This is a genomic window from Brevundimonas subvibrioides, assembly GCF_027271155.1.
Classification (GTDB): Bacteria; Pseudomonadota; Alphaproteobacteria; order Caulobacterales; family Caulobacteraceae; genus Brevundimonas; species Brevundimonas subvibrioides_D.
The window spans coordinates 670,588-781,498 of sequence record NZ_CP114542.1; the positions used below are offsets into that span (position 1 = coordinate 670,588).

General features: G+C 68.2%; 113 protein-coding genes, 1 pseudogene and 1 riboswitch (2 of these 115 running past the window's edge). Of the genes and pseudogenes, 71 read left to right on the forward strand and 43 right to left on the reverse strand.

The window, feature by feature from the left end:
* From putA to O3139_RS03335, 5 genes are all read left to right on the forward strand, one after another.
* Positions 1–1,435: the final stretch of a bifunctional proline dehydrogenase/L-glutamate gamma-semialdehyde dehydrogenase PutA gene (putA, locus tag O3139_RS03315; protein WP_269515489.1), read on the forward strand. The gene continues 1,706 nt to the left of window position 1, outside the view; only the last 1,435 of its 3,141 coding nucleotides appear in the window; the start codon falls outside the window, past its left edge; its stop codon occupies positions 1,433–1,435.
* A gap of 231 nt (positions 1,436–1,666) precedes the next feature.
* On the forward strand, positions 1,667–2,458 hold the full coding sequence (locus O3139_RS03320; protein ID WP_269515490.1) for a hypothetical protein: 792 nt from the start codon (positions 1,667–1,669) through the stop codon (positions 2,456–2,458).
* A 319-nt stretch (positions 2,459–2,777) separates the two neighbouring features.
* Positions 2,778–3,128, forward strand: coding sequence for an ArsR/SmtB family transcription factor (locus tag O3139_RS03325; protein ID WP_269515491.1), 351 nt, complete (start codon positions 2,778–2,780; stop codon positions 3,126–3,128).
* Between the two features lie 7 nt (positions 3,129–3,135).
* On the forward strand, positions 3,136–4,560 hold the full coding sequence (locus tag O3139_RS03330; RefSeq protein WP_269515493.1) for an alginate export family protein: 1,425 nt from the start codon (positions 3,136–3,138) through the stop codon (positions 4,558–4,560).
* An 85-nt stretch (positions 4,561–4,645) separates the two neighbouring features.
* A complete protein-coding gene (locus tag O3139_RS03335) occupies positions 4,646–5,227 on the forward strand; it encodes a hypothetical protein (protein ID WP_269515494.1) in 582 nt (193 codons plus the stop codon).
* A gap of 10 nt (positions 5,228–5,237) precedes the next feature.
* Here the strand turns inward: O3139_RS03335 and O3139_RS03340 are convergent, their stop codons facing one another.
* Both O3139_RS03340 and O3139_RS03345 read right to left on the reverse strand, forming a co-directional pair.
* The gene (locus O3139_RS03340; RefSeq protein WP_269515495.1) at positions 5,238–6,170 is read right to left on the reverse strand and encodes a hydroxymethylglutaryl-CoA lyase; all 933 of its coding nucleotides are present in this window, start codon (positions 6,168–6,170) and stop codon (positions 5,238–5,240) included.
* Entirely contained in the window at positions 6,167–7,855 is a 1,689-nt protein-coding gene (locus O3139_RS03345; RefSeq protein ID WP_269515496.1) for an ArnT family glycosyltransferase, read from the reverse strand. Before O3139_RS03345 ends, O3139_RS03340 begins: the two co-directional genes overlap by 4 nt.
* 96 nt (positions 7,856–7,951) lie before the next feature.
* Between O3139_RS03345 and O3139_RS03350 the strand changes: the two genes are divergently transcribed.
* Together O3139_RS03350 and O3139_RS03355 are read left to right on the forward strand one after the other, a co-directional pair.
* On the forward strand, positions 7,952–8,683 hold the full coding sequence (locus O3139_RS03350) for a glycosyltransferase family 2 protein (RefSeq protein ID WP_269515497.1): 732 nt from the start codon (positions 7,952–7,954) through the stop codon (positions 8,681–8,683).
* Positions 8,684–8,777: 94 nt separating this feature from the next.
* A complete protein-coding gene (locus O3139_RS03355; RefSeq protein ID WP_269515498.1) occupies positions 8,778–9,203 on the forward strand; it encodes a hypothetical protein in 426 nt (141 codons plus the stop codon).
* 141 nt (positions 9,204–9,344) lie between these two features.
* Here the strand turns inward: O3139_RS03355 and O3139_RS03360 are convergent, their stop codons facing one another.
* The 3 genes from O3139_RS03360 to trhA all read right to left on the reverse strand — a co-directional run bounded on the left by O3139_RS03360 (position 9,345) and on the right by trhA (position 11,133).
* Positions 9,345–9,692, reverse strand: coding sequence for a hypothetical protein (locus tag O3139_RS03360; protein WP_269515499.1), 348 nt, complete (start codon positions 9,690–9,692; stop codon positions 9,345–9,347).
* A complete protein-coding gene (gene phaR / locus O3139_RS03365; protein ID WP_269515500.1) occupies positions 9,689–10,342 on the reverse strand; it encodes a polyhydroxyalkanoate synthesis repressor PhaR in 654 nt (217 codons plus the stop codon). Before phaR ends, O3139_RS03360 begins: the two co-directional genes overlap by 4 nt.
* Before the next feature lie 80 nt (positions 10,343–10,422).
* A complete protein-coding gene (trhA, locus tag O3139_RS03370) occupies positions 10,423–11,133 on the reverse strand; it encodes a PAQR family membrane homeostasis protein TrhA (protein ID WP_269515501.1) in 711 nt (236 codons plus the stop codon).
* A 182-nt stretch (positions 11,134–11,315) separates the two neighbouring features.
* On the opposite strand from trhA, the gene O3139_RS03375 reads away from it, so the two are divergent.
* The 11 genes from O3139_RS03375 (at position 11,316) to O3139_RS03425 (ending at position 20,347) form a co-directional block, all read left to right on the forward strand.
* The gene (locus O3139_RS03375) at positions 11,316–12,491 is read left to right on the forward strand and encodes an acetyl-CoA C-acetyltransferase (protein ID WP_269515502.1); all 1,176 of its coding nucleotides are present in this window, start codon (positions 11,316–11,318) and stop codon (positions 12,489–12,491) included.
* On the forward strand, positions 12,488–13,387 hold the full coding sequence (locus tag O3139_RS03380; RefSeq protein WP_269515503.1) for a class I SAM-dependent methyltransferase: 900 nt from the start codon (positions 12,488–12,490) through the stop codon (positions 13,385–13,387). The genes O3139_RS03375 and O3139_RS03380 overlap by 4 nt, the downstream gene beginning before the upstream one ends.
* A gap of 2 nt (positions 13,388–13,389) precedes the next feature.
* Entirely contained in the window at positions 13,390–14,154 is a 765-nt protein-coding gene (locus tag O3139_RS03385; protein WP_269515504.1) for a pseudouridine synthase, read from the forward strand.
* A gap of 87 nt (positions 14,155–14,241) precedes the next feature.
* Positions 14,242–14,493, forward strand: coding sequence for a type II toxin-antitoxin system Phd/YefM family antitoxin (locus O3139_RS03390; RefSeq protein ID WP_269515505.1), 252 nt, complete (start codon positions 14,242–14,244; stop codon positions 14,491–14,493).
* Entirely contained in the window at positions 14,490–14,906 is a 417-nt protein-coding gene (locus O3139_RS03395) for a type II toxin-antitoxin system VapC family toxin (RefSeq protein ID WP_269515507.1), read from the forward strand. The genes O3139_RS03390 and O3139_RS03395 overlap by 4 nt, the downstream gene beginning before the upstream one ends.
* Complete coding sequence (locus O3139_RS03400) at positions 14,903–15,535, forward strand: phosphoribosylanthranilate isomerase (RefSeq protein WP_269515508.1); 633 nt, start codon at positions 14,903–14,905, stop codon at positions 15,533–15,535. Before O3139_RS03395 ends, O3139_RS03400 begins: the two co-directional genes overlap by 4 nt.
* Positions 15,536–15,616: 81 nt before the next feature.
* The gene (gene trpB / locus O3139_RS03405; RefSeq protein WP_420022344.1) at positions 15,617–16,801 is read left to right on the forward strand and encodes a tryptophan synthase subunit beta; all 1,185 of its coding nucleotides are present in this window, start codon (positions 15,617–15,619) and stop codon (positions 16,799–16,801) included.
* A 2-nt stretch (positions 16,802–16,803) separates the two neighbouring features.
* Positions 16,804–17,286, forward strand: coding sequence for a hypothetical protein (locus O3139_RS03410; RefSeq protein WP_269515510.1), 483 nt, complete (start codon positions 16,804–16,806; stop codon positions 17,284–17,286).
* Complete coding sequence (gene trpA / locus O3139_RS03415) at positions 17,283–18,113, forward strand: tryptophan synthase subunit alpha (protein ID WP_269515511.1); 831 nt, start codon at positions 17,283–17,285, stop codon at positions 18,111–18,113. The genes O3139_RS03410 and trpA overlap by 4 nt, the downstream gene beginning before the upstream one ends.
* A 9-nt stretch (positions 18,114–18,122) precedes the next feature.
* Positions 18,123–19,019 (forward strand): acetyl-CoA carboxylase, carboxyltransferase subunit beta, encoded by an 897-nt coding sequence (accD, locus tag O3139_RS03420; RefSeq protein ID WP_269515512.1) that lies wholly within the window; start codon positions 18,123–18,125, stop codon positions 19,017–19,019.
* A 50-nt stretch (positions 19,020–19,069) separates the two neighbouring features.
* Positions 19,070–20,347 carry a bifunctional folylpolyglutamate synthase/dihydrofolate synthase gene (locus O3139_RS03425; protein ID WP_269515513.1) on the forward strand — a complete coding sequence of 426 codons (1,278 nt, stop codon included), beginning with the start codon at positions 19,070–19,072 and terminating at the stop codon, positions 20,345–20,347.
* 31 nt (positions 20,348–20,378) lie between these two features.
* Here O3139_RS03425 and O3139_RS03430 read toward each other — a convergent pair whose 3' ends face one another.
* Positions 20,379–22,049, reverse strand: coding sequence for a thiamine pyrophosphate-binding protein (locus tag O3139_RS03430; protein WP_269515514.1), 1,671 nt, complete (start codon positions 22,047–22,049; stop codon positions 20,379–20,381).
* A gap of 93 nt (positions 22,050–22,142) precedes the next feature.
* Here O3139_RS03430 and O3139_RS03435 point away from each other — a divergent pair, with 93 nt between their 5' ends.
* Positions 22,143–22,280, forward strand: a complete 138-nt coding sequence (locus O3139_RS03435; protein ID WP_269515515.1) for an entericidin A/B family lipoprotein — start codon at positions 22,143–22,145, stop codon at positions 22,278–22,280.
* 64 nt (positions 22,281–22,344) lie between these two features.
* On the opposite strand, the gene O3139_RS03440 is transcribed toward O3139_RS03435, so the two are convergent.
* A complete protein-coding gene (locus tag O3139_RS03440; protein WP_269515516.1) occupies positions 22,345–23,703 on the reverse strand; it encodes a M28 family metallopeptidase in 1,359 nt (452 codons plus the stop codon).
* 133 nt (positions 23,704–23,836) lie between these two features.
* Here O3139_RS03440 and O3139_RS03445 point away from each other — a divergent pair, with 133 nt between their 5' ends.
* From O3139_RS03445 to O3139_RS03510, 14 genes are all read left to right on the forward strand, one after another.
* The gene (locus O3139_RS03445) at positions 23,837–24,883 is read left to right on the forward strand and encodes a S1/P1 Nuclease (RefSeq protein WP_269515517.1); all 1,047 of its coding nucleotides are present in this window, start codon (positions 23,837–23,839) and stop codon (positions 24,881–24,883) included.
* A 160-nt stretch (positions 24,884–25,043) separates the two neighbouring features.
* A complete protein-coding gene (locus tag O3139_RS03450) occupies positions 25,044–25,814 on the forward strand; it encodes an RNA methyltransferase (RefSeq protein WP_269515518.1) in 771 nt (256 codons plus the stop codon).
* 5 nt (positions 25,815–25,819) lie between these two features.
* Positions 25,820–26,998 (forward strand): alpha-hydroxy acid oxidase, encoded by a 1,179-nt coding sequence (locus O3139_RS03455; protein ID WP_269515519.1) that lies wholly within the window; start codon positions 25,820–25,822, stop codon positions 26,996–26,998.
* Entirely contained in the window at positions 26,995–28,101 is a 1,107-nt protein-coding gene (locus O3139_RS03460) for an S-(hydroxymethyl)glutathione dehydrogenase/class III alcohol dehydrogenase (protein WP_269515520.1), read from the forward strand. Before O3139_RS03455 ends, O3139_RS03460 begins: the two co-directional genes overlap by 4 nt.
* A gap of 60 nt (positions 28,102–28,161) precedes the next feature.
* The gene (locus O3139_RS03465) at positions 28,162–28,545 is read left to right on the forward strand and encodes a VOC family protein (RefSeq protein ID WP_269515521.1); all 384 of its coding nucleotides are present in this window, start codon (positions 28,162–28,164) and stop codon (positions 28,543–28,545) included.
* 39 nt (positions 28,546–28,584) lie between these two features.
* Complete coding sequence (locus tag O3139_RS03470) at positions 28,585–28,839, forward strand: FitA-like ribbon-helix-helix domain-containing protein (RefSeq protein WP_269515522.1); 255 nt, start codon at positions 28,585–28,587, stop codon at positions 28,837–28,839.
* Positions 28,802–29,233 (forward strand): type II toxin-antitoxin system VapC family toxin, encoded by a 432-nt coding sequence (locus O3139_RS03475; RefSeq protein WP_269515523.1) that lies wholly within the window; start codon positions 28,802–28,804, stop codon positions 29,231–29,233. The genes O3139_RS03470 and O3139_RS03475 overlap by 38 nt, the downstream gene beginning before the upstream one ends.
* Before the next feature lie 4 nt (positions 29,234–29,237).
* Complete coding sequence (gene fghA / locus O3139_RS03480; RefSeq protein WP_269515524.1) at positions 29,238–30,071, forward strand: S-formylglutathione hydrolase; 834 nt, start codon at positions 29,238–29,240, stop codon at positions 30,069–30,071.
* Positions 30,072–30,074: 3 nt separating this feature from the next.
* A complete protein-coding gene (locus O3139_RS03485; RefSeq protein WP_269515525.1) occupies positions 30,075–30,317 on the forward strand; it encodes a hypothetical protein in 243 nt (80 codons plus the stop codon).
* A gap of 90 nt (positions 30,318–30,407) precedes the next feature.
* Positions 30,408–31,022 (forward strand): superoxide dismutase, encoded by a 615-nt coding sequence (locus O3139_RS03490; RefSeq protein ID WP_269515526.1) that lies wholly within the window; start codon positions 30,408–30,410, stop codon positions 31,020–31,022.
* A 109-nt stretch (positions 31,023–31,131) separates the two neighbouring features.
* Entirely contained in the window at positions 31,132–32,067 is a 936-nt protein-coding gene (locus tag O3139_RS03495) for an MBL fold metallo-hydrolase (RefSeq protein ID WP_269515527.1), read from the forward strand.
* Between the two features lie 176 nt (positions 32,068–32,243).
* Positions 32,244–32,861, forward strand: coding sequence for a 30S ribosomal protein S4 (gene rpsD / locus O3139_RS03500; RefSeq protein WP_013270528.1), 618 nt, complete (start codon positions 32,244–32,246; stop codon positions 32,859–32,861).
* 143 nt (positions 32,862–33,004) lie between these two features.
* Positions 33,005–34,087 carry a WD40/YVTN/BNR-like repeat-containing protein gene (locus O3139_RS03505; protein WP_269515528.1) on the forward strand — a complete coding sequence of 361 codons (1,083 nt, stop codon included), beginning with the start codon at positions 33,005–33,007 and terminating at the stop codon, positions 34,085–34,087.
* A gap of 86 nt (positions 34,088–34,173) precedes the next feature.
* A complete protein-coding gene (locus O3139_RS03510) occupies positions 34,174–34,554 on the forward strand; it encodes a hypothetical protein (protein WP_269515529.1) in 381 nt (126 codons plus the stop codon).
* A 1-nt stretch (position 34,555) separates the two neighbouring features.
* Here the strand turns inward: O3139_RS03510 and O3139_RS03515 are convergent, their stop codons facing one another.
* The 8 genes from O3139_RS03515 to map all read right to left on the reverse strand — a co-directional run bounded on the left by O3139_RS03515 (position 34,556) and on the right by map (position 40,065).
* Positions 34,556–35,611, reverse strand: a complete 1,056-nt coding sequence (locus O3139_RS03515) for a sensor histidine kinase (protein ID WP_269515530.1) — start codon at positions 35,609–35,611, stop codon at positions 34,556–34,558.
* Between the two features lie 220 nt (positions 35,612–35,831).
* Positions 35,832–36,257, reverse strand: coding sequence for an acyl-CoA thioesterase (locus O3139_RS03520; protein ID WP_269515531.1), 426 nt, complete (start codon positions 36,255–36,257; stop codon positions 35,832–35,834).
* Positions 36,258–36,260: 3 nt separating this feature from the next.
* Positions 36,261–36,626, reverse strand: a complete 366-nt coding sequence (gene grxD, locus O3139_RS03525; protein ID WP_420022335.1) for a Grx4 family monothiol glutaredoxin — start codon at positions 36,624–36,626, stop codon at positions 36,261–36,263.
* Between the two features lie 80 nt (positions 36,627–36,706).
* Positions 36,707–37,609, reverse strand: a complete 903-nt coding sequence (locus O3139_RS03530; protein WP_269515532.1) for an aldo/keto reductase — start codon at positions 37,607–37,609, stop codon at positions 36,707–36,709.
* A 6-nt stretch (positions 37,610–37,615) separates the two neighbouring features.
* Positions 37,616–37,861 (reverse strand): BolA family protein, encoded by a 246-nt coding sequence (locus tag O3139_RS03535; RefSeq protein WP_269515533.1) that lies wholly within the window; start codon positions 37,859–37,861, stop codon positions 37,616–37,618.
* A 60-nt stretch (positions 37,862–37,921) separates the two neighbouring features.
* On the reverse strand, positions 37,922–38,446 hold the full coding sequence (locus O3139_RS03540; protein WP_269515534.1) for a GNAT family N-acetyltransferase: 525 nt from the start codon (positions 38,444–38,446) through the stop codon (positions 37,922–37,924).
* On the reverse strand, positions 38,443–39,186 hold the full coding sequence (gene radC, locus O3139_RS03545; RefSeq protein ID WP_269515535.1) for a RadC family protein: 744 nt from the start codon (positions 39,184–39,186) through the stop codon (positions 38,443–38,445). The genes O3139_RS03540 and radC overlap by 4 nt, the downstream gene beginning before the upstream one ends.
* Positions 39,187–39,234: 48 nt before the next feature.
* A complete protein-coding gene (gene map / locus O3139_RS03550) occupies positions 39,235–40,065 on the reverse strand; it encodes a type I methionyl aminopeptidase (RefSeq protein ID WP_269515536.1) in 831 nt (276 codons plus the stop codon).
* A 145-nt stretch (positions 40,066–40,210) separates the two neighbouring features.
* Here map and O3139_RS03555 point away from each other — a divergent pair, with 145 nt between their 5' ends.
* Positions 40,211–40,966: a competence/damage-inducible protein A gene (locus O3139_RS03555; protein WP_269515537.1), complete on the forward strand. Its 756-nt coding sequence runs from the start codon at positions 40,211–40,213 to the stop codon at positions 40,964–40,966.
* Positions 40,967–41,016: 50 nt separating this feature from the next.
* On the opposite strand, the gene O3139_RS03560 is transcribed toward O3139_RS03555, so the two are convergent.
* The 3 genes from O3139_RS03560 to O3139_RS03570 form a co-directional block, all read right to left on the reverse strand.
* On the reverse strand, positions 41,017–42,555 hold the full coding sequence (locus tag O3139_RS03560) for a DEAD/DEAH box helicase (RefSeq protein WP_420022336.1): 1,539 nt from the start codon (positions 42,553–42,555) through the stop codon (positions 41,017–41,019).
* Positions 42,556–42,834: 279 nt separating this feature from the next.
* Positions 42,835–43,527: a DUF1345 domain-containing protein gene (locus O3139_RS03565; RefSeq protein WP_269515539.1), complete on the reverse strand. Its 693-nt coding sequence runs from the start codon at positions 43,525–43,527 to the stop codon at positions 42,835–42,837.
* A complete protein-coding gene (locus O3139_RS03570) occupies positions 43,527–45,065 on the reverse strand; it encodes a carboxylesterase/lipase family protein (protein WP_269515540.1) in 1,539 nt (512 codons plus the stop codon). The genes O3139_RS03565 and O3139_RS03570 overlap by 1 nt, the downstream gene beginning before the upstream one ends.
* A 200-nt stretch (positions 45,066–45,265) precedes the next feature.
* Between O3139_RS03570 and O3139_RS03575 the strand changes: the two genes are divergently transcribed.
* Positions 45,266–47,401 carry a malate synthase G gene (locus tag O3139_RS03575; protein ID WP_269515541.1) on the forward strand — a complete coding sequence of 712 codons (2,136 nt, stop codon included), beginning with the start codon at positions 45,266–45,268 and terminating at the stop codon, positions 47,399–47,401.
* Here the strand turns inward: O3139_RS03575 and truA are convergent.
* From truA to O3139_RS03590, 3 genes are all read right to left on the reverse strand, one after another.
* Positions 47,383–48,132 (reverse strand): tRNA pseudouridine(38-40) synthase TruA, encoded by a 750-nt coding sequence (gene truA, locus O3139_RS03580; protein WP_269515542.1) that lies wholly within the window; start codon positions 48,130–48,132, stop codon positions 47,383–47,385. The two genes, O3139_RS03575 and truA, sit on opposite strands and share 19 nt — an antisense overlap.
* Entirely contained in the window at positions 48,132–49,058 is a 927-nt protein-coding gene (fmt, locus tag O3139_RS03585; RefSeq protein ID WP_269515544.1) for a methionyl-tRNA formyltransferase, read from the reverse strand. Before fmt ends, truA begins: the two co-directional genes overlap by 1 nt.
* Before the next feature lie 71 nt (positions 49,059–49,129).
* Entirely contained in the window at positions 49,130–49,870 is a 741-nt protein-coding gene (locus O3139_RS03590; protein WP_269515545.1) for a hypothetical protein, read from the reverse strand.
* 185 nt (positions 49,871–50,055) lie between these two features.
* Here O3139_RS03590 and O3139_RS03595 point away from each other — a divergent pair, with 185 nt between their 5' ends.
* The 3 genes from O3139_RS03595 to O3139_RS03605 all read left to right on the forward strand — a co-directional run bounded on the left by O3139_RS03595 (position 50,056) and on the right by O3139_RS03605 (position 52,147).
* Positions 50,056–50,742 (forward strand): DsbA family oxidoreductase, encoded by a 687-nt coding sequence (locus O3139_RS03595; protein WP_269515546.1) that lies wholly within the window; start codon positions 50,056–50,058, stop codon positions 50,740–50,742.
* Positions 50,743–50,946: 204 nt separating this feature from the next.
* The gene (locus tag O3139_RS03600; protein ID WP_269515547.1) at positions 50,947–51,288 is read left to right on the forward strand and encodes an endonuclease domain-containing protein; all 342 of its coding nucleotides are present in this window, start codon (positions 50,947–50,949) and stop codon (positions 51,286–51,288) included.
* A 442-nt stretch (positions 51,289–51,730) separates the two neighbouring features.
* Positions 51,731–52,147, forward strand: coding sequence for a hypothetical protein (locus O3139_RS03605; protein WP_269515549.1), 417 nt, complete (start codon positions 51,731–51,733; stop codon positions 52,145–52,147).
* Between the two features lie 151 nt (positions 52,148–52,298).
* Here the strand turns inward: O3139_RS03605 and O3139_RS03610 are convergent, their stop codons facing one another.
* Both O3139_RS03610 and thiC read right to left on the reverse strand, forming a co-directional pair.
* Complete coding sequence (locus O3139_RS03610; RefSeq protein ID WP_269515551.1) at positions 52,299–53,924, reverse strand: reverse transcriptase domain-containing protein; 1,626 nt, start codon at positions 53,922–53,924, stop codon at positions 52,299–52,301.
* A 164-nt stretch (positions 53,925–54,088) separates the two neighbouring features.
* Positions 54,089–56,131, reverse strand: coding sequence for a phosphomethylpyrimidine synthase ThiC (gene thiC, locus O3139_RS03615; protein WP_420022337.1), 2,043 nt, complete (start codon positions 56,129–56,131; stop codon positions 54,089–54,091).
* A 53-nt stretch (positions 56,132–56,184) separates the two neighbouring features.
* Positions 56,185–56,293, reverse strand: a riboswitch (TPP riboswitch).
* Positions 56,294–56,378: 85 nt separating this feature from the next.
* Between thiC and O3139_RS03620 the strand changes: the two genes are divergently transcribed.
* Entirely contained in the window at positions 56,379–57,383 is a 1,005-nt protein-coding gene (locus O3139_RS03620; RefSeq protein WP_269515552.1) for a D-cysteine desulfhydrase, read from the forward strand.
* Between the two features lie 13 nt (positions 57,384–57,396).
* Here the strand turns inward: O3139_RS03620 and O3139_RS03625 are convergent, their stop codons facing one another.
* Positions 57,397–58,191, reverse strand: a complete 795-nt coding sequence (locus tag O3139_RS03625) for a hypothetical protein (protein WP_269515553.1) — start codon at positions 58,189–58,191, stop codon at positions 57,397–57,399.
* A gap of 197 nt (positions 58,192–58,388) precedes the next feature.
* Here O3139_RS03625 and O3139_RS03630 point away from each other — a divergent pair, with 197 nt between their 5' ends.
* From O3139_RS03630 to O3139_RS03640, 3 genes are read left to right on the forward strand one after another with little or no spacing between them, the layout of a single operon-like run.
* Entirely contained in the window at positions 58,389–59,054 is a 666-nt protein-coding gene (locus O3139_RS03630; RefSeq protein ID WP_269515555.1) for an aspartate/glutamate racemase family protein, read from the forward strand.
* A gap of 40 nt (positions 59,055–59,094) precedes the next feature.
* On the forward strand, positions 59,095–60,033 hold the full coding sequence (locus O3139_RS03635) for a nucleoside hydrolase (RefSeq protein WP_269515556.1): 939 nt from the start codon (positions 59,095–59,097) through the stop codon (positions 60,031–60,033).
* Positions 60,030–60,875: a ribokinase gene (locus O3139_RS03640; RefSeq protein ID WP_269515557.1), complete on the forward strand. Its 846-nt coding sequence runs from the start codon at positions 60,030–60,032 to the stop codon at positions 60,873–60,875. Before O3139_RS03635 ends, O3139_RS03640 begins: the two co-directional genes overlap by 4 nt.
* Positions 60,876–61,123: 248 nt before the next feature.
* On the opposite strand, the gene O3139_RS03645 is transcribed toward O3139_RS03640, so the two are convergent.
* A complete protein-coding gene (locus O3139_RS03645) occupies positions 61,124–61,633 on the reverse strand; it encodes a DUF1993 domain-containing protein (RefSeq protein ID WP_269515558.1) in 510 nt (169 codons plus the stop codon).
* A gap of 143 nt (positions 61,634–61,776) precedes the next feature.
* On the opposite strand from O3139_RS03645, the gene O3139_RS03650 reads away from it, so the two are divergent.
* Positions 61,777–62,409 carry a hypothetical protein gene (locus tag O3139_RS03650; protein ID WP_269515559.1) on the forward strand — a complete coding sequence of 211 codons (633 nt, stop codon included), beginning with the start codon at positions 61,777–61,779 and terminating at the stop codon, positions 62,407–62,409.
* Here the strand turns inward: O3139_RS03650 and O3139_RS03655 are convergent.
* Positions 62,302–63,429, reverse strand: coding sequence for a zinc-dependent alcohol dehydrogenase family protein (locus O3139_RS03655; protein WP_269515560.1), 1,128 nt, complete (start codon positions 63,427–63,429; stop codon positions 62,302–62,304). The two genes, O3139_RS03650 and O3139_RS03655, sit on opposite strands and share 108 nt — an antisense overlap.
* 78 nt (positions 63,430–63,507) lie before the next feature.
* On the opposite strand from O3139_RS03655, the gene O3139_RS03660 reads away from it, so the two are divergent.
* Positions 63,508–63,942 (forward strand): acyl-CoA thioesterase, encoded by a 435-nt coding sequence (locus O3139_RS03660; RefSeq protein ID WP_269515561.1) that lies wholly within the window; start codon positions 63,508–63,510, stop codon positions 63,940–63,942.
* Between the two features lie 4 nt (positions 63,943–63,946).
* Here O3139_RS03660 and O3139_RS03665 read toward each other — a convergent pair whose 3' ends face one another.
* Positions 63,947–64,132 carry a hypothetical protein gene (locus O3139_RS03665; protein WP_269515562.1) on the reverse strand — a complete coding sequence of 62 codons (186 nt, stop codon included), beginning with the start codon at positions 64,130–64,132 and terminating at the stop codon, positions 63,947–63,949.
* A gap of 178 nt (positions 64,133–64,310) precedes the next feature.
* Here O3139_RS03665 and O3139_RS03670 point away from each other — a divergent pair, with 178 nt between their 5' ends.
* From O3139_RS03670 to O3139_RS03680, 3 genes are all read left to right on the forward strand, one after another.
* Entirely contained in the window at positions 64,311–65,084 is a 774-nt protein-coding gene (locus tag O3139_RS03670; protein WP_269515563.1) for a YebC/PmpR family DNA-binding transcriptional regulator, read from the forward strand.
* 142 nt (positions 65,085–65,226) lie between these two features.
* Positions 65,227–66,576: a hypothetical protein gene (locus O3139_RS03675; RefSeq protein WP_269515564.1), complete on the forward strand. Its 1,350-nt coding sequence runs from the start codon at positions 65,227–65,229 to the stop codon at positions 66,574–66,576.
* A gap of 67 nt (positions 66,577–66,643) precedes the next feature.
* Positions 66,644–67,162, forward strand: a complete 519-nt coding sequence (locus tag O3139_RS03680; protein WP_269515565.1) for a hemerythrin domain-containing protein — start codon at positions 66,644–66,646, stop codon at positions 67,160–67,162.
* Between the two features lie 4 nt (positions 67,163–67,166).
* On the opposite strand, the gene O3139_RS03685 is transcribed toward O3139_RS03680, so the two are convergent.
* On the reverse strand, positions 67,167–68,840 hold the full coding sequence (locus O3139_RS03685) for a M20/M25/M40 family metallo-hydrolase (protein WP_269515566.1): 1,674 nt from the start codon (positions 68,838–68,840) through the stop codon (positions 67,167–67,169).
* Between the two features lie 79 nt (positions 68,841–68,919).
* Between O3139_RS03685 and ruvC the strand changes: the two are divergent.
* The 3 genes and pseudogenes from ruvC to ruvB all read left to right on the forward strand — a co-directional run.
* Positions 68,920–69,411, forward strand: a pseudogene (gene ruvC, locus O3139_RS03690) (crossover junction endodeoxyribonuclease RuvC); the annotation flags it as partial.
* A gap of 140 nt (positions 69,412–69,551) precedes the next feature.
* Entirely contained in the window at positions 69,552–70,169 is a 618-nt protein-coding gene (ruvA, locus tag O3139_RS03695; protein WP_269515567.1) for a Holliday junction branch migration protein RuvA, read from the forward strand.
* A 157-nt stretch (positions 70,170–70,326) separates the two neighbouring features.
* The gene (gene ruvB, locus O3139_RS03700) at positions 70,327–71,355 is read left to right on the forward strand and encodes a Holliday junction branch migration DNA helicase RuvB (RefSeq protein ID WP_269515568.1); all 1,029 of its coding nucleotides are present in this window, start codon (positions 70,327–70,329) and stop codon (positions 71,353–71,355) included.
* A gap of 76 nt (positions 71,356–71,431) precedes the next feature.
* Here ruvB and O3139_RS03705 read toward each other — a convergent pair whose 3' ends face one another.
* Together O3139_RS03705 and O3139_RS03710 are read right to left on the reverse strand one after the other, a co-directional pair.
* A complete protein-coding gene (locus O3139_RS03705; protein WP_269516405.1) occupies positions 71,432–71,770 on the reverse strand; it encodes an acyl-CoA thioesterase in 339 nt (112 codons plus the stop codon).
* Between the two features lie 64 nt (positions 71,771–71,834).
* On the reverse strand, positions 71,835–73,937 hold the full coding sequence (locus O3139_RS03710) for an alpha/beta hydrolase family protein (protein ID WP_269515570.1): 2,103 nt from the start codon (positions 73,935–73,937) through the stop codon (positions 71,835–71,837).
* Between the two features lie 112 nt (positions 73,938–74,049).
* On the opposite strand from O3139_RS03710, the gene O3139_RS03715 reads away from it, so the two are divergent.
* The 12 genes from O3139_RS03715 (at position 74,050) to rplS (ending at position 88,157) form a co-directional block, all read left to right on the forward strand.
* Positions 74,050–74,295, forward strand: a complete 246-nt coding sequence (locus O3139_RS03715; RefSeq protein ID WP_269515571.1) for a type II toxin-antitoxin system Phd/YefM family antitoxin — start codon at positions 74,050–74,052, stop codon at positions 74,293–74,295.
* A complete protein-coding gene (locus tag O3139_RS03720; RefSeq protein WP_269515572.1) occupies positions 74,295–74,678 on the forward strand; it encodes a type II toxin-antitoxin system VapC family toxin in 384 nt (127 codons plus the stop codon). The genes O3139_RS03715 and O3139_RS03720 overlap by 1 nt, the downstream gene beginning before the upstream one ends.
* Positions 74,679–74,726: 48 nt before the next feature.
* Complete coding sequence (locus O3139_RS03725) at positions 74,727–75,611, forward strand: GNAT family N-acetyltransferase (protein ID WP_269515574.1); 885 nt, start codon at positions 74,727–74,729, stop codon at positions 75,609–75,611.
* Positions 75,608–76,090 carry a tRNA (adenosine(37)-N6)-threonylcarbamoyltransferase complex ATPase subunit type 1 TsaE gene (gene tsaE, locus O3139_RS03730; RefSeq protein ID WP_269515575.1) on the forward strand — a complete coding sequence of 161 codons (483 nt, stop codon included), beginning with the start codon at positions 75,608–75,610 and terminating at the stop codon, positions 76,088–76,090. Before O3139_RS03725 ends, tsaE begins: the two co-directional genes overlap by 4 nt.
* Positions 76,083–77,183, forward strand: a complete 1,101-nt coding sequence (gene amgK, locus O3139_RS03735; RefSeq protein ID WP_269515576.1) for an N-acetylmuramate/N-acetylglucosamine kinase AmgK — start codon at positions 76,083–76,085, stop codon at positions 77,181–77,183. Before tsaE ends, amgK begins: the two co-directional genes overlap by 8 nt.
* Positions 77,180–77,902, forward strand: coding sequence for an N-acetylmuramate alpha-1-phosphate uridylyltransferase MurU (gene murU, locus O3139_RS03740; protein ID WP_269515577.1), 723 nt, complete (start codon positions 77,180–77,182; stop codon positions 77,900–77,902). Before amgK ends, murU begins: the two co-directional genes overlap by 4 nt.
* The gene (addB, locus tag O3139_RS03745; protein ID WP_269515578.1) at positions 77,899–80,961 is read left to right on the forward strand and encodes a double-strand break repair protein AddB; all 3,063 of its coding nucleotides are present in this window, start codon (positions 77,899–77,901) and stop codon (positions 80,959–80,961) included. The genes murU and addB overlap by 4 nt, the downstream gene beginning before the upstream one ends.
* A complete protein-coding gene (gene addA / locus O3139_RS03750; RefSeq protein ID WP_269515580.1) occupies positions 80,958–84,488 on the forward strand; it encodes a double-strand break repair helicase AddA in 3,531 nt (1,176 codons plus the stop codon). Before addB ends, addA begins: the two co-directional genes overlap by 4 nt.
* Before the next feature lie 1,276 nt (positions 84,489–85,764).
* Entirely contained in the window at positions 85,765–86,100 is a 336-nt protein-coding gene (trxA, locus tag O3139_RS03755; RefSeq protein ID WP_269515581.1) for a thioredoxin, read from the forward strand.
* A gap of 189 nt (positions 86,101–86,289) precedes the next feature.
* Positions 86,290–86,967 (forward strand): NYN domain-containing protein, encoded by a 678-nt coding sequence (locus O3139_RS03760; protein WP_269515582.1) that lies wholly within the window; start codon positions 86,290–86,292, stop codon positions 86,965–86,967.
* 3 nt (positions 86,968–86,970) lie between these two features.
* On the forward strand, positions 86,971–87,723 hold the full coding sequence (trmD, locus tag O3139_RS03765; protein WP_269515583.1) for a tRNA (guanosine(37)-N1)-methyltransferase TrmD: 753 nt from the start codon (positions 86,971–86,973) through the stop codon (positions 87,721–87,723).
* Between the two features lie 5 nt (positions 87,724–87,728).
* Positions 87,729–88,157 (forward strand): 50S ribosomal protein L19, encoded by a 429-nt coding sequence (gene rplS, locus O3139_RS03770; RefSeq protein WP_269515584.1) that lies wholly within the window; start codon positions 87,729–87,731, stop codon positions 88,155–88,157.
* Between the two features lie 62 nt (positions 88,158–88,219).
* Here the strand turns inward: rplS and O3139_RS03775 are convergent, their stop codons facing one another.
* From O3139_RS03775 to kduD, 4 genes are all read right to left on the reverse strand, one after another.
* Entirely contained in the window at positions 88,220–88,933 is a 714-nt protein-coding gene (locus O3139_RS03775; protein ID WP_269515586.1) for a LamG domain-containing protein, read from the reverse strand.
* The gene (locus O3139_RS03780) at positions 88,930–90,567 is read right to left on the reverse strand and encodes a pectate lyase (RefSeq protein ID WP_269515587.1); all 1,638 of its coding nucleotides are present in this window, start codon (positions 90,565–90,567) and stop codon (positions 88,930–88,932) included. Before O3139_RS03780 ends, O3139_RS03775 begins: the two co-directional genes overlap by 4 nt.
* A gap of 109 nt (positions 90,568–90,676) precedes the next feature.
* Positions 90,677–91,708: a sugar kinase gene (locus O3139_RS03785; protein ID WP_269515588.1), complete on the reverse strand. Its 1,032-nt coding sequence runs from the start codon at positions 91,706–91,708 to the stop codon at positions 90,677–90,679.
* A gap of 20 nt (positions 91,709–91,728) precedes the next feature.
* A complete protein-coding gene (kduD, locus tag O3139_RS03790) occupies positions 91,729–92,487 on the reverse strand; it encodes a 2-dehydro-3-deoxy-D-gluconate 5-dehydrogenase KduD (protein ID WP_269515589.1) in 759 nt (252 codons plus the stop codon).
* Positions 92,488–92,651: 164 nt separating this feature from the next.
* Between kduD and O3139_RS03795 the strand changes: the two genes are divergently transcribed.
* The gene (locus O3139_RS03795; RefSeq protein WP_269515590.1) at positions 92,652–93,311 is read left to right on the forward strand and encodes an RpiB/LacA/LacB family sugar-phosphate isomerase; all 660 of its coding nucleotides are present in this window, start codon (positions 92,652–92,654) and stop codon (positions 93,309–93,311) included.
* Positions 93,312–93,347: 36 nt separating this feature from the next.
* On the opposite strand, the gene O3139_RS03800 is transcribed toward O3139_RS03795, so the two are convergent.
* Complete coding sequence (locus O3139_RS03800; RefSeq protein ID WP_420022338.1) at positions 93,348–94,406, reverse strand: LacI family DNA-binding transcriptional regulator; 1,059 nt, start codon at positions 94,404–94,406, stop codon at positions 93,348–93,350.
* A gap of 194 nt (positions 94,407–94,600) precedes the next feature.
* Here O3139_RS03800 and O3139_RS03805 point away from each other — a divergent pair, with 194 nt between their 5' ends.
* From O3139_RS03805 to scpA, 4 genes are all read left to right on the forward strand, one after another.
* Positions 94,601–95,413 carry a 2-keto-4-pentenoate hydratase gene (locus O3139_RS03805; protein WP_269515592.1) on the forward strand — a complete coding sequence of 271 codons (813 nt, stop codon included), beginning with the start codon at positions 94,601–94,603 and terminating at the stop codon, positions 95,411–95,413.
* Positions 95,414–95,492: 79 nt separating this feature from the next.
* A complete protein-coding gene (locus tag O3139_RS03810) occupies positions 95,493–96,803 on the forward strand; it encodes an MFS transporter (protein WP_269515593.1) in 1,311 nt (436 codons plus the stop codon).
* A gap of 68 nt (positions 96,804–96,871) precedes the next feature.
* The gene (locus O3139_RS03815; RefSeq protein ID WP_269515594.1) at positions 96,872–98,263 is read left to right on the forward strand and encodes a methylmalonyl-CoA mutase family protein; all 1,392 of its coding nucleotides are present in this window, start codon (positions 96,872–96,874) and stop codon (positions 98,261–98,263) included.
* The gene (gene scpA, locus O3139_RS03820; protein ID WP_269515596.1) at positions 98,260–100,404 is read left to right on the forward strand and encodes a methylmalonyl-CoA mutase; all 2,145 of its coding nucleotides are present in this window, start codon (positions 98,260–98,262) and stop codon (positions 100,402–100,404) included. Before O3139_RS03815 ends, scpA begins: the two co-directional genes overlap by 4 nt.
* A gap of 6 nt (positions 100,405–100,410) precedes the next feature.
* Here scpA and O3139_RS03825 read toward each other — a convergent pair whose 3' ends face one another.
* The 8 genes from O3139_RS03825 to O3139_RS03860 form a co-directional block, all read right to left on the reverse strand.
* A complete protein-coding gene (locus tag O3139_RS03825; RefSeq protein WP_269515597.1) occupies positions 100,411–100,818 on the reverse strand; it encodes a DUF6491 family protein in 408 nt (135 codons plus the stop codon).
* Positions 100,819–100,839: 21 nt separating this feature from the next.
* Positions 100,840–102,618, reverse strand: a complete 1,779-nt coding sequence (gene mnmD / locus O3139_RS03830; RefSeq protein WP_269515598.1) for a tRNA (5-methylaminomethyl-2-thiouridine)(34)-methyltransferase MnmD — start codon at positions 102,616–102,618, stop codon at positions 100,840–100,842.
* Positions 102,619–102,724: 106 nt separating this feature from the next.
* Entirely contained in the window at positions 102,725–103,018 is a 294-nt protein-coding gene (locus O3139_RS03835; protein WP_269515599.1) for a hypothetical protein, read from the reverse strand.
* A gap of 186 nt (positions 103,019–103,204) precedes the next feature.
* Positions 103,205–103,474 carry a hypothetical protein gene (locus O3139_RS03840; RefSeq protein WP_269515600.1) on the reverse strand — a complete coding sequence of 90 codons (270 nt, stop codon included), beginning with the start codon at positions 103,472–103,474 and terminating at the stop codon, positions 103,205–103,207.
* Between the two features lie 123 nt (positions 103,475–103,597).
* Positions 103,598–104,467 carry a flagellar motor stator protein MotA gene (gene motA, locus O3139_RS03845; protein ID WP_269515601.1) on the reverse strand — a complete coding sequence of 290 codons (870 nt, stop codon included), beginning with the start codon at positions 104,465–104,467 and terminating at the stop codon, positions 103,598–103,600.
* Between the two features lie 63 nt (positions 104,468–104,530).
* Entirely contained in the window at positions 104,531–106,327 is a 1,797-nt protein-coding gene (locus tag O3139_RS03850; RefSeq protein WP_269515603.1) for a long-chain-acyl-CoA synthetase, read from the reverse strand.
* Positions 106,328–106,538: 211 nt separating this feature from the next.
* Positions 106,539–107,867 carry a PQQ-dependent sugar dehydrogenase gene (locus O3139_RS03855; RefSeq protein WP_269515604.1) on the reverse strand — a complete coding sequence of 443 codons (1,329 nt, stop codon included), beginning with the start codon at positions 107,865–107,867 and terminating at the stop codon, positions 106,539–106,541.
* A gap of 17 nt (positions 107,868–107,884) precedes the next feature.
* The gene (locus O3139_RS03860; RefSeq protein WP_269515605.1) at positions 107,885–108,433 is read right to left on the reverse strand and encodes a lipocalin family protein; all 549 of its coding nucleotides are present in this window, start codon (positions 108,431–108,433) and stop codon (positions 107,885–107,887) included.
* Between the two features lie 200 nt (positions 108,434–108,633).
* Between O3139_RS03860 and O3139_RS03865 the strand changes: the two genes are divergently transcribed.
* From O3139_RS03865 to O3139_RS03880, 4 genes are all read left to right on the forward strand, one after another.
* On the forward strand, positions 108,634–109,617 hold the full coding sequence (locus O3139_RS03865) for an ABC transporter ATP-binding protein (RefSeq protein WP_269515606.1): 984 nt from the start codon (positions 108,634–108,636) through the stop codon (positions 109,615–109,617).
* Positions 109,614–110,381, forward strand: coding sequence for an ABC transporter permease (locus O3139_RS03870; protein WP_269515607.1), 768 nt, complete (start codon positions 109,614–109,616; stop codon positions 110,379–110,381). The genes O3139_RS03865 and O3139_RS03870 overlap by 4 nt, the downstream gene beginning before the upstream one ends.
* 12 nt (positions 110,382–110,393) lie before the next feature.
* Entirely contained in the window at positions 110,394–110,675 is a 282-nt protein-coding gene (locus O3139_RS03875) for a DUF427 domain-containing protein (protein WP_269515608.1), read from the forward strand.
* Positions 110,676–110,861: 186 nt separating this feature from the next.
* A protein-coding gene (locus O3139_RS03880) for a hypothetical protein (protein ID WP_269515609.1) crosses the window boundary here: on the forward strand, positions 110,862–110,911 show its start. The gene runs 673 nt beyond the window's last position; 50 of the gene's 723 nt are visible here — the first part of the coding sequence; it begins with the start codon at positions 110,862–110,864; its stop codon lies beyond the right edge, outside the window.

Consider the following 110,911-nt stretch of genomic DNA (forward strand, 5'->3'; position numbering starts at 1 on the left):
CCCCCGTGACGTCACCAATCCCTACGACCGGTCCCGGGTCATCGGCCGGGTGTCGGAGGCCACGACCGGCGATATCGACCATGCCGTCGAGCGGGCCGGGCGCGCCCAGGTCGCCTGGGACCGGTCGGGCGGCACCCGCCGCGCCCCGGTGCTGCGCGCCATGGCCGATGCGCTGGAGGCTGACCTCGACCGCCTGGTCGCCCTGCTGTCGCGCGAGGCCGGCAAGACCCTGAACGACGGCGTGGCCGAGGTGCGGGAGGCGGCCGACTTCTGCCGCTACTATGCCCTGCTGGCCGAACGGGACTTCGGCGGCCCGACGACCCTGACCGGCCCGGTCGGCGAAACGAACAGACTGGTCCTGCACGGCCGCGGCGTCTTCGCCGCCATCAGCCCGTGGAACTTCCCGCTGGCCATCTTCACCGGCCAGATCGCCGCGGCCCTGGCCGCCGGCAACGCGGTCCTCGCCAAGCCCGCCGAACAGACCCCGCTGATCGCGGCCGAGGCCGTGCGCCTGTATCACAGGGCGGGTCTGAACCCCGACCTTCTGGCCCTCGTCCCCGGCCGGGGCGAGACGGTCGGCGCGGCGCTCGTCAGCCACCCCGGCATCGACGGCGTTGCCTTCACCGGCGGCACCGATACGGCCAGCGCCATCAACCGCGCCATCGCCGCCCGGTCCGGCCCGATCATCCCTTTCATCGCCGAGACGGGCGGGCTGAACGGCATGTTCGTCGACACCACGGCGCTGCGAGAACAGGTCATCGACGACGTCATCGGCTCCGCCTTCGGCAGCGCCGGCCAGCGCTGCTCGGCCCTGCGCATCCTCTATGCGCCCCGGGATTCCGCCGACAGTCTGATCGAGGGGCTGAAGGGCGCGCTGGCGGCCCAGGTCCTGGGCGACCCCGCCGATCCGTCCACGGACATCGGCCCCGTCATCGACACCGAGAGCCGCCAGGCGCTGGAGGCCCACATCGTCCGCCTGTCGAAAGAGGCGAAGATCCTCGCCCGCGCCACCCTGCCGTCGGGCACCGAACGCGGCGACCTGTTCGCCCCCACCATCGCCGAGATTCCGTCCCCGGACTATCTGGAACGCGAGGTCTTCGGCCCCATCCTGCACATCTACCGCTACGACCCCGCCGAGCTGAAATCCGTCGCGGGCAGGTTGGCCGCGCGCGGCTACGGCCTGACCCTGGGCATCCACAGCCGCATCGAGGCCTTCGCCGAGGAAGTCACCGCCCTCGTCCCCGCCGGCAACGTCTACATCAACCGCGGCATCACCGGCGCCGTGGTCGGCGTCCAGCCCTTCGGCGGCGAGGGCCTGTCGGGCACCGGCCCGAAGGCGGGCGGGCCCAACAGCCTGATCCGCTATGCGTCAGAAAAGGCGATCTCGAACAACATCTCGGCCCAGGGCGGGGACCCGGCGCTGTTGAATTTGTAGGAAGTTAGGGCGCGACTTGTGGGGCGGTCGCGTTTGATGTCGGCGTGGTCCAGCTTCGAAACTGGAAGCGTTGCGTTGAGGGCGTTGCCGACATTGGTGCGGTGCCTGATAACCACTAATCAACCGCACTTTTGAGCTTGAGCAGTGGCAGGCCCCATTCGATTCTACGAGGTCGTATACCGCAAAGCTGATTTGCTTCGCATGCCGCCCCTTGAGCGGCGATATTTCGTCATGCTGGGCCAGCTGTACAACGACTTGGCACAGCTGCTGATGCAGCTCCTATACCACTACCCTTTAGCGTGGTCTGACACTGATCCGATCCCGCTCCGAGCTCGCCGCTCCATCGCGGCCCTGATGACTCTCAGGCACCTCTCAGCACGCCTTTGGGAAGTAAACAGTCTCATTGACGGCCGGTTCAATCAGTTCGTGAAGGGGTATGATACCGACGAAAAGATCAAACCCCTTGTCGGCCGCGTCCGGAGCTATCTGCAAGCTCCCAACGCAGCTAAGGCAGTGCGGCACGCGGCCGCGTCACACTTCGACCAGGCGATGATCGACGCCGGAATCGAAGCGATGGATGACGACGCAGATCTTCGAGATTTTTTCACCCACTCGGCAGGCAACATGACGTTCGACGGGGCCGATACCGTTCTGTTGTGGGGAATAATGCAGGAGCTAGCCAAAGTCTGGGGCGAAACGAGTAGGGAGCCTTTTGCAGTTCTACAGAAGCTGGCGTTAGAGCTGCGGGACGCATCGAGCTGGGTTCTCGACATGGCGGTGCCTCTCTTATCAGCCATTTATAAGCGCCATTTGGCTGACCCTTTCAAAATATCGTCCGTCAAGATCCTCTTAGATCAGCCGGAAGCCGAAGAAATTTCGGCGCCGGTTTTCCTCCACGGCCCGAACGAGAAAAGCGATGAAGCACAGGCAGTCTTGAACGCAGCTGCCCGTCGTGCAGCCTTACAATATCCGGGCGAGGGTATGACGCCTTGGGAGCTGTTTCAGGCCGATGCTGGTCGATAAGGCCGCGTGCCATTGGCACTCCACTTCGCACACGCGGTTGGCCGCCGGTCGCAAAACCCGAGACTTCAAGAAGGTTGGGCCGCGGAGGTCTCTCCTACCCCCCGACCGATTCTGATGCGCCCCCGTGCCATCCTCCCGGCATGTCCGACCCTTACCGCATCCGCAGCCCCGAGACCTGGGAGGTCGCGCGTCTGGCCTATCTGGAGGGGTGCAGTGCCTACGCGGTCTGCGGGCGGTTCGATCCGGGGCCGTCATCCATTCGCAGGCGCGCGCGCCCAAATCCGATTGCACGATCCAACATTTCTAGTATTGTCGAATAATGGAATCGAAAGCTGCCGTCTTCAGCCTGTCCGCCCTCGCCCACGAAGGCCGTCTGGCGGTCTACCGGATGCTCATCCAGGCGGGGCGGGACGGTATGGCGGCGGGCGAGATCGCGCGCCGGCTGGGCTCGCCGCCGAACACCCTGTCGTCCAACCTCAACATCCTGTCCCACGCCGGCCTCGTGGACAGCCGGCGTGACGGCCGGTCCATCATCTACACCGCCCGGTACGAGACGATGACCCGGCTGCTGGCCTTCCTGATGGAGGACTGCTGCGACGGCTCGCCCGAAATCTGCGCCCCGCTGACCGACCGGGTCGCCCGCAGCCAATGCCTCGCCGACGTCGCGTGATCTGACCATGCCCCTGTTAAAGCGTCGTTCGACCGGCGCGGCGGTGTGCGCCGTATTGTGCAGCCTTCCGGGCTTGACGTCGGCGGGTGCCGCCCGGGCGCAGACCGCCAGTCCCCAGACGGCGGTGTCGCCCTGGTCGCTCCGGCGGGTCGTCGGTGCCGATGACCGTCTGAAGCTGTCCGCCACCGCGCGCTTCCGCTTCGATACGATCGACGGGCAACCACGCCCCGGCTTCAACGCCAGCGACGACGTCCGGAACCTGCGCACGACCCTGTTCGCCGAATACGACGCCGGCCCGGTCCGGTTCGGTACCGAGCTGTACGACAGCCGGGCCTACGGCGGCGATGCCCGTACGCCGATCAGCACCAATGAGGTCAATGTCGCCGAGGTCGTCCAGGCCTATGCCGCCGTCGACCTTGATGCGCCCTTTGGAACCGGAACGACGGCGACCGTTCAGGCGGGACGGTTCGTCCTGAACCTCGGCTCGCGCCGGCTGGTCGCCGCCGACGACTATCGCAACACGACCAATGGCTACACGGGCGTTCGCGCCGACATCACAGGGCGGGATGGTCTGCGGGCCACCGTCCTGTATGTCCTGCCGACGCAACGCCTGCCGGACGACCTGCCGTCCCTTCTCGACAACGCCTACGGGGCCGACCGCGAAGGGTCCGACACCCGGCTCTGGGGCGGTGTCGCGACCCGGAACGGCCTGGTCGGACGGGTCGCCGCCGAGGTTTCCTACCTCCGGTTCGACGAGCGGGACAATGACACCCGACCCACACGCGACAGGGCGCTCGATACGTTCGGCGGTCGCGTCTTCAGGCCGGCCTCGGTGGGCTCCTGGGATTTCGAGGTCGAGGCCTTCCGGCAGTGGGGTTCGATCAGCGCCAGTAATGCCCCGACGGCGGCGACGCTGGACGTGTCGGCCGGGTTCTTTCATGCCGATGTCGGCTACAGTTTCGACCGGCCCATGAAGCCGCGGATTTCGCTCCGTTATGACTGGGTCAGCGGCGACCGGCCTGGCCAGACCTACGAACGGTTCGACACCCTCTACGGAATGCGCCGCGCCGAGATCGCGCCATCCGGCCTCTACAATGCGGTGGGCCGCGCGAACCTGTCGTCGCCCGCCGTCAGGGTGGAATGGCTGCCGACGCCCGCGACGGATGTCTTCATCAGCTATCGGCCCCTGTGGCTGGCGTCCCGGACGGACAGCTTTTCGACCAGTTCGGTAAGGGATGTCACCGGCCGCTCGGGCGCATTCGCTGGCCACCAGATCGAACTTCGTGTGCGGCACTGGCTGGTGCGTGACGCGCTTCGGCTGGAGGTCGGGACGCTCCACCTCGCCAGGGGTCAGTTCCTGAAGACCGCACCGAACGCGCCGGATACCGGCGACACGACCTACAGCTCGCTGAACGTCACGGCATTCTTCTGAACTTCGGGTGTTTTCGGACAGAGCCCCGTCAGCCTCACGGTTGCCCCGACCGATTCTGACGCACCCCCGTGCCATCCTTCCCGGCATGTCCGAGCCCTATCGCATCCGCAGCGCCGAGACCTGGGACGCCGCGCGTCTGGCCTATCTCGACGGGTGCAGTGCCGACGAGGTGTGCGGGCGGTTCGATCTGGGGCTGTCGGCCTTCAGGAAGCGGGCTAAGGCGGAGGGCTGGCGCCGGGCCGATCAGGCGGAGGCCGAACCCTTCGATGATGCGGACGCCGCCGCGGACAACGGGGACGACCTGCCCGATATGGACGATCAGGCCCTGGCCGATCTGGCCCGTCGCCGGATGGGGGTGGCGGCGCGGCGCGGGGCGGTGACCGAGGCCCTGCGCTGGGCGCGTCTGCGCGATTTCGCCCTGCGCCAGATGCGGGATCAGCAACGGCTCTCTGCCCGCCTCGCGGCCCCCGATCCCGACGACCCCCCGCCGCCCCTGCCTCAACCCGTCGAAAAACAACGCGAAAACGCCGTGGCCATCCTCGCCCGCGCCCGCGCCGATCTGCAGAAAGTGCACAAAGTCCACTCGAATTCGGGCGAGGCGCCGCGCCTCAACCGCACCGAACGCCGCCGCCTCAAGCGGATGAAGAAACAGACCGGCCCGCCGTGATGGCGGACCGTCAGACCCCCCAACCGCCCGCCCGGCTGAGCGCGCTCGGCGTCGGGCGACCGATCCTTTCGCCGATCCACCGCGCGGTGCGGATCAGCGCGTCCAGGTCATAGCCGGTCGCATAGCCGGCTCGCTCCAGCATATAGACCAGGTCCTCGGTGGCGACGTTGCCGGTGGCGCCCGGCGCGAACGGGCAGCCGCCGATGCCGCCGACCGAGGCGTCCAGCACATCGACCCCCGCCTCGACCGCCGCATAGGCATTGGCCACCCCGGTGTTCCGGGTGTCGTGGAAATGCAGGCGCAGGGTCGCCTCGGGCGCGGCGGCGCGGGCCGCCTCGATCTTCCGGGTCACGCTCCACGGATCGCCGACGCCGATGGTGTCGGCCAGACCGATCTCGACGACCCCCAGCGCACCGAGCGCGCCGACCAGATCGGCGACCTGACCCACGGACACCTCCCCGTCGAACGGACAGCCCCAGACGCACGACAGGGTCGCCGACAGCCCCGGCACCGGCGTCTCCGCCCCGTCCGAATTGTGCCGACGCGCCAGAATCTCCGACAGCATGGCCACCTGGGCCCGCACATCCAGCCCCTGGTTCTTCAGCCCGAAGCCGTCGGTGACCGACAGGGACACATTGACCTCGTCCACCCCGGTCCCCAGCGCCCGGTCGTATCCCTTGCCGTTCAGCACCAGGCCGATGCGGCTGCGACCGGGGGTGGGGGCCCCGTCTTCACGAGAGAGCGCGGCCATGACCTCTTCGGCCCCCGCCATCTGGGGCACCCGCCCGGGATGGACGAAGCTGACCGCCTCGATCCGCCGCGCGCCCGCCGCCTCCAGCCGCGTGACCAGCTCCGCGCGCGTGGCGGGGTCCAGCACCGCCGTCTCGTTCTGCAGCCCGTCGCGGGGGCCGACCTCGACGATCTGGATCGGACGCGGGCTCATGGCCTCGGCTCCGTCCCCGCCCCGGGCGGCGCATAGACGGTCAGGCGCACGTCGTCGCCGCTGGAATAGTTGTGGCCCGTCACCACCGCCACCGCCCGGCCCGGCACGGCGGTCCCGGCCGTCGCCGCGCGAAAGGCGTCCGCGTCCCCGTCCTCGACGATGGCGGGCCGCCCCTCGGCCAGGGCTCTGGCCGCCCCCGCCGCGTCGGTCAGTTCGGTGGCGCGTCCGTTCAGGAAGACGAAGCTGGGCTCATGGAAGCTGGTGATCGCCACCGGCCCGGGGACCAGGCCCTGCTTGGGGGCCAGGCCGTGGTCGATCAGCGCCGCCTCCAGCCGGGGCGCGATGGCCAGCGGCCGCAGCTGCCGGATCGTCCCGGCCAGCGCCGCATGGGCCAGAACACCGAAGCCGATGGCGACCAGCAGCCCGGTGACCGCCGCCCGGTTCAGCAGCAGGAAGCCGCCGATCAGCGCTGCCGTGACCGCGCTGACGATGGTGATGGTCGCCCAGGTCTGGGCCGTGGAGGTCCCGTAGGCCGTCAGGCCATAGACGGTGATCCCGCTGACCACGACGGCCCCGAACACTGCCAGCCCCGCCCCGGACCTGCGTGACACCTTGCCGATCGGCCGCGTCAGGGCCGCGGCCATCAGCAGGGCGAGGGCCCCGAAGGTCGGCAGCGTATAGTGGGGCAGCTTGGTCGGCGTGGCCTCGAAGATCAGCCAGGCCGGCACCAGCCAGCAGACCAGGAACCGGATCGCCGGCTCGGCCCGACGGCTCCACCCGCTCGACAGGGCCGCCGGCAGCAACAGGGTCGCCGGAAACAGCAGCAGCGGCGACAGCAGCAGATAGGAGCCGGGCCAGGCTCCGTGGCTCTCCTGACCGCCCGCGACCTTGGACGCCATGTCGCCGATCAGGGCGTCGCGCCAGAAACCGCCGTCGGTGGCGATGGTCACCGCGATGGCCCAGGGCCCCACGATCAGCACGACCAGTGGAATGCCCCAGCCCCAGCCCAGCCGCTTCAGCCAGGCCCAGCTGCGATCCCAGATCGACAGCGACAGGGCGGCGGGCACGATGACCAGCAGGCCGATCGGACCCTTGATGAGGATGGACAGCCCCAGCCCCAGCCACAGCATCAGCTTGTAGGGCCGCTGCACCGGATCGCCCTTCACCAGCGGCGCGACCTTCGAGGCCATATACAGCCGCGCCAGTCCGGCCATAGCCAGGGTCACCGACCCGCACAGCATGGCGTCGGTCTTGGCGATCCCGGCCTCGGACGACAGCAGGAAGGTGGTCCCGAGGATCGCCCCCGCCAGGAATCCCGCCCGCGCCCCGAACAGGGCCGACCCCATCCAGGCGCAGGCCCAGGCCGCCAGCATGGCCCCCAGCAAGGACGGGATGCGATAGGGGGCGATGTCCCGGTTCTCGACCCTCGACGTCAGGGAGACGGCCGCCGCCTGCATCCAGTAGATGCCGACCGGCTTCTTCCAGCGCGGCTCGTCCTGGAAGCGGATGTCGACATAGTCGCCGCTCTCCAGCATCTGCGAGGTCGCCTGGGCATAGCGGCTCTCGTCGCGGTCCAGCGGCGGCAGCAGCAGCAGCGACGGCAGGCCGGCGATCAGCGCCAGCAGCGCCGCCAGCAGCGGCCCACGCCATCCGGCGATATAGCGATCCAGGTCGGGTCGGGTCATGCGACGTTGCTAACACGAAGATCGACGGGGCGTCATGGCTCAAGCCGCGCGCGTGCACCGTGGCGCTGATCCCCGATTCCCGGTTAGACACGAACCATGAGCAGCGCCGAGACCCCCGATATCTCCGTCGTCGTCCCCGTCCACAACGAGGCGGGTGCCGCCGGACCGCTGGCGCGCGAGATCGCGGCCGCCTTCGCCGGGCGGTCCTACGAGATGATCTTCGTCGACGACGCCAGCCGCGACACCACCCTGGCCGAGCTCCGGGCCCTCGGCACCGAACTGCCGACCCTGCGCGTCCTGGCGCACCAGACCAATGCGGGCCAGAGCCGGGCCGTCCGCACCGGCGTGCTGGCGGCCAGGGGCGCGATCGTCGTCACCCTGGACGGCGACGGCCAGAATCCGCCCGCCGATGCCCCCGGCCTCGCCGATGCCCTGATCGCCGCCCCGCCCCAGGTCGCCCTGGTCGGCGGGGTGCGCCAGAAGCGTCAGGATTCCGAGGCCAAGCTGTGGGCCTCGCGCTGGGCCAACCGGATTCGCAAGAACCTGCTGGGCGACGACGCCGACGACACGGGCTGCGGGCTCAAGGCCTTCCGCCGCGACGTCTTCCTGCGGCTCCCGTATTTCGATCACATCCACCGCTACCTCCCGGCCCTGGTGATCCGCGAGGGGTATGAGAACCGCTACCTGCCCATCAGCCACCGCCACCGCGAGACGGGCCAGTCGAAATACACCAACTGGGGCCGGCTGCGGGCCTCGTTCACCGACCTGCTGGGCGTGATGTGGCTGAAGTCGCGGTCGCGAAAGCCCGGGCCTGTCACGGAATTCTGACTTCGTCTGTCAGGCGAGCGAGCATGGCCGTATGCATCGAACCGGGGTATGTATCGTTAACAAGCTCGGCTGTTGAACCCCGAAGGACCGATCCATGCTGATTGCCCTGCCTCTGCTGGCCATCCCGGTGGTGCTCTACAATCTGGTGGTCCTGTTCGGAGCCGGGAACGGAGGGCTGGCCGCCGCCGACGAGACCCTGCATCAGGCGATGTTCTCCATCCCCATGGCGTCGGGGGCCAGCTGGAACGTGAGCGTGGGCGACCTGATCCTGTTCCTGTCGCTGATCCTGCTGTTCTTCGAGCTCTTGAAGTCGACCTCGAGCCAGAAGGTCGCCATCGTCAATCACGCCCTGTCGATGGTCGTGTTCGTGGTCTGCCTGGTGGAGTTCCTGCTGGTGCGCGGCTTTGCGACCTCGACCTTCTTCCTGATCATCACCATGGTGCTGCTGGACGTCCTGGCCGGCTTCATCGTCACCATCATCTCGGCCCGCAAGGACCTCGACTTCGGCGGCGGTCACTGAGGTCTAAAGCAGCGCCGTGAACAGCAGCGAGACGACGATTACGTCAAAGGCGCGGGCGGCGAAGGACAGGGTCATGGCGAGGTCCGAAAGGCGACAGGTCGCCTGACCGACTGCAAGGTCCGGGCCAGCCCGGCCGGGGCGTCAGACGTCCGTCTTCCTGACCAGGCCCGACGGCGGGCGGCGGTCGTTCTCGCCCGAATATTCGTTGCCCAGATAGCTGGCGCGGGCCGAATTCAGCACCGGCGGCCCGCCCTTCAGACCCTTCCGCTGCCCCGTCTGACCCATCAGCTGGGCAGAGAAGGCCGCCGCCGGATCGGCCGGCGCCGTCGCCTCGGCAGCCCTTGCCGGGTGGGGTGGTTCATCCACGACCTCGCCGACCGGCACCAGCTCGCGGCTGTTCGAGCCCGCCCGCCGTTCCGCCTCGCGCCGCTGGGCTTCGCGGCGATCGCGCTCTGCCACCGGGCGGACGGGGCGGACGCCGTCGGTCATGCCTTGTCCGGGCCCCTCGGAGCAGAGGCGAGGCGGTCGATCTGGGCCCGCATCTCGTCCATCTGGCGACGCATCTCGTCCAGCGGATTGGCCGCCGCCGGCTCGGCCGGAGCGGACGCGGGGGTCTCGCCCCCGGGACGGCCATAGGCGAAGGCCGGGAACATCTTCATCGCGTTCTCGAACATGGCCATGTTCTGCTTGACCGCCGCCTCCATCAGGCTGCCGCCCATCAGGCCACCGGCGGGCGTGGCCCCGAAGGCCCTGGTCATCTGGTCGCGGAACTGTTCCTGCTGACGCGAGAAGCTCTCCAGCGACATCTCCAGATAGCTGGGCAGGACCCCTTCCATCTGGCCGCCGTAGAAGCCGATCAGCTGGCGCAGGAACTGGACCGGCAGCAGGGCCTGGCCCCGGCTTTCCTCCTCGAAGATGATCTGGGTCAGGATCTGGCGCGTCAGTTCCTCGTTGGTCTTGGCGTCGAACACCACGAAATCGGTGCCCTCGCGGACCATGGTCGCCAGATCCTCCAGCGTCACATAGGCCGAGGTCGAGGTGTTGTAGAGGCGGCGGTTGGCGTATTTCTTGATGACCACGGCCTCGCCGGCCTTGCCGGTGTCCTTGGTCTTCCTGCCGGGGGTATTGCTGTCGGCCACGGGGGCGCATCCTCGCTGTTGCAGCCCGCGTTATCCCGCAGCGCGAAGCGGGACGCCAGTGGGCATGTGACGGTTCGGTATCAGGCCAGGTTGGGGGCCAGGACCACACCGACCAGCACGGCCGCCCAGTGGACGCCAGCGCCCGCCACGACGAATCCGTGCCAGATGGCCCGGCGATACTTCACCTTGGGCGAGATGAAGATCAGCACGCCCGACGTATAGATCAGCCCGCCCAGCACCAGCAGGGCCAGGGCGACCGGATTGACGGTGTCGATCATGGGCTTCAGCGCGATCACGGCCAGCCAGCCGAAGACGACATAGACGCCGCTCCAGAAGGTGTCCGAGATCCGGGGCGCGACCAGCTTGGCGCCGACGCCGGCAAAGGCGATGGCCCAGACCATGACCGTGAAGCCGATGGCCCACCATCCCTCGAAACGCTGGGTCGTGAAGGGGGTGTAGCTGCCCGCGATCATCAGGAAGATCGCCGCCTCGTCCAGCCGCCTCAGCACCGGCCGCGCCTTGCCGGGTCGGGTCAGGTTGTAGACGGTGGAGGCTGTCAGCATGGCCACCAGACACAGGGCATAGATGCCGGTCGCCGTCGCGGCGCCCACCCCGCCGTAGATCGCCGACAGGATGGCCAGGACCAGACCGCCGACAGCCGCCAGGGTCAGGCCGACGACATGGACGACCAGATCGGCGGTGTGTTCGGCGCGCGACTGGTAGTGCTCCTCCAGATCGATCTGATCGGGGGTGCAGATGCGGGCGGCGTGGCGCTTCAGAGTATTCAGCATGGGTCACCAGTTCGGCGGTTCTGCCTGATGTTCCCCGGATAGTGACGCAACCTCATGACTTTCACCTGAACGAGAATCGTACAGGTGACGAATGCCGCGCGATGCGGCAGAAACGCCACGAAACCCTACCCCCGGCCTAACGGGCACCCCGCCCGTCAAGACCCGATCAAGGACTCCCAGCCATGACCGACGTCGTCATCGTCTCCGCCGCCCGCACCCCCGTGGGTTCCTTCCTCGGCACCCTGTCGTCCCTGCCGGCTTCCAGGCTGGGCGAGATCGCCATCAGGGCCGCGCTGGAGCGGGCGGGGGTCGATCCGGGCGAGGTGGACGAGGTCATCCTGGGCCACGTTCTGCAGGCCGCCGCCGGTCAGGGGCCTGCGCGCCAGGCCTCGATGGGGGCGGGCATCCCGAAGGAGACGCCGGCCTGGAGCCTGAACCAGATCTGCGGCTCGGGCCTGAGGGCGGTGGCGCTCGGCTATCAGCAGATCGCCTTGGGGGACGCCAGGATCATCGTCGCCGGCGGACAGGAGAGCATGAGCCAGGCGCCGCACGCCCAGCACCTGCGCACCGGCCACAAGATGGGCGACCTCGCCTTCACCGACACCATGATCAAGGACGGCCTGTGGGACGCCTTCAACGGCTACCACATGGGTCAGACGGCAGAGAACATCGCCGAAAAGCATCAGATCAGCCGCGCCGCCCAGGACGCCTTCGCCCTGGCCAGCCAGCACAAGGCCGAGGCTGCCCAGACGTCCGGCAAGTTCGACGAGGAGATCGTCCCGGTCGTGATCGCGGGAAAGAAGGGCGACGTCACCGTCGACAGGGACGAATACATCCGCCACGGCGCGACGCTGGAATCGATGGAAAAACTGCGTCCGGCCTTCACCCGGGACGGCTCGGTCACCGCTGCCAACGCCTCCGGGCTCAACGACGGTGCGGCGGCGCTGGTGCTCATGTCGGCCGATGACGCGAAGGCGCGAGGTCTGGAACCTCTGGCCACCATCCGGTCATGGGCCACCGCCGGCGTCGATCCGGCCATCATGGGCACGGGGCCTATCCCGGCGTCCCGCAAGGCGCTGGAAAAGGCCGGCTGGACCGTCGCCGACCTCGACCGCGTCGAATCCAACGAGGCCTTCGCCGCCCAGAGCCTGTGCGTGCTGAAGGAACTGGGCCTCGATCCAGCGAAGGTGAACGTCAACGGCGGGGCCATCGCCATCGGCCACCCGATCGGGGCCTCGGGCGCCCGCATCCTGACGACACTGCTGCATGAGCTGAAGCGTTCGGGCGGCGGAAAGGGTCTGGCGACCCTGTGCATCGGCGGCGGCATGGGCGTGGCCATGTGCGTGGAGCGGGCTTGACCTCCATCCTCTACGGTCGCCCGCCGCTGGTCTTCGATCCGCCCGGTGCCGCGACCCAGACCTCGCCCCTGATCCCCGGCTCGACGTCGCTGGAAAGCCTGCCGGACGGCGCGGTCGAGGGCGCCATGATCTACGCCCCGCCCGGTGTGCTGGAGCGACGCTACACCCTGGCCCAGACCCTGCGCGTCCTTAAGGTCGGCGGGCGGCTCGACGTGGTGGCCCCCAAGGACCGGGGCGGGTCTCGCCTGAAGAAGGAACTCGAGGCCTTCGGGCTGGAGGTCGGCGAAACCGCCAAGGCGCACCACCGGCGTTGCGTGGTGGTGAAGCCCGGGCGCGTGACCGGGATCGACGCGGCGATCCGCGCCGGGGCCTTGCAGCAGGTCGAGGGACTGGAGGCCTGGTCCCAGCCCGGCCTCTTCGCCTGGGACCGGATCGACGCCGGCTCGGCCCAGCTGGCGGCGCACGTGCCACCGCTGAAGGGCGCGGGTGCCGATCTGGGCTGCGGCCACGGGGCGCTGGCCACCGTCGTCCTGCGATCCGGTGCCGTGACCGCGCTCCGGCTGATCGACCTCGACCGACGCGCGATCGAGGCGGCGCGGCGCAATGTCGGGGACCCGCGCGCCACCTTCGAATGGGCCGATGTCCGCACGCTGGCGGCGGCGGGCGATCTGGACTTCATCGTCTCCAACCCGCCGTTCCACGACGGCGGTGCCGAGGACCGGCGGCTGGGCCAGGCCTTCATCCGCAAGGCGGCAGAGATGCTGAAAAAGGGCGGCAGCCTGTGGCTCGTCGCCAACCGGCACCTGCCCTATGAGGCCGAACTGAAGACCGCCTTCCGCCGCGTGACGCCGGTCACGGACGGCGGAGGATACAAACTGTTCGAGGCGGTGAAGTGAACATGACCCGCCCGGGCTCGACTGGCGGGAAGCGCGGCAGCCCACCCACAAGCCGCGTGGACAAGCTGCTCGGCTCCATGGGCTACGGCTCGCGGTCCGAGATCTCGCGGCTGGGCAAGGTCGGGGGTATCGTGCTGGACGGGGCCGACCTGACCGATGTCTCCCGGCGGATCGCGGTCACCCCCGACCTGCCGGACCGGATGCAGGTCGACGGTCGCCCGCTCGATCCGCCCGCCGGTCTGGTGCTGATCCTGAACAAGCCGCTCGGCATGACCTGTTCGCACAAGGAGGACGGCGATCTGGTCTATGACGTCCTGCCCGACCGCTGGCGGCGACGCGATCCGGCGATCTCGACCATCGGGCGGCTGGACAAACAGACGTCTGGCCTTCTGCTCCTGACCGACGACGGCGACCTGCTCCACCGGGTCATCTCGCCCAAACGCCATGTCGCCAAGGTCTATCGCGCCACCCTGGCCCGGCCGCTGGATGGGAGCGAAGGCGATGTGTTCGCGGCCGGAGGTCTGGTGCTGGAGGGCGAGGACAAGCCCCTGGCCCCGGCCGTGCTGGAGGTCCTGTCGCCGACCGAGGCCCGCCTGACGGTGACCGAGGGCCGCTATCACATGGTTCGGCGGATGTTTGCCGCCGTGGGCAACCACGTCGAGGCCCTGCACCGGGAGCGGGTCGGCGGGCTGGCGCTGCCGGACGACCTGGTCCCCGGCGAGTGGCGGTTGGCGCGCGAGGCGGAAATCGGATCGATCCTTGCCTGACAGGACCGGCATTCGTGCCTCACTCCGACGAGGGGTGTGACCGGGACTGATCTGGACGATGGCCATGCAGATGGCTATGTTCCGGGGATGAGCGAATACTCTATCGCCATGGCGAAGGACCAGCTACCGCGCATCATCGACCGGATGCTGGACGGCGAAACCGTGACCATAACGCGGCGGGGTCGTCCTGTTGCGCGAGTGATCCCGATCGAGCCTGAACGTCCGGCCTCCCGGTGTATCGACGTTCAGGCGCTCCGGCGCCTGCGCGAAGCCGGTTCGACGGGAAAGACCCCCGTCATCGACACGGTTCAGGCCATGCGTGACGACTACCGCTATTGAACGTCGTCCTGGATACGAGCGTGCTTGTGGCGGCATTCACCGAGGATGCCCATTCCCTCGAGGCTGAAGCGTGGCTGGACCGGGATGCGCCTTTCCTGGTTTCGGACTGGGCGGCGGCGGAGTTCAGCGCGGCGATCCGGACCAAGGTCCGCCAAGGGTATCTCAAGGTCGAACTCGTCCCTGAAGTTGAAGCCATCTTCGATTCATGGACACGCGATCAGGGCGGCAAATATCCTGTGCAAGCGAGCGATCACGTGTCGGCCCGGCTGCTGGTCGTCCGGCATGAAAGGCTGCGCGCTCCCGACGCCCTGCATCTCGCGATCGCCCTGAGGCTGAATGCTGCAATCGCAACCTTCGATCGGTGCCTGCAACAGGCGTCGCTGGTTGAAGGCATGCCGGCATTCGCTCCATGACCCGGGTCAAGATCTGCGGCCTGACCACGCCCGAAACCCTGGACGCCGCCCTGGACCATGGGGCGGCCTTCGTCGGCGCGGTGTTCTTCGGCCGGAGCCCCCGCAACATCACGCCCGAGGATGCCCGGCCGTTGTTCGAACGCGCCCGCGGCCGGGCCGGGATCGTGGCGGTGACCGTCGATGCCGACGACGACCTGCTGAGCCGCATCGGGGCCCATCTGCGGCCCGATTTCGTCCAGTTGCACGGGCGCGAGAGCGTGGCCCGGGCGCATGAGGTGCGTCGGCTGACGGGGGCGGGGATCGTCAAGGTCCTGTCGGTCTCCATCCCCGCCGATCTCGACGCCGCCGACGGCTGGGAGGACCACGCCGAGCACCTGATGTTCGACGCCCGACCACCCTCTGGCTCCGACCTGCCCGGCGGGGTCGGGGCCAGTTTCGACTGGGCCATGATGCGGGACCGGTCCTTTCGCCACGACTGGTTCCTGGCCGGGGGTCTGACGCCCGACAATGCTGCTGCGGCTGCGGCGATCAGCGGCGCTCCCCTGCTGGACGTGTCCTCTGGCGTCGAAAGCGGCCCCGGTGTTAAGGACGCGGCCCGGATCGCGGCCTTCCTGCAGGCCGTGGCCTGATCATTTCTCCCCGCCGCATTTCCGGCACGCCTTGCGTGAAAGCTGTCGCCCGTGAACGCCATCATCCCCAACGAATATGCGATGCCCGACGGCGAAGGCCGGTTCGGCCCCTATGGCGGCCGGTTCGTGGCCGAGACCCTGATGCCGTTGGTGCTGGAGCTGAACCAAGCCTATGAGCGCTGCAAGGCCGATCCGACCTTCCAGGCCGAGCTGGACGACTATCTGACCCACTATGTCGGCCGACCCAGCCCGCTGTATCTGGCCCAGCGCCTGACCGATCACTACGGGGCCGCGAACATCTGGTTCAAGCGCGACGAGCTGAACCACACGGGCGCGCACAAGATCAACAACTGCATGGGCCAGATCCTGCTGGCCATGCGGATGGGCAAGAAGCGGATCATCGCCGAGACCGGTGCCGGCCAGCACGGCGTGGCCACGGCCACCGTCTGCGCCCGCTTCGGCCTGCAATGCGTCGTCTACATGGGTGCCGCCGACGTCCAGCGTCAGTCGCCGAACGTCTTCCGCATGAAGCTGCTGGGGGCCGAGGTCATCCCGGTCACCTCCGGTCGCGGCACGCTGAAGGACGCGATGAACGAGGCGATGCGCGACTGGGTCACCAATGTCGAGGACACCTATTACCTGATCGGCACGGCGGCGGGTCCGCACCCTTATCCGGCCATGGTCCGCGACTTCCAGTCGGTGATCGGCAAGGAGACGAAGGTCCAGATGCAGGCCCGGCGCGGCAAGCTGCCCGATGCCGTGGTCGCGGCCATCGGTGGCGGCTCCAATGCCATCGGCCTGTTCCACCCCTTCATCGGGGATGCGGGCGTGCGGATGATCGGTATCGAGGCGGCCGGGCGCGGTCTGGACGGCCCCGACCATGCGGCCTCGCTGCAGGGCGGCCGCCCCGGCGTGCTGCACGGCAACCGCACCTATCTGCTGCAGGATGCCGACGGCCAGATCCTGGAGGGCCATTCCATCTCGGCCGGCCTCGACTATCCCGGCATCGGCCCCGAGCACGCCTGGCTGAAGGACATGGGCCGGGCCGAATACCGCGCCGCCACCGACGCCGAGGCGCTGGAGGCCTTCCAGCTGTGCTCGAAGCTGGAGGGGATCATCCCCGCCCTGGAACCCAGCCACGCCCTCGCGCGCATCGGCGAGATCGCCGCCGAGATCGGCGCCGGCGGCGACGTCGTGCTGAACATGTGCGGACGCGGCGACAAGGACATCTTCGCGGTGGCCCGGCATCTGGGCGTGGAGCTTTAGTGATGACGATGCGAATGGCGGCCATGGTCGCTCTGGGGCTCGGTCTGGCCTTGCCGATGGCGGCTGCGGCCCAGACGGCCCCCGCGCCGGCCCCTGCTCCGGCCCCCCGGGGTGTTCCGGTCGAAGCGCCGATCCTTGAGGGTGCCACCCTGGATCCGACCTGCGGCGGGCTTTACGGTCTGGAGGGCAGGGCGTTTTGCGTCACCGCATCCCTCGCCAATATCGGCGCGCTGGCCGACGCCTACATCAGCCACTTCGAAAGCCTGGGCTGGATCGCGGCGGGCGGGGACGACAATCGCGTGGTCTTCGTCAAGCGCAAGGACGGCGGCGGTTGCGACGGCATACAGCTCGAGGCCTTCTACAACACCAACCGCCCGGCCGTGGCCGAGGCCCCGGGCTATATCGGCGTGGCGACCATACCGGGCGATATCTGCACCGCCGCACCGCCGTCGACGCCCGCTCCCGTGACCCCGTCCGCCCCATGACCACATCCCGTATCGACGCCCGTTTCGCCGCGCTGAAGGCCGAGGGCCGGGCCGGGTTCGTGGCCTATGTGATGGCCGGCGACCCCTCGCGCGACGAGGCCCTGGCGATCCTGCGCGGCCTCCCCGCCGCCGGGGCCGACATCATCGAACTGGGCTTTCCGTTCAGCGATCCGATGGCCGAGGGGCCGCCGATCCAGCGCGCGGCCCTGCGGGGGCTCAAGGCCGGCTTGACGCTGAGGGGCACGCTCGACCTGGCCCGCGCCTTCCGCGAAGGGGACGCCGACACGCCCCTGATCCTGATGGGCTATCTGAATCCGATCGAGAGCTACGGCTACGAGGCCTTCGCCCGCGACGCGGCCGCCGCCGGTGTCGATGGCTGCATCGTCGTCGACTGCCCGCCGGAAGAGGCCGATCCCCTGACCGATGCCCTCGACGCGGCCCGGGTCTCCCTGATCCGGCTGGCCACGCCGACGTCCGACGATGCGCGGCTGGAGGTCATCGCGCGGCGCACCTCGGGCTTCGTCTATTACGTCTCCGTCGCCGGGGTGACCGGCGTGAAGGAGGCGCAATCGGCCTCCGTCGCCCCCGCCGTCGAACGCGTCCGCCGCGCCTCGGGCCTGCCGGTCGCCGTCGGCTTCGGGGTGAAGACGCCCGAACGCGCCGCAGAGATCGCCCGGGTCGCCGATGCCGTCGTGGCCGGATCGGTGCTGGTCGACGAGGTCGCCGCCGCCCTCGGCGCGAACGAACCGGTCGCGCCCCGCGTTCTGTCGAAGGTGAAGGCTCTGGCCGACGCCGTGCGCGGTGCACGCATCGCCGAAAACGTCTAGAGACACGGAATGGCCGAAAAGACCCCTCCCAAACCCCCCGAGAAACGCGGCGGCTGGCTCAGCCGCTTCGCCCCCGGCGTGCGCAAGATCGTCAGCCGCCGCGAGACGCCCGACAATCTGTGGGTCAAGGATCCCGACAGCGGCGACATGCTGTATCGCCCGGACCTCGAGACCGCCCTGTGGGTCACGCCGTCCGGTCGTCACATGCGGATCAACGCATCGCAGCGGCTGGGCTATACCTTCGACGGCGGTACCTATGAACCCATCGCGTCGCCCGAGGTGGCCGAGGACCCGCTGAAGTTCTCGGACGGCAAGCCCTATCGCGAGCGGCTGATCGCGGCGCGCAAGGCCACCGGTCTGAAGGACGCCATGTCCATCGGCTTCGGCGATATCGGCGGCACGCCGGCCGTGGCCGTCGTTCAGGATTTCGCCTTCATGGGCGGATCGCTGGGCATGGCGGCGGGTGAAGGCTTCATCGCCGCCGCCCATGCCGCCATTGCCCGCAACGTCCCCCTGGTCTGTTTCACCGCCGCCGGTGGTGCGCGGATGCAGGAAGGCGCGCTCAGCCTGATGCAGATGGCGCGCACCACCCTGGCGGTTCAGGAACTGAAGGACGCCCAGCTTCCCTACGTCGTGGTCCTGACCGATCCGACGACGGGGGGCGTCACCGCCTCCTATGCGATGCTCGGCGACGTGCATCTGGCCGAGCCCGGGGCCCTGATCGGCTTCGCCGGCCCGCGCGTGATCGAGACCACCATCCGCGAAAAGCTGCCACCCGGTTTCCAGCGGTCGGAGTATCTGCAGGAAAAGGGAATGGTCGACCGTGTTGTCCCCCGCGCCGACCTGCCCGAGACGCTCGGCAAGATCCTGTCGATGCTGATGGGCGGACGGCGTCAGGCGGCTTAGTCCCGGCTTCACGCCCTCTTCCTGCTGAACAAGGTAGGGTAAGGGACAGTATGGACCCCGTTTCCGCCCGCCTGCTGGCCCGCCATCCCCAGAAGATCGACCTGTCGCTGGACCGGATGCGGACCCTGTGCGCCGTTCTGGGCCAGCCCCAGATGCAGCTGCCGCCCGTGATCCATGTGGCGGGCACCAATGGCAAGGGATCGACCATCGCCTTCATCCGCGCGATGGCGGAGGCGGCGGGGCTGAAGGTCCATGTCTATACCTCGCCACATCTGGTGCGGTTCAACGAACGGATCCGGCTGGCAGGCGAGCTGATCGCGGACGCGCGCCTGTCCGCCATCCTCGACCGGATCGAGGCCGTGCGCGGCGTGGAGGCTACGGTCTTCGAAACCACCACCGCCGCCGCCTTCGTCGCCATGGCCGAGGTGCCGGCCGACCTGGCCATCATCGAGGTGGGGCTGGGCGGATCGCTGGATGCGACCAACGTCATCGACCGCCCGCTGCTGAGCGTGATCGCGCCGGTCGACTACGACCACGCCGAGTTCCTGGGCACGCGGATCGAGGGCATCGCCGGCGAGAAGGCGGGCATCCTGAAGGCCGGCGCGCGCGGCATCGTGGCCCGCCAGCAGGCGGCGGCGATGGCCGTGATCGAGGCCAGGGCGGCCTCGGTCCTGACGCCGCTGACCGTCATGGGCACGGACTTCGACGCCTGGGCCGAGCGGGGCGGCATGGCCTTTCAGGACCAGGAGCGGTTCCTCGATCTGCCCGCGCCGGGCCTGCGCGGTCCGCACCAGATCGCCAATGCGGGGCTGGCAGTCGCGGTCGCGCTGGAGCTCGACCTGCCCGAGGCGGCGATCGCGGCCGGTATTTCCGGTGCGACCTGGCCGGCGCGGATGCAGCGGCTGAACGCCGGGCCCTATGGCGAGATGGCGCGGGCGGCCGACGCCGAGCTCTGGCTGGACGGCGGGCACAATCCCCATGCCGGGCAAGCCCTGGCGGAGGCGCTGGCCGAGCGTCAGGCCAAAGCCCCGCGACCGCTGGCCCTGATCGTCGGCATGCTGGCCAACAAGGACCACGCGGGTTTCTTCGAGGCCCTCAAGGGCTCGGACGCCCACGTCTTCACCGTCGGCTTCGACGGCGCGGCGGCGGACCCGGCGGCTCTGGCGGCCGTGGCCCGAGGGCACGGCCTGGGGGCCCAGAGCTCGTCCTCGGTCGAGGCGGCACTGAGCCGGGCGCTGCGGCTGGGGGCAGGCCGGGTGGTCATCTGCGGCTCGCTGTATCTGGCCGGCGAGGTGCTGGGGGCAAGCGAGGAGACCTGGCCGATGTAAGTGCCCTTCTCCCGCAAGGGGAGAAGGAGCGTTACTTGCTCCGCAACCCCGTGATCGTGCGGTTCGGTGCGATGTCCTCGGCCGAGGTGATCAGGTGGATCAGCGCCGGACGGTCGCGCGCGGCGTCACGGGCCGCCTGGAGCGCGGCGGGGAAGGCCCCGGTGGTGTCGCAGCGGACGGCGAAGGCCCCGAAGGCCTCGGCGTATCGGACGAAGTCCGGGTTCTTCAGATCCGTGGCCATGACCCGGCGGGGATAGTGCCCCTCCTGGTGCATGCGGATGGTGCCATAGGTGCCGTTGTCGACCACGATGACGATGGTGTTGATGCCGTGCTGGACGGCCGTGGCCAGTTCCTGACCGGTCATCAGGAAGTCGCCGTCGCCCGCGACGCAAATGACCTCGCGATCGGGATGCAGGGACTTGGCGGCCACGGCGGCGGGATAGCCGTAGCCCATCGCGCCCGACGTCGGGGCCAGCTGGGTGCGGCAGGCGCGGTGGCGATAGAAGCGGTGCAGCCAGGCGGCGAAATTCCCCGCTCCATTGGTGATGATCGCGGTCGGCGGCAGGACCTCGCCGAGGTGGGCCATGCACTCCGACATATTGACCGCTCCGGTGACCGGCACCGGGGTCGAGAAGGCCTGATAGTGGGCATGGGCGGCCTGCGCCTGGTCATGCCAGGTGCGGCCGGGCTCCAGCGTCGCCAGGGCGTGGGCCGCCAGGCTGTTGTCGGCGCAGGCGCTGGTCAGGGGCGTCCAGACCCGACCGAGCTCCTCCGCGCCCGGATGGATGTGAACCAGGACCCGGGCGGTGTGCTCGCGAGTGAACAGGGTATATCCCTGCGTCGGGTTCTCCCCCAGCCGCGCGCCCACGGCGATCAGCAGGTCGGCGTCCTTCGCCCGCTTCATCAGCTCCGGATTGCAGCCGAGGCCCAGGTCGCCGGCATAGTTCGTCCGGTCGTTGGACAGGATGTCCTTGCGGCGGAACGACAGGGCGACCGGCAGGCCCAGTCGCTCGGACCAGTCGCCGATGGCGGCGGCGTCCTCAGCGGTCCAGCCGGAACCGCCGAGCACCAGCAGCGGCCGCTCGGCCTTCGACAGGCGTTCCCCCAGATCGGCCAGAAAGGCGGGATCCAGCCCGGCTCTGGCAGGCGTCACCGCCCGGATCGGCTCAGGCCCGCCCGGCGCGTGCAGGATGTCCTCGGGCAGGGCGATGACGACCGGTCCCATCCGTCCCTGCTGCGCCGTGGCGAAGGCGCGTTCGACGATCTCGACGGTGCGGTCCGGGCTTTCGATCTCGGTCGCCCATTTGGCCAGGCCGCCGAACACCTCGCGGTAGTCGACCTCCTGGAAAGCGCCGCGTCCCCGGTCGGCCAGGGCGATCTGGCCGACGAACAGGATCATCGGGGTGGAATCCTGGTGGGCGGTATGCACGCCGATCGAGGCATGGGTCGCCCCCGGTCCGCGCGTGACCATGCAGATGCCGGGCCTGCCCGTCAGCTTGCCATAGGCTTCGGCCATATTGGCCGCGCCCGCCTCATGCCGACAGGTGACGACCTCGATCTCCGGATGATCGACCAGGGCGTCCAGCACCGCCAGATAACTCTCGCCGGGCACGCAGAAGACCCGCGTCACGCCGTTGATGGCCAGGGTCTCGACGAGGCGACGGGCGGCGGTTCCGGGGGGCTGCTGGCGGGTGTCGATCATGCGGCGCGACCTAGCAGATCGACAGGCCTCTTGGCCATGGAACCTGCGGTGACGCCTGACGTTTGCAGAGCCTCACTGTTCGGAGACCTCCCCATGAAGAAGATCATCGCCCTCGGCATCGTCGCCGCCGCCCTGGCTGCGTCGGCCTGCAACACCGTCTCCGGCGTTGGGCGCGACGTGCAGGCCGCCGGTTCGGCCGTGACGAACGGTGCCGAGACTGCCAAAGACTGAAGCGACCGAACGGGCGGGAATGAGGACTGAAAGGCCTTCGTCCCCGCCGTTCCGATATCGGGCGCTACTGCGCCGCAGGCCGCCCGCCCTCGGCCCATTCGGGCGTGAAATCGCCCTCCGCCAGTTCCGACAGCGGCTCGACCAGCGACTGGATCGCGGCGGTCATGAAGTCGAAATTGATGTTGGCGATCGTGTCTTCCGGCGTGTGATAGGTGGGAATGGTCGCCCAGCCCGAGATGGTGTGGGCGACGATGCCACGCTGGGCCAGGGCATAGTTGTCCGACCGCTGGAAGAAGTTCTGCTCCGGATAGGGGTCCGGCCCGATCAGCGCCCCGCGCGCCTTCAGCTCCGGCCCGAAGTTGGAGCGTTCGAACCCGGTCATCATCATCACCCCGGCCGGAAGCTGCGGGTCCTGATCGGCGATCATCTCGATCTCGAGATTGGCCTTCAGCCGCTCCAGCGGCACGGGCGGATGGTTGACGAAATAACGCGAGCCCAGAAGGCCGGCCTCCTCCGCCCCATAGGCGACGAACATCACATTCATCCGGTGCGGTCCGGTGCCCGAAAGCGCGCGCGCCAGCTCGATCACCGCCACGGTGCCCGACGCATCATCGTTGGCGCCATGCATGACCACACCGTCCGACCGGACGCCGAGGTGGTCCAGGTGCGCCGAGACCATCAGCACCGGGCCGTCCGGCTCGGTGCCCGGCAGCCAGCCGATGGCGTTGGTCGTCACGCCGTCTTCGACCGTCGTGGCTCCGGGATCGAAGGATGCCGCGCCTCCCTGGGCCTTCAGGCGCTCCCAGGCGTCCGGCGCGACGACCAGGACCACGGGACCGGCGCGGGCCGGTGTCCCGGCCAGGCGGATGACGGGATCGCGCGCGCCGTTGTCCGACGTGGCCTGGGCGAGGACATCGGTCCGGCGCAGCAGGATCAGCCCGGCCCCGCTGCCCATGGCGGCCCCGAACACGGCACGGACGCCGGGGCCTTCGGGCGGGGCGATCAGCAGGGTCCCGGCCCCCGAGGGGAGGGCGGCGGGATTTTCGGCGACCGTGATCGCCCCCGATGCAGCCGTCAGCCCGCCGGTCAGGATCGCGAAGTCCGTGCCCTGGCTCAGGGTCGTCCCGCCGACCGTGACCGTGGCGGCCCCCGACGGCGTGGTCCGGGTCACCGGCGCCTTCTGCAGATAGCCATCCATGCCGGGCACGGGGGTCAGGCCCGCCAGACGGAACTGGGCGGCGACATAGGCGGCGGCGATGGCCTCGTCCCGCGTCGCGCTGCCGCGTCCCTGCAGCTCGTCCCCGGCCAGGAAGTTCATATGGGCCTCGACCGCATTGCGCTCGATAGTGGTGGTCTGCTGCGCCAGGACCGGCTGGGCCAAGAGGGCGATCAGGGAGACGGCGACGAAGGACAGGCGTTTCATGGCGGTCTCCGTGTGGATCAGACCGCCAGCGTTAGGGGGTCCATCGGCGGGCGGTCAAATGAATCCCTGTTTAGTCTGGACGACCGCCCCGCGCGGTTCTAACCGGCCTTTCGAACCTGTATCGGAGCCCGCCATGAAACGCCTCGCCCTCGCCGCCTCGGTCATGGTGCTGGCCGGAGCCGTCGCCCTGGGCTCCGCGACCGCCGTGGACGCCTGGGGCTCGACGGGGCACCGCACCATCGGCGTTGCGGCGGTCCGCGCCCTGCCCGACGAACTGCCGGCCTTCCTGCGCACGCCCGGCGCAGCCGCCGAGGTGGGCGAACTCTCACGAGAGCCCGACCGTACGAAGGGCGCGGGCCAGCCGCACGACCGCGAGCGCGACACGGCCCACTTCGTCGATCTGGACGACGACGGTCACGTCATCAATGCGCGCGGTCCGACCCTGTCCGAACTGCCCGAGCTGAAGAGCGAATACGACGCCCAACTGCTGGCGGTGGGCATCGAGGTCAATGACGCGGGCTATCTGCCCTATGCCATCATGGACGGCTACCAGCAGCTGGCACGGGACTTCGCGACCTGGCGCGTGCTGAATGCGGCCGAGGCGCGCGAGCTCGATCCGGCGAAGCGCGCCTGGTACCGCGAGGACCGTCTGCGGCGCGAGGCCCTGATCCTGCGCGACATGGGATACCTGTCCCATTACGTCGGCGACGGGTCGCAGCCGCACCATCTGTCGATCCACTACAACGGCTGGGGCGACTATCCGAACCCGGAAGGCTTCACCAACGCGCGCAGCACCCATGGCGCGTTCGAGGGGGGCTTCGTGCGCCGCAATGTCCGTCTGGACGCGGTCGAGGCGGCGATGCCGGCCGCGAACCTGGACGGCTTCGACCTGCGCGCGCGCGTGGCGACCTATCTGAACGGCACGCTGAGCCAGCTGGTGCCCTTCTATCGGCTGGAGAAGACCGGAGCGTTCGCGGCCGATGCAGCGGGCGAACCGCTGGTGTCGGGCGTCGCCTTCACCGATGCGCGGATTGCGGCGGCGGCGGCGGAACTGCGCGACCTGACCATTCTGGCCTGGCGTGACGCCGGCCGCCAGTCGATCGGCTGGCCTTCGGTCAAGGTCGCCGACGTCGAGGCGGGCACGGCCGATCCCTGGCTGGCCATGATCGGCGAGGACTGATCGCTCCTCTGCTCCGCTCATCCCCGCGAAAGCGGGGACCCAGTTCTGTGGGCGATCGACCGTACAAGTGGCACACTGAGGCTGATCCAGCGCTCCATGCCTCGTAAAAGCACTGGGTCCCCGCTTTCGCGGGGATGAGCGGGAGGTTAGGGGAGGTGCAATGATCCTTATCCCTCCCGTCGTCATCCTCGACCGGTCGCAGATGGCCGAGAACATCGGCGCGGTGGCGCGGGTGATGGCGAACTTCGGGCTCGACCGGCTTCGGCTGGTCACGCCGCGCGACGGCTGGCCCCAGGAGCGGGCCTGGGCAACGGCGTCCGGGGCCGACTGGGTGCTGGACGGCGCGACCGTCTTCGACAGCGTGGCGGCCGCCACCGCCGACCTGAACACCGTCTTCGCCACCACGGCCCGGCCGAGAGAGACCCGCCAGCCGGTCCGCACCCCGCGCGAGGCCTCGCGCGTGCTGTATGACGACACGGCGTCCGGCCTGAAGGTCGGCCTCCTGTTCGGAGGCGAGCGGGCGGGGCTGGAAACAGCCGACATCGCCCTGTGCCAGGGTATCGTCACCATCCCCATCGACCCGCGCCACCAGAGCCTGAACCTGGCCCAGGCCGTCGCCATCAACGCCTACGAATGGCGCACCCTGGTGCTCGACGCCCCGCCGCCCAACTTCCGCGAGGGCGACCCGCCGGCCCCGGGCGAACTGGCCGTCGGCATGTATGAGCATCTGGAGCGGGAACTGGACGCTGCCGGCTTCTTCCATCCGCCCGAGAAGACCCGGTCGATGAGCCAGAACCTGCGGGTCATGCTGGGCCGTGCCGCCTTTACCGAGCAGGAGGTCGCGACCTTTCGTGGCGTGATCCACGCCCTGTCCAGGGGCAGGGGGCGGGTGCTGGAGCGACTGGCGCGACAGGCGGCGGACAAGACCTGAGCGCGATGGACCGGACCTTTTCCATCGCCGACCTTCGTGCGCAGGCCCGTCGAAGACTGCCCCGACCGATCTTCGACTATATCGACGGCGGCGCCGACGACGAGCGGGCCCTGGCCAACAACGCCCACGCCTTCGGACACTATGAGATCGTGCCCGATGTCCTGAACGACGTGTCTTCGATCCGCACGGCCTCGACCCTGTTCGGCCAGCCCGTGGCCTGGCCCCTCATGCTGGCACCGACCGGACTGACCCGCATGTTCCATCCGGGGGCGGAGCGTGCCGTGGCGCGGGCGGCGTCACGCCACGGCGTCGCCTATGCCCTGTCGACCATGGGCACGACCCGGATCGAGGACTGGGCCGCAGAATTCGCCGGCCCCCGGGTGTTCCAGATCTATGTCTTCAAGGACCGGGGCCTGACCGCCGAGTTCGTCCAGCGGTGCAAGGCCGCAGGCGTTCATGGACTGGCGCTGACGGTCGACACGCCGGTGGCCGGCAACCGGGAGCGGGACCATCGCAACGGCCTGTCCCTGCCGCCCCGGCTGACGGCGGGCAGCCTGGCCAGCTTCGCCTGCCATCCGGCATGGTCGCTGTCGGCCCTGGGGGGCCGCAGGTTCGAACTGGCCAATGTCAGCCACCGGGTCGACGGCCTGACCCGGGGCTCGATGAGCCTGTTCGATTACATCGGCTCGCAGTTCGACCGGTCGTTGACCTGGAAGGACGTCGAGTGGCTGTCGTCGGTCTGGGGCGGGCCGCTTTCGATCAAGGGGGTGATGACGCCCGCCGACGCGCGTCGCGCCATCGACAGCGGGGCCAGCGGCGTGATGCTGTCCAACCATGGCGGTCGCCAGCTGGACGAGGCACCGGCTCCGGTCGATCAGATCGCCGCCGTCCGCGAAGCCCTGGGTGATGGACCGGAGATCATCTGCGACGGCGGCATCCGGCGCGGCGCCGATGTGGTCAAGGCGCTGGCGCTCGGCGCGAACGGTGCATCGATCGGGCGGCCCTATCTTTACGGGCTGGCCGCGGGCGGCGAGGCGGGCGTTGACCGTGCCCTGACCCTGCTGCGCGCCGGCTTCGAGCGGACACTGACCCTGTCCGGGATCAACGACATTGCCGCCATCCAGTCCCGCCATATAAGGCCGTCCGTGATTCCGTCATCCTCCTCCTCCCGGAGCCCCCAATGAAGACCCGCGCCGCCGTCGCCTTCGAGACCAAACGTCCGCTGGAGATCGTCGAGGTCGATCTGGAAGGCCCGCGTGCCGGAGAGGTGCTGGTCGAGATCAAGGCCACCGGCATCTGCCACACCGATGCCTATACGCTGGACGGCCTGGATTCGGAGGGCCTCTTCCCGAGCATCCTCGGCCACGAGGGTGCGGGCGTGGTGGTCGAGGTCGGTCCGGGCGTCACCTCGGTCGCCGTCGGCGATCACGTGATCCCGCTCTACACGCCCGAATGCCGCCAGTGTAAGTCCTGCCTCAGCAGGAAGACCAACCTGTGCACCGCCATCCGCGCGACCCAGGGCAAGGGCCTGATGCCGGACGGGACCAGCCGGTTCAGCTACAAGGGACAGGCCATCGCCCACTATATGGGTTGTTCGACCTTCTCCAACTTCACCGTCCTGCCCGAGATCGCGCTTGCGAAGATCCGCAAGGACGCGCCGTTCCAGAGCGCCTGCTATGTCGGCTGCGGCGTGACGACGGGCGTGGGTGCGGTGGTCAATACGGCGAAGGTCGAGCCGGGCGCCAACTGCGTGGTCTTCGGCCTGGGCGGTATCGGGCTGAACGTCATCCAGGGCCTGAAGATGGTCGGGGCCGACATGATCGTCGGCGTCGACCTGAACCCGGCCAAAGAGGAATGGGGCCGTCGCTTCGGCATGACCCATTTCGTCAATCCCGGGGCGATCATCGACGTGGTCGCGCACCTGGTCGAGCTGACCGGCGGCGGGGCCGACTACACCTTCGACTGCACCGGCAACACCACGGTCATGCGTCAGGCGCTGGAGGCCTGCCACCGGGGCTGGGGCGAAAGCATCGTCATCGGCGTGGCCGAGGCGGGCAAGGAGATCTCCACCCGCCCGTTCCAGCTGGTCACAGGCCGCGTCTGGCGCGGCTCGGCCTTCGGCGGCGCGCGCGGGCGGACCGACACGCCGCGCATCGTCGACTGGTATATGGACGGCAAGATCGAGATCGACCCGATGATCACCCACACCCTGCCGCTGGAGCGGATCAACGAGGCCTTCGACCTGATGCATACGGGCGAGAGCATCCGCAGCGTGGTGACCTTCTAGGTCCGTTGCATTGAAAAACGGGCTCGGCTAGCGTCGCTTTATCGAAGCCGGGAGATCACCATGTTCACTCACGTTACCGTCGGTGCCAACGACGTCGAGGCGTCGCGGCGCTTCTATGATGCCGCGCTCGGGGCGCTCGGGGTTGACGCCGGTGCCGGCCCCGACGCCAAGGGCCGCTACTGGTGGCGCACGCCGCGCGGGGCTTTCGCGATCGGCGCGCCGATCGACGGAGAGCCTGCCTGCCATGCCAACGGCGGCACGATCGGCTTCGCGGCGAAGGATGCCGATGCGGTCAAGGCCTTCCACGAGGCGGGCGTCGCGGCCGGTGGCACCGCCATCGAGGACCCGCCCGGCCCGCGCCAGGGTCCGTTCGGCACCCTGAACCTGGCCTATCTGCGCGATCCGTCGGGCAACAAGATCTGCGCGATGCACCGGGCGGGGTGACTGCTGGCTGAATTGTTAGCGTCGTGCTATCATGATCCCATGGGGCAGCTTCTGATCCGCAACCTCGATGACGAGACGATCGCGACACTGAAGCGCGTGGCGGCGCGTGAATCGAAATCGCTGGAGCAGAAGATGCGCGACCTGGCTGAACGCGAGGCACGGCGCGAGGAGGAGGAGTTCTGGCAACTGGCCGCCTTGACCCGTGAGATGACGCGCGGGGCCGACCTGGACATCGATGCCTTGATACAAGAGGGTCGTGCAGAGCGTGATCGTGCGATCCTCGGCGATCTGTGACGCCAATATCGCCGTTCGCTGGCTCGTGGATCACCCGTTGTCGGCGCTCGCCATCGAGGCGCGTCAGGCCCGCGACCTGATCGCGCCGCAGCTCCTCCTTTCCGAGGTCGCCAATGCGCTGCGAGGCTATGTGCGGGTGGGGCTCATTCCTCTGGAGCTGGCGCAGACCCATCTTGTCCGGTTGCCACGCCAGATAGAGCTGCGCCCGGAAGAGCAGCTGATGCCGCTCGCCTTGCGCCTGTCCGTAGAGCACGATCATCCGGCCTATGATTGCGTTTATGTCGCCATGGCGTTGACCCTCAACTGCCCCCTGGTGACTGCGGACGGAAAGCTGGCCAAGGCCTTTGAAGGGCTACGGGGGCTTCAGCTTGAACATCTGGGCAGCACGGTCTGAGCGCATGGACATCGTCAAGACCCACGCCGTCCACGGCGGCACCCTGCGCTATCTGAAGCACGACAGCGCGGCCACCGGCACGCCGATGACCCTGTCGGTCTTCGTGCCTGCGGGGGAGGGGCCGTTCCCCGTGCTGATCTGGCTGTCGGGCCTGACCTGTACCGAGGACAATTTCACCACCAAGGCCGGGGCCTACCGGGCCGCCGCCGGGCATGGCGTCATCGTCGTCGCCCCCGATACCTCGCCGCGCGGGGACGGCGTGGCCGACGATCCGGCCTATGACCTGGGGCAGGGCGCGGGCTTCTATGTGGACGCGACCGAAACGCCCTGGGCTTCGCATTTCCGCATGGAGACCTATGTCACCCGCGACCTGCTCACCCTGATCGACGCCGGGTTTCCGACGACCGGCGTGCGGGGCATCAGCGGCCATTCGATGGGCGGCCACGGGGCGCTGACGCTGGCGCTGCGCCATCCCGATCTGTTCGCCTCCGTCTCGGCCTTCGCCCCGATCTGTTCGCCGACGCGCTGCGCCTGGGGCGACAAGGCGTTCAGCGCCTACCTCGGCCCGGATCGCAAGGCCTGGGACAGTCACGACGCCGCGCGGCTGATCGAGGCCGGGGCCGCCCGGGGTCGCTTCGACGACATCCTGATCGATCAGGGCGATGCCGACAGCTTTCTGGCCGACCAGCTGAAGCCTGAACTGTTACAGGCGGCCGCCGATGCGGCGGGACAGAAGGTCACGCTCCGGATGCAGCCCGGCTATGACCACTCCTACTTCTTCATGGCCAGTTTCATCGCCGACCATGTGGCCTTCCACGCCGAACGGCTTAAGGCCTGAACGATGACCGATATCATCGACACCAGCACCCCGGACCACGAACCGATGTTCGGGGCCCTCTGCACCGAACTGGGCATCTGCCTTCACGCCAGGGGTCAGGCCAGGGTGGTCGCCGCCCTGCCATCCGGGCTGGACGCGGCGGTCAAGGCCGTCTTCGCCGCCGAAGGCATCGACTTCCTCAATGCGTCCGGCAGCCTGAAGCGGGATGTGCGTGACTGTCTGAAGGCGCATCTGCCGGCGGCATGAACGAAATCGGCCGCGAAGCGCTTGGGTCCCGAGCCTGACGGCCCAAATCTCGTTCCGAGTCACCCACCCCCGTCGCCAAGGAGCCTCCCCATGGCCTTCACCCTGCCGCCCCTGCCCTATGCCTATGACGCGATGGAGCCCGCCATTGATCAGGAGACGATGACCTTCCACCACGGCAAGCATCATCAGGCGTATGTCGACAAGCTGAACGAGGCGGTCGCCGCCGATGCCGCGCTGGCCGGCCGTTCGATCGAGGATCTGCTCAAGGGCGTGTCGACACTGCCAGGCGCCGTGCGCAACAACGGCGGCGGTCACTGGAATCACAGCCTGTTCTGGGAACTGCTGGCCCCTGTCGGCCAGGGCGGCGAACCCTCGGCCGACCTGACCGCCGCGATCGACCGCGACCTGGGCGGGCTGGACAGGTTCAGGGCGGATTTCAACGCGGCCGGTGCGGCCCGGTTCGGCTCCGGCTGGGCCTGGCTGATCGTGCAGGACGGAAGGCTGAAGATCACCTCGACCGCCAACCAGGACAATCCGCTGATGGATGTCGCCGATGAGAAGGGTTCAGTCGTTCTGGCCGCGGATGTCTGGGAACACGCCTACTACCTGAAATACCAGAACCGTCGGCCTGACTATCTGAAGGCCTTCTGGACGGTGGTGAACTGGAACAAGGCGAACGCCCTGTTCGCGGCCGCGACGGCCTGACGGACCCGGAGGCGGGCCGTGGGCGAAACTTCACGGTCCGCCCATCTGGCGCATCGCCTGTCGCGCATTATCTCAGCGGCGCTGTCGTTTCCCCGCGCCGAGGTTTTCCATGATCCCCCATTTCAAGATTGCCGCCGCCGGTCTGGTCCTGTCCGCCGTCCTCATCGGCGGAGGCTGCTCGAAGGCTCAGGAATCCTCCGCTCCTTCCACTACCGCACCGGCTGCCAATGCCGATGTCACCCGGTTCAAGATCGGGTCGCTCGAAGCCATCGCCCTGCGTGACGGTGGCCTGACGGTTCCCAATGACAACAAGGTGCTGGGCGTCGGCCGTACGCCCGAAGACGTGGCCGCTGTCCTGACCGGAGCCGGTCTGCCGGGAGATCAGATCAGCCTGTCGATCCAGCCGCTGTTGATCCGCGACGGCGATCGTCTGGTCCTGATCGATACGGGCGCGGGGGCCGCCTTCGGCCCGGTCGGCGGCAAGCTTCCGGCGAGCCTGGCCGCCGCCGGGATCGCTCCGGATGAGATCACCGACATCCTGATCTCTCACAGCCACGGCGACCACGTCGGGGGCCTGGTGAACGCGTCGGGCGCGCTGGCCTTCCCCCGGGCCACCATCCGCATGGCGGCCGCCGAGTGGACCTTCATGCAGGCCAATGCCGAGCTGAAGTCGATCGTCGATGTCATCACGCCCAGGGTCGAAACCTTCGCGCCCGGTGCCGAAGTTGCGCCGGGCATCACCGCGATCGCCATCGAGGGCCATACACCCGGTCACAGCGGCTATGAGATCGTGTCGGGCACCGAGCGTCTGCTCTACGCGGGCGACGCCATGCATCACTCGGTCGTTTCGGTGCAGCACCCGGAATGGAAGATCCTGTTCGATGACAATGCGCCGGTCGCCACCGCCAGCCGCGAGGCGCTGGACGCCCGCGCCGCCGACGGCCACACGCGCCTGTACTTCGTCCACTTCCCCTATCCCGGGCTGGGCCACATCACCAGGACGGGCGACGTCTACCGCTGGGTGCCGGAAATTCCGGCATCCTGAGGGCAGGGCAGGGCCGTTTGGTTGACTCCGCGGCCCCGCCTCTTCATAAGGCCCGCTTTCCCGCGCCCGGCCCCGGTCGGCTGCGTGAAATCCACTACGGACGATGCGTGGACCGCCGTTGAGATCGCCCTTCCATTCGGGGAGGGGCCGGGCCGCATCATTTTGAAGAGACCAGAATGTCCAAGCGCCACAGCGCCAAATACAAGATCGACCGCGCCATGGGTGAAAACCTGTGGGGCCGCGCCAAGAGCCCGGTCAACAAGCGCTCCTACGGCCCCGGCCAGCACGGCCAGCGCCGCAAGTCCAAGGTTTCCGACTTCGGCCTGCAGCTGAAGGCCAAGCAGAAGCTCAAGGGCTATTACGCCAACCTGACGGAAAAGCAGTTCCGCAAGACCTATGACGAGGCCGCCCGCCGGAAGGGCAACACCTCCGAGACCCTGATCGGTCTGCTGGAAGCCCGTCTGGACGCCACCGTCTATCGCGCCAAGTTCGTGCCGACCCCCTGGGCCGCGCGCCAGTTCGTCAACCACGGCCACGTGACCGTCAACGGCAAGAAGGTGAACATCGCCTCCTACACGCTGAAGCCGGGCGACGTCGTCGAGGTCAAGGAAAAGTCCCGCAACATGGCGCTGGTGCTCGAAGCCCAGCAGTCCGGCGAGCGCGACATTCCCGACTATCTGGAACTGGGTGACCGCGGCTTCTCGGTCCGTTTCGTCCGCTTCCCCGAACTGGCCGACGTGCCGTTCGCGGTGAAGATGGAGCCGAACCTGGTCGTGGAATACTACAGCTCGTAAGGGCTCGGACCGCACCGTAGGCGCGTCCGTGAGATCGAAGGCCCCGGAGCAATCCGGGGCCTTTGCATTTGCGCATTACGCACTGTTCATTTGCGTCGAGGCGTAAAGCACGCTTTCCATGATCATCCGACAGGGAGGGTGTCATGGATCGCAGACAGGTGCTGGCCGCAGGTGTGGCCATCGGGGCCTTGCCGGGCCTCAGCTGGGCCCAGGGGGCTGAACCCGCGTGGGTCAAGCAGCCGACCGAGCCCTATCGCGGAAAGCAGGACGACGTGGTCTTCGTCGACGCCCTGACCGGCTGGTACGGCAACGGTGCCGGCAAGCTGTTCAAAACGACGGACGGCGGCCAGAGCTGGATACAGATCCTCGACCGTCCCGGCACCTTCGTCAGGGCCCTCGGCTTCGTGGATGCGAACCTGGGGTTCCTTGGCAATATCGGACCTGACTACTTCCCGGGCGTGTCTGATGCGACGCCTCTGTACCGGACCCGCGACGGTGGAGCCTCGTGGGAAACTGTGACGATCGACGGCCCGGCCGTGACCGGCATCTGTGCCATCGACGTCCACAAGGCCTCTTTCATCAACGCGGGCGTTCTTGACCACAGGGTCACTATCCGCGCGGGTGGCAGGGTCGGCGGGCCGGCGCTTCTGGCCACCTCGCGCGACGGGGGCGAGACCTGGACGTCCGAGGACCTGTCGGCCCTGACGGCCATGATCCTGGACGTGCATTTCGTCGATGAGCGGATCGGCTTCATCTGCGGGGCGTCCGATACCAACGTCGAACAGTCCCGCCCCGTGATCCTGCGGACCGGCGACGGCGGCCGCAGCTGGTCGCGGGTCTATGAAGGTCGGCGGTCCTTCGAGCTGACCTGGAAGATGAGCTTCCCGACCGAGACGACCGGTTATGTGACCGTGCAGAGCTACGACCCCGACCCTGCTATGACCCGGAGGGTCTTCGCCAAGACCACGGACGGCGGCCTGAGCTGGTCTGAACTGCCCCTGGTGGACAATGCGGCGGTGCGCGCGTTCGGCGTGGGCTTCGTCGACGACCGTCATGGCTGGATCGGAGCCGTGCCGAATGGCTTCGAGACCCGCGATGGCGGGGCGACCTGGGCCCCGGTCCAGATGGGAAATGCGGTCAACAAGGTGCGGATCGTGCCGAACGGATCGGGCGTCGCCGTCTTCGCCATCGGCGTCGAGCTGCACCGTCTGGACCTGCCGGGCTGAGGCACTGGCCCGGTCGGAGAAAATCAGGTGCGAAGGGGACCGAATTGGGCGATGATGCCCTTGAAGGTTGTTGAAGGACCGGGGACATGGGACCCATCCGCACGCTCGCATTGATCGCCGTCACCGCCGTGGCCATGTCCGGCTGCGCGATGCTCCGTCAGGCTGCGCCGCCCCGGACCGCCGCCATGCCGGGTCAGCTGGAGCCGATCCATGCGGCTGCGATCACCAATGACCTGGCCGTGTTCCGGGTCAGCTCCAACGGCTGTACGGACAAGGACGACCTGATGCCGGTTGTGGACCGGATGCGCGATGGCTCGATCATCACCCTTCGCCGGATCGACGAAGACCTCTGCGACCATACGCTGGCCGATGGGGTCGAACTGCAGTGGTCGTTCGAGGAACTGGGCCTGACCCCGGGTACGCGGGTGTCGGTCAACAATCCCTATCAGTTGCCGCCGACGACCTGATCTAGACGGCGCTGCCGGTCGCTTCGACGGCCGACAGCGGGCTGTGGATCACCGAGACGAGCGTCCCGTGGCTGCCGCTTTCGACCTGGATGCGGGCCTTGAGCTGTTTCGACAGCGCCTCGACGATACTGGTGCCCAGGCCCGGCGTGGCGCTGGCGGCGTCCTTGGGCATGCCCACGCCGTCATCCCGGATCGACAGGGTCCAGTCCGGGCCATGACTTCGATAGCCCACGACAATGGATCCGCTGCGGCCGCCGGGGAAGGCATGCTTCAAGGCATTGATGACCAGTTCGGTCACCACCAGACCCAGGCTGACGGAGACGTCTGCATCGGTGACGCTGTCGTCGACCTCGACCGTCAGTTTCAACCGTGTCGGGTCGTGGATCATCGAAGCGCCGATGCTTTTGCACAACTGGGTGAGGTAGGGCTCCAGCTCGACGGCCCCGAGACGCGAAGCGGCCAGCTGCTGCTGCAGGGCGGCGACCGACATGACGCGGCTGTGGGCGTCGCGCAGATTGATGCGGGTCTCTTCGGAGGTCGTCTTTCTGGCGCTCTGCAGGATGACGCTGGCGATGATCTGCAGACTGTTGGCGACGCGGTGCTGGAGTTCCTGAAGCAGGATCGCCTTTTCGCGCAGCAGGTCGTCCTTCTGCTGTTCGCCTTCGCGGGCGGCGGTGACGTCCTCAATGGTCATCAAAAGGCGGACAGGGTCGGCGGCCGAGTAGTTCAGCCGCTGGGCATTGATCACGAGCTTGCGGATACCCGCCTTGATGCCCTTCAGATCCATCTCATAGGCCGCGATGGCCGCATTGCCGTCCGCCGTGGCTTCCAGCAGGACGCGTAGCTGGGGCTTGTTCCATTCGCCGGTCCCGACCTCGCCCAGGAAGCGGCCGACGATCCGGTCCGGGTCGATGTCGAAGGCCACGCAGAAGGACGTGCTGGCTGCGATGACCTTCAGGGTCGCATCGAGCAGCAGCAGGGGGGGTCTGGACGAACCCACCACGGCCAGCGCGAGACTGAGGGGACCGTCGGGATGCAAGGGCGGGTGGGCAGCCACGGCTGACCCTTCAGGTGATCCGGAGCCTCGCGGAGCGAAAGACATACCCGGCCGAGATTTTTGGAAACTGGCAGCGACCGAGTGTCAGGCGCCAACTGAAGTCATCGAGGAACCTATTGCGCTTCGGGAGGCCGGACGCAATCCGAAAGACTCGCGCTCCATGGAGCGCGAGGGTCCAGACGCCGTAACGCTTGAGTAGGGCAGACGTTGCCTTGACCGGTCAGCGGCGTTCGAAGGTCGGCAACATGGTCGCGGGAATCCGGGTCGGGCGCAGGGTCGCCGCCTCGACCAGACACCAGTCCGATACGCCCTGGGCGCACAGGCGACCCTCGCCGTCCTCGATGCGGACATAGCGGGCGAAGCGCGGGCCGCGGGGGTCACCGACCCAGGTCCGGGCGATGGCCGTGGCATCGGGCTGGAGCGCGCGGAGGTAGTCGATCTCGTGCCTCAGGGCGACCCACGACCATTTCGCACGCGTTTCGGCGTCGAAGCGGGCGTTCCAGTGGGTCGTGCCGGCGTCCTGCAGCCAGCCGACATAGACGACGTTGTTGACGTGGCCGTTCTCGTCGATGTGCTCGGGCCGGATTACGAGCGGCAGCTCGAAAATCTCCCGATCGACCCTCGGCTCCAGGACGGTACGAGCCACGGTTCAGGCCTCGCCGAGCGGCACGCCTTTTTCGACCATCAGGGCGGTCAGTTCTCCGGCCTGGAACATCTCCTTGACGATGTCGGAGCCGCCCACGAACTCGCCCTTCACATACAGCTGCGGGATGGTGGGCCAATCGGTAAAGGTCTTGATTCCGTCGCGCAGACCGTCGTCCTGCAGCACATCGACGCCGACGAAGGATGCGCCGATATGATCGAGGATCTGGACCGCATGGGCCGAGAATCCGCAGCGCGGGGAGTCGGGCGTGCCCTTCATGAACAGGACGACCGGATGTTCGGCCACCGTCTGGGCGATGAAAGCGTGGATCGGATCGGCGGGGGGCGCGGTATCGAGAGCTTGGTCGGACACGGAGGGACGCCTTTCGTTGCAGGCGTCAGCTAGGGTCGGCGACCCCGGCGGTCAAGGGTCGGCGCATCACCAGACCGCGATCAGGCCGCGACTCTGGCCATCTCGATCTGGGCGGCAAGGCCAGGCGGCATATCCTTCTCCGGCACCGCGGCCAGGATGTTGAGCCGCTCGGCGTCGCTGGCCTTGATCAGGACGCTGGAGACCGAGGGATCGCTCATGGCGTGGGCCAGGCAGATGGCCTCTGCGGTCCAGTTCGGCGTGCGATGCAGGAAGGCGAAGGTGCCCGCGCTGGCCAACGGATTGGCTTTGCGCCACCCGCCGAAGCCGAACAGGCCCATCTTCGGCTTTTTGAGCGTGACCGCCTTCTTTTCGGTGTTCAGGCTGTCGGGGAAATACTCATAGGCCAGGATCGCCATGTCCTGCTCGCGCGCCGCCCGCATCCGCGAACGGACCCGCCAGTCGGAATTGACATGGAAGGGGGTCGCCAGAACATCGAAAGCCCCGGTCGAGACATAGGTGTCCATCACCTCGGTCTCGCCCGAGATGCCCAGATATCGTACCCGACCGGTGGCGCGCAGGGCCTTCAACGCGTTCAGCGACGACTGCGGCAGTTCATGCTCGCCGGGCTCTTCGAGCAGGGCCATGTCGATCCAGCCTAGCCCCGAGATCTGCAGCGCCCGGTCGATGGCTGCGGTCATGCCCTCTGCGGAGAAGTCGCGAGCCGAGCCTCGCCGACCGTCGCCCGCCCCCAGTTGCAGGCTGACGTTCAGCAGCTTGCGCTCGACGTTGACCAGGGCCTGACCCAGGACCTCGGCCAGGACAGGGTCGGCGGTTTCCAGCCGGTAGGAGTTGATGCCCGCTTCCAGGGCACAATAGATCAGGTCGCTGGCGGCACCCTGGCCGCGGGCAAGGCTGTCGAGGCCCAGGCTGAGGGTCAGGGTCGAGATGGCGGCACCGGACGCGCCGAACGGGCGATAGCGCATGTCGTGTCAGCTCGTCGTGACAGGGGGAGCGGAGGTTTCGAGCGCCAGGGCGTGCAGGGCACCGCCCATATGCCCCTTCAGGGCGGCATAGACGAGCTGATGCTGCCGGACGCGCGGCATGCCCGCGAAGGCGCTCGAGACGATGCGCGCGCGGTAGTGATCCCCGTCGCCCGCCAGATCGTCGATGACGATCTCGGCGTCGGGAAACGCCTGGTTCAGATAGGCGTGAAGGGTTTCGACGGGCATGGGCATGGAGGGTGAACGGCTCCCGGATTTCGGCGGCGATGATGAAGCCCAAGGGTTAATGGCTCGCTACGGCTTTCGCATCCGCTCCAGCAGCAGCGTCGGTTCGCCGCGATAGGTGCCTTCGGCATAGATGGCATAGCCCACCCGGCCCGCCAGACGGATGGAAGCGAGATTGCCGGGGGTGATCATGCAGACGGTGCGAGGGGCGTCGAGGACGGTGTCGGCCCAGGCGAGGGCGGCTTCCACCCCTTCACGGGCCAGGCCCTGGCCCTGGAAAGCCCCGGCGATGCCCCAGCCCAGCTCGGGTGCGTCCATCGGCGGACTGACATCGCGGCGATAGTTCAGAACGCCGACCGAGCCGACATAGGTCCCGTCCGCCTTCAGCCGCATCGACCAGTTGCCCCGCCCCAGGGCCGACCAGTGGCCGAGGTCGCGCAGGACGCGGAACCAGACCTCCTCCTCCGACAGGGCGCGGCCCGTGATCTCGCGGGTGAAGGCCTCGTCGCGCCACAGGGTGGTCATGTCCTCGAAATCGGACAGGGCGACCGGCGTCAGGGTCAGGCGGGCGGTGGACAGGACAGGACCGGTCACATCAGCCCCAGCTGCTTGAAGCTGGTCACGCCCTCGCGGCCGACAATCAGGTGGTCGTGGACCTCGACGGCCAGGGACCTGGCGGCCTGGACGACCTGTCGGGTCATGTCGATATCGGCGCGACTGGGCGTCGGGTCGCCGGATGGATGGTTGTGGACCAGGATCATGGCGGCGGCGGAGACTTCCAGTCCGCGGCGTACAACCTCGCGCGGATAGACCGGAGCGTGATCGACCGTGCCCCGGTTCTGGACCTCGTCAAGGATCAGCTGGTTCTTCTTGTCGAGATACAGGACCCGGAACTGTTCGCGCGGCTCATGCTGGAGCGCGAGACGGACATAGGCCAGCAGAGCCGTCCATGACGAGATCACGGGGCGTTTCGTGGCCGGTTCCCTGGCCACGCGCTGGGCCACCTCGTGCAGGGCTGCGAGGTCGAGCGCGGTCTCCATGCCGACGGACTTTGTACGGCCTTTCGTATCCACGGTGCGGACGGTCATCAGGTCCTCGACCGACGCAGCGAGGACAGCGGCCAGTGAGCCAAAGCGGGCGAGAAGCGCCTTGGCGATCGGCTTGACGTCGCCCTGCGGCTGGCTCCGGAACAGGAACAGCTCCATCAGCTCGTAATCCGGCAGATGGGTCAGGCCGGCGGTGCGGGCGCGGTGACGCAGGCGTTCCCGGTGGCCGACATGATGGGGCAGGGGTCTGGCAGGCGTCCGGGCGGTGTCCTCGCTTTGATCCGTCACGCCGGTCCCCACAATCGCAGGTTCAGGCTAGCGTTTATGCCACAGGGTTCAAGCCCCGGCAGCCGCCGGGTTGAACAGGCCCATGGGGCTGGCGGTGAAGATCTCTATCCCATCCTCGGTAACGCCCACGGTGTGCTCGCACTGGGCCGACAGGGACTTGTCGCGGGTCACGGCGGTCCAGCCGTCGGACAGGACCTTCACGTGCGGCTTGCCCAGATTCACCATCGGCTCGACGGTGAAGAACATGCCCGGCTTCAGCACCGCGCCCTCGCCCTTGCGCCCGTAGTGCAGGACGTTGGGGCTGTCGTGGAACAGCCGTCCGATGCCGTGGCCGCAGAAGTCGCGCACGACACTCATCCGGTTGGCCTCGACATGACGCTGGATGGCGAAGCCGATGTCGCCGAAGGTGTTGCCGGGCTTCACCTGTTCCAGACCGAGCGCCAGGGATTCATAGGTGACGTCGATCAGCTTTCGGGCGCGGGCATTGACCTGGCCGACCGCGAACATGCGGCTGGAATCGCCGTGCCAGCCATCGACGATGACCGTGTGGTCAACGTTGACGATGTCGCCGTCCTTCAGCACCCGGTCGCCGGGTATGCCGTGACACACCACATGATTGATCGAGGTGCAGACCGTCTTCATGTAGCCCTTGTAGCCGAGGCAGGCGGGCAGGCCGCCGCGGTCGAGAGTGTACTGGCGGATGCGGTCGTCGATCTCCTGGGTCGTGACGCCCGGCACCACATAGGGCGTGATCATGTCCAGCGCGTCGGCCACCAGACGCCCGGCAATGCGCATGCCCTCGAAATCGTCGGGCTCGTGCAGGCGGATGGCGCTGGTGCGGACCAGGGTCTCGGTGTCCAGCTCGGGCGTTTCATACATGGTCGGGTCTCGGGCACGCTGGGACCAGCGTTTCGGGGGTGACATGGCGACCCTAGCACGAAATCTCAAGCCGTTTCAGGGTGCCGCGAAAGGGCAAGGGGGCGCGACCCCTTGCGGCCGGGCCAGGGCGGCGTAGGTGAGCGGCATGGAACACACATCCCCCACCGCCGCCGTCCTGATCATCGGCGATGAAATCCTGTCCGGGCGGACGGCGGACACCAATCTGAACACCATCGCCCGATTCCTGGCGGCACTGGGGATCGACCTGCTGGAGGCGCGCACCGTGGGTGACCGGCCGGGGCAGATCATCGAGGCGCTGAACGCGTTGAGGGCGGCTCACGACTACGTCTTCACCACCGGCGGCATCGGGCCGACGCACGATGACATCACAGCGGACTGCGTGGCCGAGGCCTTCGGTGTGGCCATCGGCGAACGGGACGATGCCCTCGCCATCCTGGAGCGGCGCTACGGCGATGAGTTGAACGAAGCGCGGCGGCGGATGGCGCGGATCCCCGACGGCGGGGTGCTCATCGCCAATCCGGTCACGGACGCACCCGGATTTCAGATCGGCAATGTCTTCGTCATGGCGGGCGTGCCCAGGATCATGACGGCGATGCTGGAGGACCTGGTGCCCCGGCTCCGGACCGGGGCTGTGGTCCATGCTCGGACGCTGAGAGTCACCGGCGTGGGCGAGGGGGCGATCGCGGCACCGCTGGCGGAGGCGGCCAGGGCCAGCCGCGACCTGTCGTTCGGCAGCTATCCGTTCGGGGCGGGCTCGGACGGGGAGGTCGGAACGAACCTGGTCGTGCGTGGCCGGGATGCGGCTGCGGTCGAGGCGGCGGTCGACGCCCTGGCGGCGGCGCTGGGCGCGGCCGGCATTTCGACGTCCCGCCAGGCCTGAAGACGGCGGGCCTTTCGCAAGGCCCGCCGTCGTCCGCTTGGCTGTGAGCGTCAGCCCTTGGCGACGTAGCCCTTGCCGCCGTTGGAGGGGCGACGGCCGCGGGGGCGGCGGCGGATTTCGCCGTCGGGACGGGTCTCGCCGACCGGGCGATTGGCAGAGGCGGCCGAGCGCGCGCGGTCGGCCGCGAGCGGGTCGAACGGCACGACGTTGACGATCGAACGGTCGCCATTGTGGCCCCGGTTCTGGTCGCGTCCGCTGCCGTCACGCGCGCCGTCCCGGTTCGGGGCACCCTTGCCGCGAACGCGATGCGGCTGGCCGCCGTGCTCTTTCTTGACGCCATCGCGCCGCGGATTGCGGTTGCGACCCTCGCCACGAGGGCGATCCTCGCGGTCGGGCATGGTGGCCTTGGTGCCGACGCCGGCGGCCATGATCGACTGGTCCAACAGGCCCAGCGACTTGTCGTTGCGCCGGTCTGTGGCGGGGATCTTCTGGCGGGTGACCTTCTCGATGTCCTTGAGCAGCTTCATCTCGTCGCCGGCGACGAAGCTGATGGCAGAACCATCGGCACCCGCGCGAGCCGTCCGGCCGATGCGGTGCACATAGGCTTCCGGCACGAAGGGCAGTTCGAAATTCACGACGTGCGAGACGCCGTCCACGTCGATGCCGCGGGCGGCGATGTCGGTGGCGACGAGCACGCGCAGCTTGCCTGCCTTGAAGGCGGCCAGGGTGCGCTCACGCTGGGGCTGGGACTTGTTGCCGTGGATCGCGCCGGCCTGGACGCCGCCGGCCTCCAGATAGGCCGCGACCTTGTCGGCACCGTGCTTGGTTTTGGTGAAGACCAGGCAGCGGGTGAAGTTGTCGTCAGCGAACATCTCGGTCAGCAGGGCGCGCTTCCGGCCCTGTTCGACGTGGATGACCGACTGGTTGATGCGCTCGACCGTGGTCGACTGCGGCGTCACCTGGACCTTGACGGGCTCCTTCAGAAGTTCGCCGGCCAGCTTGCCGATCTCGGTCGGCATGGTGGCCGAGAAGAACAGGTTCTGGCGCTTGGCCGGGATGCGGCTGACGATCTGACGGATCGGCTTGACGAAGCCCAGGTCCAGCATCTGGTCGGCCTCGTCGAGGACGAAGATCTCGGTCGAGGACAGGTCCAGGGTCTTCTGCTGCATGTGATCCAGCAGACGGCCGGGCGTGGCGACCAGGACGTCGAGGCCAGCCTGGATGGCCCGTTCCTGCGGGCCATATTTCACGCCGCCGAACACGACCGCGACCTTGAAGCCGAGGTGGCGTCCATAGGCCTTGAAGCTGTCGGCGATCTGGCTGGCCAGTTCGCGCGTCGGCGACAGGATCAGGCAGCGCGTGGTGCGCGGCAGGGGGGCGACGCGGTTCTCGGCCAGGCGATGCAGGATCGGCAGGGCGAAGGCTGCGGTCTTGCCGGTGCCGGTCTGGGCGATGCCTAAAAGGTCCTTGCCGAGCATGACCGAGGGAATGGCCTGGGCCTGGATGGGCGTGGGGACGGTGTAGCCCTCGGTGGTGAGGGCCTGCAGCAGGGCCTTGTTCAGGCCGAAGGATTCGAAGGTGGTGGTCAAGGTAGGCGTTCTTTCGCGTGCGGCGACGCGCATCGGCCGGGCATTGACGCCAAAGGACCGCGCGCCGCCAATCCCGACGGATCGCCAGTGTGGCAATCGCGGGCTTGATCGGGCGCCGCCCCGCGTGTCCGGGCAGCGAATGAATCTTGAGGGCCGGCCGCTTCTACAGTCAGGTCTTCGCTTGGGAGGAAGACCCACACGCGCTGGAGCGCACCGGGGATCGCCAGAGTGCGACGGGGCGGCAGATGGGCCGTTGTTGCGGCAAAGTCAAGGCGAGGCTCAGATCAGGCTGACCGCCAGGTTCACCGCCAGGGCCACCAGAACGGTGTTGAACACAAAGGCGGTCACGCTGTGGACCGTGGACAGGCGGCGGATGCGCTGTTCGGAAATCTGGATGTCGGCGGTCTGGCTGGCGACACCGATCACCAGCGAAAAATGCAGGAAGTCCCAATAATCAGGCTCCGCTCCGCCTGGAAAGATCAGGCCGCCGGTGTCCGCGTTCGCTTCGTCCGGCGCATAGAAGCGGTGGGCATAGTGCAGGCCGAAGATGACGTGGACGAACAGCCACGACAGGGCCTCCGTGCCGAGGATCAGGGCGGCGGCGGTGGCCGGGTTCTCGCCGCTGGCCGAGGCGGCTTCGGAGACCACGACCACGACGCTGGCCATGGCGGCGAGCAGGCTGAGCGGCAGGATGGCGGTGCCGCCCTCGTCCAGGTCGGCGGCGCGCTGGCGGATGGCATCGACCGATCGGGCCCGCGCCATCCTGATGAAGGTCAGCATCAGGAACAGGGCCACGCCCGCATCCCAGCCGCTGGCCAGGCGCACCGTCCAGCGCCATTCCGGCGGAGACGCCAGGGCGACCACGAAGGCGAGCAGGAGTCCGGTCAGCAGGTGGCCATGGAGCCGGAACAGCCGTGGCCCGGACTTCGCCACGGGAGGCGGCGCGGCGGGCTTCGACGGCTTTCGGGGCATCAGGTTCCGGGCTGGATATAGGGGATGGCGGCGAACAGGCGGCGTTCGCCACCGCGCGGATCGTCCTCCATCCGGGCCGGCTCGTCCATGATCATCGTCTGGCGGCGCGTGAGGTCATAGGGGGTCCAGGCCGGCAGGCCGGGGTGGTTGGGATCCCCGTCGCGGGCCAGTGCGGCGAAGGCCTGCGACAGGCGGTCGGCCATCCCCTGTGCCTGCGGACCTTGGGCGCGGCTGCCGGTCGCCATGACGTTGTCGAGCGCCAGCGGGATGTCGTCGGTGTGCATGGCCCCGCGACGCCCGCCGTCGATGGGGGACGTCCAGTCCAGCTGATAGACGAAGGCGGGCGACCCCGATGCCGCGCGGGCCTCCGCCTCGATGATCGCCCCGCGCCACGAGCGCGCGGCGGTGGTGGCGGCGAAGAAGACGTCGGACGGCGTGTAGGCCGGATACATCCGGCGGTAGGCGGCGATGACCGGCTCGGGCGCGACGTCGATGCGGAACTCGCGGTTGGTCATCTTTCCGGGCAGGTCGTCCCAGGTCAGGCTGAAGTTCGCGGGATCGCCGCCCAGGAAGGCCTTGGTCTCGTCGTGGGTATTGCCGATGATCATCGGGATGTGGGCCGACTGGGCAGGGGCGTCGGGATAGAAGGGATGGCGTCGCAGGCTGCGGTCATCCAGCACCGGGCCGAAATAAAGGCCGCCGAAGCCCAGCACGGGGTCGGTCGCCTCGGTCGCCTTCAGAATGTCCGCGACCGGCAGGGTCGCGGCCTCGGCGGCGCGGTCTCTCGGCAGGCCCAGGGCGTCGAGGAAGACCTCGGCCCGTCGTGTGGCATTCCAGGGGCCCGAGGCGGTGACCTGCTGGCCGCTCATGGTGGCGGCGCGGTGGAACAGGCCCGCCGCGGCCGGGGTGGCCATCATCGTCGCGATCTTGGCCCCGCCGCCCGACTGGCCAAAAACCATGACGCGGCCGGGATCGCCGCCGAAGGCCGCGATGTTGTCGCGCACCCATTGCAGCGCCAGGATCAGGTCCAGCTGCCCGGCATTGCCGCTGTCGAGGAAGGGCGCGCCGGCGATCCGCGCCAGATAGGCATAGCCCAAAGGCCCCAGCCGGTGGTTGACGGTAACGGCGACCACGTCGTTGCGTCGGGCCAGTCGCGTGCCGTCGTAGAGCGGGCTGGACCCCGATCCGCTCGAATAGGCTCCGCCGTGGATATAGACCATCACGGGTCGACGCCCGGCGTCCAGGCCCGGCGACCAGATATTGAGGAACAGGCAATCCTCGGCCTGGTTCGGCTCGGAACCGCCCTGCGGACTGGCCGGGCCGTAGTTGAAGGCTTCGACCGGGCTGGTCCAGGGCGTGGGTGGCGCGGGCGGCTGGAACCGGCGTGGCGCGGTGTCGGCCCCGTAGCGTATGCCCTTGAAGACAGTCACGCCCGCATCCCGCTGGCCCCGCACCGGGCCGTGGGTGGTGGCGACGACCGGATGGATTCCCTGCGCCCGGGCGGACGGGGTCAGGAACGGCAGGGCAAGTCCTGTCACCAGGACGGAGCGTCGGTCTGGGGCAGGTCTGCGATCCACGGCGGCTTCCTTCGGACTTTTCGCCAGACTAGGCCTGTGCTCCTGGCATTGTCACCGGTGTCATCTCCGGATGGGCTTGCAGGTCCGGCCTGGCCCCGCTCTAGTGCGATCACGCATTGTTACGAGCCACCTCCCCGCCTGGCTCGCGCTGGAGAAATCGCATGACCCACAACGACCGTGCCGGCCTGTCGGTCGATCGACAGCTGTCGGCCTTTCTGGAAGACGAGGTGCTGCCGGGGCTGGGCATGGCGGCGGACGCCTTCTGGGTCGGCGTGGCCGGGGTGTTCGCGCGGTTTGCGCCGCAGAACCGCGCCCTGCTGGCGCGGCGGGACGAGCTGCAGGCCCGGATCGATGCCTGGCACGAGGCGAGAAAGGGTCAGCCGCACGATCCCGTGGCAACCGAATCCTTCCTGCGTGAGATCGGATATCTGGTCGAGGAACCCGCGCCGTTCCAGATCACGACGCGGAATGTGGACCCTGAGCTGGCCACCTTGGCCGGGCCGCAGCTGGTCGTGCCGATCCTGAATGCGCGGTTCCTGCTGAACGCCGCAAACGCGCGTTGGGGCAGTCTGTACGACGCGCTGTATGGCACCGACGCGCTTGGGGACCTGCCCCCGGGTGGGGGTTACGACACCGCGCGCGGGGCGCGGGTCGTGGCGCGGGCCCGGGCGTTCCTGGACGAGGCGGTGCCGCTGGAAACCGGGTCCTGGGCCGATGCGGACGAGCACTTCGCCCACGCCATCGCCCTGAAACATCAGGACCAGTTCGTCGGCAGGACGGAGCGCGGGGTCCTGTATCGCAACAATGGCCTGCACATCGAGGTCGTCTTCGACCGGAACCATCCGATCGGGGCGACCGACCCGGCCGGGATCGCGGACGTGATCCTGGAATCGGCCCTGTCGACCATCTGCGACCTGGAAGACTCTGTCGCCGCCGTGGACGCCGAGGACAAGGTCGCGGCCTATCGCAACTGGCTGGGGCTGATGAAGGGCGACCTGAAAGCCAGTTTCCAGAAGGGCGGCAAGACGCTGGAACGGACGCTGGCCCCCGATCTGACCTATGTCGCCGACGACGGATCGAGCCGGACGCTCAAGGGGCGATCGTTGCTCTTTGTGCGGAATGTCGGGCACCTGATGACCAATCCGGCGATCCTCCTGCCGGACGGGTCGGAGGCACCCGAGGGCATACTGGACGCCATCGTGACCTCGCTGATCGCCCTGTACGATCTGAAGGGGCCCGTTTCGGGAAAGAGGAGTGCCTTCACCAACTCGGCGGCGGGGTCGGTCTATATCGTCAAGCCGAAGATGCATGGGCCGGATGAGGCGGCCTTCACCAACGCCCTGTTCGACGCGGTCGAGGATCTGCTGGGACTGGCGCGGCACACGATCAAGGTCGGGGTGATGGACGAGGAGCGCCGCACCAGCGCCAATCTGGCGGCCTGTATCCACGCGGTGAAGGACCGGATCGTCTTCATCAACACGGGCTTTCTCGACCGCACCGGGGACGAGATCCACACGGCGATGCAGGCCGGGCCGATGGTGCGCAAGGCCGACATCAAGGCCTCGAAATGGATCGCGGCGTATGAGGCGCGGAACGTCGCCATCGGTCTGGCGTGCGGCCTGTCGGGCCGGGCGCAGATCGGCAAGGGGATGTGGGCAGCGCCCGACCGGATGGCCGACATGCTGGAGCAGAAGATCGGCCATCCGCGGACCGGGGCGAACACGGCCTGGACGCCGTCGCCGACCGCCGCGACCCTGCATGCGCTGCACTATCACGCCGTCGATGTGTTCGCGGTGCAGAAGGCGGTCGCGCAACGGCCGGTACCGGGGCTGGTGGACCTGCTGACGCCGCCGCTGGCGAACGGAGCCAACGGGTCGGAGCAGGAGGTCGCCGACGAGCTGGACAACAACGCCCAAGGCATCCTGGGCTATGTCGTGCGCTGGATCGACCAGGGCGTGGGCTGTTCCAAGGTGCCGGACATCCACGACATCGGGCTGATGGAGGACCGGGCGACGCTGCGGATCAGTTCGCAGCATATCGCCAACTGGCTGCAGCACGGGGTCTGCTCGGCGGGGCAGGTCGAGGCGGCCTTCCTGCGGATGGCGGCGAAGGTCGACGGGCAGAATGCGGGCGATCCGCTGTATCGTCCGATGGCGGATGATCCGGAAGGGTCGCTGGCCTTTCAGGCGGCGCGGGCCCTGGTGTTCGAGGGGCTGAGCCAGCCGAACGGCTATACCGAGCCGCTGCTGCATGCCTGGCGCCAGCGGGCCAAGGCGGCTCAGACCCCGGCGTCGTAGGCCACGCCCGTCAGATAGAGGCCGTCGGCGGGCGAGACGGGGCCGCAGGCGGTACGGTCCCGGGCGTCCAGCGCCGTCTTGACGTCCTCAGGTGCCCAGCGGCCGAGACCCACCTCGACCAGGGTGCCGGTCATCGAGCGGACCTGGCGGTGGAGGAAGGAGCGGGCCTCGAACACCAGATGGACCTCCTGTCCCACCGCAGTGACGCGGGCGATGTCGAGGGTCTTCTCGGGTGACTTCGACTGGCAGGCCAGGTCGCGGAAGGTGGTGAAGTCGTGGTGGCCGATCAGGTGGTCGGCGCCCGCCTGCATGGCCGCGACGTCGAGGGGGCGGCGGACGTGCCAGACCTTGCCCCGCTCCAGCGCCGGGCGGCCGGGGCGGTTCAGGATGCGGTAGAGATAGCGCCGCCCGGTGGCCGAGAAGCGGGCGTGCCAGTCGTCGGGCACGGCCTGGCAGTCCAGCACGGCCACGCCCTCCTTCACCATATGGGCGTTCAGGGCGTTCATGACGGTGGCGGCGGGCCAGTCCCGATCGAGATCGACGTGGGCGACCTGGCCGGTGGCGTGGACGCCCGAGTCGGTGCGGCCGGCGGCGGCGATGCGGACGGTCTGGCCGCAGAAGGCCGTGACCGCAGCCTCGACCACGCCCTGGACCGTCGGCAGGCCGTCCTGGGCCTGGAAGCCTGCATAGGGGCCGCCGTCGTACTCCAGCGTCAGCCGATAGCGCGGCATCAGCCCAGCACGGTCCCGACGGGCAGGGGGAAGCCCCGCAGGAAGTCGGCCGGATCCTGCGCCGCCTTGCCCTCGCGCTGGACGCGGAGCAGGCGCACGGCGCCGTCACCGGTCCCGATCAGCAGCGCCCCGTCGAGGACCTCGCCCGGCGCGCCCGCGCCCTTCAGGCTGGGCATGGACATCAGGGCCTTGACCCGGACGGGGCCGTCCGGACCGGGGGCCTCGAACCAGGCGCCGGGGAAGGGGGACAGGCCCCGGATGTGGCAATCCAGTCCGGCGGCGGGGCGGGTCCAGTCGATGCGGGCCTCGGCCGGGGTGATCTTCCGGGCATAGGTCGCCTCGCCGACCTGTTCCGTCTCGGTGACGCCGCCGCGTTCGATGGCGGCCAGGGCGCGGGTCCACAGGGTGGCCCCCGTCGTGGCCATGCGGTCCGACAGGGTGGCGGCCGTGTCGTCGGGGGCGATGGGCAGGACCTCGCTGAGCAGGATGGCCCCCTCGTCGAGGCCCTCCGACATCCGCATGATCTGGACCCCGGTCTGGCGGTCCCCGGCCATGATGGCCCGCTGGATCGGCGCGGCCCCCCGCCAGCGCGGCAACAGCGAGCCGTGCAGGTTGAAACAGCCCAGCCGGGGCGCCGACAGCACCTCTGCCTTCAGGATCTGGCCATAGGCGACGACGCAGGCGGCATCGAGATCCAGGCTCGCGAACGTCTCGATGGCGTCGGCGGCCTTCATCGAGGCGGGGGTAAAGACCGGCAGCCCCATGGCCTCGGCAAAGGCGTGGACCGGCGAGGGCGTCAGCTTCTGACCCCGGCCCTTCGGCCGAGGCGGCTGGCTGTAGACGGCCACGACCTCATGGCCACTGGCGATTAGCTCGGCCAGGGACGGCACGGCGAAGTCGGGGGTACCCATGAAGGCGAGGCGCATGGCCTGTCTCTAGTCGCGCATCCCCTTCGGCGCCAGTCGGTCAGGTGTCCGGTCGAGGGCGGAGGCCCCCCTCACGGATCGCCGGAAAAATTTTCGTCGGCACCATGCAGACCGTGCAGACCGTCCAGTTGGGGCGGGCCGAGGCGGGCGGAGAGGGCTTCGGACAGCACGGTGCTGGACGCCACATAGGCATCGGCCTCGCGCTGGTTCAGGATGCGGCGCTCGGCCTGTTTGGCCTCCCAGATATTGGTGAAGCGTTCGGGCTCGGCGGCGCGGGCCGCCTCGGCCGCGGCCGCCTCGGCCGCAGCCCTGGCGGCGGCTTCGGCCTGGCGCCGGGCCTCGACCATTTCGGCGAGACGGCGATGGGTCCGGATCCAGCGCCCCGCCTCGACGGCCCGGTCGGCGGCGATGGCGCGCCGCACGCGCAACAGGGCCCGCTCGACCAGGACGTCGAGGGAGACCTCGTCCAGGGTGTCGTCGATCAGGGCGTCCCGGCCGTCGTGCTCGACCGCATATTCGACGAGGGGGCGCACCGCGCCCGCCTGATCGGCGCGCCGCCAGCCCTGTTCCCGCGCCCGCGCCCGGATCGTGCGCTCGGCCATGCCGAACCGCGCCGAGATCGAGGCGGCGCTCTCTCCGTCCAGATAGGCGTCGCGCGCGGCCGCCCAGTGGGTCTCGGAGACGAAGCGGTGGCCGCTGCGGGGCTCCGATCGCGTGGAAATGGGGGCAGGCGCGCCCTCAGGCTGCGGCAACAGGCCGAAGGGGTCATAGGGCGGCGGGTTGAAATCGTCTTCGTCGTCCGACCAGGCCACGGCGTGCCTCCCGAGGTGAAACTGCGGGCGGCAGGATCGCATGGCCGGATATGTGGGCGCGTTCGAGGGGGTGATCGCGTGATCGGGTGTTGAAAGGACGTGGGAAATCGGCGCGAGCGTGGACATTTGGGGGTGCGGGAGCGGACATCCGTTGCCTTCTCCCGCAAGGGGAGAAGGATGGTTATATGCCCCCCATGACAAAGACCCTGCATATCGATTTCGTCTCCGACGTCGTCTGCCCCTGGTGCGTGGTGGGGCTGGGCGGGCTGGAGGCGGCGCTCAGGACGCTGAAGGCCGAGGGGATCGAGGCGGAGGTCCATTTCCAGCCGTTCGAGCTGAACCCCGGCATGGCGGCCGAGGGCGAGAATACGGCTGAGCACATCGCCCGCAAATACGGCTCGACCCCCGAACAGTCGGCCGCCAACCGGGCCATGATCACCGAACGGGCGGCCGAGGCGTGGCCAGACACCGGGAACGGGCCGTTCGAGATGCGGATGGGGCCCGACAGCCGAATCTGGAACACCTTCGACGCCCACCGGCTGCTGCACTGGGCCGGCACCGTGGGACCGGGCGAGCAGCGGGCGTTGAAGGAAGCCCTGTTCCGCACGCATTTCACCGACGGACGGTCGCTGGCCGACCCGGTGGTGCTGGCCGATGCAGCGGCGGCCGCCGGGCTGCACCGGGACAAGGCCGTCGAGGTCCTGGCCGACGACCTCTATGCCGCCGAGGTGCGCGAGGTGGAGGAACTGTGGCGGTCGCGGGGGATCAACGCCGTGCCCGCCGTGGTGGTGGAGGGGAAATGGCTGATCTCCGGCGGCCAGCCGGCGGGGGTGTTCGAGGAGGCGTTGCGGAAGATGGCGGGGGAGGGGTGATCCTCCTCGCGTGAACCCTCTCCCAGAGGGAGAGGGCTTGAGGCTCGCAGAGCGCAGCGATGCGTGAAGCCGAAAGGGTGAGGGGCTGCCGCTGAAGTCGGGCATCGCCCGTGTGACGGCTCACGCCGACTGAGAGGCCAACCCCTCATCCGTCCGCTACGCGGCCATCTTCTCCCGCCGGGAGAAGGAAGCTAGTTTGAAGCCATGTCCCGCGCTCGCGATCTTCGCCAGTCGACCGGTCTGGCCGAGCAGCGCGTCTGGGCGCGGCTGAGGGGCGGGGCGGTCGATGGCTTCAAGGTACGCCGCCAGCACGCCATCGGCCGCTACATCGTGGATTTTGCCTGTGTGCCCTTGCGGCTGGTGATCGAGATTGACGGCGGGGTGCACGACCGCGACGACGTGATCTTGCGGAATCACCTGCGCCAGACCGAGATCGAGGCCCTGGGGTGGACGGTGGTCCGCTTCACGAATGAGATCGCGCTGGGGGAGCCCTGGCGGATCGACGAGGCGATCCGCGACCAGGCGCGGGCGGTGGGGTTGCTGTGACCGGTTTTCGCCCCCTCTCCCGTCGGGAGAGGGCTTGAGGCTCGGCAAGCGCAGCGCGCCGCCAGCCGAAAGGGTGAGGGGCTTTTGCCAGACGGGGGCCCCGGTCCGTGCTACGGCTTACGCCGACTGACCCACCCGACCCTCACCCTTTCGCGTTTCCAATCGCTGCGCTCCTGGACGCTCAAGCCCTCTCCCAATGGGAGAGGGTCGGAAGCGGGAGAGGGAGACCTCGTCGGGATTGACGAACGGGGCCGCCTCCGCGCGCTCAGGCAGGACGCGGTGGATGAAGGGGGTCTTCCCGGCGCCGTTCGGTCCGGCGAGGAGGACGGAGTGAGCATGACGCATCTCATACCTGAGGCCAAGGCTGACCATGGCCCAGTGCATTCCCGTTTGCGCCCGGCGCGCCCGGCATGGGAAGCTCGGTCCAGGTGGAGGGTGTCCGATGATCGCGGTTTTGACGGCGTTGCTGGTGACCCTGTTCGCAGCCCCCGGCCAGACGTCGGCCGATCCCTATGCGGTGGGACAGGTCTGGGAGTACCGAACCCGCCCGCAGGAGCCGCAATCGCTGCTGATGATCCGGGAGATCGAGGACGGTGGCGTCGTCGGGCGGATCTATCACATCTCGATCACCGGCATTCGGCCTGACGCGGGCTGGGGGCCGACGGAGATCGCCCATGCCCCGGTCAGTCGTCAGACTCTGGACGCGAGCGTGACCCGGCTGTCCGCCAAACACCCGGAGATGCCGGATTACCGGCCGGGCATCGCCGAATGGCGCGGCGCACACGGCGGCGTCTTCACCATCGGCGTCGCCGAAATCCTGAACGTGATCGACCTGCAGCTGTCAGGCATGCCGCGCTGAGCCTTCCCGTTCCGTCTCCCTCTCCCAGCGGGAAAGGGAGGCCTCGTCGGGATGGACGAACGGGAACGCCTCCGCGCGCTCGCGCAGGAAGCGGTTGATGAAGGGGGGCTTCCCGGCCCGGTTCGGACCGGCGAGGAGGACGAGGGGGGGCCTACGCCAGCCATTGATCGATTTTAGCTCGAAGCACATTAAAGGCTGTGAATGAGTAAGACATCGGCGAGAAGTCATCTCCCAGCTCAGGTCCACTAAGAATAACGCCCACGAAGAAGCCGTCACCGCTGAAAACTGGACCACCGCTTGATCCGTGAGATAAAGGTCTGTCGACCTCCATCCTCATTGCATGAGCCAAGTTTCGGTGTGCCGTTATCCGGGTTGATATTGTGGATATAGAATTACCATCATTATACTGCGGAAACCCGCAGGCCAGTACATCATCACCTATGCGGACATCTTTCGCGTCCAGTGGAATTGAAGGCCTAGCTATGTCGAACGATCCGGTGGGTCGCACCAAAGCGATATCCAGCTCGTAGTCGATATCAGCCACGACAGCAGAAATTTCTCCTGGAAAATGTGTCGGGCAACGGAGCCGGCAGACCTTCATCTCATCTGTTCGGTCGAAGAGATGAGCGGCAGTTAGGAAATTGCCGTTTCCTATATAGAAGGCGCTTCCCCAAAATCCATTTGGAAGGACATTCAGTACATAGATTGACCGCTCCCTCTGGTCCCTCGGCCGCTTGATGCGAGAATCCGGGAAGGCCGCCTGCGCGCGTCTCGCAAGCTTATTGTAACGTTCGGAATAATTCAGCACATTGCCTAGGAAGGACAATCTGCCCAAAACATTATCTCGAAGATTATTGGCTTGGAATACGGTTCTGAATTTCGATAAATATTCATTGTTGGCAGAGTCGTATCCGTGATGTTCTATAGCTCTAATGGTAGCTCTAAGATTTCTGTAGAACGTAGTCGAAACGTTTACTTTTTTGTTTACTGTTAGCCCTGTAACTCGCTGGCGAACATGACGAGACATAGCCACGCACTTTTGATCGTTCAGCGTAAAGCCATTTTGAAGAAAAAGTGCCTTGAAACTATCAGATAACATGCCCGATCCTCTAGACACAAAATTTTCACCCAAGTGGACGCCTGTTGCCGATTCAAAGTTGCGACTATTGGAAGTCGAAAACGTAATGTCGTCGGCGTATCGCGTGTAAGTTAAGCGATGTTCTTTCGCTAATCTTAGCAAAGAGGAGTCTAAGGGCCCGCAAACAATATTCGAAATGATGCCTGATGTCGGTGCGCCGATAGGTACCACTCCCTCTTTGCAGCAAAGTTGGGCAATAGCCACAGCCACACTACGGTGGATGCGATATCTGCTTGATTGAAGTATACCGGAAATTCTCGAGAAATGGATCGACGGAAAGAAATCTTGAATATCTACATTTAGGATAAATCTTTGCCCAACATGAGATTGGGCATTTGTTATGATCGATTCGCAGAGTTCGAAACCACGGACGGCTGGTGGGGCGTCGTATATTTCTTCCAAGAGAATGAGGAGTCGACGTTGGATCTTCTTCAGCAGGCGAATGGGAACGTCAATCTGACGTTGACCACCACTCTTCTTATCAATTTGAAATGATCGATATCTTCCCGATGGAGGGAATCGATACAATATATATGAAAGTTCGGACGCATAGTTGACCCCCATCATAGCGGCCAACTCGCGAGTAGTCGTTATCGTGTTCAAGCGCGGCGGAGGTGGTGCGAGCGCGATATCAACCATGCAGGCCGTGCCGTTGTATCCAGGTAGTCTCAGGGTGTCTGCTCGCCACGGGCGTATATACTACCGTAGACAAGAGGCGGTCGCAGTAACGCGACCAAAATACAAACCACGCTCGCACCGCCTGAACGATATTCACATCTTCAGGCGGATTGCAACGAGAGGTTTCAAACCTTCACCTCCACCACACTCCCCCCCGCCCGGAACTTCGCCGACATCTCCGCCATCCCCGCTTCCGCCTCCGCCAGCGAACCCCCCGCGTCGTTCTGTGCCGCCGCGTCCCTGCGGATGTCCTGGCTGATCTTCATCGAGCAGAATTTCGGGCCGCACATGGAGCAGAAGTGGGCGGTCTTGTGGGCCTCCTTGGGCAGGGTGGCGTCGTGGTATTTGCGGGCGGTCTCGGGGTCGAGGCCGAGGTTGAACTGATCCTCCCAGCGGAACTCGAACCGGGCGCGTGACAGGGCGTCGTCGTGCAGGCGGGCGCCGGGGTGGCCCTTGGCGAGGTCGGCGGCGTGGGCGGCGATCTTGTAGGTGATGACGCCGTCCTTGACGTCCTGACGGTCGGGCAGGCCCAGATGCTCCTTGGGCGTGACGTAACACAGCATCGCCGTGCCGAACCAGCCGATCATGGCCGCGCCGATGGCCGAGGTGATGTGGTCATAGCCCGGCGCGATGTCGGTCGTCAGCGGTCCGAGCGTATAGAAGGGCGCCTCGTGGCAGTGTTTCAGCTGCTCATCCATATTGGCCTTGATCTTGTGCATCGGCACATGGCCGGGGCCCTCGATCATGACCTGGCAGCCCTTCGCCCAGGCGATCTTCGTCAGTTCGCCCAGGGTGCGCAGTTCGGCGAACTGGGCCTCGTCATTCGCATCGGCGATGGAGCCGGGGCGCAGGCCGTCGCCGAGCGAGAAGCTGACGTCATAGGCCCGCATGATGTCGCAGATCTCCTCGAAATGCTCATACAGGAAGCTCTCGCGGTGATGGCTGAGGCACCATTTGGCCATGATGGAGCCGCCGCGTGAGACGATGCCGGTGACGCGTTTGGCGGTCATGGGGATGAAGGGCAGGCGGACGCCCGCGTGGATGGTGAAATAGTCGACGCCCTGTTCGGCCTGTTCGATCAGGGTGTCGCGGAACACCTCCCAGGTCAGGTCCTCTGCGACGCCGTTGACCTTCTCCAGCGCCTGATAGATGGGGACGGTGCCGATGGGGACCGACGCGTTGCGGATGATCCAGTCGCGGATGTTGTGGATGTTCCGGCCCGTCGACAGGTCCATGACGTTGTCGGCCCCCCAGCGGGTGGCCCAGACCAGTTTGTCGACCTCGTCGTCCACGCTGGACAGGACCGCCGAGTTGCCGATGTTGGCGTTGATCTTCACCAGGAAGTTGCGGCCGATGATCATCGGCTCGACCTCGGGGTGGTTGATGTTGTGCGGGATGATGGCCCGGCCGCGCGCGATCTCCTGACGGACGAACTCGGGCGTGACGAAGTCGGGGATGGACGCGCCGAAGGATTCGCCGTCGCGGGGGAGTGGCGAGGGGCGAGTGGCGAGTGGCGAGGAAGACGAGGCGGGAATGGCGACGGTCGATCCGTCGGCCAGGGTGATGGTGGGGGCGATCTCACTCGCCACGCGCCACTCGTCCCTCGCCACTTCTCTCCGCAGGTTCTCGCGGATGGCGACGTATTCCATCTCGGGCGTGATGATGCCGGCGTTGGCGTATTCGTACTGGGTCACCGGGCGACCGGGGACGCCCTTGAAGACCCTGTGGCGCGAGGTGTCGAAACGGGGGGCGAGGGTCTTGCCCGACGCGTGGCCGTTGTCCTCGGGTTTGACCTCGCGGGGGTTGGCGACGGGGGCGATGTCGCCGCGGTCCAGCTGCCAGCTGGATTTGACCAGGGGCAGGCCCTTCTTGATGTCGATGGTGACGGTCGGGTCGGTGTAGGGGCCCGACGAGTCATAGATCGTCAGCGGCGGCTCATTGGCCGACGGGTGCAGGGCGACCTCGCGGAAGGGGACGCGGATGTCGGGGTAGAGTTCGCCCTGGACATAGACCTTGCGGGAGCCGGCGCGCTCGCCGGTCGGGATGGTGCCGGTCTCCTTCATCACCTGCTCGCGGGCGTCCTTGAGCGGGAGGCTATCGCTCGCGACGCGGTCGCTCGCTGCTTGAGCCTCACCGGCATTCGCTTCGGGCGTGACGTGGATGTTCATGGCGGCCTCCGGGCTTGCAGAGGGTCGCGCCGACGGGGGGCGAGGGTCCTGTCGCGTGGACCTGTGTCTCATCCCTTCGCCGGCATGACCCGGATCAGGTTCGACGGGTCAGGCGGATACGCCAATCTCAGCCGCTGACCTGCGGCTCCCCGGAGAACACGGCGACGATAGGCCCGGCGGCGGCGGGTGTCCATTCCCGGGGCGGGGCACCGGGTGTTAGGGAGGGGGACAACCGGAGCCCGATCCCATGCACCTCGCCCGCTTTCCCCGCCTGCGCCTGGCGCACCTGCCCACGCCGCTGGAGCCCCTGCCCCGGCTGTCGGAGGCGCTGGGCATCGACCTGTGGATCAAGCGCGACGACTGCACCGGCCTGGCGGGCGGCGGCAACAAGACGAGGAAGCTGGAGTTCCTGCTGGGCGATGCCTTCGAGCAGGATGCCGACACCCTGATCACCCAGGGGGCCGTGCAGTCCAACCATGTGCGCCAGACGGCGGCGGCCGCGGCGGCGACCGGCCTGAAATGCGAGGTCATTCTGGAGGAGCGGACCGGGTCGAAGGCGGTCGACTATGTCCACAACGGCAACGTCCTGATGGACCGGCTGTTCGGGGCGACGATCCGATCCGTGCCCGGAGGATCGGACATGCCGGCCGAGCTGGAGAAGACGGCCGACGAGGTGCGGGCGCGCGGCGGGCGGCCCTATGTGATCCCGGGCGGCGGATCGAACGCGATCGGCGCGCTGGGCTATGTCGACTGCGCGCGCGAGATCGTGGTGCAGGCGGACGAACTGGATCTGGCCATCGACCGGATCGTGACGGCGACCGGCAGCGCGGGCACCCATGCGGGGCTTGTGGCCGGTCTGGCGGTGCTGGGGGCCGACATTCCGGTGCTGGGCATCGGCGTGCGGGCCCCGAAAGAGAAGCAGGAAGCCAATGTGCTGAAGCTGGCGAAAGAGACCGCCATCCTGCTGGGCCATGCGGACCGGGTGAAGGATTCGATGGTGGTGGCCGACTGCGACTATGTCGGTGCCGGCTATGGCCTGATCGACCAGGCGGTGGTGGATGCGCTGGTGCTGGCCGCGCGGACCGACGGGATCGTGCTGGACCCCGTCTATACCGGCAAGGCGATGAAGGGGCTGATCGCCCTGGCCCGGGCCGGCCGGTTCGAGGGCGAGCGGGTGGTGTTCCTGCACACCGGCGGAGCCCAGGGCCTGTTCGGATACCAGGGCGAACTGGACGCGATGTTCGGAGCCTAGACCGGGTGCCGCGTCAGGGGGCCGGGGCGGCGCCCGGCGGCGGGCCGGGGAAGGGCGGGAAGGCCAGGGGGTCTATCGCCGCGCCCGGCGATCCGGCGGTGACCGCATCGTAGAGGGCGGTTCCGACGGGCGTAAAGGTGATCGCCTCGATCGCCGCGAACATCGCGAACATGGCGCCTATGCCCCAGATCCAGGCGGGGTGGACGCGTCCGTTCCGCATCAGGTCGGCAAGGACGCCGATCAGCGGAAAGACAAGGCTGACGATGAAGGTCGCTTCCCAGCCCCAGGGGATCAGCAGGGGCAGGGGCAGCAGTCGTCCGAGCGCCGGTCCCATCAGGATGGCCATGGCACAGTAGTGCAGACGCTGGTGCCAGGGTGTCGCGCGCCGGAAGCCGATGGCCGCGAGCGTCAGGCCGATGAAGGCGAAGAGGGAAACCGGATCGAAGACCAGGAACTGAAGCGGCCTGAAGAAGAAGGGTACATGAGCCGCGCGGACCATGTTCACGGTGACGAGGCAGCCCAGAACCAGCATCGGCACCAGCCAGGCGGCGGCGATCCATCCCAGCGGGCGATGCAGCCGGACCTGGCCCGTCGCGATCAGGAGGTTCTGGAGCAGGAAGATGACGACCCAGCCCATGAAGACGATGGCATGGGCATGAACGAGGGGCGGCGCCTGGAAGCTGGACCGGCCCATGGCCAGTTGCAGCGAGAATCCGGCGAAGATCACCAGCACCATGGCGATCGCGCTGAGAAGGAAAAAGCGCTTGCCGTCCTGAGTGCCGGCCTGCGTGACGTTCGATGCGGTCATAACCATCCCCCGATGATGGCCCCAGCCTAGGGCCGGATACGGCAGAGGTCAAAACCGCAAAACGATGTGATGTGGCCCCGCTGTTCATTTCGGGTCCGTGCGACCATGGTTGCCGGTGTTCAGAATCTGATGGTGCGCTGCCCCGATCGGCCGCGCGCCGTGCAAAAGATCCTGTTTCCAAAGATCGGGCGGATGCGATGAGCAAGATACTGGGTGTCCTGGGCGGGATGGGGCCGGCGGCCACGGTCGCGTTTCTGGCGCGGGTGCAGACGCTGACGCCCGCACAGGGCGACGCCGATCACATCCGGGTGGTCATGGACATGAACCCCCAGGTGCCGGACCGGAATACGCGGCTGGGCGAGGCCGAGGTCGAACTGGCGGCGATGGCCTTGCGTCTCAAGGCGGCGGGTGCCGAAGTTCTGGCCATGCCATGCAACACTGCCCACGCGCAGAAGGCGGGGATTCTGGCAGCCGGCCTGCCCTTCATCGACATGATCGCGACGACGGTCGCGGTGGTCGGGGGATACGATGCGAGGTCCATCGGCGTCCTCGCGACGCCGGGTGGCGAGGCGCTGTATCGGGCCGCGCTGGAGGCGGTAGGGGTAAGGCCCGTCCTGCTGACGGGGGCGGACCGGGAGGCCTTCATGGCCTGCGTCTATGGCGTGAAGCGGGGCGATACCGGGCCTGCGAACCGGGCGGAGATGGCAAGGCTGGCGCGGGCGCTGACCACAGCCGGGGCCGATGCGATCATCGCCGGGTGCACGGAGGTGCCGCTGCTGCTGGACGCGGGGGAGGTGTCGGTGCCGTTTGTGGATTCGGCCGAGGTCCTCGCGCAGGCCTGCGTGGACGCGTGCCTGCGCTGACGGCTTGCCCGATCCGGTCGTCATCGGCATGGATCGGCGGATGAAACCACAGAGTCTGATCATCGACTGCGACCCGGGGGTGGACGACGCCGTCGGCCTGTTGCTGGCCTTCGCCTCGCCCGAGCTGGACATCAGGGCGATCATCACCGTGGGCGGAAACGTGCCGGTCGCGCGGACCAGTCGAAATGCCCGGATCATCCGCCAGATCGCCGGACGCGAGGATGTGCCCGTCTTTGCCGGCGCGGGCGTGCCGCTGAGACGCGAGCCGGCGGGGGCGAGCGAGTTCCACGGGGCCGAGGGGTTGGGCTGGCTCGAGGTGTTCGAGCCGGATGCGCCGCTGGCGGACGGTCATCAGGCGGACGCCCTGACGCGGATCGTGATGGACGCGCCGGAGGGGTCGGTCGCAATCGCCCTGATGGGACCGATGACCAATCTGGCGCTGGCGATGAGGGCGGAGCCCCGGCTGGCGGCCCGGCTGGGCCCGGTCGTGGCCATGGGCGGGGCGAGGTCCGAAGGCGGTAACATCACGGCGTCCGCCGAGTTCAACATCTGGGCCGACCCGGATGCGGCGGCCGAGGTCTTTGCCTCGGGCTGCGAGATGGTCGTCCTGGGGCTGGATGCGACGCATCAGGTGCGGGCGACCGAGGGCCGGATCGCGGCGCTGGAGGCGGTCGGCGATGCGCGGGCGACGACGGCGGCGAGGCTGCTGCGGTTCTCGCAGAGCATCGAGCGGGAAATCGTCGGCTGGGACGCGGCCCCGTTGCATGACCCGTGCACGGTGGCGTGGCTGTTGCAGCCTGAACTGTTCCGGCTGGCACCGTGCCGGATCGAGGTCGAGACCGGGAGCGACCTGACGCGCGGCCATACGGCGGTCGAGTTCCGGGTCGATGGCGCGACCGCGCGGCATCACTGGGCGACCTGGGCGGACGGGCAGGGGGTGTTCGATCTGCTGACCGGGCGTCTGGGGGGTCGAGCATGAACATCACCGTCGTCGGGTCGATCAACCTGGACCTGGTGGCCAGCGCACCGAGCCTGCCGGAGCCCGGGGAGACGGTGACCGGGGCGACCCTGGCGCGACATCCCGGCGGCAAGGGGGCCAATCAGGCACTGGCGGCCCGCAAACTGGGGGCCGAGGTGCTGCTGATCGGGCGGGTCGGTGACGATGCCATGGCCGACGAGGCACTGGCCCTGCTGGAGGCGTTCGGCGTCGAGCTGTCGGGCGTCGAGACCGACGTCGACGCGCCCACCGGGGTGGCCCTGATCGCCGTGGACCCGTCCGGCGAGAACCAGATCGTCGTCGCGGCGGGGGCCAACCATACGATCACCAACGCGCGGTTGCCGGCCCGGATCGAAACCCCGTTGATCGTCCAGCTGGAGCTGCCGATCGCCATGGTCGAGGCGGCTGTCGGGCGCGCGACCGGGTTCGTCTGCGCCAACCTGGCACCCGCGCAGCCGGTGTCGGAACAGCTGCTGCGGCGGTGCGACCTGATCGTGGTCAACGAGATCGAGGCCGCCTTCTATGGCGACCTGCTGCACCGGGGCGGGGGCCGGGTGGTCGTGACCTACGGCGCGGGCGGGGCGATGATGTTCCAGCGCGGCGAGGAAGTGGCGCGGGCCGTCCCGCCGAAGATCACGGCCGTGGACGCGACCGGAGCCGGCGATGCCTTCGTGGGCGCGATCGTGGTGGCAATGCTGGAGGGGATGCAGCCGAAGGCGGCGCTGACGTTCGCCTGTACCGCCGGGGCGCTGGCAGCGACACGGGCCGGGGCCCAGCCGTCGCTGCCGACACGCGACGAGGTGGAGACCCTGCTACGCGCCTGAGCCGGGCGCACGCATTCGCCGGGGTGACGCGGGTCGACCACGTCAATATCAACCGTCGCCGCGCGTGAACCAGGCCATGAACAGGCGAAACAGCCAGCTGCCCTGTTTATCGTCCGCTGGTGCGACGGAGGATCGACCCCGCCCATAAAACTGCCTGACGACCACGTGAACAACCCTTTCCAGACTGCCGCAGAACGGCACCTTTCACGGAAAGGTTCACCGAAAACTCTACTTTTCCGTGAAAGCCCTCAGCCCGGTGCGCCCATATAGTCACGCTTGCCCAGCGGCACGCCGGCCTGGCGCAACAAGGCATAGGCGGTGGTCAGGTGGAAATAGAAGTTCGGCACGGCAAAGCCGGTGACATAGGGCTGGCCGAGGAACTTCATCTCGCCGCCCGGGAAGGTCAGGGTCACTTCCTTGCCCTCCTGGCCGTCGATGGCGGAGCGGGGCACGGACTGCAGATAGGCCAGGGTGTCGGCGATGCGGACCTGGAGATCGGCGATGGTCTTTTCGGAATCGTCATGGACGGGGGCGGCGACGCCGGACAGGCGGGCGACGCAGAGCTTGGGGCTGTCGCAGGCCGTCTGGACCTGTTTGATCAGCGGATTCATGTCTTCGATCAGGCGCAGGGACAGCCAGTCGTTGGCATCGACGCCCGTGCCGGCCGCATGGGCCACGGCCTTGTCGAGGATGGCCGAGAGCGCGCGCAGGCCGCGCGTGAATCCCGGAACGGTCAGATCGTAGAGTTCGGTCGCCATCGTCCGTTTCCTTTGCAGACTTTTGCGAGGCTGTAGCGCGGGCGCATCGTTCTGTCACCCGATGGCGACAGGTTGGCGACGGGGCGGGATTGGTTCTAGGGTCACCTGGCCGTCGGGGGGACGGTGCGTTCGCCGGTGAGTGTATGATCCGATCCCTGATCGTCGCGGGTTGCTTGCTGGCCCTGGGAGCCTGCCAGCCGGTCGCGGGCCCCGAGGGCGCGCAAGATGGCCCGGCCGTCGGCGTTGGCGGAGATCCCGTTCCGCCCGGGTATGACTGGCATTTCGTGACCCATGGCGGCTCGGCCGATCTGGATTTCGGCGACGGGGACTGGGCCGAGGGAGTCAGCCTGTTCCACATGAGCTGCCTGCCCGACGGCCGGAAGATCAGCACCAGCTGGGACGGGACCGGAGAGGCGGTGCTGACCAGCGGCACGGCCACGGGTACCTTTCGCCGCGACCGCGACACGGCCGCCGACCATCCGGTGTTCACGGCGCTGCGTGACGGAAATTCGCTGGCCGTGGGGCTGGACGATGCGGACCTGACGCTGGTGGCCAGGCCCGCCGGTCGCGGGCAGGTCGAGGCCTTTTTCGACTATTGCACAAACGCCCTGCCGCCACCGCCGCCGGAACCGGTCCTGGTCCCGCCGACGGAACAGATGCCGTTGCCGTCAGAAGGTGACGACGAGGCGGACGACCTCCCCGGCGTGAAGCCGGTCGAACCCGGCATTGATGTCGTCCAGCCCGATGGAGCCGCTCATCAGCCGGTCGACCGGTAGCCGCCCCTGGCGATAGAGGGCGACGTAGCGGGGGATGTCGCGGCCGGGCACGCAGGTGCCGATATAGGAGCCCTTCAGGGTGCGCTCCTCGCCTACCAGGGAGACGACGTTGACGGCGAGCGTCGCGTCGGCCGGCGGGAGGCCGGCGGTGACGGTGGTGCCGCCGCGCCGGGTCATCTTCCAGGCGGCCTCCAGCGCGCGGACCGAGCCGGCCATCTCGATGGCGACATCGGCCCCGCCCCGGGTCAGGGCGCGGACCTGCTCGACGGCATCCGGATTGGCGGCATTGACCGTCTGGACCGGCCCCAGGGTGCGGGCCAGGGCCAGCTTGTCCTCCGACAGATCGACGGCGATGACGGGCGACGCTCCGCAGGCCAGGGCCCCGAGCACGCTGGCCAGGCCCACGCCGCCCAGGCCGACGACGACGACGCTCTGACCCGCCGTGACGCCGGCCGTGTTCACCACTGCCCCGACCCCCGTCAGGACCGCACAGCCGAACAGGGCCGCCTCCTCGAACGACAGGGCGGGGTCGATCCTGACCAGCGAGCGGCGGGATACGACCGCGCGGTCCGCGAAGGCGGAGCAGCCCAGGTGGTGGTTCAGGGTCTCGTGGTCGTGGTGGATGCGCCTGCCACCGGCCAGGAGCTCGCCCCGGCCATTGGCGGCGGCACCGGGTTCGCACAGGGCGGGACGGCCCCCGGCGCAGGGGTCGCAGTGACCGCAGGACGGCATGAAGACCATGGCGACGTGATCGCCGATGTCGAGGTCTGCGACGCCCTCGCCCAGGGCCTCCACCACGCCCGCCGCCTCGTGCCCGAGGGCCATGGGCAGGGGGCGCGGGCGGTCGCCATTGATGACGCTGAGGTCCGAGTGGCACAGGCCGGCCGCCTTGATGGCGACGAGGACCTCTCCGGGGCCGGGCGGATCAAGGGTCAAGGTCTCGATCGACAGGGGGCGGCTGTCGGCATAGGGGCGGGTGGCCCCCGGGCTGCGGAGGACGGCGGCGCGGGTGGTGATCATTTCGCGACGCTAGTCGCTTGACGTCGCGTCCGCCAACCTGAAGGCTTCACCGACGCATCCAGCGATCTCGGAGCCCCAATGCCAGCACGCGACGAAGGCCCTCTGGCCCACCGTTCGACCTACAAGGCCTTTCACACGGTCTCGACCCGCTGGGCCGACAACGACCAGTATGGCCACATCAATAATGCGAAATTCTACGAGTTCGTCGATTCGGCGGTGAACGCGCACCTGCTGGTGGCCGGCGCGCTGAAGGAATCGATCGGCCTGGTCGTCGACAGCGGCTGCCGATACACCTCCTCGCTGGCTTTTCCCGATGTGATCGAGGTGGGGATCAAGGTCGACCGGATCGGCACGTCCAGCGTCGCCTATGGGTTCGCGGTGTTCCGGCGCGGCTCGCCCACCCCGGCGGCGATCGGCCATTTCGTCCACGTCTATGTCGATCCGGAGACACGGCGACCCAAGCCGCTGGCGGGGACGTTGAAGGGCGTGGTCGAGAACCTGAAGGCGGAGTGAGGTCTCAGTCGTCCGTGTCGCCGAGCAGGGCCAGGGCCCCGACCGCGGTCAGCACGCCCAAGGCGAAGGCACCGACGATGGCACCCGTCGCCACGGCGGTCGATACGGTCACCGGGCGCTTGGCATACCATTCGACGATGTCGGCCTCGTCCGGGGTCTCGTCGTCGTAATAGACGTCTTCGGCTTGCATGGCTCGGCTCCGGGCGGGGTTCGCTGCCTGAAACCCCTGCCAACGGCAGCGGTTCCGCACGCCGTGACAGCCGCCCGACCATGGGCTAGAGGCGTCACCGCAACAGACCTGACCGCGCTCAGGCCGCGAGCCCCGGATCGGATCCGGGGCGAGCGTCAGCGCCCTTCAAGAGACTTTCATGGCCGGCCATTCCAAGTTCAAGAACATCATGCACCGCAAGGGGCGCGCCGACGCCCAGCGTTCCAAGCTGTTCTCCAAGCTGTCGCGCGACATCACGGTCGCGGCCAAGTCGGGGATGCCGGACCCGGCCCTGAACCCCCGCCTGCGCCTGGCCGTCAACAACGCCAAGGCCGAGAGCCTGCCCAAGGACGTGATCCAGCGCGCCATCAACAAGGCGGCCGGGGGCGACGTCGATACGATGGAGGAGGTCCGCTACGAGGGGCGCGGCCCTGGCGGCGTGGGCATCATCGTCGAGGCCCTGACCGACAACCGGAACCGCGCCGCCTCTAACATCGGCACGGCGTTCAAGAAGAACGGCGGGGCGCTGGGCGAGATGAACTCGGTCGCCTTCATGTGGGACCGGGTCGGCAAGATCGTCTATCCCGCCGAGGCGGGCAGCGAGGATGCCATCATGGAGGCCGCCATCGAGGCGGGTGCCCAGGACGTCGAGAGCGACCTGGTCAAGCCCGACATCTATGAGGACGCGCCGGGCCACACCATCTGGACCGCGTTCGAGGACCTGAACGAGGTGGCCGAGGCCATGTCCCGGGTGCTGGGCGATCCCAGGTCCACCGCCATCGTCTGGAGGCCCCAGTCCGAAGTTCCCGTGACCGGCGAGGCCGTCGGCACGCTGATGAAACTGCTGGACGCCCTGGACGCGGAGGACGACGTCTCGATGGTCTATTCCAACGAGGACATCTCCGACGAGGACATGGCCAGGCACGCGGGATGATGTGTTCGCGACCGGACAGGAACGACGGTATCGACAGCCCGGTAAAGCGCAGTTAACCTTTCCCTCAACGGGAGAATGACAGGCTCGATTCGAGGCCGCCGATGTCAGGCGTCATCTCCACCCAAACGGCGGGAGTATGAGCATGATGTTGTCCAGGATCGACCGGGTTCTGTCGCGAAACGGCAAGGGCGAGCGCGCCGCGCCGTCGGCCGGGCCCGCAACGATCGGCGCGAACTTCGACAGCGCCGGCGTGATCGGCGAGCGGTTCGAGACCATCCAGGGCAGCCTGGACCAGATGACCGAGCTGGCGCGCCACTTCGGCACCTTCGAGAGCCTGCTGGGCCAGCTGCGCGATCCGCTCGATGCGGAGTTTCAGTCGCGGCGCGACAGTCATGTCGAACTGATCAACCTGCGCGCCGCCAACGTCGAGATCGAAGGCCGTCTGGAAGCCCTGAACGCCGAAGCCCGCGCCCTGGCCGATGCCCTGGCCGAGGCCGAAGGCCGGGTCGAGGAGCTGGTGGCGCGGAACGGCGAGCATACGGCCGCGCTCCAGGACGCGCGTCTGGAAACCGATCGGCTGCGCAGCGAACTGTCCCAGACGATCGCCCGGGCCGAGGCGCTGGAGACCGGCCAGCGCGCAGCCGACCAGCGCATTCGTGAGCTGGAGCAGGATCAGGACGCGCTGCGCAACCAGCTGAAACAGGCCGAAGGCCTGCGGACCGAGTCCGAGGGGGCTCGCACCCAGCTCCAGCGCGACCATGCCCTCGTCGCCGAAGAGAACGCCCTGCTGCGTCGCCGCATGGACGAGGTCGGGGCCGAGATCGCCGCCCTGGCGCGCACGTCGGCGGCCAACGAGGGTCTGCTGGCCACCGAACGGGCCCGCGCCGCCTCCGAGCAGAGCGAGACGGCCCGCGCGATGCGGGCGCTGGAAACCCAGGTCGAGACGGCCCGCGCCGAGATCGCGGCCCTGACCTCGCGGCTGGACACGGCGACCGCCCGCGCCAACGGACTGGAGGTGCTGAACACCGAACAGGCCACGCGTCTGAACGAGCTTCAGGCCGGACAGCATGCGGCCGAACGCAAGGCCGAGGGCCTGCAGGTCGCCCTCGATCGTGCCATGGAGCGTGTGAAGGGTCTGGAAGCCGAGGCCGAGGATGCCCGTCAGCGTCAGGCCGGGATGGAAGTCGCCCGTCTGGCGGCCGTCGATCGCGCCGAGACCCTGACCAAGGCCGCCGCGACCCACGACAAGGCCATCGCCCGCGCCGAAGACCGTATGCTGAAGCTGCAGGCCAAGCTGGCCGCCGCCCAGGACGATCACCACGCCAAGGCCCAGACCCTGATGCAGCAGGCCGCTGCGTTGAGGGCAGAGCTGGAACGGGCGCGCGCCGAGGGGGCCATGACGGCCGCGGCGCTGGAGTCCGCGCGACGCGAGCGGAGCGGGCGGTACGGCCCTGTCGACGGCCAGGGCGCGGTGACGTCCCTGGTGGGCTGAGGCCGTCCGCGGAACCGGGAAGGGGGGCTCGGGTTTAGTCCGGGCCTCAGACCCCAGGAACCGCCCGATGGATATCACCCAGCTGATCCTCGACGACCACGCCGAGCAGCGTCGCCTGTTCGCCATCCTCGAGCAGATCGATCCGACAGACACGGATGCCTTGGGCGCGGTCTGGTCGCGGCTGTCGGCGTTTCTGGACGTCCATGCCGAGGCCGAGGAGCGATTCTTCTATCCCGACCTGCTCAAGCTGGGCGAGGGGGCCAACGACGCCGAGGACGGCACGGTCGAGGGCGAGACCGGGGACGCCATCGAGGACCACAATGCGCTGCGCGACGCGGTCAGGGCGGTGGACAACTATCCGGTCGGAACCGGGGCCTGGATCGAGGCGGTGGGCAAGGTCAATGTCGTCAACTCCAGGCACATGGGCGAGGAAGAACGCCAGGGCCTGACGGACTTCCGCCGCCACGCGCCGGTTGCCCGACGGCATGCACTGGCAGTGTCATTCGCGGCCTTCGAGGCCGCGCATATCACAGGTGTGAAGCCGGTGAACAAGGTGCCGGAGGCCTATATCGAGGCGAACGGGTGATGCGTCAGCTGCCCTGCATCGCATACAGCTTGACCACCTCGAACAGGAAGTCGCGGCCTTCGTAGAGGCTGCGGACGCGGATGCGTTCGTTCAGGCCGTGGGCACCGCCGCCGTCGGGGTCGGCGAACATGCCGGTCAGGCCATAGGTCGGGATGCCCGCCGCATTGGTGAAGCGTCCGTCTGTGGCCCCCGTGGACATGGTCGGCAGGATCGGCACGTCCGGCCACATCGCGCCCGCGACCTGTCGGATCGGTCCCATGATGGCGTCGGACAGGGGCGGGGGTGGCGTCGAGGGGTCGGGCGCGCCGACCGTGGCGATGGTGATGGCGGGGTTGTCGATCAGGATGGCGAGCTGTGCCTGCGTGTCCGCGATCGTGTTGCCGGGGAAGATGCGGCAGTTGATGTTGGCGCTGACGTGCTGGGGCTGGGCGTTCGGGGCATGACCGCCGTCGATCAGGGTCGGAATACAGGTGGTGCGCAGGGTCGCGTTCCAGCTTGGATTGGCGGCCGAGATACGGGCGGCGGCCGCCTCGTCCGGACCGGTTTCGGCCACCAGGGCGCGCAGGTCCGCAGCGTACTGCGGCTGGGTGTCGGCGAGGGATCCGAAATAGGCGCGGGTGACGGGGTTGAGCTGCAGCGGGAAGTCATAGGCCCCGATGCGCGACAGGCCGTTGGCCATGGCGACGATGGCATTGTCCTTTCTCGGCCGGGCCGAGTGACCGCCCGGATTGGTCAGATCGAGGCGGTAGTCCTGATACAGTTTCTCTCCGGCCTGGACGGCCAGGGCCACGCGGTTGCCCTCGGCATCCAGCAGACCGCCCGCGCCCTCGTTGAGGGCGAAGCCGGCCTGGAGCGTCCCGGGGTGGTTCGCCAGCAGCCATTCGACACCGTTGAAGGTGTCGGCGGTCTCCTCGCCGCAGGTCAGGGCCAGCTTGATGTCTCGAACGGGGGCGAAGCCGTCCTGTTTCAGGCGGATCAGGGTGTCGACCCAGACGGAGGCCTGCGCCTTGTCGTCGCTCGCGCCCCGCGCATAGAAATAGCCGCCTTCCTCGATCAGGGTGAAGGGATCGCGCGTCCAGTCGGCGGCATTGGCCTCGACCACATCGATGTGCGCCAGCAGCAGCAGGGCGGGGGCAGACGGGTCCGAGCCGTGCAGGGTGGCCGACAGATTGCCGTCCCTGGGGCGATCCTCGGGGACCAGGATGCGGACGTCAGCCGCGGGGTAACCGGCGGCGGTCAGGCGGGCGGCCATGCGCTCGGCCGCCAGGGTGCAACTGCCGACCGACAGGGTGGTATTGGTCTCCACCAGTTCTTCGTACAGGGCGCGAAAGGCCTGCTGGTCCGGGCGGGGCGTGGGCGTCTGGGCCTTGCTGGCGCTCGCGAAGACGATCGCGACGCCCACAAGCACGGCGACGACGGCGACGGCGACCATCATCCGCCGACGCGATTTGCGAACGACCGCGTACACCGGTTCGTCCAGCCAGTAGAGGCCGGGCGCGGTCTGGCGGATAGCGTTCTGGCGCAGCAGGCCACGCAGGGCCAGACGGCCCATATTGCGGTCGGGGGCGAGGGAAATGGCGTGGTCGGGGCCGAAGGCCCGGGCTGCGCGCAGGGCCTCGATCATCTGGCGCTCGGCGCGCTGGCGCAGGGCGGCGACGACGGCACCGGTGGTGGACATGTGTTTGCTCCCCGTGAAGCCGCGATCTGGCGACGGCCTTCATTGCTCGTCAACCCTGTTTGCGGCATGAGAGGAACGAATGACGAACGCGCCGAGTCGAATTCTGGGACTGGACCCCGGCCTGCGCCGCACCGGCTGGGGCGTGGTCGTGGCCGAGGGGTCGCGCCTGCGCTGGGTCGCGCACGGGGTGGTCGCACCGCCCGAGACCCTGCCCCTGTCCGAGCGGCTGCTGTGGCTTCTGGACAAGGTGGGCGAGGTCTGCGCCGCCCATGCCTGTGACGAGGCGGCGATCGAGGACGTGTTCGTGAACGTCAATCCGGCCTCGACGCTGAAACTGGGCCACGCGCGGGCGGCCGTCATGCTGGCCCCGGCAAGGGCCGGCCTGTCCGTGGCCGAGTATTCGCCGAACCTGATCAAGAAGGCGGTGGTGGGGGCCGGTCATGCCGACAAGACGCAGATCGCCTTCATGGTGAAGCGGCTGCTGCCCACAGCGGGGGATGTAAAGGCGGACGCGGCCGATGCCCTGGCCGTGGCGATCACCCATGCGCAGATGCGGCGCTTCTCCTCCCTGTCGCGGAGCGATGGGGAGGTGGCAGCGAGCCCTTCGCGAGCTGACGGAGGGGTTCTGCGTGCACCAAGAACCCCTCCGTCTCCTTCGCTTCGCTACGGATCCACCTCCCCATTCGCTGCGCGAACAGGGAGGAGACCAGGGTGATCGGTCGGCTGCGGGGCGTGCTGGCCGAGGTCGAGGAGGCGCACTGCCTGATCGACTGCGCGGGCGTGGGCTATGTGGTGGCGTGCGGGGCGCGGACACTGCAGCGGCTGCCGGCACCGGGGGACGAGGCGACGCTGCACATCGAAAGCAGCTGGTCGGCGGAGAACGGGCCGCGGCTCTATGGCTTCCTGACCCGGGACGAGCGGCGGGCGTTCACGACGCTGACCGGGATTCAGGGTGTGGGCCCCAAGGCGGCCCTGTCGGTGCTGGATGTGCTGCCGCCGGGCGAGCTGGCGGGTGCCGTGGCACGCGACGACAAGGCGGCGATCGGCCGGGCCAATGGGGTGGGCCCGAAACTGGCCCTGCGGATCGTGACCGAGCTGAAGGGCAAGCCGCTGGGCGACGTCTCGTTCACGCCGTCGGCGGCGGGCGTCCATGCCGGGGTCGCGCCGCCGGTGCCGAGCGTGACGGGCGAGGCGGTCTCGGCCCTGCTGGGGCTGGGCGTGGCCGAGGTCAATGCGCGGCGCGCCGTGGACCAGGCGCTGATCCGGCTGGGTGACGCCACCGAGCTGTCGGCGGTCATCCGGGCGGCGCTGCAGGAGCTGGGACGGTGAAGAGTGAGTGGCGAGTGGCGCGTGGCGAGTGGCGAGTGAAGCGTGCGCGGGAGCAACGGGTGAACCCGACGTTGGGGGCCGTCGCCCAAGACCGCTCACGTCTTCGCTCACTCGCCACGCGCCACTCGCCACTCTTCACTCGCGACCCGGTTACGACATGAGCGACGACCGCATCATCTCCCCGGAGCCCGCTGCCGGTGAGGCCTATGACCGGGCGCTGCGGCCGCAGACCCTGTCGGAATTCGTCGGGCAGGAGGCGGCCAAGGGCAATCTGAAGGTCTTCATCGATGCGGCGCGCGGGCGGGGCGAGGCGCTGGACCACGTGCTGCTGTTCGGGCCGCCGGGGCTGGGCAAGACGACCCTGGCCCAGATCGTGGCGCGCGAGCTGGGTGTGGGCTTCCGGGCGACCTCGGGGCCGATCCTCGCGAAGGCGGGGGACCTGGCGGCGATCCTGACCAATCTGGAGCCGCGCGACGTCCTGTTCATCGACGAGATCCACCGGCTGGCCCCGACGGTGGAGGAGATCCTGTATCCCGCCATGGAGGACCATGTGCTGGACCTGATCATCGGCGAGGGGCCGTCGGCGCGGTCGGTGCGGATCGATCTGGCGCCGTTCACCCTGGTCGGGGCGACGACAAGGGCCGGGCTTCTGGCCACGCCGCTGCGGGACCGGTTCGGGATCCCGCTGAGGCTGGAGTTCTATACGCCGGCCGAACTGGTGCGGGTCATCACCGGGGCGGCGCGCAAGATGGGGGCCCCGATCAACGACGAGGGGGCGGGCGAGATCGCCTCGCGCTCGCGCGGGACGCCGCGCGTGGCCGGGCGGTTGTTGCGGCGGGTGCGGGACTTCGCCGAGGCGGAAGGCGCGGCCATGATCGACCGGATCGTTGCGGCGCGCGCCCTGTCGCGGCTGGAGATCGACGAGGCAGGGCTGGACGCCAACGACCGCCGGTTCCTGAAGGCCCTGATCGAGAACTATGGCGGCGGACCGGTCGGCATGGACACCCTGGCCGCCGCGATCGCGGAGGCGCGCGATGCGGTCGAGGACGTGATCGAGCCCTATCTGCTGCAGCAGGGCTTCATCCAGCGGACGCCGCGCGGGCGGATGGCGTGCGCCAGGGCCTATGCGCATCTGGGGCTGAGCGAGCCACCGAAGCCGGCGGGAGCGGGAGACCTGTTCAGCTAGACCAGTCGCCGGCTCCGTTCGCGCGGATGAACCCGTCTCGCTGGACGCTCATGCGTCAACTGAAGCGACGATTGCTCTAGGTCTGACCCGGCAACGGCCTCGGCTTCCGGTCGGCGTCGATGGCGACATAGGTGAAGACGCCCTCGGTCACGCGGGAGACGGCCTGGGTCGAGCGGGGACGCTTCCAGGCCTCGACGCGGACGCGGATCGAGGTGCGGCCGGTCTTCAGCACCGTGGCATACAGGGACACCTCGTCACCGACGGAGACGGGCTGGTGGAACACCATGCCGTCGACGGCGATGGTGGCGCAGCGCCCCTGGGCCAGATCGAAGGCGGGTGTCGAACCCGCCAGGTCCATCTGGGCCAGCAGCCAGCCGCCGAAGATGTCGCCTTCGGGATTGGTGTCAGCGGGCATGGCGATGACCCGCCCGACGAGCTGGCCGTCAGGCGTTTCCGGGGAGGGATGGGTCACGTCGGGCTCAGTCCTGAGGCTTCAGGTGGTCGTCCAGCCAGTGGAAGACCTCGTTATGCCACTGCAGGCTGTTCCGGGGCTTCAGGACCCAGTGGTTCTCGTCCGGGAAGACGATCAGCCGGCTCTCGATGCCGCGCCGCTGCAGGGCGGTGAAGGTCGACAGGCCCTGAGCCGTCGGGATGCGGTAGTCGCGGTCGCCCTGGATGACCAGCATCGGGGTGCGCCAGTTTCCGACGTGATGGACCGGGTTGAAGCGCTCGTAGCCCTCGGGATTGTCATAGACCGTCCCGCCGTATTCCCACTCGGTGAACCACAGCTCTTCGGTCGAATAGCCCATGCCGCGCACGTCGAAGACGCCGTCGTGATTGACCAGGCATTTGAATTCGTCCGACCAGTTCCCGGCGATCCAGTTGATCATATAGCCGCCGTAGGAGGCGCCGAGCGCGCAGGCGTTGTCGCCGTCGAGGAAGCTGTAGCGCGCCTGGGCGGCGGCCCAGCCCTTCTGCAGATCTTCCAGCGGGCGATCGCCCCAGTGCTGGCTGATCGCGTCGGTGAAGCCCTGTCCGTAGCCGGTGGAGCCGTGGAAATCGATCATGACGACGGCATAGCCGGCACCGGCATAGGTCTCCGGGTTCCAGCGGTAGGACCAGCTGTTGCCGAACGACCCCTGGGGCCCGCCGTGGATCAGGAAGGCGACGGGGTATTTGCGCCCCTCGACGTAGCCGGCGGGCTTGATGACGTAGCCGTGGACCTCTTCGTTGTTCCAGCCGGGGAAGCTGAACTGCTCGGCCTCACCGAACAGGCGGTCATCCAGTTCGGGATTCACGTCGGTGATCCGGATCGGCATCTCGCGGCCGCGGAAGGTCTTGACGTAGAGCTCGGTCGGGGAGGTCAGGCTGTCCTGGGCGAAGACGAAGCCGGACGGGGTCTGTTCGAAAGCCGAGACATGGCCGGGGCCAGTGATCGGCACGACCGCGCCGCTGGTGGCGTCGATCTGGAACAGTTTCGTCTGGCCGACGTCGCCGGCGATGACGAAAAGGCTGCGGCCGTCGGCGGACCACTGCAGGGTGTCGGCCGAACGGTCCCAGTCGGCGGCGACTTCACGCCTGGCCCCGGTCGCCACGTCCATCAGCACGATCTGCCAGCGGTCGGCCTCGAAGCCCGGACGCTTCATGGCGCGATAGGCCAGGGTCCGGCCGTCGGGCGAATAGACCGGGCCGGTGTCCCAGGCGTCGTTGTCGTCGGTCAGGTTGGTAAAGCCGGACCCGGTCAGGCCGTTGGTCCTGAACAGGTCGAAATTGGTGCTCCACGGTTCGCTCTGACCGGCGACGCGGGCCGAGAAGACGATGGCGGAGCTGTCGGGGGTGAAGGTGAACTCGCTCTCGTCGCCGAAGGGTTTGGACGGCGTGTCACCGTCGAAGCCGTGGGTGACCCAGGCGGGCTCGCCCGAGCCGTCGGCGTTGACGACGAACAGATGGTTCTGGGTCCCGTCCGCCCAGGTGTCCCAGTGGCGCACGAACATGCGGTCATAGACCTGGCCGGTCGACTTGCGGACGGCGGTCTCGGTGCCACGCGCGACCGAGCAGGCCAGGTCGTCGCAGTCGGGATAGACGGCCAGGCTGACCGCGATCCTGGAGCCGTCGGGGCTGAGGCGCCAGGCGTTGACGTCGAGCGGCAGGTTCGTGACCTGGGTCGCCGTGGCCCCGGTCGCATCGGTCTTCCACACCTGGCTGGTTCCGGATTGGCTTGACAGGAAATAGAGGGCTCCGTCCGGGCCCCAGCGAGCGGTGTTGGCCCCCTGGTCCGAGATGGCCAGTCGGCGCGGCGGCGCGTCGCCGGTCAGGTCCTGGATGAACAGGCTGGTGACGCCGCGGTTGGCCTCCATGTCCGTGGCGCGCACGGCATAGACGACCTTGGTCCCGTCGGGGGACACGCGCGGGTCCGACAGCCGGTTGGCGTTCAGCATGTCTGTGTAGGTGAAGGCGCGCCCGGCCGCCTGGGGCGCGACGCTCGTCACGGCGTCCGGGGCCACCGTGACCTCGGCGGCGGCAGGCAGGCCGGTCATCAGGGCGAGGACGGCGGCGGCGGCGAGCAGGGTCGGGTGACGCATCGGGCGGCTCCTTAAGGAATGCTGGGCGCTGGCGTAGCACCGTGCGGGACGGGGCGGAAGTTGCGGATTGACGTCAGGTTAGCTAAGCTGGTGGGACCAAGGAGATCGAGCGATGACGATCGTCACCGTGCACCAGGCCAAGACCCATCTGTCCAAGCTGATCGCCGCCGCCGAGCGGGGCGAAGACGTGGTCATTGCGCGAGGCACCAAGGCCGCGGTCCGGCTGATCCGTTATGACGCGCCGGTCCTGGTCGAGCGTTCATTCGGTGCGCTCAAGGGCCAGGGGGCCTTCGACGAGTCATTTTTCGATCCGTTGCCGGACGAAGAACTCCGGTTGTGGAATGGTGAGGGTGACTGATGCTGTTGCTGGATACCCACGCGCTGATCTGGTGGGTCTACGGGGACGACCGCTTTCCGGTGCATTTGCGAGGGGAGGTCAGCAACATGTCGCGGCCGGTTTACGTCAGCGCCGTGTCGGCGATGGAGATCACAACCAAGCACCGGATTGGCAAACTGCCCCAGGCCGCGTCGTTGGCGAACCATTTTCAGGCGACTATCAAAAGGTTGGGCTTCCTCGAACTGCCGATCTCTGTCGCCGAAGGCGGTCTCGCTGGCAGGATGAAAGGCGAGCACAAGGATCCGTTCGATCGCCTGCTGATCGCTCAAGCCCTCCTGAACCATTTGACGCTGGTCTCGAACGAAAAGCTGTTCGACGACTTTGGTGTGGCGCGCATCTGGTAGCGGCCACCCGCTTGCCTGCCTTCCCGCCAGAGGCGACAAGGGTCGCGAATGGCTGCTTCGCTTCCGACCCCTTCCGATCCTGTGCCGACGCCGACCGGGCGCGGGCATGACCATATCGTCGATGTGCTGATCGCCGAGCGGGCGCCGGGGCTGACGGGCTCGCCGTTCTGGCCCCTGGTGCGGCCGGGGCTGTATGCGCTGCTCGGCTACGGCAAGGCGCGGCGGATGGCCGACGCCATCGCCCATCTTTCGGGGCAGGGCACGCTGGAGCATGTGTCCAACCTGCTGGACCTGAAGGTTTCGTCGATGAACCTGGAGCGGGTGCCGACGACGGGGCGGTGCGTGGTGGTGTGCAACCACCCGACGGGGATTGCCGACGGGATTGCCGTTTATGACGCCCTCCGCACGCGCCGGCCCGACGCGATCTGGTTCGCCAACGCCGATGCGCTGCGCGTCTCGCCGCGGCTGTCCGAGGTGCTGATTCCGGTCGAGTGGGTGATCGAAAAGCGGACGCGCGAGAAGACCCGCGCCACGCTGGAAGCCGCCAAAGCGGCGTTCGACGCCGAACGCTGCATCGTCATGTTCCCTGCGGGTCGGCTGGCGCGGGCGGGCAGGGACGGGACCCTGACCGATCCGGAATGGGCTCCGACAGCCGCATCGATGGCGCGGAAATACGGGGCACCGATCATCCCGATCCATGTGACGGGACCGAACTCGACCCTGTTCCACCTGTTCAACCGGGTTTCGCCGGAACTGCGGGACATCACCCTGTTCCACGAACTGTTGAACAAGCGAAAGAAGCCGTTCCGGCTGAGCGTCGGCAAGGCGATCCCGCCGTCGCGGCTGGATATCGACGCGTCTCGGGCAACCTATGCGCTGAAGGCCTTTACGGAGCGGGTCCTGGCCTCGCAGCCCGATGCGGACTTCGCATGAGTGGGGTGGTGAAGGTGGCCCTGGCCGACGAGGCGGCGACGACGGCGCTGGGCGCGGCGCTGGCCGGATCGCTGGGCGTCGGCGAGGCGATCCTGCTGCAGGGACCGCTGGGCATGGGCAAGTCGACGCTGGCGCGCGGGCTGATCCGGGCGCTGACCGGGCCGGACGAGGACGTGCCGTCGCCGACCTTCACCCTGGTGCAGTTCTACGAGACCGATCCGCCCGTTGCCCATTTCGACCTCTATCGCCTGACCCGGCCGGAAGAGGCGTTCGAGATCGGACTGGACGAGGCGCTGGACGTCGGATGCGCCCTGATCGAATGGCCCGAGCGGCTGGGCGACGATCTGGACCGGGCGCTGGGGCCGGACCGGCTGTCGATCGTGCTGTCGGAAGACGGCGATGGCCGCGTTGTGACCGTTTCTGGCGTAGGGGCATGGGCAGGGAAGATCGATGCGGGGATCGAAGGACTGAATGGCTGAGGTCGAACACGAGCGAGAGGCCCAACGGGTCGCCTTCCTGAACCAGGCGGGGCTGGGCGCGGCCGCGCGCGCGCCGCTGCCGGGGGACGCCTCGACGCGGCGATACGAGCGGCTGACGACGGCGTCGGGGACCTCCCTGATGCTGATGGATCAGGTCGCCGCAGCCGAAAGCCCGCCGGCCGATCCGTCGTGGTCGCCGGAGCGGAGGAAGGCCGAGGGCTGGAACGCGATCGCACGCCTGTCGGCCGGTCGGATCGAGGCCTTCGCGGCCGTGGCGGCGCATCTGCGGTCGGTGGGGCTGTCGGCCCCGGATATCGGGGCTGTGGATGCGCCGGCCGGGCTGGCGGTGCTGGAAGACTTCGGGGACGATCTGTTCGCGCGGGTGATCGAGGCCGGGACGGACGAGGTGCCCCTGTATCTGGCGGCGGTCGAGGCGCTGGCGACCCTGCATGCCGCGCCGACGCCGGAAGTGCTGAGCGGGGCGGCGGGCGACTGGCCGCTGCAGGTCTATGACGAGACGGCCCTGCAGGGTGGGGCCGATCTGTTCGTCGAGTGGTTGCCGAAGCTGAAGCCCGGGCTGGTCTTCGACGGCGCGGCCCGGGCGGAATGGCACGAGGCCTGGGCCCCGGTGGTGGCCGAGGGCGCGGCCGGGGCCAGCGTCGTGGCCCACCGCGACTATCATGCCGAGAACCTGATCTGGCTGCCGGAGCGGCAGGGCGTGGCGCGGGTGGGAATGATCGATTTTCAGGATGCGGTGCGGGCGCACCCCGGCTGGGACCTGCATTCGCTGCTGCAGGACGCGCGACGCGACGTGTCTGGCGCGCTGGAGGCCGAGGCGCTGGAGCGGTATTTCGCCCTGGCCGCAGTGGATGACCGCGCAGCCTTCCTGCGGGCCTATGCCGGACTGGCGGCGCTGAACGAGGCGCGGATTCTGGGGATCTTCGCGCGGCTGATCGTGCGCGACGGCAAGCCACGCTATGCGGGCTTCATGCCGCGTATGTGGCGGCACCTGAACGCCAATCTGCAGAAGCCCGGTCTGGAAGGCGTGGCGCGCTGGTTCGACCGGTATGTGCCGGAAGGGGTGCGGGCATGACCGCCCCGAAGACGGCGATGGTGCTGGCCGCCGGGCTGGGCACGCGGATGCGGCCGCTGACGGACGACCGGCCCAAGGCCCTGGTCGAGGTCGGGGGGCGGGCGCTGATCGACCATGTGCTGGACCGTCTGGTCGAGGCGGGGGTCGAGCGGGCCGTAGTCAACGTCCACTGGTTCGCGGACCGGCTGGAGGCGCACCTGGCGGCGCGGGGGCGGGGGCCGGAGATCGCGATTTCTGATGAACGCGAGACGCTGCTGGAGACGGGCGGCGGGCTGAAGAAGGCCAGACCCCTGCTCGGTGACGGGGCCGTGTTCGTGGCCAATATCGACAGTGTCTGGACCGATGGCGCGGCCGGAGCGACCTGGGCCGATGAACTGGTGCGGCTGTGGGACCCGGCGACGATGGATGCCTGTCTGCTGCTCGCGCGGCGCGAGGGATCGATCGGCTTCGAGGGGGACGGAGACTTCTTCCTCGGCAGCGATGGGCGGCTGGCCTTCCGGGGCGAAGCGGCCTCGGCGCCGTTCGCCTATATGGGCGTCCACATCACGCGGTCGGACTATGCGGACGGCGGGCCGGACGGCGCATTCTCGCTGAGCCCCCTGTGGCGCGCGTCGGCGGCGGCGGGGCGGCTGTACGGCTGTGTTCTGGACGGCGACTGGATGCACGTCGGTGATCCGCAGGCCAGAGACGAGGCCGAAGTCCGGTTAGGGAGCGCGTGACCGCCTTCGATCCCTTTGCCGGCGACGCGCCGCGCTGGTTCGCGATTCCCGCGCATCGGCCCTTCCTCGACGATCTGGCGGCGGGCGTGCTGGACTGGCTGGGGGACCATCCGCCCGAAGTCCTGTCGGACGCGACCCTCCTGCTGCCCAACCGGCGCGCGGCGCGGGCGTTCGGGGCGGCGCTGGCGACGCAGGCCAGCGACCGGCCGGTGCTGCTGCCCCAGGTGCGGCCACTGGGCGATCTGGAGGAGGACGAGCCGCCGTTCTCGCCGGGTGAACTGGGTCTGGACCTGGCGCCGGCCATAGCGCCCCTGACGCGCCGTTTCGAGATGGCGCGGATGATCGTGGAGGAGTTCGCGCCCGGCATGCCGCCGATGCGGGCGCTGGAACTGGCCGACAGCCTGGGAGCCTTTCTGGATTCCTGCCACATCGAGGAGGTGGTCGAGCCCGAACGGGTCGCGGCCCTGGCCCCTGAGGACATGGCCGAGCACTGGCAGGCGTCGGCGAGCTTCCTGGGTCTGGCGGTCCATGCCTGGCCGAAGCGGCTGGAGGCGATGGGGCTGGTCGATGCGTCCTGGCGACGGACGAAGCTGCTGCGGATGCTGGCCGGGCGATGGGACAGCCATCCGCCGCAGGGGCCGGTGATCGCGGCCGGATCGACGGGCACGGTCAAGGCGGCGGCGGCCGTGCTGGCGGCGGTGGCGAAGGCGCCGATGGGATGTGTCGTCCTGCCGGGGCTGGACGCCGATCTGGACGCGGCGGCCTGGGCAGCGATCGACGAACCGCATCCGCAGAGCGCGCTGAAGCGGCTGCTGGACGATCACGGGGTCGCGCGGGGGGCGGTGCGGCCCTGGTTCCGGCGACCGGTGGAGGCGCGCGTGGAGGCCAGGGGCCTGGCGCGTCAGCGGCTGATCCACGAGGCGCTGCGACCTGCGGATGCGACGGCGGACTGGCGCACAGAGATTTCGCGGCTGCGGGCCGAGGCGGCGGCGGCGGGGCAGGCCCCCGATCCCATCGCGGCGGGGCTGGTGGGTTTGTCGGTCGTTTCGGCGCGGACGGAGGAGGATGCCGCCGGGGCCATCGCCCTGATGATGCGCGAGACGCTGGACGTCCCGGGGCGGACCTGCGCCCTGGTGACGCCGGATCTGGCGCTGGGACGGCGGGTGGCGGCGCGGCTGGAGCGGTGGGGGGTGACGGCGGATACCTCGTCCGGCGCGACTCTGGACCGGATGCCGGTCGGGGTGCTGGTCGATCTGTGCGCGCGCTGGATGGCCGGGCCGATGGTGCCGCAGACGGTGCTGGCGGTGCTGAAGCATGAGTTGACGACCCTGGCCGAGGCAACGGACGAGGCCGTGCGGACGCTGGAAAAGGTCGCCTTCCGGGGCGCGGCGGCGGAGGCATGGACGCGGGTCGTGCGGCGGCTGGACGAGGCGGCCCTGCCCCGGCGGGACGGCAAGGTGGCGTCGGAGGCCTTGCTGGCGCGGCTGGGCGCGGCGCGGGTGCTGGCGGATCGGCTGGAGAGGTTGAGCGGGACGGCGACCGAGGCCTTTGGACCGGAGGCGTCGCTGGACGTGGCGGCACGGAGCCTGACCGGGCTGGTCGAGGCAATGGCGGGCATCGACGTCTGGTCCGGGCCCGACGGCGAGGCGGCGGCGTCGCTGCTGTCGCAGCTGATCGAGGCCGGGGCATCGCTGGGGGCGGTATCCGCAGACGACTTCGCGGAGATGGTCCGCAGCCTGTTGCGCCAGCAGACGGTGCGGACCGGGGGGGCGACCCATCCGTCGCTGCGCATCCTGGGGGCGATCGAGGCGCGGCTGGTGCGGGCCGACCGGATGATCCTGGCGGGGCTGGAGGAGGGCGTATGGCCGGGACCGGCGCCGACCGATCCCTTCCTGTCGCGACCGATGCGGACGGCCCTGGGCCTGCCCTCGCCCGAGCGGCGGGTCGGACAGACGGCACAGGATTTCGTCCAGGCGGCCTGCGCGCCCGAGGCCATCCTGGTGCACACCGAGCGGCGGGGCGGGCAGCCGGCGGTCCGCTCGCGCTGGCTGTGGCGGCTGGAGATGCTGACCAGGGGTGCGGGTGTGGACATCGAGCGGCGGAGTCCGGCACTGGAGGTCGCGCGGGTGCTGGACGCTCCGGCCGATCCGCGTCCAGCCTATGCCCGACGCCCCGCACCGACACCGCCGGTGGATCGGCGGCCGCGCGAGCTGCCGGTCACGGGCGTGGAGCGGTGGGTGCGCGATCCCTATGCGGTCTATGCCCAGCGGATTCTGGGCCTGCGGGTCATGGACCGGCCGGGGGCCTCGGCCGAGGCCATGGCGCGGGGCGATGCGGTACACGCCGCCCTTCAGCGGGTGGTCGAGACCTGGCCGGCCGAAATCCCGGACAACTGCGCCGTCGAGATCGAGCGCTTCCTCCACGAAGCCATGACCGATCGCGGGTTCGACGCGGCGGCGATGGCACGCGAGCGGCCGCTGGCGCGGAACAGCGCGCGCTGGCTGGCGGACTTCGAGCGGCAACGGCGGGCGCGGGGCGCGACCCTGCTGATCGAGGTGGAAGGCCGGATGACCGTGCCATCCGTGGGCGGAGCGTTCGTGGTGACGGCGCGGGCCGACCGGATCGAGCTGGACGCCAACGGTGCCGCGGTGATCGACTTCAAGACCGGCTCCACCCCGACCGCCAGACAGGTGCGCCAGGGCTTCGCGCCGCAGCTGACGCTGACGGCGGCCATCCTGGCCGACGGCGGGTTCGCGCCCCATTCACCCCCGACCGGGGCGGGCGAGCTGCTGTATGTCCGCGTCGTGGGTCGCAAGGTGCCGGGTGAGGTCGTCGACGTGTCTCGGCCCACGAAGGCCGACCCGGCGGGCGCGGCAGAGATGGCGGAGGCGGCCCTGGAGGGCCTGAAGCGCCGGATCGCCGCGTTCGACAACCCCGACACCCCCTATGTCAGCTGGGCGGCCCCGCAGTTCATGGGCAATTTCGGCGGCAACTACGACCATCTGGCGCGTCTGTGGGAATGGCATGTCGCCAGTGCGGACGAGGAGGCCGACGCATGAGCGCGCCGCATTCAGACGTCCGCGCGAACGACGCGCAGAGGAAGGCGGCCGATCCGGACCTGTCAGTCTTCGTCACCGCCAACGCCGGATCGGGCAAGACCACGACCCTGGTCGACCGGGTGGCGCGATTGCTGCTGGCGGGCGTCGGGCCGGGCGAGATCCTGTGCGTCACCTATACCAAGGCGGCAGCGGCCGAGATGCAGGCCCGGCTGTTCGAAAAGCTGGGCGACTGGGCGGTGGCCGACGACCCGGTGCTGGAGGGCGAGCTGGCCAAGCTGGACGGGCGCAATCCGGCGGCGCTGTCGGGGGCAGATCTGTCCTCGGCCCGAAAGCTGTTCGCCCAGGCGCTGGAGACGCCGGGCGGGCTGAAGATCCAGACCATCCATGCCTTCTGCGAGAAGCTGTTGCGGCGGTTTCCGCTGGAGGCGGGGGTGTCGCCGCGCTTCACCGTGCTGGAGAACGAGGCGGCGCGCGCCCTGTCGCTCGAGGCGCGACAGGCGCTGGCGCGGGCGGCGCACGACGATCCGGACGGGCCGGTGGCCGAGGCCTATTCCCATTTCGCAGTCGAGCTGAACTGGGAGGCGTTCCAGAGCCTGCTGGCCATGATCGAGAGCGAGCGGCTGAAGCTGACCGCCTATATCGACCGTTGGGAAGCGGGGGAGGCCCCGGGGCCGCACGTTCTGGCCCTGGCCGATCCGGACCGGACGCCGGGCGAGATCGAGGCGGAGTTCCTGCGCTTCGTCGATCCGGTGCGCTGGACCGTGACGGCCGATGCGATGGCGACGGGGTCGAAGACGGATCAGGATTGTGCCGCGCGGATGCGGGCGGTGTCGCATCCGGACTGGACCTTCGCCGGGCTGGGGCCCGTGTTTCTGACGGGATCGGGCACGCCACGCGCGTCCATGGGAACCAAGCAGGCGCCGCCGGCCGCCGTGGCCTGGCTGGTGGACATGCAGGCGAAATATACGGCCACGCAAGGGAGCCTGCGGGCCGCGCGGGTGGCGGACGACACGGTCAAGGTGCTGACCCTGGCAGGGGCGCATGCGGCGCTCTACGAGGCGGCGAAGCGGGCGAAGGGCGCGCTTGATTTTTCGGACCTGGTGGACCGCACGCGGGCGCTGCTGACCGAGGCGGGGGCGGCGGCCTGGGTGCTGTTCAAGCTGGACGGCGGAATCGAGCATGTCCTGATCGATGAGGCCCAGGACACGGCGCCGGACCAGTGGGACATCGTCCGTGCCCTGACGGGCGAATTCTTCTCCGGCGACGGCGCGCCCCGGCGGGGATCGGAGCCGAAGATCCCGCGCACCGTCTTCGCGGTGGGCGACCAGAAGCAGTCGATCTATTCCTTCCAGGGGGCGCGGCCCGAACGGCTGCTGGAGGAGGCGCAGTATTTCGAGCGGCTGACGCGCGGGGCCGGGCGGACGTTTCAGGCGGTGCCGCTGGCGACCTCCTTCCGGTCGACGCCGGAGGTGCTGGAGTTCGTCGATGCGGCCTTCTTCGACGTCGAGGCCGCGGTGACGCCGGAGCGGGCGCGGGCCCTGGTCGGGGCAACGGGCGAGATCGCGCGGCATACGGCGATCCGGCAGGGGCAGTCGGGTTGCGTGGACCTGTGGCCCGTCTTCGTCGATCCGCCGAAGGTCGAGCGCGAGGCCTGGACCCAGCCGGTCGATCTGGAAAGCGAGATCAGCGGACGAAAGCGGCTGGCGCGGGCTCTGGCGGCGGACATCAGGCGACAGGTCGAGGCGGGCGTCGGGGTTCATGAGAAGAAGGGCGGGGCCCTGCGACCCTGCCACTATGGTGATTTCCTGGTGCTGGTGCGCCGAAGGGACGCGACGTTCGAGGAGATCATCCGGGCGCTGAAGACCGAGGGCGTCCCCGTGGCCGGTGCGGACCGGCTGAAGCTGTCCAGCCATATCGTGTTCGACGACCTGATCGCGGTGGCGCGGTTCGCCCTGTATCCGGACGACGACCTGAGCCTGGCCGAGGTGCTGCGCAGCCCGTTCTGCGCTGTGCCGGACTTCGGGCCCGCCGACAGTCTCTATGAACTCGCCGGTGCCGATCCGAAGCGCCCTGGCCTGTGGCGCACGCTGTGCGACCGGGCGGGCGAGCATCCGGCCTGGGTGCGGGCAAGGGCCTTTCTGCAATTCGCGATCGAGGCGCGGGACCGCGATCCGTTCGCCTTCTTCGCCGGGGTGCTGAACCGGGTGGACGAGACCGGGCTGTCGGGGCGGGCGCGGGTACTGGCGCGGCTGGGGGCGGAGGCCGCCGAGGCGCTGGACGAGACCCTGGCCCAGGTGCTGTCGGCCGAGGAACGGGGCGGGTCGGACCTGGAGACCTGCGTGTCCCTGCTGGAAGCGGCGGACGTGGAGGTCAAGCGCGAGATGGAGGGCGCGCGGGCCGAGGTCCGGGTCATGACCGTGCACGGGGCCAAGGGACTGGAGGCCCCGATCGTGATCCTGCCGGACACGACGCAGAGGGCCAGGCCGCAGGGGCCCGGTCTGATGCCGGTCGCCCTGCCGGACGGATCGGAGGCCTGGCTGATGTGTCCGGGGCGCCAGGAGGACGACTGCGAGGCCTCATCGCTGGCGCGGGCGGCGCGGGTCCAGCGGACGGACGAGGAGACGCTGCGGCTGCTCTATGTCGCCCTGACGCGGGCGCGCGACCGGATCGTGGTCATGGGGCGGCGCTCCGCCACGCGCGAGCCGGAGGCGCGCAGCTGGTGGGACGTGATCGGCGAGACCTTCGGGCGGTTGGAGGACAGGGGGCGGGTCGAGGCGGTGATCCAGCCGGGCGTGCCCGAGCCGATCCGCCGGTTCGGGGCCCATCCGGTGGCGGTGGAGCGGGGGCCGGGCGAGACTGAGGCGATGGTGACGGTCGTGCCGGACTGGGCGCGGGCGATGCCACCGGTCGATCCCTCGGCCCGCTATGTCTCGCCGTCGCAGGCGAAGGCGGCGAAGCGGGTGTCGGCCCCCTCGCCGCTGGCGGTCGCGGGGGCGGACGGCGGTGCCCCTCTGGGCCGGTTCCGGCGCGGCGACCTGATCCACCGGCTGCTGGAGCGGCTGCCCGAGATCGAGGCAGCGGCGCGGCCGGACGCGGCGCGGCGGATGCTGGCGCGGGAGCGGGACCTGTCGGACGATCAGCGCGACGAGATGATCGCGGCGGCCTTTGCCGTTCTGGAGGACGCGCGGTTCTCGGCCGTGTTCGGAGTGGGATCGCGGGCGGAGGTGGCGCTGACCGGGTCGGCGCCGGGGCTGCCGGCGGGCGTGTCGATCAGTGGCCGGATCGACCGGCTGGTGGTGACGCCCGGGCGGGTCCTGGTCGTCGACTACAAGACCAACCGCCCCGCCCCGGACCGCATCGAGGACGCCGACCCGGCCTATGTGGCCCAGATGGCGGTCTATGTGGCGGTGCTGAAGCGACTGTATCCGGATCGCCCGGTGGAGGCGGCGCTGGTGTGGACCGACGGGCCGAAGCTGATGGCGGTGCCGCAGGGGGCGATGGATGAGGGGCTGGCGGGGTTGCGGTGAGACGCCGGAAGCGGACACGGCCAGCGTCCGCTATGGGTGGAAAGCGGACGCTAGTCGGGTGACCATTCAGCATCCTTGTCGAACCCTCGCAGAGCGAACCTGCCATCCGCATAGTTTATGTCGAACCATGCTTTGCCGGTGCTGAAATAGCATCCGCGATAACCGGCATCATGAAGGTTGTTGAACCCTCTTCTCGATATCTCTCGCCAGTCATCTCTCGTAGGAAGCCGGTCGGATTGCGGTCCCATCTCCGTGCCGACAAAGCTCAGCGTCGCACCCTTCTCAGTGAGAGTGACGACGTCAGTATAAAACTCCATCGGCACGGGCTCCGCCGAGTTTCGGAGATGCACCCCCAAACGCGTGAAGTAGGCCTGGATCTTCGCCGTTTCACCGTTGCACATCCCGGTCGGCTTCCTCCCGTCGAGCACCTCATGCTGCGAAACCGGGGCAGTCGTGGGAGGCTCATTACAAGAACTCATGAAACCGGCTGCGCACGCCCACATCGCAACGCTAATCCAGTTTCGGCTTATGGTGGGGGACGCCATGCTGCATCTTATGCAGACAGCGATCATGTCCGCTATGGGTCGAAAGCGGTCATGCAGGGCAATCCCGGAAGCGGACATCGTTCCTAACGCTCAACGGTGGGATGGGGACGTGCCATTCAGATTCTGAGCGCGAGCCTGATCGAGGATGCTCAAGCCCAATCCCCCGTTCTCTCCTGCCTGAAACACGGCCCATCCATCGCCCAAAAAGCATCCCCGCCAGCCGCCATCGTGGAGGGACGTAGCCAATTGACCTGAAATCAGTCGCCAGTCTGCCGGTGTGACGAGGTTAGTGGCTGATGGTCCAGACATCCGCGATCCATCGGTATCGAAATAGATGAACGTCGCAGCGAATAGCTCTGCAGGAGCCACCGGTTCGCCCGTGGCGAGGTGTCGTTCCAAGTTTGCTCGATAGGTCGGCACGGCTCCACTGGCGAGAGCACGACCACAATACATTAGTTCCGCAGGGGCGTTTTCACCCGCGTTGGATGTGCGATGCGATTGCCCTGAACAGCCCGCTAGAAGAACAGCGATGACAGGCCAAAGCTTCATACTCGAACATCGCTTCGATTGCGGATGTCTGCAATGGGTCGGGAGCGGACATCAGTCAACGGCCTGGAAGCGGACTGCCTCGATGATAAAGGGTCTGCGTTGATTTCCCTCAGAATCGCCCCACATCTCATCCGAACAAGAGACATCGGGCGCGCCTCGGCCGCCCTGAAGGAGATCGCCCCATGGCCACGATGAAGGTCACCGACGACAGCTTCGACGCCGACGTGCTGAAGGCCTCCACGCCTGTGCTGGTGGACTTCTGGGCGGAGTGGTGCGGGCCGTGCAAGCAGATCGGGCCGGCGCTGGAGCAGATTTCCGATGAACTGGCCGGTCAGGTGACGATCGCCAAGATCAACATCGACGACAGCCCCATGACCCCGTCGAAGCTGGGCGTGAAGGGCATTCCGACCCTGATGCTGTTCAAGGACGGCCAGATGACCTCGCTGAAGGTCGGGGCCATGCCCAAGGGCAAGATCCTGGAATGGCTGGCCGAGACGGGGATTTCGGCGAAGTCGTGAGCCCAGTCGTCGGAGTTCAGCCTAAGCCTGTGTTACCGGAAAGACTCAACGTCTGACTTAAATCGCAGCAGGTCTTGACCTTCGGCCACCCCATCGCATCTATGCCATCCATCACCCCTCCGGCTGCCTCGGCGACCGGACGCACGGCGGGCTCCTACGGGGTCCGCCGTTGCATTTTGTGGCGGGCGCATGCGGACCAACGTCTATGTCGATGGGTTCAACCTGTACTACGGCTGCCTGAAAGGCACGCCGCACAAGTGGCTGAACCTTGAAGCCCTGTTCGACCACGCCCTGCCACGGAACCAGATTGAGGCCATCCACTATTTCACGGCACGGGTCGAAGCGCGGCCCAACGACCCCGATGTTGCGGTGCGCCAGGCGACCTATTTGAGGGCGCTAGACACGCTTCCGCGCGTCCATGTGCACTTCGGGACATTCCTGGCCTCGCCCGTGCGCGCGCCGGTTCTGGAGTGTGGCGCAAACGGCAAACCCATCCGTCGGGACGGCAAGCTGGTGGTCAGGCGCAAGCCCGATGGCGCGGTGCTGATGGAATGGGTTCACAAGACGGAAGAGAAGGGTTCTGACGTCAATCTCGCAGCTCGTCTTCTTCGGGACGCCCTCAAAGGCACAGTTCCGGCCGCTGTCGTAGTCTCCAATGACTCCGATCTTCTGACGCCCATCCGCATGGCGCAGTCAGACGGAGGCATTGTGGTCGGGTTGATTCCGCCAAGGCCCCAGGGGAGTGCCGAACTGAAACGCCTGGTTGATTTCAAACGCGATATCCGACCCCACCAGCTCGCTTCATCGCAGTTCCCGAACGTGATCCACGACGCCGTGGGTGCGATCACCAAGCCGGCCGGGTGGTAAGGAATGCCCTTCACCGCGACCGTCCTGACCATGTTCCCCGAGGCCTTTCCCGGGCCGCTCGGCGTGTCGCTGATCGGCACGGCCTGGCGCGAGAAGGGGCTGTGGGCGCTGGAAACGGTGGACATTCGGGACTTTTCCGAAGATAAGCGCGGCTTCCTGGACGACACCCCTGCGGGTGGCGGCCCCGGACAGGTTCTGAAGGCGGACGTGGTGGCTCGCGCACTGGACAGTGTGGAGGGCCCGCCCCGGCCGCTTTTGTACATGAGCGCACGCGGTCGACCCCTGACGCAGGCGCGGGTGAAGGACTGGGCCAGGCATGACGGGATCACCGTCCTGTGCGGCCGGTTCGAGGGGGTGGACCAGCGGGTGCTCGACGCCCGGGGGTTCGAGGAGGTCTCCGTCGGAGACGCGGTCCTGGCCGGTGGCGAGGCGGCGGCGATGGTGGTGATCGAGGCTTGCGTACGACTGATCCCCGGTGTTCTGGGCCAGGCCGAAAGCCTGTCATCCGAGAGCTTCGAGGACGGTCTTCTGGAGCATCCGCAGTATACGCGACCGCGGACGTTCGAGGGGATCGACATACCCGAGGTGCTGCTGTCGGGCGACCATCGCAGGATGGCCGCGTGGCGTCAGGCGCAGCGGGAAGAGACAACGAAGGCGCGACGGCCGGACCTCTGGGCGGCGCATCTTGAGACCAGACCTGCGGAGCCCGTCTCCGCCAAATCACAGCTAAAGGGCAAAAAAGCCCGAGGAGAATAGAGACTATGGCCAACATCCTTCAGACGCTCGAGGCGGAAGAAAAAGCCCGTCTGGTCGCTGTGCGCGCGATCCCGGACTTCCAGCCCGGCGACACGCTTCGCGTCAACGTCAAGATCAAGGAAGGCGAGCGCGAGCGCGTCCAGGCCTTCGAAGGCGTCTGCATCGCCCGCGCCGGTGGCGGCGTGAACGAGAACTTCACCGTGCGCAAAATCTCCTTCGGCGAGGGCGTCGAGCGCGTCTTCCCGATCCTGTCGCCCAACATCGAATCCATCGAAGTGAAGCGTCGCGGCGTCGTCCGGCGCGCCAAGCTGTATTACCTGCGCGATCGTCGCGGCAAGTCGGCCCGGATCGCCGAGCGCCAGACCGTCCGCCCGGCCAAGGGCGCGGTGGTCCCGGTCACCGGCTCGGCCGAGAAGCCGACCGACGAGGCATGATTTCCGGGGCTCCTTGAGCCCCGCTATCTGGAAGGGCCCCGGCGGAAACGCCGGGGCCTTTTTCACGCTGGATCGACGCCGGTGAACTGATCGGGCCGCAGGAAGCGGCGGGTGAAGCGGGCCTCCGCGATCGCGCCATTGAAGTAGTTGACCCGGTTGATCCGCGTGCCGACCGAGGCGCGGCCCGGGCCCTGGGGCGTGAAGGCGACGACGGCCTCGCCCTGGAGTTCGCCGTTGACGAAGGACCGGTAGGTCGTGCCGTCATAGGTCTGGGCGACATGATGCCAGCGGCCGACGGGGTGGCGTCGATCGGGAAACAGCAGGGTCTGGTTGTAGGTCGGGCCCTTGACGAAGGCGTCCAGCGCCCATTCATCGCCATAGACGCGGATCTCGAACAGGAATCGGGTGCCGACGGGGGCCTGGCCGGGGATGACGTCCTCGTCGGCCTGGAGGTGCAGCCAGCGCTGTTCGGTGGCACCGCCGTCGGGACGAAAGACGGCCTCGAACGCGAAGGTCGCGGCCCCGGCCAGCGGATGCTGGCCGATGAACAGGGCGTCGTCGACCCCGTCGAAGTGCAGGGCACCGACCGGCAGGGAGGCCGGACCCGCCACCGGTCGGGGCGCGCCCTCGATCGTCAGCGGCGCGTCGATGCTGGCGAGGTCGCCGAAGCGCCAGACGATCGATTCGGGCCGACCCGAGCCGGGAAAGGTCGCGCAGCCCGCCAGAGGCGTGGCGCCCAGCCCGGCCAGGACGCGGCGTCGATCCAGCGGGTTCACGACGCGGCCTGCAGCGCCTCGATCAGGTCGCCCATGTTGTTGATGAAGGTCTGGGTCGAGATGCCTTCGACCGGGAAGTCGGTGGTGTAGGGCGAGGTGTCCCACAGGTCGCCGACGCGGGTCGTCTGATACTCCCCGCCCGTGACCGCCTCGGGCGAGGGGCCGTTGTAGGGATTGGAGGTCGTGGTCAGCAGGCTGGGCCAGTATCCGCGTGCGTTCAGGGCACCGGCCAGTTCCGCGGCCCGGGTCGGGGCGACGGGGCGGGGACGGCGGCCCTCGGTGCCCATGTCCCAGATGCTGACGTCCTTCAGGGTGAAATACTTCGGCAGGGCGCGGGTGCCGGGCCGGGCTTTCAGCGGCGAGGTCGCGATCACGGCCTCGGGCGTCAGGGCGGCGGCGGCCTCGTACTCGGCGCGCAGGGCCGCGGTGTCGAGGTTCCGGAACGAGCCGTAGTGGACGATCAGATTGTTGGGATTGTCGTCGGCGTAATAGTGGCCGTTGCGAATGTTGGACCCCCGACGGTGGATATAGACCGGGGTGTTGGAGCCTTCGAGGATGAAGGTCGGATGGGTGCGGCCGGGTGCGATCAGGGCCTGGGGCGTCTTCACCTGATCCAGCCAGTCCAGGGCCTCGGGCAAACGGGCCAGGAATTTGCGGTCGCCGGTCAGCCTGTAGAAGCCGATCATGGAGCGGATGTTCGTCGCCGTGGTGTGGGTGGCGAAGGCCTGGGGCTCGATGGTGCGGGCCGGGGCGGGCTTCAGCGTATCGGGGAAATGCTGCAGGCCCCAGGCGGGCTGGGGCAGGGGCTGCTGGGTGGCGACGAAGATGTCCATCCCGCGCTGGATGGCATCGACCAGACGGGGGTCGTTGGAGCCCAGCGCCTGGTGGACATAGAGCAGGAACTCGATGTTCTCGCCCGCCACGTCGTCGTTGAAGGTGATGTAGGGGGTATAGTCGGCATGGCCGTGCAGGCCGCCGTTCTCGACGAACGGAAAGCGCTGGGGCCAGCCACCGTTGGGATACTGGGCATCGAGGACGAACTGGATCGCCTTGTCGAGGGGCGCGCGATACTTGCGCTCGCGCTTTTCCAGATAGATGCGCAGCAGCAGCTGGGAGGCTTCGGCCGTGCCGGCGTCGTCGAAGGTGGCATTGCCGTAGTAGCGCTGGAATTCCTCCAGTCGCCAGGCGTTGCCGCCGATCCTTTCGTACCAGTCCTTCAGGCTCTCCTCGCCCGCCGTATCGATGACGTAGTTCCAGCCGCCGCGCGGATGCTGGCCCGCGATCAGGGCGTCGGCGCAGGCCTTCGCCGCGTCGTAGAACTGCTCGTCGCCCGTGGCGTGATAGGCGTCCAGATAGACGTGGCCGACCGTGGCTGTGCCGGGAGGCTGGACCCAGATCATCGTCGGTTTGGCCTCCAGCTCGCCCCAGCGGCGCGAGAAGTCGGGCAGGACCTGCCAGACATAGCCGCCGCCGACCGCGACCTCGTCCGTCATGAAGGCAGTGGCGCGCTTCATGGTGGCGAGAATGGTGGAGCGGTCCGGGGTCGTCTGCGCGAAAACGGGGCCCGCCGCGGCGAAGGTGGCGAGAGCGGCGCCCGAGGCCAGGACGGCTCGGCGCGACAGGGACGCAGACATGGGTGGACCTCCGGTTTCCTGGGTGGCGGTTCTGGCGACCGCCGGGTCGCAAGATACACCGATGACACCGGTTTCCTAGCGGCAATCCTGCCCCAGGGGAGGGGGCGGATCAGCGCCGGATGTCGAAGCCTTCGGCGGTCATGGCGGCGCGGACCTGTGCCTGGTCAAACAGGTTGAAATCACCCGGGACGGAGTGTTTCAGACCCGCCGCGGCCAGGCCGAACGCCAGGGCCTCGTCGTTGGACCAGCCGCTCCAGACGCCGAACAGGACGCCGGAGGCGAAGGCGTCGCCGCCGCCGACGCGGTCGATGACGCCGGTCAGGGCGATGGGGGCGGCGTGGTGCTCGCCGTCGCGTGTGATCATGACCGCCGACAGGGTCTGGTCCTGGACGCTGTCGTTGACGCGCAGGGTGCAGCAGATGCGCTCCAGCGACGGCCAGGTCTGAAAGGCGGCGCGAGCGGCGGCACGGCGGCGCTCGGCGGGGTCTGCGTCGTCGAAGCTGCGGCCCAGGACGAGGGCGAAGTCGCGGTCGTCGGCGAAGGCGAGGCTGGATCCCGCCAGCATCTGGCCCAGGACACGGGGCGGGTCGCCCGCCCACTCAGCCCATAGCTTGCCCCGGAAGTTGCCGTCGAAGCTGACCTTGACCCCGGCGGCGGTCGCGGCGGCGATGGCGGCCAGGGCGGCGGCCGATCCGGTCGGGCCGGTGGCCGGGGTGACGCCGGACAGGTGCAGCCACGCCACGCCATCGAGCAGCTTCGCCCAGTCCATCGCGCCGTCCACGTGCTGGACGAAGGCCGATCCGGCGCGGTCGTAGAGGACTTCGGACGGGCGGCGGACGGCTCCCGGAGTCAGGAAGTACAACCCCATCCGGCCCGGACGGAACAGCACGCCGGCGGTATCGACCCCGTGCTTTCTGACCTCGTCGCGGGCGGCGTGGCCGAGCGCATTGTCGGGCAGGACGGTGGCGAGGGCGGCGGGGGCCCCGAACCGCGCCAAGGACACCGCGACATTGGCCTCTGCCCCGCCCGGACGCGCGGTCAGGCCGGGCGACTGCAGCAGAAGTTCGCCGTCGTTGGGGGTGAGACGCAGCAGCATCTCGCCGAAGCAGAGGATGCGGCCGCCGGAGGTCGATTGGGTCATGCCGTCACGCTAGCCCGCGATCAGCGCGCGAGCCAGCCGCCGTCGACCGGCAGGGTGATGCCCTGGACATAATCGGAGGCGGGCGACGCCAGGAAGACGGCGGCACCGCCGATGTCGGACGGCTGGCCCCAGCGACCGGCCGGGATGCGGCCAAGGATTTCCTTCGAGCGAACCGGATCGTCCTGGAGCGCCTGGGTGTTGTCGGTGGCGAAATAGCCGGGGGCGATGGCGTTGGCATTGATGCCGTGCTTCGCCCACTCGTTCGCCATCAGCTTGGTCAGGCCCGCGACCCCGGACTTGGAGGCGGTGTAGGACGGCACGCGGATGCCGCCCTGATAGGACAGCATGGAGGCGGTGTTGATGATCTTGCCGCCGCGCCCGCCCGCGATCATGTCGCGCACGACCGCCTGGGACAGGAAGAAGACCGACTTCAGATTGACGTTCAGGACCGCGTCCCAGTCTTCCTCGGTGAAGTCGACGGCGTCGGCGCGGCGGATGATGCCGGCGTTGTTGACGAGAATGTCGATGGGCCCCAGGCCTGTGGTCGCTTCATCGACGATCCGCTGGATCGGCTCCATGGAGCCGAGGTCGGCCTGGATGGAGATAGCCTCGACGCCCTTGGCCAGGCACTGGCCGACCGTGTCGTCCGAAGGGCGGCGAGCGACCGAGGCGATGGACGCCCCCGCGTCGGCCAGGGCCAGGGCGATCCCCTGGCCGATTCCGGTGTTGCCGCCGGTGACGAGGGCGACCTTGCCGGTCAGGTTGAATGGATTGGCCATGTTCACCCCTTCAGCTGCGCGACGGGACGGTTGTCCCATCTGAATGCGCCGGTCCGCGGACCGGTATTTCCGGTCGGTGGTAACCGGTGTCAAAACCAGATGCAAATGATCGCGCGACGGGGTAAAGCCATCGGCAACTCCACAGACCTGCCGAGAGGATACCCATGAAAATCGCGCTGATCATCGAGAACAGTCAGGCCGCCAAGAGCACCATCGTTCACGACGCGCTGAACGCCGTCGCCGTGCCGCTGGGTCATGAGGTGTTCCACTACGGCATGTATGCGCCCGAGGATAAGGCCTCGCTGACCTATGTGATGAACGGCCTTTTGACCGGCATCCTGCTGAACTCCGGCGCAGCCGATTTCGTCGTCACCGGCTGCGGCACGGGCACGGGCTCCATGCTGGCCTGCAACGCCATGCCGGGCGTCTTCTGCGGCCTGATCATCGACCCGACGGATGCCTTCCTGTTCGGTCAGATCAACGACGGCAACGCCATTTCCATGCCCTATGCCAAGGGTTTCGGCTGGGCCGCCGAGCTGAACCTTCAGGACGTGTATCGCAAGCTGTTCGAGGGCGAGCGCGGCCTGGGCTATCCGCGTGAGCGTGCCCAGATCATGGCCACGAACCGGGGCATCCTGAAGTCGCTGAAGGCCGTGACCTGCCACGACATGCTGACGGTGCTGAAGACCGTCGATCAGGACCTGCTCAAGGCCACGATCGCCGGCGAAAAATTCCAGGAATACTTCTTCGCCAACGCCACCGACGAAGGCATCCGCGACTACATCAAGGGCCTGGTCGGCGCGAAGGTGCTCGAGACGGCCTAAGCACAATCTCCCTCCCCTTCGGGGGAGGGACGAGGCCTACAGTCCCCGGGCCGAATCCCGGACCACAAGCGACGGGCGGACCTCGGGCTGGCTCAGCCTTGCGGGATCCAGCCCGCGCATCGGGGCCAGCAGCTTCTCCGCCGCCATCCGTCCCATGTCGCGGATCGGCAGCCGCACCGATGTCAGGTTCGGCCAGACCCGCGAGGCCATCGGCAGGTCGTCATACCCCACGACGGACAGGTCCCGGGGGATTTCCAGGCCCAGGTCGCGTGCCGCCTTGAAGACGCCCAGCGCCATCTCGTCGTTGCCGGTGAAGATGGCGGTCGGGCGCGGATCGAGCGCCAGCAGGCTCATCGCCGCCTCGACCCCCGATTCGAACGTATAGGCCCCCTCGGCGACATAGCGGTCGTCGAGCGTCACGCCCCGTTCGGCCAGGCCGTCCCGGAAGCCGCCGCCGCGCACGCCGCTGGACCGGAAGGAGGCGGGGCCGGAGATGAAGCCGATGCGGGTGTGGCCCAGATCGGCCAGATGCCGCCCGGCCTCGGCCGCGCCCAGGTGGTCGTTGGTCACCAGCATGGCTCCGGGCGCGTCCAGCGCGACGGAGGCGATGCGGACATATGGGCAGTCGAGCTCGCGCAACGCCTGGATGACGCGTTCGTCCTCCGACACCGAGGGCGGCAGGATCACGCCGAACAGCTTCTGGCGTTCCACGAAGGCGCGGATGTCGGCCACGACGGTATCGGACTGTCGCGAGCACGGATGGACGACCAGCTCCAGCCCCGATCCCTTCAGGGCGTCCAGCACGCCCTGCTGCATGTTGACGATATAGTTGGGGCTGGGATTGTCGTAGATGAGGCCAACCAGGAACGAGCGCCGGAAGGCCAGGCCACGCGCCTGGATATCCGGGACAAAGCCCAGGTCGTCGATGACGGCGGTGACCTTGACGCGGGTTTCCTCCCGCACGAAGGGCGACTGGTTGATGACGCGCGAAACGGTTTTCTTGGAGACGCCGGCGATGCGGGCCACGTCGTTGATCGTGGGCCGCTTGCCTGGCTTGATTCCGGAGGGCGCCGGGGCAGTGTCGTCGTCGGACAAGCTCGACCTCATTGAGTGCAACGCATTGCCATACAGGCGAGCGGCACTGGATGCCATGGCGGGTTTGGCCTTCGCAAGGCCGTTGACACCGGTTACCATCCCCGTCAGTTATTCGCCGATCCGGCATCAAGACCGGCGACAGGCATCAGGTTGGGACGGCGCGTGAAGGGCATTCGGCAAGATTGGGCAGCGGCATGAGCGCCACGGACCTGACCCACGAGGGTGATACGGCAACGGCCATTGCCGGCCGATTCGTGGATGCACGACTGAACGCCCACGGATTTTCGACCTATCCCGGTCGGGCACCGACCAGCATGTCCGAGGCCTATGAGACCCAGGACGCCGCCATCGCGCTGTTTCCGGACCGGATCATCGGCTGGAAGGTCGGCATGGTGCCGCCCGCCCAGCAGGCGACCCTGAATGCGAAGCGTCTGGCCGGGCCGATCTTCGCACGCAATCTCTGGCATGCGGGCACCGCGCCCACGGCGCTGCCGGCCATCGCCGGTGGTTTTGCCGCGGTCGAGGCCGAGTTCGTGGCCCGGGTCGGTGCGGTCGATCCGGCGAAGACGGACTGGACGCTGGAGGAGGCGACCGCCTGCATCGCGGCGCTGCATATCGGCGTGGAACTGGCGGGCAGCCCCCTTTCGACCATCAACGACCTGGGCTCCGCCGTGGTGGCCTCGGACTTCGGCAACAACGGCGGCCTGGTGCTGGGCCCCGGGATCGAGGACTGGGCCGCGCGGCTGGACGGGATCGAGGTCGAGACGACCGTCGACGGTGACGTCATCGGCAGGGGCACGGCCAACTCCATTCCGATGGGGGTGCTGGAATCGGTGCGCTTCCTGATCGAGCATCTGGCGCGTCGCGGACGGCCGGTGTCCGAAGGCACGCTGATCTCCACCGGGGCGGTCACCGGCGTGCACCGGGTCCAGATCGGGGCCCGCTCGGTCTGCGCCTTTTCGGGCGTGGGCGAGATCCATTGCACGGTCGTCACGGCCGGCGCTTGAATACATCATCCGGAACCCGTCGCGCCGCGCCTGCGGTGACAAGACGGGTCAGGACGCGGAAACATAGAGGACGGGGTTTATGACAGACGCCACTGCCACGACGGACGGACCGATCCAGATCCAGCCGCCCGCAGGCAAGTATCGCTGGGTGGTCGTGTGGCTGCTGTTCGCGGCCATGGTCATCAACTACGTCGATCGTCAGGCGCTGGGCGTTCTGAAGCCGACGCTGATGGACGAGTTCGGCTGGACCGAGACCAACTATGCCGACATCGTCTTCTGGTTCCAGGCCTCCTATGCCGTCTCCTACCTGCTGTGGGGGCGGCTGGTCGACCGGATCGGCGCGCGCTGGGGCTTCGGCCTGGCCTTCATCATCTGGCAGCTGGCCTTCATCGCCCATGCCGGCATCCGCAGCCTGAACACCGCCATCTTCGCGCGGGTGGCCCTGGGCATCGGGGAGGGCGGCGGTTTCCCGGCCGGCATCAAGGCCGTGACCGAGTGGTTCCCCAAGAAGGAACGCGCCTTCGCCGTCGGCATCTTCAACGCCGGCACCAATATCGGCGCGATCATCACGCCGCTGATCATCCCCTTCATCGCCTCGATCTGGCTGGGCACGGTGGCCGAACCGAACTGGCAGATGGCCCTGATCATCGTCGGAGCCGCCGGCTTCATCTGGGTACCGATCTGGTTCACCGTCTACAAGCGGCCGGGCGACCACAAGCGGGTCACGCCTGCGGAACTGGCCTGGATTGCCCAGGACGCACCCGATCCGGTGCACAAGATCGGCTGGCTGAAGCTGCTGACGGTGCGGGAAACCTGGGCCTATGCGCTGGGTAAATTCCTGATCGATCCGATCTGGTGGTTCTTCCTGTTCTGGCTCCCGGGCTTCCTGCAGAAGACCTACGATCTGAACATCCTGACTTTCGGCCCTCCGCTGATCGCCATCTATCTGCTGAGCGACGTCGGCTCCGTCGGGGGTGGCTGGCTGTCCAGCCAGTTCCTGAAGCGGGGCATGAGCCTGAATGCGGCGCGCAAGCTGACCATGCTGATCTGCGCCATCGCCGTTCTGCCGGTCGCCTTTGCCGGGATGGCCGCCAACCTGTGGGTCGCCGTCCTGATCATCGGCGTCGCCACCGCCGCGCACCAGGGTTTCTCGGCCAACCTTTATGCCATGCCGGGCGATGTCTTTCCGCGCTCGGCGGTGGGATCGGTCGTGGGTATCGGCGGCATGATCGGCGGCTTCGGCGGCATGGCCATGGCCAAATACGCCGGCTATGTGCTGGACAAGATCGGCAGCTATACGCCGATCTTCGTGGTCGCCGCATCGGCCTATCTGGTGGCGCTGCTGGTCATCCACATCCTGTCGCCGAAATACGCCCCCGCCAGGGTGTGATGGTCCCGGGGCTGGACGGGTCGGGGCGGCGGTAGCAATAGAGCCGCTTCCCAACCCGGAGGCCCGCCTTGTCCCAGTCCTTTCCGATCCCGTCGCCGGCCGACTGGCGTGCGGAGGCTGAGAAGGCGCTGAAAGGGCGGCCGATCGAGGGACTGGTCCATCTGGACGCCGACCACCTGACCACGCGGCCCCTGTATGGCCGTGCCAATGCGACCGACGCCGTGTTCGCGCCCCGGGCATCGGACGCCGATGGTCGGGCCTGGGACCTGCGGACTCTGGTCGAGGGTGACGATCCTGACGCGGTCAACGCGGCGGTGCTGGCCGATCTGGAAGGCGGGGCGGCGTCGGTCATCCTGTCGGGCGCGGTGCTGGCGGACTCCGGGCCGCTGGGCCGGACGCTGGCGGGCGTGGCGATGGAGCTGGCGCCGGTCGGGCTGGATGCCGGGATCGACGGACCGGATGCGGCCAATGCCCTGGCGGTCGTGGCCAAGGGCGCGCCCCGGGCCAGGCTGATGTTCCATATGGACCCCCTGAGCGCCTACGCGATGGCGGGTGGATCGCCCAACCCGATCGAGGCGCATATCGGCCTGGCGGCGAATACCGCGGCGCGGCATGCCGGGGCCTATCCGGATGCGACCTTCTTTCTGGCCACCGGCCGGGTGGCCCATGAGGCGGGTGGATCGGCGGGGCAGGAACTGGGCTTCGCCGCTGCGGCCGCCGCGACCTGTCTGAAGGCGGCGGTCGAGGCCGGGCTGCCGATCGAGCGGGCGCTGGCGGGCACGGTTCTGGGGATCAGCGTCGATGCGGACTATTTCGACAGTCTGGCCAGGGTGCGCGCGCTGCGCCTGATCTGGCGGTCGATCAGCCGTGCGTTCGGGTCCGAGACTCCGGCCCGGATCGAGGCGCGGTCGTCGCGGCGGATGCTGGCGGCGAAGGATCCCTGGCCGAACCTGCTGCGGCTGACGGCGGCGGGGTTCGCAGGCGCGGTCGGCGGGGCCGACGCGGTGGTTCTGGACGGGTTCAGCCGGGCGGTCGGACGGCCCGATGCCTTCGCACGGCGGGCGGCCCGCAATACCCAGCTGATCCTGATGGAAGAAGCGCACATCGGCCGCGTCGCCGATCCGGCGGCGGGGTCATGGTATCTGGATCACCGCACGCGAGACCTGGCCGAGGCGGGCTGGACCGAGTTCCAGCGCATCGAACGGGAAGGGGGCCTCGTCGCCTCCCTGCGCGGCGGGGCATTTCAGCAGCGGGTCGCGGCGTCGCGGGCAGCGGGCAAGGCGCGTCTGGCCGAGGGCGATGGCCAGATGGTCGGGGTGACGAAATTCGTGGATGCAGAGGCGCGGCCGGTCGCGGTCGAGGATGGGGCGTCGCCCCCTGTGCATGGCAACGACGATCGGTGCCCGCCCCTCTCGCCGCTGCGCTGGGCCGAGGCGTTCGAGCGGGGAGAAGCGGCATGAGCATGCCCGATTTCACCAGGGCTGCGCTGGACCTGTCGCCCCTCGGCGGCGCTCTCGACCGCGCGCCCATCCGCACCCCCGAAGGCATCGAGATCGCCCCCGCCTATGATGCCGCCGCCATCGCCGACCTGAGCTTCACCGACGGCCTGCCGGGGTTCGCGCCGTTCGTGCGCGGGCCCTATCCGACCATGTATGCGTCCAATCCGTGGACCATCCGCCAGTACGCCGGCTTCTCCACCGCCGAGGCTTCGAACGCCTTCTATCGACGGAATCTGGCGGCCGGGCAGAAGGGTCTGTCGATCGCCTTCGATCTGGCCACGCACCGGGGATATGATTCCGACCATCCGAGGGTGGCCGGCGATGTCGGCATGGCGGGGGTGGCCATCGATTCCATCCTGGACATGCGGACCCTGTTCGACGGCATTCCGCTGGACCAGATGTCGGTGTCGATGACCATGAACGGCGCGGTCCTGCCGATCCTGGCCCTCTATGTCGTGGCGGCCGAGGAGCAGGGCGTCGCCCACGCGGCCCTGACCGGGACCATCCAGAACGACATCCTGAAGGAGTTCATGGTCCGGAACACCTACATCTATCCGCCTGGGCCCTCGATGCGGATCATCGCCGACATCTTCGCCTGGACGGCGCAGGAGACGCCGAAGTTCAACTCCATCTCCATCAGCGGCTATCATATGCAGGAGGCGGGAGCCTCTGCCGATCTGGAGCTGGCCTACACCCTGTCCGACGGGCTGGAATACATCCGCGCCGGGGTGGCGGCCGGCATGGACGTGGACCGTTTCGCGCCGCGACTGAGCTTCTTCTGGGCCATCGGCATGGACTACTTCATGGAGGTGGCCAAGCTGCGCGCCGGCCGCCTGCTCTGGGCCGAGGCGGTCCAGGCAGAGTTCGCCCCGAAGGATCCACGCAGCCTGTCGCTGCGCGCCCACTGCCAGACCTCGGGCTGGTCGCTGGCGGCGCAGGACGTGTTCAACAACGTGCCCCGGACGATGATCGAGGCCATGGCGGCGGCGGGCGGTCAGACCCAGTCGCTGCATACCAATTCGCTGGACGAGGCCCTGGCCCTGCCGACGGATTTCTCGGCCCGGATCGCGCGCAACACCCAGCTGCTGCTGCAGCTGGAGACGGGATCGACGAAGGTCATCGACCCCTGGGGCGGCAGTTTCTTCGTCGAACGGCTCACACACGAATTGGCCGAACGGGCGCGGGCGCACATGGCCGAGGTGCGCGAACTGGGCGGGATGGCGGCGGCGATCGAGGCCGGACTGCCCAAGCTGCGGATCGAGGAAGCGGCGGCCCGGACCCAGGCGCGGATCGACACGGGCCAGCAGACGGTGGTCGGCGTGAATCGCTATCTGAACGACACGCCCGACGACATCCCGGTGCTGAAGGTCGACACCGCAGCGGTGCTGGCGGCCCAGATCGAGAAACTGAAACGTCTGCGGGCCGAACGGGACGAGGCTGCGGTGCAGGCCGCTCTCACCGCCCTGACCGAAGGGGCGAAGGGGTCCGGGAACCTGCTGGAACTCTGTGTCCGCGCCGGGCGCGCCCATGCCACGGTCGGCGAGATGTCGGACGCGCTGGAGGCTGCTTTCGGACGTCATGTCGCGACGGTGAAGACGGTGTCGGGCGTCTATGCCCGGGAGGCCGGGACCGATCCCAGGATCAGCCGCGCCCGCGACATGGTCGCCGCCTTCGTCGAGAACGACGGGGGACCGCCGCGTATCCTGATCGCCAAACTGGGTCAGGACGGTCACGACAGGGGACAGAAGGTCGTCGCGACCGCCTATGGCGACCTGGGCCTCGACGCCGTGGCGGGACCCCTGTTCCAGACCCCGGCGGAGGCCGCTCGGGACGCGGTCGCGAACAACGTCCATGTGGTCGGGGCATCCTCGCTGGCGGCCGGTCATCTGACGCTGGTGCCCGCGCTGAAGGCCGAGCTGGAGAAGCTGGGGCGGCCGGACATCATGATCACCGTGGGCGGCGTCATCCCGCCGGGCGATGTCCAGACCCTGCTCGATCTGGGGGCGGCGGCCGTCTATCCGCCCGGCTCGGTCATCGCCGATACAGCCATCGACCTGATCGAGAAGCTGAACCAGCGGCTGGGATACGCCCAGAAGGGATGAGGCCCGTCAGGGACGCTGGCGCGACGGCAGGGCCTCGATCTCCGCCTCGGTCAGCTTGCGGTCGATCCGCGCGCGGCAGGGAACGTCGGTCACTCCGGGACTGCCTGCGGTATACAGCCGAACGGTGTCGCCGACGCATACCCGATCCGAGCCGCCGAAATCCTGCGAGAGCCCCAGGGTTACGGCATAACCGATATCGAGACAGCCGCCGGACGAGAGCCGATAGACGTCACGGTTCAGCACGCGGATATACAGGCTCCGGGCGTCGCCCTCGCGAAAATTCGTGACCTGAGACTGGTCGAAGCACTGACGCGGCCGGGTCTGTCGGGCGACTTCGGCCTCCGGATGGACGGGCGCGGTCGGCGCGCAGGCGGCGACGGCGGCAAGGCACAGAAGGACGGCGGAACGGCGCATCGGAGGATCTCCCGTGAGAGATCAATCATCCTGGCAAGCGGGGGGTTCCACAAGAGCCTGAAGCGAAGCGCGCGTGAGCGCGATACGGTTCGCGATATCGGCGGGCAAGGGCGACGGACGGCCGAGGGCCCGGGCGACGAGATGCTCGGCCAGCAGGGGGGCCAGGCAGAAGCCGCGTGAGCCGAGCCCACCCAGAACGAACAGGCCGGTCTGATCCGGCACGACTCCACAGACCGGAAGGCGATCGCGCGTCGTGGCCCGGATGGCGGCCCGAGACGTGACGGTGGCCGGATCGACACCGGCCGCCAGGTCCGGGAAGCGCGCGGCCAGTGTGGCGAGGTTGCGGATCGTGTCGGCAGCGCGAACTTCGGTCGTCGTCTCCCCCCGGTCGTGGGTCGCCCCGAACAGAAAGCCGTCGCGGGTCGGTGCGACATAGCCGCCCCAGGCCGTGGCCAGGGGCCGCGGGTGAAGGACCCAGTCGGCCTGACCCCGGACGGGCGAGAGCGTTACGTCCTGCATCAGGTCGGCATTGCCCGCGCCCGCGCACAGGATGACGGTTCCGACTTCCGCCAGGGTCTGGCCCGCGGCATCCAGAAGCGCCCAGCCTGAGCCGCTCGGGACGATCGAGGACACTTCTCCTGGCTTTACCTCCGCCCGGCCCAGCCAGTGGTCGAGGATCGCAGCAGGGGCGACGGTCAGGGCATCGCGCATGACCAGATCTCCCTGATCGTCCAGCCACATCGCGCCGGGCCCCCAGATCGGCTGGCCCGCGATCCGGGCAAATCGCGCCCGGTCACGCTCGCTGCCCGGCTTCTGCACCACGCCATGGGCCAGGACGGCGTCCGGCGTGTCTCGATAGAGGGCCGCTGCCCGCTCCAGCGCCTGGGCGAACAGGGCCGCGATGGTCCCGTCGCCGAGATCGAACCGGGGGGTGACCAGGGCGGCCGGAAATCCGGACGCGCCGTGGCCGGGCCCGGACGATTCGTAAACCGCCGCCGGCACGCCTTGCGCGGCCAGGGCGCGGGCGACCGAGGCTCCCGCGATGCCCGCACCTACGATGGCGATGGACGTCGGGGCGGGGTCAGCCAGGTCTTGCCCCACGCGTCTGGCCTCCAGCCGTTGGCGCTTGCGACCATGGCCCGGCATCTTCTCGACGACGAAACCGCGCTCGGACAGGCGACGGCGAACGTCGCCCGCTACCGTGAAGGTCGCGATCCTGGCGTCCGGGGCAGAGCGCGCCGAGATCGCGTCCATGACGGCTTCCGACCACATGTCGGGATTGGTTGCGGGGCTGAAGCCGTCGAGGAACCAGGCGTCGGCCCGGCCCGACCATTGTGCCAGGGCCCGTTCGACGGGTCCCACGGCCAGATCCAGGGTGGCGGCGAAGCCAGGCAGGTCGATCCTGTGAAACCCCGGAGTGGAGGCGGGCCAGCCCGACAGCAGGGCCTCGGCTGCGGATGCCACCTCCGGCCAGTGTGACAGGGCCCGGCTCGCTTCCCCTGGCGCCAGGGGAAAGCCCTCCACCGAGAACAGGCTGAGCCGCTGGCCGGGGGTCCGGGTCCGCTGCCACAGGTCGAGCACGGCGACGATGTTCAGGCCTGTGCCGAAGCCGAGCTCCGCAATGGTGAAATGCGGTCGATCCTTCCAGGCGTCCGGCAGGCCGCACCCCTGCAGAAAGACGGCCCGGGACTCGGCCAGTCCATCTTCGGCGGAAAAGTAGACATCGTCGAACCGGCCCGAGCGCGGTTCGTCCGCCTCGGTCCAGACCAGCTGCGGATCACGATCGGCGGGGACACTCATTGGCGCGGCTTAGCCGTTGAGGCCCGAATCAAAAAGGGGTCGCCCGTAGGCGACCCCTCCTGCCGACAGGGATGAGCCTGTCAGCGTCTTCAAAGACCAGAAGGTCTTAGTGGGCGCCGGGGGCCTTCTCGGCGGTCGGAGCCATCGCAGCGTCGGCGGCCGGAGCCGGAGCCATGGCGGCGTCGGCAGCGGGAGCCGTGGCCGCAGCGTCGGTGGCGGCGCCGGCAGCGGCGGCGGCATCGGTGGCGGCAGCGTCGGCGGTCGCGGCGGCGTCCGTCGCAGTATCGGCAGCGGCGGTCGCGTCAGCGGCAGCGGCGTCAGCCTTGTCTTCAGCGGCGGGTTGGCAGGCGGCCAGGGCCAGAGCGGCGGCCGAGGCGGCTATCAGGGCAACGATGCGCATTGGAGATTTCCTTCCCTAGGGTTTTTGCGAGTTTTTGGACCTCGCTGCATCGGAGATAACGGGATCGTGAGCGAAACCGCAAGGGAATTCCTCACGCGTTCGTGATGCGCCGTGGGCGGGAAGATGCGGCGTGACGTCGCGTTCACAGACCGGCCCGGAAGGGGCCCGGACCGGTCTGTCGCAGGGTCAGGCGGCGGGCCTGGACGGTGCCATGGCGCCCTCTGCGGCCGGGGCCATCTTGTCGGCTTCCGGAGCCATTGCGCCTTCGGCGGGGGCCATGGCGCTATCAGCAGCGGGGGCCATGGCACCGTCGGCGGCAGGAGCCATGGCGTCGGCGGCCGGGGCCATCGCGCCCTCGGTCGATTCGGTTTTCTCTTCGGCGGCGGGCTGGCAGGCGGACAGGGCGAGCGCGGCGGTGCCGGCGCAGGCGACGGCGATCAGAGTGCGGATGGACATGGGAAACCCCTCTCGGTTGAGACGTCGATGCAGGGATGCATCGGCGATGCCCGGGCTTACGCCCGGTCCTGGAGGTCGGTTACACGGGCCCCTGATCGCCGCGTGACGATCCGGCGCTGACGATCAGGCCTCGGTCGGGGCGGCCGACAGGGACTCTTCCATTTCCGCGAAGGAGGGCTGGGCGCTGGACGGGATGTCGCCGCGACCGATCTCGACCGAGATCTGGGCCGCATTGCCGTGCAGGTGGGCGACCAGGACGGACTGGATGATCTTGTAGAAGGCGCATTCCTCGTCGACGATCGCCTGCAGCCGTGCCGCCAGAGGTCCGACGAGGCCATAGGCCAGGAACACGCCCATGAAGGTGCCGACCAGGGCGCCGCCGATCATGCCGCCCAGAATCTCGGGCGGCTCGGTGATCGAGCCCATGGTCTTGATGACGCCGAGCACGGCGGCCACGATGCCGAGGGCCGGAAGGGCGTCGGCCATGGCCTGCAGGGCATGGGGAGCGGCGGCGGCCTCGTGGTGGTGCTTCTCCAGCTGCTTTTCCATGGCGTCCTCGATCTGGTGAGGATCCTCCAGGTTCATCGTCATCATCCGCAGGGTGTCGCAGATGAAATCGGTGGCGAAATGGTCCTTCAGCACCTTGGGGTATTTCTGGAAGATGGTGCTCTCGCCCGGCTTTTCGATATGGCTTTCCAGGGCGATGACGCCCTTGGATTTCATCGTCTTGGTCAGGGCGAACAGCAGGGACAGCAGGTCCTTGTAATCCTGCTTCTTCCATTTGGGCCCCGCGAAGGCCTTGCCGAGACCGCCCATGGCTGACTTCAGCACACCGACGGAATTCGAGATCAGGAAGGCCGCGACGGCCGAGCCGCCGATCGCCATCAGTTCGTGCGGCGCCGCATGGATGATCACGTCGAACTTGCCGCCCGCGAGGGCGTAGCTGCCGAACACCATGCCGAACAGCATGAGGATGCCGATGATCTGAAACATGAGTTGGTCCGCGCCCGATAGGAGCGTCAACCATGGCGTTTAATGCTTAACGTCGCCTTGCTTCTAGAGCCGGGTCGCGCCGCTTTGTATCGCCTCGTACCCCTCGGCGGTCAGCTTCTGGTAGCCGGACTTGCCGCCGCGCACATAGACCTGGCCCGGCAGGGCGGGGTCGAAGCCGTCGGCAACCAGATCGACCTTGCGATACTTGAAGGTGCCGGTCGTCTCCAAAGATTTGGCGATGCGTACGAACACGGGCTGGGCATAGGGCGGCAATTGCTCGGCGACATAGGCCCCGAAGTCCCTGGCCACGAACTTGCCCTCGGGGATCACGGTGACCATGCCGGCCTTGCCTTCGGCCCCCGGCACGGGAACGCCATAGGCGATGACTTCCTTGACGCCGGGCGCGTCGGTCAGGCGCTGTTCGACCTCGGCGGTGGAGACGTTCTCGCCCTTCCAGCGGAAGGTGTCGCCGATCCGGTCCACGAAATAGAAATAGCCCTCGGCATCCTGGCGCATCAGGTCGCCGGTCCGGAACCAGCGGTCGCCGCGCGTGAAGACGTCGGTCAGGATCTTCTTTTCCGAAGCGGCCTTGTCAGCATAGCCGGAAAAGTCGTGGCGCACGTCGTCCCCGATCGCGCCGATTGCCTCGCCGATCTCGCCCACGCGGGCTTCCTGGCAGGAGCCGCTCGGCAGACGCACCGGTTCTTCGGTATCGATGTCGAAGGCCACCAGCCGGATGTTGATCTGTTTCTTCAGGAACCGGGGCACGCGACCGATGGCACCCGCCTTGCCGTCGAAGTTGAACAGCGAGACGTTGCCCTCGGTGGAGCCGTAGAACTCCAGAATCTTTGGAATCGCAAAACGCGACTGGAAATCGGTCCAGACGTCGGGGCGCAGGCCGTTACCGAAGGCGAGGCGCAGCTTGTGCCCGCGTTCGCCTTCCTGCTCGGGGCAGTTCACCAGATACCGGCACAGCTCGCCGATGTAGACGAACAGGGTCGCGCCCGTGGCGTTGACGTCCTTCCAGAAGCTGGAGGCCGAGAACCGGCGCCGCAGGATCAGTCTCCCGCCATTCAGGAGGGCCGGGCCGATGCCCACCAGCCCGCCGGTCGAGTGGTAGAGAGGCAGGACGTTGAAGACCCGGTCCTCGGCCGTCGCGGCGGTCGCGCCGGCGAAGGCGCGCATATAGGTGCGGGCCCGCGCGTGATGGATGCGCGCGGCCTTCGGCATGCCGGTGGTGCCGGAGGTGTAGATGTACAGGGCCGTGTCACGGTTGGTCAGGCCGTCGCGAACCGACTTCTGGGGCCGCACCGACGAGCCGCTGCGGACCGGATTGTCCAGGCCGCGCCGTTCGGACACCTCGTCGGCGTCCTGCAGGCCCAGAACCCACAGCATCATGGTGCGGGTGACGAAGGGGCGGGCCTCCTCGCAGCGCCGCCAGGTCTCCTCGTCGGCCACCACCTGGGCGACGCCGGCGATGTTCAGGCAGTGGGCCAAGGCCTGGCCGGTCAGGTTGGTGTTGATCAGGGCCGTGGCCACGCCGACCTTGGCGAAGCCCATCCAGGCGGCGATGTATTCCGCCCGGTTCGACATCACCAGGCCGACGACGTCGGACCGGCGCAGACCCCGGTTTCGGGCCCAGTGGCCATAGCGGTTCGCCATGGCGTCCAGCTCGCGATAGGTCAGCGTGCGGGTTTCGTCCTCCAGGGCGATATTGTCGCCGAACCTGTCGACGGCCTCCTCGAAGTCGTCGCAGATCAGGACGTCGCTATCGAGGGCGATGGGCTTGATGCGTTGAAGCAGCCGACGCAGACCGGCCGCGAACGTCAGGTCGCGTCGGATATTTGCCGCTAGCCCCATGGTCGGCATCGCTCCGTGTTCGTGCGCAAGGTTCAACGAACGTGATGGACAAGGGGCGGGTCCGGGTCAACCGGCAGGGGAATCTGTAACGGTGGACGTTGACGTTTCCGGCCCGGTCGTGGCGCCGCTGCATGGGTCACGTCGCGGAAAGGGATGATATCCGTCGCCGTTTCCGTATCCCCCCGGTTTTCGCCGGGGGCTTTTTGCGGCCTTACGCTGAGGGCGAGACCCGCCAGATCACATTGCCGACATCGTCCGCCACCAGCAGGGCACCGGTCCGGTCCGTCTGGACGCCAACCGGACGTCCCATGGCCTCGTCCCTGTCATTCAGGAAGCCGGTCAGGACGTCCATCGGCGCGCCGCTGGGGACACCGTTGGTGAAGGGCACGAAGATCACCTTGTAGCCGGCCTTGGGCTCGCGGTTCCACGATCCGTGCTGGCCGACGAAGGCCCCATGGCGGAAGGATGCCGGGAACAGGGTCCCCTCATAGAAGGTCAGGCCAAGCGAGGCCGTATGGGCCCCCAGGGCGTAGTCGGGTGCGATGGCCGAGGCGACCCTGGCTTGGTCCTGCGGCCGGACGCGGCTGTCGACGTGCTGGCCGTAGTAGCTCCAGGGCCAGCCATAGAAGGCTCCCGGCGTGACGGACGTCATATAGTCGGGCACCAGATCGTTGCCGAGCTCGTCCCGCTCGTTGACCGCGACCCACAGCTTGCGACTGTCCGGCTGCCAGGCCAGGCCGACGGGGTTGCGCAGGCCGGACGCGTAAATCCGCGACTGGCCCGTGGCGATGTCGATCTCGTGGATGGCCGCGCGACCGACCTCTTCGTCCATGCCGTTCTCGCCGATGTTGGAGTTGGAGCCGACCCCGACATACAGCTTCGTCCCATCGGACGAGGCGACCAGGCTCTTGGTCCAGTGGTGGTTCCGACCGGCCGGCAGGGCGGCGATCGGGGTCGGGGTGGTCGTGATCTGCGTCGCGCCGGTCTGGTAGGGAAAGGCGACGACGGCATCGGCGTTGGCCACGAACAGACGGTCGCCGATCAAGGCCATGCCGAAGGGCGAATTCAGGTTGGTCAGGAAGTCGGTCTTCACCTCGGCCACGCCGTCGCCGTCCGCGTCACGCAGCAGGACGATCCGGTTCGGGCTTTCCACGCCCGCGCCCGCGCGCTTCATGACCAGGCCCATGACCCAGCCGCGGATGCCGCCCTTCTTGTCCTCAGGCCTGGGCGGCGCGTTGGATTCGGCCACCAGGATGTCGCCGTTGGGCAGGCGATACAGCCAGCGGGGGTGATCCAGGCCGCGGGCGAACGCCTGGACGCGGAACCCCGGGGCCGGGGTCGGCATCACACCGTCAGGCCAGCCGACCTTGGGCGCGATGTTCACCGTGGGGGTAAACAGGTTCCGGTGCGGTTCGGTGATCGAGGGGTTCGCCCCATAGGTCGCGCCGGGGGGCAGCAGGGGCGGGGCTGCGCAGGCCGACAGCCCGGCCACGAGGGCCATGGCCGCCGCAGACGCAGCGAGGGTGGAACGGGCGACCATGGCGGTATCCTTGTCGATCAGGCGGTCGGAGGGAATTCGAGGCGGCTGGTATCGTAGCCGAGCGCCTGGGCGCGGGCGACAAGCTGGGCCAGCGTCTCGGCACTGGGCACCTCGCGGGTATAGATCCAGAGCTTGTCGAAGGTCGGATCGGCCGAGATGAACCAGGTATAGTCGTCGTCGTGGTCGAGGATCCAGTATTCCCAGGTCACGAAGCCGGCGAAGTAGCGGGCGCGGAATTTGGCGTTGGTGCCGGGGTCCAGGATGGTCGCGTCGGCGCCGATGGCCTTTTCCTTGCCGGTCGGCGTGCCCGACTGGCAGGTGTCCCGCACCGCCAGCGTGGTCGGCGAGCGCAGCTCATAGGACGAGGCACCGGCCACGCAGCCGTCGGTGAGGCGCATCGGCAGACGGGCGATCTCAAGCCAGCGCCCGGTGTAGAGCCGCTCGGCATCGACGGGCCGGGTCGGCTGGGGGGCCTTCACCTGATCTGCGGGCGTGGCTGTCGCGCAGGCGGCCAGGCCGAGGGCGGCCAAAACGGCCAGCGAGAGAACAATGGACTTGCGCGACATGATATATCTCCGGACGGGACAGGAAGACCGAAGATACGGCGCAGGTTCCCGAAACGGACGCGACGAATGCGCGCGGAGCCGATGCCCGGGCCATCCACCGTGCGGATCGGGGGAAAAGCGGACCCCGCTGTCTTGAGCCTGTCGCCACAGGCGCCATATTGCGGACACGCCGCTTCGGCCGATTTCCCAGGACGCGCCGAATGCCGCCGACCTCCACCCAGCTCACCGCCGCGCCCGTCATCGATATCAAGGGTCTGACCAAGACCTATGCGTCCGGGTTGCAGGCGCTGAAGACCGTGGATTTGCAGATCGGCAAGGGCGAGATCTTTGCCCTGCTGGGTCCGAACGGCGCGGGCAAGACGACGCTGATCTCGATCGTCTGCGGGATCGTCACGCCGTCGACCGGAACGGTGACGGCCGACGGCCACGACATCCAGACCGACTATCGCAATGCGCGGATGAAGATCGGTCTGGTGCCGCAGGAGCTGACGACGGATGCGTTCGAGACGGTGCTGGCGACGGTCACCTTCAGCCGCGGCCTGTTCGGCAAGGCCCCGAACCCGGCCTTCATCGAGAAGACCCTCCGGGCGCTGAGCCTGTGGGACAAGAAGGACAACAAGATCATGACCCTGTCCGGCGGCATGAAGCGCCGGGTCATGATCGCAAAGGCCCTGTCGCACGAGCCCGACATCCTGTTCCTCGACGAGCCGACGGCGGGCGTGGATGTCGAGCTGCGCCGCGACATGTGGAATCTGGTGCGCGAGCTGCGCGCAGGCGGCGTCACCATCATCCTGACCACCCACTATATCGAGGAGGCCGAGGAGATGGCCGATCGGGTGGGCGTGATCCTGAAGGGCGAGCTGATCCTGGTCGAGGACAAGTCCGAGCTGATGAAGAAGCTGGGAAAGAAGACCCTGACCCTGAACCTGCAGGACCCGCTGGGTGACATTCCGCCCGCGCTGGCGCAGTGGGACCTGACCCTGAAGGCCGAAGGCAACGAGCTGGAATACGTCTTCGATTCCAATGCCGGGAAGACCGGCGTGCCGTCGCTGCTGCGGGCGCTTTCCGATCAGGGCATCGCCTTCAAGGACCTGAACACCCGCCAGAGCTCGCTGGAGGACATTTTCGTCAGCCTGGTCCATCGCGAACCGGCGCAGGACATCCAGACGGGAGCCGCCGCATGACGTTCAACGGATACGGCGTTTGGGCGATCTATCGCTTCGAGATGGCGCGGGCGCTGCGCACCGTCTGGCAGTCGATCGTGACCCCGGTCATCACGACGGCCCTCTATTTCGTCGTGTTCGGCTCGGCCATCGGGTCGCGCATGACCCAGATCGACGGCGTGCCCTACGGGGCCTTCATCGTGCCGGGCCTGATCATGCTGAGCCTGTTCACCCAGTCGATCTTCAATGCCAGCTTCGGCATCTATTTCCCGAAGTTCACCGGGACGATTTACGAGATCCTGTCGGCTCCCGTGTCGTCGCTGGAGATCGTGATCGCCTATGTCGGGGCGGCGGCGACCAAGTCGGCCGTGCTGGGTCTGATCATTCTGGCAACGGCCGCCTTCTTCGTGCCGCTGCAGATCCTGCATCCGGTCTGGATGCTGACGTTCCTGATCCTGACGGCGACGACCTTCAGCCTGTTCGGCTTCATCATCGGCATCTGGGCCAACGGCTTCGAGCAGTTGCAGATGATCCCGATGCTGGTGGTGACGCCGCTGACCTTTCTGGGCGGGTCCTTCTATTCGATCGACATGCTGCCGCCGGCGTGGCGCACGGTCACCCTGTTCAACCCGGTGGTCTATCTGATCAGCGGCTTTCGCTGGAGCTTCTACGGCTCGGGAGACGTTGGCATCGTGTGGAGCGTGCTGGCCACGCTCGGCTTCCTGATCGTCTGTCTCGGCATCGTCTTCTGGATGTTCAGGACCGGCTATCGCCTCAAATCCTGACGGAGAAGACCCATGACCACAGCGACCTGGAACGGCCAGATCATTGCCCAGTCGGACGATACGGTGGTGGTGGAGAACAACCACTACTTTCCGCGCGACGCGGTCAGGGCCGAGTATCTGACGCCCTCCACGACGACCTCGGTCTGCCCGTGGAAGGGCACGGCCTCGTATCATTCGCTGGTCGTCGACGGGAAGGAGAACCGGGACGCCGCCTGGTTCTATCCGACGCCCAGATCTGCCGCCGCCGAAATTGAGGACCGCATCGCCTTCTGGAAAGGCGTCGAGGTTCGCTGATCCGTCATTGGACCGCTGCATCCAGACCGTCTAGGACGGGCCATGGTCGACACGCCCTCCTCCGAGCCTCAATCCGGCCCTGCACAAGACCCCGCGGCTGAACCCTTCAAGCGGGGCAGGATCGTCTGGTCGCGCCCACCCCAGCCTGTGTTCCGCGTGGGGCCGCCACCGCGCGGATCGGGGCCCATGCCTGCCCAAGGCCAGCGCCAGGCCGCCCAGGGTCCGCTTCGGCAGAA

Excerpts from the sequence above, each read along its gene's own strand:
- accD (WP_269515512.1), top strand. The coding sequence starts at position 18,123 with ATGGCCGAAAAGACCCCTCCCAAACCCCCCGAGAAACGCGGCGGCTGG.
- motA (WP_269515601.1), bottom strand. The coding sequence starts at position 104,467 with ATGTTTCAGATCATCGGCATCCTCATGCTGTTCGGCATGGTGTTCGGC.
- O3139_RS03465 (WP_269515521.1), top strand. The coding sequence starts at position 28,162 with ATGTTCACTCACGTTACCGTCGGTGCCAACGACGTCGAGGCGTCGCGG.
- O3139_RS03340 (WP_269515495.1), bottom strand. The coding sequence starts at position 6,170 with ATGAGCCCGCGTCCGATCCAGATCGTCGAGGTCGGCCCCCGCGACGGG.
- O3139_RS03860 (WP_269515605.1), bottom strand. The coding sequence starts at position 108,433 with ATGTCGCGCAAGTCCATTGTTCTCTCGCTGGCCGTTTTGGCCGCCCTC.
- mnmD (WP_269515598.1), bottom strand. The coding sequence starts at position 102,618 with ATGAGTGTCCCCGCCGATCGTGATCCGCAGCTGGTCTGGACCGAGGCG.
- O3139_RS03430 (WP_269515514.1), bottom strand. The coding sequence starts at position 22,049 with ATGATCGACACCCGCCAGCAGCCCCCCGGAACCGCCGCCCGTCGCCTC.
- O3139_RS03685 (WP_269515566.1), bottom strand. The coding sequence starts at position 68,840 with ATGTCCACCACCGGTGCCGTCGTCGCCGCCCTGCGCCAGCGCGCCGAG.
- O3139_RS03425 (WP_269515513.1), top strand. The coding sequence starts at position 19,070 with ATGGACCCCGTTTCCGCCCGCCTGCTGGCCCGCCATCCCCAGAAGATC.
- O3139_RS03625 (WP_269515553.1), bottom strand. The coding sequence starts at position 58,191 with ATGACCGCATCGAACGTCACGCAGGCCGGCACTCAGGACGGCAAGCGC.
- O3139_RS03645 (WP_269515558.1), bottom strand. The coding sequence starts at position 61,633 with ATGGCGACCGAACTCTACGATCTGACCGTTCCGGGATTCACGCGCGGC.
- O3139_RS03720 (WP_269515572.1), top strand. The coding sequence starts at position 74,295 with ATGCTGTTGCTGGATACCCACGCGCTGATCTGGTGGGTCTACGGGGAC.
- truA (WP_269515542.1), bottom strand. The coding sequence starts at position 48,132 with ATGCCGCGCTATCGGCTGACGCTGGAGTACGACGGCGGCCCCTATGCA.
- O3139_RS03725 (WP_269515574.1), top strand. The coding sequence starts at position 74,727 with ATGGCTGCTTCGCTTCCGACCCCTTCCGATCCTGTGCCGACGCCGACC.
- trmD (WP_269515583.1), top strand. The coding sequence starts at position 86,971 with ATGCCCTTCACCGCGACCGTCCTGACCATGTTCCCCGAGGCCTTTCCC.
- O3139_RS03355 (WP_269515498.1), top strand. The coding sequence starts at position 8,778 with ATGCTGATTGCCCTGCCTCTGCTGGCCATCCCGGTGGTGCTCTACAAT.
- O3139_RS03320 (WP_269515490.1), top strand. The coding sequence starts at position 1,667 with ATGCTGGGCCAGCTGTACAACGACTTGGCACAGCTGCTGATGCAGCTC.
- O3139_RS03840 (WP_269515600.1), bottom strand. The coding sequence starts at position 103,474 with ATGTCCATCCGCACTCTGATCGCCGTCGCCTGCGCCGGCACCGCCGCG.
- trpB (WP_420022344.1), top strand. The coding sequence starts at position 15,617 with ATGCCCGACGGCGAAGGCCGGTTCGGCCCCTATGGCGGCCGGTTCGTG.
- rplS (WP_269515584.1), top strand. The coding sequence starts at position 87,729 with ATGGCCAACATCCTTCAGACGCTCGAGGCGGAAGAAAAAGCCCGTCTG.
- O3139_RS03435 (WP_269515515.1), top strand. The coding sequence starts at position 22,143 with ATGAAGAAGATCATCGCCCTCGGCATCGTCGCCGCCGCCCTGGCTGCG.
- trxA (WP_269515581.1), top strand. The coding sequence starts at position 85,765 with ATGGCCACGATGAAGGTCACCGACGACAGCTTCGACGCCGACGTGCTG.
- scpA (WP_269515596.1), top strand. The coding sequence starts at position 98,260 with ATGAGCATGCCCGATTTCACCAGGGCTGCGCTGGACCTGTCGCCCCTC.
- addA (WP_269515580.1), top strand. The coding sequence starts at position 80,958 with ATGAGCGCGCCGCATTCAGACGTCCGCGCGAACGACGCGCAGAGGAAG.
- O3139_RS03410 (WP_269515510.1), top strand. The coding sequence starts at position 16,804 with ATGACGATGCGAATGGCGGCCATGGTCGCTCTGGGGCTCGGTCTGGCC.
- O3139_RS03810 (WP_269515593.1), top strand. The coding sequence starts at position 95,493 with ATGACAGACGCCACTGCCACGACGGACGGACCGATCCAGATCCAGCCG.
- O3139_RS03575 (WP_269515541.1), top strand. The coding sequence starts at position 45,266 with ATGACCCACAACGACCGTGCCGGCCTGTCGGTCGATCGACAGCTGTCG.
- O3139_RS03485 (WP_269515525.1), top strand. The coding sequence starts at position 30,075 with ATGACCGATATCATCGACACCAGCACCCCGGACCACGAACCGATGTTC.
- O3139_RS03795 (WP_269515590.1), top strand. The coding sequence starts at position 92,652 with ATGAAAATCGCGCTGATCATCGAGAACAGTCAGGCCGCCAAGAGCACC.
- O3139_RS03610 (WP_269515551.1), bottom strand. The coding sequence starts at position 53,924 with ATGGTTGATATCGCGCTCGCACCACCTCCGCCGCGCTTGAACACGATA.
- O3139_RS03390 (WP_269515505.1), top strand. The coding sequence starts at position 14,242 with ATGAGCGAATACTCTATCGCCATGGCGAAGGACCAGCTACCGCGCATC.
- O3139_RS03780 (WP_269515587.1), bottom strand. The coding sequence starts at position 90,567 with ATGTCTGCGTCCCTGTCGCGCCGAGCCGTCCTGGCCTCGGGCGCCGCT.
- O3139_RS03595 (WP_269515546.1), top strand. The coding sequence starts at position 50,056 with ATGCCCCCCATGACAAAGACCCTGCATATCGATTTCGTCTCCGACGTC.
- O3139_RS03715 (WP_269515571.1), top strand. The coding sequence starts at position 74,050 with ATGACGATCGTCACCGTGCACCAGGCCAAGACCCATCTGTCCAAGCTG.
- O3139_RS03630 (WP_269515555.1), top strand. The coding sequence starts at position 58,389 with ATGAGCAAGATACTGGGTGTCCTGGGCGGGATGGGGCCGGCGGCCACG.
- trpA (WP_269515511.1), top strand. The coding sequence starts at position 17,283 with ATGACCACATCCCGTATCGACGCCCGTTTCGCCGCGCTGAAGGCCGAG.
- O3139_RS03635 (WP_269515556.1), top strand. The coding sequence starts at position 59,095 with ATGAAACCACAGAGTCTGATCATCGACTGCGACCCGGGGGTGGACGAC.
- O3139_RS03835 (WP_269515599.1), bottom strand. The coding sequence starts at position 103,018 with ATGCGCATCGTTGCCCTGATAGCCGCCTCGGCCGCCGCTCTGGCCCTG.
- O3139_RS03650 (WP_269515559.1), top strand. The coding sequence starts at position 61,777 with ATGATCCGATCCCTGATCGTCGCGGGTTGCTTGCTGGCCCTGGGAGCC.
- O3139_RS03490 (WP_269515526.1), top strand. The coding sequence starts at position 30,408 with ATGGCCTTCACCCTGCCGCCCCTGCCCTATGCCTATGACGCGATGGAG.
- O3139_RS03495 (WP_269515527.1), top strand. The coding sequence starts at position 31,132 with ATGATCCCCCATTTCAAGATTGCCGCCGCCGGTCTGGTCCTGTCCGCC.
- O3139_RS03600 (WP_269515547.1), top strand. The coding sequence starts at position 50,947 with ATGTCCCGCGCTCGCGATCTTCGCCAGTCGACCGGTCTGGCCGAGCAG.
- fghA (WP_269515524.1), top strand. The coding sequence starts at position 29,238 with ATGGACATCGTCAAGACCCACGCCGTCCACGGCGGCACCCTGCGCTAT.
- O3139_RS03505 (WP_269515528.1), top strand. The coding sequence starts at position 33,005 with ATGGATCGCAGACAGGTGCTGGCCGCAGGTGTGGCCATCGGGGCCTTG.
- O3139_RS03445 (WP_269515517.1), top strand. The coding sequence starts at position 23,837 with ATGAAACGCCTCGCCCTCGCCGCCTCGGTCATGGTGCTGGCCGGAGCC.
- O3139_RS03805 (WP_269515592.1), top strand. The coding sequence starts at position 94,601 with ATGAGCGCCACGGACCTGACCCACGAGGGTGATACGGCAACGGCCATT.
- O3139_RS03360 (WP_269515499.1), bottom strand. The coding sequence starts at position 9,692 with ATGACCGACGGCGTCCGCCCCGTCCGCCCGGTGGCAGAGCGCGATCGC.
- O3139_RS03680 (WP_269515565.1), top strand. The coding sequence starts at position 66,644 with ATGGATATCACCCAGCTGATCCTCGACGACCACGCCGAGCAGCGTCGC.
- O3139_RS03400 (WP_269515508.1), top strand. The coding sequence starts at position 14,903 with ATGACCCGGGTCAAGATCTGCGGCCTGACCACGCCCGAAACCCTGGAC.
- rpsD (WP_013270528.1), top strand. The coding sequence starts at position 32,244 with ATGTCCAAGCGCCACAGCGCCAAATACAAGATCGACCGCGCCATGGGT.
- O3139_RS03330 (WP_269515493.1), top strand. The coding sequence starts at position 3,136 with ATGCCCCTGTTAAAGCGTCGTTCGACCGGCGCGGCGGTGTGCGCCGTA.
- O3139_RS03535 (WP_269515533.1), bottom strand. The coding sequence starts at position 37,861 with ATGCCCATGCCCGTCGAAACCCTTCACGCCTATCTGAACCAGGCGTTT.
- O3139_RS03470 (WP_269515522.1), top strand. The coding sequence starts at position 28,585 with ATGGGGCAGCTTCTGATCCGCAACCTCGATGACGAGACGATCGCGACA.
- O3139_RS03345 (WP_269515496.1), bottom strand. The coding sequence starts at position 7,855 with ATGACCCGACCCGACCTGGATCGCTATATCGCCGGATGGCGTGGGCCG.
- O3139_RS03710 (WP_269515570.1), bottom strand. The coding sequence starts at position 73,937 with ATGCGTCACCCGACCCTGCTCGCCGCCGCCGCCGTCCTCGCCCTGATG.
- murU (WP_269515577.1), top strand. The coding sequence starts at position 77,180 with ATGACCGCCCCGAAGACGGCGATGGTGCTGGCCGCCGGGCTGGGCACG.
- O3139_RS03460 (WP_269515520.1), top strand. The coding sequence starts at position 26,995 with ATGAAGACCCGCGCCGCCGTCGCCTTCGAGACCAAACGTCCGCTGGAG.
- O3139_RS03375 (WP_269515502.1), top strand. The coding sequence starts at position 11,316 with ATGACCGACGTCGTCATCGTCTCCGCCGCCCGCACCCCCGTGGGTTCC.
- amgK (WP_269515576.1), top strand. The coding sequence starts at position 76,083 with ATGGCTGAGGTCGAACACGAGCGAGAGGCCCAACGGGTCGCCTTCCTG.
- trhA (WP_269515501.1), bottom strand. The coding sequence starts at position 11,133 with ATGCTGAATACTCTGAAGCGCCACGCCGCCCGCATCTGCACCCCCGAT.
- O3139_RS03605 (WP_269515549.1), top strand. The coding sequence starts at position 51,731 with ATGATCGCGGTTTTGACGGCGTTGCTGGTGACCCTGTTCGCAGCCCCC.
- kduD (WP_269515589.1), bottom strand. The coding sequence starts at position 92,487 with ATGGCCAATCCATTCAACCTGACCGGCAAGGTCGCCCTCGTCACCGGC.
- O3139_RS03455 (WP_269515519.1), top strand. The coding sequence starts at position 25,820 with ATGGACCGGACCTTTTCCATCGCCGACCTTCGTGCGCAGGCCCGTCGA.
- O3139_RS03675 (WP_269515564.1), top strand. The coding sequence starts at position 65,227 with ATGATGTTGTCCAGGATCGACCGGGTTCTGTCGCGAAACGGCAAGGGC.
- O3139_RS03760 (WP_269515582.1), top strand. The coding sequence starts at position 86,290 with ATGCGGACCAACGTCTATGTCGATGGGTTCAACCTGTACTACGGCTGC.
- fmt (WP_269515544.1), bottom strand. The coding sequence starts at position 49,058 with ATGCGCCTCGCCTTCATGGGTACCCCCGACTTCGCCGTGCCGTCCCTG.
- O3139_RS03785 (WP_269515588.1), bottom strand. The coding sequence starts at position 91,708 with ATGACCCAATCGACCTCCGGCGGCCGCATCCTCTGCTTCGGCGAGATG.
- O3139_RS03565 (WP_269515539.1), bottom strand. The coding sequence starts at position 43,527 with ATGCCCCGAAAGCCGTCGAAGCCCGCCGCGCCGCCTCCCGTGGCGAAG.
- O3139_RS03655 (WP_269515560.1), bottom strand. The coding sequence starts at position 63,429 with ATGATCACCACCCGCGCCGCCGTCCTCCGCAGCCCGGGGGCCACCCGC.
- O3139_RS03855 (WP_269515604.1), bottom strand. The coding sequence starts at position 107,867 with ATGGTCGCCCGTTCCACCCTCGCTGCGTCTGCGGCGGCCATGGCCCTC.
- O3139_RS03450 (WP_269515518.1), top strand. The coding sequence starts at position 25,044 with ATGATCCTTATCCCTCCCGTCGTCATCCTCGACCGGTCGCAGATGGCC.
- O3139_RS03325 (WP_269515491.1), top strand. The coding sequence starts at position 2,778 with ATGGAATCGAAAGCTGCCGTCTTCAGCCTGTCCGCCCTCGCCCACGAA.
- O3139_RS03620 (WP_269515552.1), top strand. The coding sequence starts at position 56,379 with ATGCACCTCGCCCGCTTTCCCCGCCTGCGCCTGGCGCACCTGCCCACG.
- O3139_RS03670 (WP_269515563.1), top strand. The coding sequence starts at position 64,311 with ATGGCCGGCCATTCCAAGTTCAAGAACATCATGCACCGCAAGGGGCGC.
- O3139_RS03530 (WP_269515532.1), bottom strand. The coding sequence starts at position 37,609 with ATGCGCTATCGCCCGTTCGGCGCGTCCGGTGCCGCCATCTCGACCCTG.
- O3139_RS03705 (WP_269516405.1), bottom strand. The coding sequence starts at position 71,770 with ATGCCCGCTGACACCAATCCCGAAGGCGACATCTTCGGCGGCTGGCTG.
- O3139_RS03665 (WP_269515562.1), bottom strand. The coding sequence starts at position 64,132 with ATGCAAGCCGAAGACGTCTATTACGACGACGAGACCCCGGACGAGGCC.
- O3139_RS03640 (WP_269515557.1), top strand. The coding sequence starts at position 60,030 with ATGAACATCACCGTCGTCGGGTCGATCAACCTGGACCTGGTGGCCAGC.
- ruvB (WP_269515568.1), top strand. The coding sequence starts at position 70,327 with ATGAGCGACGACCGCATCATCTCCCCGGAGCCCGCTGCCGGTGAGGCC.
- O3139_RS03335 (WP_269515494.1), top strand. The coding sequence starts at position 4,646 with ATGTCCGAGCCCTATCGCATCCGCAGCGCCGAGACCTGGGACGCCGCG.
- O3139_RS03440 (WP_269515516.1), bottom strand. The coding sequence starts at position 23,703 with ATGAAACGCCTGTCCTTCGTCGCCGTCTCCCTGATCGCCCTCTTGGCC.
- O3139_RS03510 (WP_269515529.1), top strand. The coding sequence starts at position 34,174 with ATGGGACCCATCCGCACGCTCGCATTGATCGCCGTCACCGCCGTGGCC.
- map (WP_269515536.1), bottom strand. The coding sequence starts at position 40,065 with ATGTATGAAACGCCCGAGCTGGACACCGAGACCCTGGTCCGCACCAGC.
- tsaE (WP_269515575.1), top strand. The coding sequence starts at position 75,608 with ATGAGTGGGGTGGTGAAGGTGGCCCTGGCCGACGAGGCGGCGACGACG.
- O3139_RS03660 (WP_269515561.1), top strand. The coding sequence starts at position 63,508 with ATGCCAGCACGCGACGAAGGCCCTCTGGCCCACCGTTCGACCTACAAG.
- O3139_RS03850 (WP_269515603.1), bottom strand. The coding sequence starts at position 106,327 with ATGGGGCTAGCGGCAAATATCCGACGCGACCTGACGTTCGCGGCCGGT.
- O3139_RS03385 (WP_269515504.1), top strand. The coding sequence starts at position 13,390 with ATGACCCGCCCGGGCTCGACTGGCGGGAAGCGCGGCAGCCCACCCACA.
- thiC (WP_420022337.1), bottom strand. The coding sequence starts at position 56,131 with ATGAACATCCACGTCACGCCCGAAGCGAATGCCGGTGAGGCTCAAGCA.
- O3139_RS03875 (WP_269515608.1), top strand. The coding sequence starts at position 110,394 with ATGACCACAGCGACCTGGAACGGCCAGATCATTGCCCAGTCGGACGAT.
- O3139_RS03865 (WP_269515606.1), top strand. The coding sequence starts at position 108,634 with ATGCCGCCGACCTCCACCCAGCTCACCGCCGCGCCCGTCATCGATATC.
- O3139_RS03870 (WP_269515607.1), top strand. The coding sequence starts at position 109,614 with ATGACGTTCAACGGATACGGCGTTTGGGCGATCTATCGCTTCGAGATG.
- O3139_RS03350 (WP_269515497.1), top strand. The coding sequence starts at position 7,952 with ATGAGCAGCGCCGAGACCCCCGATATCTCCGTCGTCGTCCCCGTCCAC.
- O3139_RS03555 (WP_269515537.1), top strand. The coding sequence starts at position 40,211 with ATGGAACACACATCCCCCACCGCCGCCGTCCTGATCATCGGCGATGAA.
- O3139_RS03825 (WP_269515597.1), bottom strand. The coding sequence starts at position 100,818 with ATGCGCCGTTCCGCCGTCCTTCTGTGCCTTGCCGCCGTCGCCGCCTGC.